This window comes from Methylobacterium haplocladii (assembly GCF_007992175.1).
Taxonomy (GTDB): Bacteria; Pseudomonadota; Alphaproteobacteria; order Rhizobiales; family Beijerinckiaceae; genus Methylobacterium; species Methylobacterium haplocladii.
The window spans coordinates 1-113460 of the sequence record NZ_BJZT01000014.1; the positions used below are offsets into that span (position 1 = coordinate 1).

General features: G+C 67.2%; 103 protein-coding genes, 2 tRNA genes and 1 pseudogene. 65 read left to right on the forward strand and 41 right to left on the reverse strand.

The features are described 5' to 3' along the window. Positions 1 to 89: 89 nt before the first annotated feature. The 6 genes and pseudogenes from MHA02_RS07360 to MHA02_RS07385 all read left to right on the forward strand — a co-directional run. A pseudogene (locus MHA02_RS07360) lies at positions 90 to 347 on the forward strand (leucine zipper domain-containing protein); the annotation flags it as partial. 247 nt (positions 348 to 594) lie between these two features. Next, a complete protein-coding gene (locus tag MHA02_RS07365) occupies positions 595 to 3489 on the forward strand; it encodes a GAF domain-containing hybrid sensor histidine kinase/response regulator (RefSeq protein ID WP_147078001.1) in 2895 nt (964 codons plus the stop codon). A gap of 259 nt (positions 3490 to 3748) precedes the next feature. Beyond that, positions 3749 to 3940: a type II toxin-antitoxin system ParD family antitoxin gene (locus MHA02_RS07370; RefSeq protein WP_147078002.1), complete on the forward strand. Its 192-nt coding sequence runs from the start codon at positions 3749 to 3751 to the stop codon at positions 3938 to 3940. 23 nt (positions 3941 to 3963) lie between these two features. After that, positions 3964 to 7266, forward strand: coding sequence for a PAS domain-containing protein (locus MHA02_RS07375; RefSeq protein WP_170249100.1), 3303 nt, complete (start codon positions 3964 to 3966; stop codon positions 7264 to 7266). 605 nt (positions 7267 to 7871) lie between these two features. Beyond that, positions 7872 to 8342, forward strand: coding sequence for a (2Fe-2S)-binding protein (locus tag MHA02_RS07380; RefSeq protein ID WP_147078004.1), 471 nt, complete (start codon positions 7872 to 7874; stop codon positions 8340 to 8342). A gap of 13 nt (positions 8343 to 8355) precedes the next feature. Continuing rightward, a complete protein-coding gene (locus MHA02_RS07385) occupies positions 8356 to 10569 on the forward strand; it encodes a xanthine dehydrogenase family protein molybdopterin-binding subunit (protein ID WP_147078005.1) in 2214 nt (737 codons plus the stop codon). Positions 10570 to 11280: 711 nt separating this feature from the next. Here the strand turns inward: MHA02_RS07385 and MHA02_RS07390 are convergent. Then, complete coding sequence (locus MHA02_RS07390) at positions 11281 to 12138, reverse strand: class I SAM-dependent methyltransferase (protein WP_147078006.1); 858 nt, start codon at positions 12136 to 12138, stop codon at positions 11281 to 11283. A gap of 890 nt (positions 12139 to 13028) precedes the next feature. Between MHA02_RS07390 and MHA02_RS07395 the strand changes: the two genes are divergently transcribed. Beyond that, positions 13029 to 14405 carry a cytochrome P450 gene (locus MHA02_RS07395; RefSeq protein ID WP_147078007.1) on the forward strand — a complete coding sequence of 459 codons (1377 nt, stop codon included), beginning with the start codon at positions 13029 to 13031 and terminating at the stop codon, positions 14403 to 14405. Positions 14406 to 14609: 204 nt separating this feature from the next. Here MHA02_RS07395 and minE read toward each other — a convergent pair whose 3' ends face one another. Genes minE through minC form a run of 3 tightly spaced genes read right to left on the reverse strand, consistent with a single transcriptional unit; the run spans position 14610 to position 16419 of the window. Continuing rightward, complete coding sequence (minE, locus tag MHA02_RS07400) at positions 14610 to 14879, reverse strand: cell division topological specificity factor MinE (protein WP_147078008.1); 270 nt, start codon at positions 14877 to 14879, stop codon at positions 14610 to 14612. Continuing rightward, positions 14876 to 15691 carry a septum site-determining protein MinD gene (minD, locus tag MHA02_RS07405; protein ID WP_147078009.1) on the reverse strand — a complete coding sequence of 272 codons (816 nt, stop codon included), beginning with the start codon at positions 15689 to 15691 and terminating at the stop codon, positions 14876 to 14878. The genes minE and minD overlap by 4 nt, the downstream gene beginning before the upstream one ends. Positions 15692 to 15738: 47 nt before the next feature. Beyond that, entirely contained in the window at positions 15739 to 16419 is a 681-nt protein-coding gene (minC, locus tag MHA02_RS07410) for a septum site-determining protein MinC (protein WP_238180377.1), read from the reverse strand. Positions 16420 to 16976: 557 nt separating this feature from the next. Between minC and MHA02_RS07415 the strand changes: the two genes are divergently transcribed. The 3 genes from MHA02_RS07415 to MHA02_RS07425 all read left to right on the forward strand — a co-directional run bounded on the left by MHA02_RS07415 (position 16977) and on the right by MHA02_RS07425 (position 17913). Then, a complete protein-coding gene (locus MHA02_RS07415) occupies positions 16977 to 17363 on the forward strand; it encodes an exopolysaccharide production protein YjbE (RefSeq protein WP_373866682.1) in 387 nt (128 codons plus the stop codon). A gap of 133 nt (positions 17364 to 17496) precedes the next feature. Then, positions 17497 to 17573 (forward strand) — tRNA-Pro (locus MHA02_RS07420). A gap of 28 nt (positions 17574 to 17601) precedes the next feature. Next, on the forward strand, positions 17602 to 17913 hold the full coding sequence (locus tag MHA02_RS07425) for an ETC complex I subunit (RefSeq protein WP_147078012.1): 312 nt from the start codon (positions 17602 to 17604) through the stop codon (positions 17911 to 17913). A gap of 7 nt (positions 17914 to 17920) precedes the next feature. On the opposite strand, the gene MHA02_RS07430 is transcribed toward MHA02_RS07425, so the two are convergent. The 3 genes from MHA02_RS07430 to MHA02_RS07440 all read right to left on the reverse strand — a co-directional run bounded on the left by MHA02_RS07430 (position 17921) and on the right by MHA02_RS07440 (position 20698). After that, complete coding sequence (locus tag MHA02_RS07430; RefSeq protein ID WP_147078013.1) at positions 17921 to 18988, reverse strand: spore photoproduct lyase family protein; 1068 nt, start codon at positions 18986 to 18988, stop codon at positions 17921 to 17923. Positions 18989 to 18999: 11 nt separating this feature from the next. After that, complete coding sequence (locus MHA02_RS07435) at positions 19000 to 19842, reverse strand: SHOCT domain-containing protein (RefSeq protein WP_147078139.1); 843 nt, start codon at positions 19840 to 19842, stop codon at positions 19000 to 19002. Positions 19843 to 19930: 88 nt separating this feature from the next. Further along, positions 19931 to 20698, reverse strand: a complete 768-nt coding sequence (locus MHA02_RS07440) for a hypothetical protein (protein WP_210245058.1) — start codon at positions 20696 to 20698, stop codon at positions 19931 to 19933. Between the two features lie 259 nt (positions 20699 to 20957). On the opposite strand from MHA02_RS07440, the gene glgX reads away from it, so the two are divergent. From glgX to MHA02_RS07455, 3 genes are all read left to right on the forward strand, one after another. Beyond that, positions 20958 to 23237 (forward strand): glycogen debranching protein GlgX, encoded by a 2280-nt coding sequence (gene glgX, locus MHA02_RS07445; RefSeq protein ID WP_147078015.1) that lies wholly within the window; start codon positions 20958 to 20960, stop codon positions 23235 to 23237. A gap of 232 nt (positions 23238 to 23469) precedes the next feature. Beyond that, positions 23470 to 25083: a histidine kinase famiy protein gene (locus MHA02_RS07450; RefSeq protein ID WP_147078016.1), complete on the forward strand. Its 1614-nt coding sequence runs from the start codon at positions 23470 to 23472 to the stop codon at positions 25081 to 25083. A 24-nt stretch (positions 25084 to 25107) separates the two neighbouring features. Beyond that, positions 25108 to 25419, forward strand: coding sequence for a plasmid stabilization protein (locus MHA02_RS07455; protein ID WP_147078017.1), 312 nt, complete (start codon positions 25108 to 25110; stop codon positions 25417 to 25419). A gap of 161 nt (positions 25420 to 25580) precedes the next feature. Here MHA02_RS07455 and gyrA read toward each other — a convergent pair whose 3' ends face one another. Beyond that, on the reverse strand, positions 25581 to 28331 hold the full coding sequence (gene gyrA / locus MHA02_RS07460) for a DNA gyrase subunit A (RefSeq protein WP_147078018.1): 2751 nt from the start codon (positions 28329 to 28331) through the stop codon (positions 25581 to 25583). A gap of 393 nt (positions 28332 to 28724) precedes the next feature. Here gyrA and ssb point away from each other — a divergent pair, with 393 nt between their 5' ends. From ssb to MHA02_RS07495, 6 genes are all read left to right on the forward strand, one after another. Next, positions 28725 to 29303: a single-stranded DNA-binding protein gene (gene ssb / locus MHA02_RS07465; RefSeq protein WP_147078019.1), complete on the forward strand. Its 579-nt coding sequence runs from the start codon at positions 28725 to 28727 to the stop codon at positions 29301 to 29303. A gap of 522 nt (positions 29304 to 29825) precedes the next feature. Further along, the gene (locus MHA02_RS07470) at positions 29826 to 31067 is read left to right on the forward strand and encodes a tyrosine-type recombinase/integrase (RefSeq protein WP_147078020.1); all 1242 of its coding nucleotides are present in this window, start codon (positions 29826 to 29828) and stop codon (positions 31065 to 31067) included. Next, positions 31064 to 32659 (forward strand): tyrosine-type recombinase/integrase, encoded by a 1596-nt coding sequence (locus MHA02_RS22630; protein WP_238180378.1) that lies wholly within the window; start codon positions 31064 to 31066, stop codon positions 32657 to 32659. The genes MHA02_RS07470 and MHA02_RS22630 overlap by 4 nt, the downstream gene beginning before the upstream one ends. Beyond that, positions 32659 to 34671: a hypothetical protein gene (locus tag MHA02_RS07485; protein ID WP_147078021.1), complete on the forward strand. Its 2013-nt coding sequence runs from the start codon at positions 32659 to 32661 to the stop codon at positions 34669 to 34671. Before MHA02_RS22630 ends, MHA02_RS07485 begins: the two co-directional genes overlap by 1 nt. Further along, complete coding sequence (locus MHA02_RS07490; protein WP_170249105.1) at positions 34655 to 35530, forward strand: GNAT family N-acetyltransferase; 876 nt, start codon at positions 34655 to 34657, stop codon at positions 35528 to 35530. The genes MHA02_RS07485 and MHA02_RS07490 overlap by 17 nt, the downstream gene beginning before the upstream one ends. Continuing rightward, the gene (locus MHA02_RS07495) at positions 35508 to 35714 is read left to right on the forward strand and encodes a hypothetical protein (RefSeq protein ID WP_147078023.1); all 207 of its coding nucleotides are present in this window, start codon (positions 35508 to 35510) and stop codon (positions 35712 to 35714) included. The genes MHA02_RS07490 and MHA02_RS07495 overlap by 23 nt, the downstream gene beginning before the upstream one ends. Positions 35715 to 35751: 37 nt before the next feature. Here the strand turns inward: MHA02_RS07495 and MHA02_RS22635 are convergent, their stop codons facing one another. Further along, on the reverse strand, positions 35752 to 36198 hold the full coding sequence (locus MHA02_RS22635) for a hypothetical protein (RefSeq protein WP_238180382.1): 447 nt from the start codon (positions 36196 to 36198) through the stop codon (positions 35752 to 35754). 6 nt (positions 36199 to 36204) lie between these two features. On the opposite strand from MHA02_RS22635, the gene MHA02_RS22640 reads away from it, so the two are divergent. The 3 genes from MHA02_RS22640 (at position 36205) to MHA02_RS07510 (ending at position 37886) form a co-directional block, all read left to right on the forward strand. Further along, positions 36205 to 36801 carry a GSU2403 family nucleotidyltransferase fold protein gene (locus MHA02_RS22640; RefSeq protein WP_238180381.1) on the forward strand — a complete coding sequence of 199 codons (597 nt, stop codon included), beginning with the start codon at positions 36205 to 36207 and terminating at the stop codon, positions 36799 to 36801. Positions 36802 to 36948: 147 nt separating this feature from the next. Further along, positions 36949 to 37479 carry a hypothetical protein gene (locus tag MHA02_RS07505; RefSeq protein ID WP_147078025.1) on the forward strand — a complete coding sequence of 177 codons (531 nt, stop codon included), beginning with the start codon at positions 36949 to 36951 and terminating at the stop codon, positions 37477 to 37479. Continuing rightward, positions 37476 to 37886 (forward strand): VPA1267 family protein, encoded by a 411-nt coding sequence (locus MHA02_RS07510; RefSeq protein WP_147078026.1) that lies wholly within the window; start codon positions 37476 to 37478, stop codon positions 37884 to 37886. Before MHA02_RS07505 ends, MHA02_RS07510 begins: the two co-directional genes overlap by 4 nt. A 6-nt stretch (positions 37887 to 37892) precedes the next feature. On the opposite strand, the gene MHA02_RS07515 is transcribed toward MHA02_RS07510, so the two are convergent. Together MHA02_RS07515 and MHA02_RS07520 are read right to left on the reverse strand one after the other, a co-directional pair. Next, positions 37893 to 38378 (reverse strand): SMI1/KNR4 family protein, encoded by a 486-nt coding sequence (locus MHA02_RS07515; protein ID WP_147078027.1) that lies wholly within the window; start codon positions 38376 to 38378, stop codon positions 37893 to 37895. Position 38379: 1 nt separating this feature from the next. Continuing rightward, positions 38380 to 39366: an HNH endonuclease gene (locus MHA02_RS07520; protein WP_147078028.1), complete on the reverse strand. Its 987-nt coding sequence runs from the start codon at positions 39364 to 39366 to the stop codon at positions 38380 to 38382. Between the two features lie 321 nt (positions 39367 to 39687). Between MHA02_RS07520 and MHA02_RS07525 the strand changes: the two genes are divergently transcribed. The 5 genes from MHA02_RS07525 (at position 39688) to hemW (ending at position 45476) form a co-directional block, all read left to right on the forward strand. After that, on the forward strand, positions 39688 to 41658 hold the full coding sequence (locus MHA02_RS07525; protein ID WP_170249107.1) for an AAA family ATPase: 1971 nt from the start codon (positions 39688 to 39690) through the stop codon (positions 41656 to 41658). Between the two features lie 34 nt (positions 41659 to 41692). Then, complete coding sequence (locus MHA02_RS07530) at positions 41693 to 42595, forward strand: GSU2403 family nucleotidyltransferase fold protein (protein ID WP_147078030.1); 903 nt, start codon at positions 41693 to 41695, stop codon at positions 42593 to 42595. Positions 42596 to 42916: 321 nt separating this feature from the next. Next, the gene (gene rph / locus MHA02_RS07535; RefSeq protein ID WP_147078031.1) at positions 42917 to 43630 is read left to right on the forward strand and encodes a ribonuclease PH; all 714 of its coding nucleotides are present in this window, start codon (positions 42917 to 42919) and stop codon (positions 43628 to 43630) included. Continuing rightward, positions 43627 to 44262, forward strand: a complete 636-nt coding sequence (locus MHA02_RS07540; protein ID WP_147078032.1) for a non-canonical purine NTP pyrophosphatase — start codon at positions 43627 to 43629, stop codon at positions 44260 to 44262. Before rph ends, MHA02_RS07540 begins: the two co-directional genes overlap by 4 nt. A gap of 35 nt (positions 44263 to 44297) precedes the next feature. Beyond that, on the forward strand, positions 44298 to 45476 hold the full coding sequence (gene hemW, locus MHA02_RS07545) for a radical SAM family heme chaperone HemW (RefSeq protein WP_147078033.1): 1179 nt from the start codon (positions 44298 to 44300) through the stop codon (positions 45474 to 45476). A gap of 70 nt (positions 45477 to 45546) precedes the next feature. Here the strand turns inward: hemW and MHA02_RS07550 are convergent, their stop codons facing one another. Next, positions 45547 to 46764, reverse strand: coding sequence for a penicillin-binding protein activator (locus tag MHA02_RS07550; RefSeq protein WP_147078034.1), 1218 nt, complete (start codon positions 46762 to 46764; stop codon positions 45547 to 45549). Positions 46765 to 46896: 132 nt separating this feature from the next. On the opposite strand from MHA02_RS07550, the gene rsmI reads away from it, so the two are divergent. Beyond that, positions 46897 to 47883: a 16S rRNA (cytidine(1402)-2'-O)-methyltransferase gene (gene rsmI / locus MHA02_RS07555; protein ID WP_147078035.1), complete on the forward strand. Its 987-nt coding sequence runs from the start codon at positions 46897 to 46899 to the stop codon at positions 47881 to 47883. Beyond that, a complete protein-coding gene (locus tag MHA02_RS07560; RefSeq protein WP_147078036.1) occupies positions 47870 to 48247 on the forward strand; it encodes a YraN family protein in 378 nt (125 codons plus the stop codon). Before rsmI ends, MHA02_RS07560 begins: the two co-directional genes overlap by 14 nt. A 358-nt stretch (positions 48248 to 48605) precedes the next feature. Here the strand turns inward: MHA02_RS07560 and MHA02_RS07570 are convergent, their stop codons facing one another. The 4 genes from MHA02_RS07570 to MHA02_RS07585 form a co-directional block, all read right to left on the reverse strand. Further along, positions 48606 to 50798 (reverse strand): transglycosylase domain-containing protein, encoded by a 2193-nt coding sequence (locus tag MHA02_RS07570; protein ID WP_147078037.1) that lies wholly within the window; start codon positions 50796 to 50798, stop codon positions 48606 to 48608. A gap of 328 nt (positions 50799 to 51126) precedes the next feature. Next, positions 51127 to 51420 (reverse strand): hypothetical protein, encoded by a 294-nt coding sequence (locus tag MHA02_RS07575; RefSeq protein WP_170249092.1) that lies wholly within the window; start codon positions 51418 to 51420, stop codon positions 51127 to 51129. 121 nt (positions 51421 to 51541) lie between these two features. Then, on the reverse strand, positions 51542 to 52729 hold the full coding sequence (locus MHA02_RS07580; protein ID WP_147078039.1) for a pyridoxal phosphate-dependent aminotransferase: 1188 nt from the start codon (positions 52727 to 52729) through the stop codon (positions 51542 to 51544). Positions 52730 to 52815: 86 nt separating this feature from the next. Then, entirely contained in the window at positions 52816 to 53007 is a 192-nt protein-coding gene (locus MHA02_RS07585) for a hypothetical protein (RefSeq protein ID WP_147078040.1), read from the reverse strand. A 346-nt stretch (positions 53008 to 53353) separates the two neighbouring features. On the opposite strand from MHA02_RS07585, the gene mprF reads away from it, so the two are divergent. From mprF to MHA02_RS07605, 4 genes are all read left to right on the forward strand, one after another. Next, a complete protein-coding gene (mprF, locus tag MHA02_RS07590) occupies positions 53354 to 55984 on the forward strand; it encodes a bifunctional lysylphosphatidylglycerol flippase/synthetase MprF (protein ID WP_238180376.1) in 2631 nt (876 codons plus the stop codon). Then, on the forward strand, positions 55981 to 57357 hold the full coding sequence (locus MHA02_RS07595) for an AcvB/VirJ family lysyl-phosphatidylglycerol hydrolase (RefSeq protein WP_147078041.1): 1377 nt from the start codon (positions 55981 to 55983) through the stop codon (positions 57355 to 57357). The genes mprF and MHA02_RS07595 overlap by 4 nt, the downstream gene beginning before the upstream one ends. A gap of 268 nt (positions 57358 to 57625) precedes the next feature. Beyond that, on the forward strand, positions 57626 to 58093 hold the full coding sequence (locus MHA02_RS07600) for a low molecular weight protein-tyrosine-phosphatase (protein ID WP_147078042.1): 468 nt from the start codon (positions 57626 to 57628) through the stop codon (positions 58091 to 58093). Beyond that, positions 58090 to 58893 (forward strand): fructosamine kinase family protein, encoded by an 804-nt coding sequence (locus tag MHA02_RS07605; RefSeq protein ID WP_147078043.1) that lies wholly within the window; start codon positions 58090 to 58092, stop codon positions 58891 to 58893. Before MHA02_RS07600 ends, MHA02_RS07605 begins: the two co-directional genes overlap by 4 nt. Positions 58894 to 59238: 345 nt before the next feature. On the opposite strand, the gene MHA02_RS07610 is transcribed toward MHA02_RS07605, so the two are convergent. Then, the gene (locus MHA02_RS07610) at positions 59239 to 59832 is read right to left on the reverse strand and encodes a TetR/AcrR family transcriptional regulator (protein ID WP_147078044.1); all 594 of its coding nucleotides are present in this window, start codon (positions 59830 to 59832) and stop codon (positions 59239 to 59241) included. Between the two features lie 139 nt (positions 59833 to 59971). Between MHA02_RS07610 and MHA02_RS07615 the strand changes: the two genes are divergently transcribed. From MHA02_RS07615 to MHA02_RS07625, 3 genes are all read left to right on the forward strand, one after another. After that, positions 59972 to 60805 (forward strand): oxidoreductase, encoded by an 834-nt coding sequence (locus tag MHA02_RS07615; RefSeq protein WP_147078045.1) that lies wholly within the window; start codon positions 59972 to 59974, stop codon positions 60803 to 60805. Positions 60806 to 60983: 178 nt separating this feature from the next. Continuing rightward, entirely contained in the window at positions 60984 to 61907 is a 924-nt protein-coding gene (locus tag MHA02_RS07620; RefSeq protein WP_238180294.1) for an alpha/beta fold hydrolase, read from the forward strand. A gap of 79 nt (positions 61908 to 61986) precedes the next feature. Next, positions 61987 to 62283: a YciI family protein gene (locus MHA02_RS07625; protein WP_147078046.1), complete on the forward strand. Its 297-nt coding sequence runs from the start codon at positions 61987 to 61989 to the stop codon at positions 62281 to 62283. Positions 62284 to 62810: 527 nt separating this feature from the next. On the opposite strand, the gene MHA02_RS07630 is transcribed toward MHA02_RS07625, so the two are convergent. The 3 genes from MHA02_RS07630 to MHA02_RS07640 are packed head-to-tail and all read right to left on the reverse strand — an operon-like array spanning position 62811 to position 65462. Beyond that, positions 62811 to 64220: an ATP-binding protein gene (locus tag MHA02_RS07630; protein ID WP_147078143.1), complete on the reverse strand. Its 1410-nt coding sequence runs from the start codon at positions 64218 to 64220 to the stop codon at positions 62811 to 62813. A gap of 13 nt (positions 64221 to 64233) precedes the next feature. Next, complete coding sequence (locus MHA02_RS07635) at positions 64234 to 64950, reverse strand: response regulator (RefSeq protein ID WP_147078047.1); 717 nt, start codon at positions 64948 to 64950, stop codon at positions 64234 to 64236. Beyond that, complete coding sequence (locus MHA02_RS07640) at positions 64950 to 65462, reverse strand: MarR family winged helix-turn-helix transcriptional regulator (protein ID WP_147078144.1); 513 nt, start codon at positions 65460 to 65462, stop codon at positions 64950 to 64952. Before MHA02_RS07640 ends, MHA02_RS07635 begins: the two co-directional genes overlap by 1 nt. Positions 65463 to 65688: 226 nt before the next feature. Between MHA02_RS07640 and MHA02_RS07645 the strand changes: the two genes are divergently transcribed. From MHA02_RS07645 to MHA02_RS07655, 3 genes are all read left to right on the forward strand, one after another. Continuing rightward, positions 65689 to 66576, forward strand: coding sequence for a branched-chain amino acid aminotransferase (locus MHA02_RS07645; RefSeq protein WP_147078048.1), 888 nt, complete (start codon positions 65689 to 65691; stop codon positions 66574 to 66576). 135 nt (positions 66577 to 66711) lie between these two features. Further along, positions 66712 to 66954, forward strand: a complete 243-nt coding sequence (locus MHA02_RS07650) for a DUF3072 domain-containing protein (protein WP_147078049.1) — start codon at positions 66712 to 66714, stop codon at positions 66952 to 66954. Between the two features lie 173 nt (positions 66955 to 67127). Then, complete coding sequence (locus tag MHA02_RS07655) at positions 67128 to 67292, forward strand: Flp family type IVb pilin (protein WP_147078050.1); 165 nt, start codon at positions 67128 to 67130, stop codon at positions 67290 to 67292. A gap of 84 nt (positions 67293 to 67376) precedes the next feature. On the opposite strand, the gene MHA02_RS07660 is transcribed toward MHA02_RS07655, so the two are convergent. The 3 genes from MHA02_RS07660 to MHA02_RS07670 form a co-directional block, all read right to left on the reverse strand. Then, on the reverse strand, positions 67377 to 68252 hold the full coding sequence (locus MHA02_RS07660; RefSeq protein ID WP_147078051.1) for a DUF937 domain-containing protein: 876 nt from the start codon (positions 68250 to 68252) through the stop codon (positions 67377 to 67379). A gap of 143 nt (positions 68253 to 68395) precedes the next feature. Beyond that, positions 68396 to 69838, reverse strand: coding sequence for an MATE family efflux transporter (locus tag MHA02_RS07665; protein ID WP_238180296.1), 1443 nt, complete (start codon positions 69836 to 69838; stop codon positions 68396 to 68398). A gap of 22 nt (positions 69839 to 69860) precedes the next feature. After that, positions 69861 to 71753 (reverse strand): monovalent cation:proton antiporter-2 (CPA2) family protein, encoded by a 1893-nt coding sequence (locus MHA02_RS07670; protein WP_147078052.1) that lies wholly within the window; start codon positions 71751 to 71753, stop codon positions 69861 to 69863. A gap of 207 nt (positions 71754 to 71960) precedes the next feature. On the opposite strand from MHA02_RS07670, the gene ispH reads away from it, so the two are divergent. Both ispH and thrB read left to right on the forward strand, forming a co-directional pair. After that, a complete protein-coding gene (ispH, locus tag MHA02_RS07675; RefSeq protein WP_147078053.1) occupies positions 71961 to 72983 on the forward strand; it encodes a 4-hydroxy-3-methylbut-2-enyl diphosphate reductase in 1023 nt (340 codons plus the stop codon). Between the two features lie 80 nt (positions 72984 to 73063). Continuing rightward, a complete protein-coding gene (gene thrB / locus MHA02_RS07680) occupies positions 73064 to 74029 on the forward strand; it encodes a homoserine kinase (protein WP_147078054.1) in 966 nt (321 codons plus the stop codon). A 29-nt stretch (positions 74030 to 74058) separates the two neighbouring features. On the opposite strand, the gene MHA02_RS07685 is transcribed toward thrB, so the two are convergent. Together MHA02_RS07685 and MHA02_RS07690 are read right to left on the reverse strand one after the other, a co-directional pair. Continuing rightward, positions 74059 to 74340, reverse strand: a complete 282-nt coding sequence (locus tag MHA02_RS07685) for an HdeA/HdeB family chaperone (RefSeq protein WP_147078055.1) — start codon at positions 74338 to 74340, stop codon at positions 74059 to 74061. A 280-nt stretch (positions 74341 to 74620) separates the two neighbouring features. After that, the gene (locus MHA02_RS07690; RefSeq protein ID WP_147078056.1) at positions 74621 to 75103 is read right to left on the reverse strand and encodes a peroxiredoxin; all 483 of its coding nucleotides are present in this window, start codon (positions 75101 to 75103) and stop codon (positions 74621 to 74623) included. 137 nt (positions 75104 to 75240) lie between these two features. Here MHA02_RS07690 and MHA02_RS07695 point away from each other — a divergent pair, with 137 nt between their 5' ends. Together MHA02_RS07695 and MHA02_RS07700 are read left to right on the forward strand one after the other, a co-directional pair. Next, positions 75241 to 75870 carry a YqgE/AlgH family protein gene (locus tag MHA02_RS07695; protein WP_147078057.1) on the forward strand — a complete coding sequence of 210 codons (630 nt, stop codon included), beginning with the start codon at positions 75241 to 75243 and terminating at the stop codon, positions 75868 to 75870. 140 nt (positions 75871 to 76010) lie between these two features. Next, positions 76011 to 77204 (forward strand): glycosyltransferase family protein, encoded by a 1194-nt coding sequence (locus MHA02_RS07700; protein ID WP_238180297.1) that lies wholly within the window; start codon positions 76011 to 76013, stop codon positions 77202 to 77204. A gap of 6 nt (positions 77205 to 77210) precedes the next feature. On the opposite strand, the gene MHA02_RS07705 is transcribed toward MHA02_RS07700, so the two are convergent. From MHA02_RS07705 to MHA02_RS07720, 4 genes are all read right to left on the reverse strand, one after another. Further along, on the reverse strand, positions 77211 to 78401 hold the full coding sequence (locus MHA02_RS07705) for an acyltransferase family protein (protein ID WP_170249109.1): 1191 nt from the start codon (positions 78399 to 78401) through the stop codon (positions 77211 to 77213). A gap of 108 nt (positions 78402 to 78509) precedes the next feature. Continuing rightward, the gene (locus MHA02_RS07710) at positions 78510 to 79889 is read right to left on the reverse strand and encodes an O-antigen ligase family protein (protein ID WP_238180298.1); all 1380 of its coding nucleotides are present in this window, start codon (positions 79887 to 79889) and stop codon (positions 78510 to 78512) included. After that, positions 79886 to 80842: a glycosyltransferase family 2 protein gene (locus MHA02_RS07715; protein ID WP_147078059.1), complete on the reverse strand. Its 957-nt coding sequence runs from the start codon at positions 80840 to 80842 to the stop codon at positions 79886 to 79888. The genes MHA02_RS07710 and MHA02_RS07715 overlap by 4 nt, the downstream gene beginning before the upstream one ends. Then, on the reverse strand, positions 80842 to 81921 hold the full coding sequence (locus MHA02_RS07720) for an endo-1,4-beta-xylanase (RefSeq protein WP_147078060.1): 1080 nt from the start codon (positions 81919 to 81921) through the stop codon (positions 80842 to 80844). Before MHA02_RS07720 ends, MHA02_RS07715 begins: the two co-directional genes overlap by 1 nt. A 147-nt stretch (positions 81922 to 82068) precedes the next feature. On the opposite strand from MHA02_RS07720, the gene MHA02_RS07725 reads away from it, so the two are divergent. The 6 genes from MHA02_RS07725 to MHA02_RS22830 all read left to right on the forward strand — a co-directional run bounded on the left by MHA02_RS07725 (position 82069) and on the right by MHA02_RS22830 (position 88478). Continuing rightward, the gene (locus tag MHA02_RS07725) at positions 82069 to 83412 is read left to right on the forward strand and encodes a lipopolysaccharide biosynthesis protein (protein WP_238180227.1); all 1344 of its coding nucleotides are present in this window, start codon (positions 82069 to 82071) and stop codon (positions 83410 to 83412) included. Positions 83413 to 83486: 74 nt separating this feature from the next. Continuing rightward, positions 83487 to 84437 carry a DUF6492 family protein gene (locus tag MHA02_RS07730; protein WP_147078061.1) on the forward strand — a complete coding sequence of 317 codons (951 nt, stop codon included), beginning with the start codon at positions 83487 to 83489 and terminating at the stop codon, positions 84435 to 84437. A gap of 368 nt (positions 84438 to 84805) precedes the next feature. Further along, on the forward strand, positions 84806 to 85579 hold the full coding sequence (locus MHA02_RS07735; RefSeq protein ID WP_170249111.1) for a polysaccharide deacetylase family protein: 774 nt from the start codon (positions 84806 to 84808) through the stop codon (positions 85577 to 85579). Positions 85580 to 85785: 206 nt separating this feature from the next. Further along, positions 85786 to 87345, forward strand: a complete 1560-nt coding sequence (locus MHA02_RS07740) for a GumC family protein (RefSeq protein WP_147078063.1) — start codon at positions 85786 to 85788, stop codon at positions 87343 to 87345. 14 nt (positions 87346 to 87359) lie between these two features. Further along, positions 87360 to 88256, forward strand: coding sequence for a WecB/TagA/CpsF family glycosyltransferase (locus tag MHA02_RS07745; RefSeq protein ID WP_147078064.1), 897 nt, complete (start codon positions 87360 to 87362; stop codon positions 88254 to 88256). 87 nt (positions 88257 to 88343) lie between these two features. Then, positions 88344 to 88478 (forward strand): hypothetical protein, encoded by a 135-nt coding sequence (locus tag MHA02_RS22830; protein ID WP_280177970.1) that lies wholly within the window; start codon positions 88344 to 88346, stop codon positions 88476 to 88478. Here MHA02_RS22830 and MHA02_RS07750 read toward each other — a convergent pair. Together MHA02_RS07750 and MHA02_RS07755 are read right to left on the reverse strand one after the other, a co-directional pair. After that, positions 88475 to 90310 carry an aminopeptidase P family protein gene (locus MHA02_RS07750; protein WP_147078065.1) on the reverse strand — a complete coding sequence of 612 codons (1836 nt, stop codon included), beginning with the start codon at positions 90308 to 90310 and terminating at the stop codon, positions 88475 to 88477. The two genes, MHA02_RS22830 and MHA02_RS07750, sit on opposite strands and share 4 nt — an antisense overlap. Before the next feature lie 10 nt (positions 90311 to 90320). Next, positions 90321 to 91259, reverse strand: coding sequence for a 50S ribosomal protein L11 methyltransferase (locus tag MHA02_RS07755; RefSeq protein ID WP_147078066.1), 939 nt, complete (start codon positions 91257 to 91259; stop codon positions 90321 to 90323). Positions 91260 to 91832: 573 nt separating this feature from the next. Between MHA02_RS07755 and modA the strand changes: the two genes are divergently transcribed. Continuing rightward, positions 91833 to 92627, forward strand: a complete 795-nt coding sequence (gene modA, locus MHA02_RS07760; RefSeq protein ID WP_373318343.1) for a molybdate ABC transporter substrate-binding protein — start codon at positions 91833 to 91835, stop codon at positions 92625 to 92627. Here modA and MHA02_RS07765 read toward each other — a convergent pair. Further along, complete coding sequence (locus MHA02_RS07765; protein WP_147078068.1) at positions 92624 to 92857, reverse strand: RAG2 PHD domain containing protein; 234 nt, start codon at positions 92855 to 92857, stop codon at positions 92624 to 92626. The two genes, modA and MHA02_RS07765, sit on opposite strands and share 4 nt — an antisense overlap. A gap of 182 nt (positions 92858 to 93039) precedes the next feature. On the opposite strand from MHA02_RS07765, the gene MHA02_RS07770 reads away from it, so the two are divergent. Both MHA02_RS07770 and modB read left to right on the forward strand, forming a co-directional pair. Next, entirely contained in the window at positions 93040 to 94419 is a 1380-nt protein-coding gene (locus MHA02_RS07770) for a TAXI family TRAP transporter solute-binding subunit (protein ID WP_147078069.1), read from the forward strand. A 55-nt stretch (positions 94420 to 94474) separates the two neighbouring features. Further along, a complete protein-coding gene (modB, locus tag MHA02_RS07775) occupies positions 94475 to 95170 on the forward strand; it encodes a molybdate ABC transporter permease subunit (RefSeq protein WP_147078070.1) in 696 nt (231 codons plus the stop codon). Between the two features lie 5 nt (positions 95171 to 95175). On the opposite strand, the gene MHA02_RS07780 is transcribed toward modB, so the two are convergent. Then, positions 95176 to 95832: a glutathione S-transferase family protein gene (locus MHA02_RS07780; protein WP_147078071.1), complete on the reverse strand. Its 657-nt coding sequence runs from the start codon at positions 95830 to 95832 to the stop codon at positions 95176 to 95178. 53 nt (positions 95833 to 95885) lie between these two features. Here MHA02_RS07780 and modC point away from each other — a divergent pair, with 53 nt between their 5' ends. Continuing rightward, positions 95886 to 96998 carry a molybdenum ABC transporter ATP-binding protein gene (modC, locus tag MHA02_RS07785; RefSeq protein WP_147078072.1) on the forward strand — a complete coding sequence of 371 codons (1113 nt, stop codon included), beginning with the start codon at positions 95886 to 95888 and terminating at the stop codon, positions 96996 to 96998. A gap of 66 nt (positions 96999 to 97064) precedes the next feature. Here the strand turns inward: modC and nudC are convergent, their stop codons facing one another. Both nudC and MHA02_RS07795 read right to left on the reverse strand, forming a co-directional pair. Next, positions 97065 to 97979, reverse strand: a complete 915-nt coding sequence (gene nudC / locus MHA02_RS07790; protein WP_147078073.1) for an NAD(+) diphosphatase — start codon at positions 97977 to 97979, stop codon at positions 97065 to 97067. Between the two features lie 2 nt (positions 97980 to 97981). After that, positions 97982 to 98398 carry an HIT domain-containing protein gene (locus tag MHA02_RS07795; protein WP_147078074.1) on the reverse strand — a complete coding sequence of 139 codons (417 nt, stop codon included), beginning with the start codon at positions 98396 to 98398 and terminating at the stop codon, positions 97982 to 97984. Positions 98399 to 98492: 94 nt separating this feature from the next. Here MHA02_RS07795 and MHA02_RS07800 point away from each other — a divergent pair, with 94 nt between their 5' ends. Both MHA02_RS07800 and MHA02_RS07805 read left to right on the forward strand, forming a co-directional pair. Beyond that, a complete protein-coding gene (locus MHA02_RS07800; RefSeq protein ID WP_147078075.1) occupies positions 98493 to 98708 on the forward strand; it encodes a hypothetical protein in 216 nt (71 codons plus the stop codon). Between the two features lie 88 nt (positions 98709 to 98796). Then, positions 98797 to 99099: a GCG_CRPN prefix-to-repeats domain-containing protein gene (locus MHA02_RS07805; RefSeq protein ID WP_147078076.1), complete on the forward strand. Its 303-nt coding sequence runs from the start codon at positions 98797 to 98799 to the stop codon at positions 99097 to 99099. Between the two features lie 105 nt (positions 99100 to 99204). Here MHA02_RS07805 and MHA02_RS07810 read toward each other — a convergent pair whose 3' ends face one another. From MHA02_RS07810 to MHA02_RS07825, 4 genes are all read right to left on the reverse strand, one after another. Beyond that, positions 99205 to 102399 (reverse strand): efflux RND transporter permease subunit, encoded by a 3195-nt coding sequence (locus MHA02_RS07810; protein ID WP_147078077.1) that lies wholly within the window; start codon positions 102397 to 102399, stop codon positions 99205 to 99207. 110 nt (positions 102400 to 102509) lie between these two features. Then, complete coding sequence (locus MHA02_RS07815; RefSeq protein WP_147078078.1) at positions 102510 to 103649, reverse strand: efflux RND transporter periplasmic adaptor subunit; 1140 nt, start codon at positions 103647 to 103649, stop codon at positions 102510 to 102512. A 124-nt stretch (positions 103650 to 103773) separates the two neighbouring features. Then, positions 103774 to 104097, reverse strand: a complete 324-nt coding sequence (locus MHA02_RS07820) for a rhodanese-like domain-containing protein (protein ID WP_147078079.1) — start codon at positions 104095 to 104097, stop codon at positions 103774 to 103776. A 145-nt stretch (positions 104098 to 104242) separates the two neighbouring features. After that, positions 104243 to 105520 (reverse strand): glycosyltransferase family 4 protein, encoded by a 1278-nt coding sequence (locus tag MHA02_RS07825; protein ID WP_147078080.1) that lies wholly within the window; start codon positions 105518 to 105520, stop codon positions 104243 to 104245. A gap of 264 nt (positions 105521 to 105784) precedes the next feature. Here MHA02_RS07825 and MHA02_RS07830 point away from each other — a divergent pair. The 9 genes from MHA02_RS07830 (at position 105785) to MHA02_RS22835 (ending at position 112136) form a co-directional block, all read left to right on the forward strand. Further along, positions 105785 to 105861, forward strand: a tRNA-Pro gene (locus tag MHA02_RS07830). Positions 105862 to 106139: 278 nt separating this feature from the next. After that, positions 106140 to 107234 carry a peptidoglycan-binding protein gene (locus MHA02_RS07835; RefSeq protein ID WP_147078081.1) on the forward strand — a complete coding sequence of 365 codons (1095 nt, stop codon included), beginning with the start codon at positions 106140 to 106142 and terminating at the stop codon, positions 107232 to 107234. A gap of 576 nt (positions 107235 to 107810) precedes the next feature. Then, positions 107811 to 108308, forward strand: a complete 498-nt coding sequence (locus tag MHA02_RS07840; RefSeq protein WP_238180226.1) for a Tat pathway signal protein — start codon at positions 107811 to 107813, stop codon at positions 108306 to 108308. Positions 108309 to 108402: 94 nt separating this feature from the next. Beyond that, positions 108403 to 109098, forward strand: a complete 696-nt coding sequence (locus tag MHA02_RS07845) for a MotA/TolQ/ExbB proton channel family protein (protein WP_147078082.1) — start codon at positions 108403 to 108405, stop codon at positions 109096 to 109098. 142 nt (positions 109099 to 109240) lie between these two features. Beyond that, positions 109241 to 109741, forward strand: coding sequence for a protein TolR (gene tolR / locus MHA02_RS07850; protein ID WP_147078083.1), 501 nt, complete (start codon positions 109241 to 109243; stop codon positions 109739 to 109741). A gap of 28 nt (positions 109742 to 109769) precedes the next feature. Then, complete coding sequence (locus tag MHA02_RS07855; protein WP_373866683.1) at positions 109770 to 110876, forward strand: energy transducer TonB family protein; 1107 nt, start codon at positions 109770 to 109772, stop codon at positions 110874 to 110876. A 55-nt stretch (positions 110877 to 110931) separates the two neighbouring features. Beyond that, positions 110932 to 111471, forward strand: coding sequence for a metallophosphoesterase family protein (locus MHA02_RS07860; protein WP_147078085.1), 540 nt, complete (start codon positions 110932 to 110934; stop codon positions 111469 to 111471). 102 nt (positions 111472 to 111573) lie between these two features. Next, complete coding sequence (locus tag MHA02_RS07865) at positions 111574 to 111888, forward strand: hypothetical protein (RefSeq protein ID WP_147078086.1); 315 nt, start codon at positions 111574 to 111576, stop codon at positions 111886 to 111888. A 125-nt stretch (positions 111889 to 112013) separates the two neighbouring features. Beyond that, positions 112014 to 112136, forward strand: a complete 123-nt coding sequence (locus MHA02_RS22835) for a hypothetical protein (RefSeq protein ID WP_280177971.1) — start codon at positions 112014 to 112016, stop codon at positions 112134 to 112136. Between the two features lie 12 nt (positions 112137 to 112148). Here the strand turns inward: MHA02_RS22835 and MHA02_RS07870 are convergent, their stop codons facing one another. Then, complete coding sequence (locus tag MHA02_RS07870; RefSeq protein WP_308619587.1) at positions 112149 to 112397, reverse strand: hypothetical protein; 249 nt, start codon at positions 112395 to 112397, stop codon at positions 112149 to 112151. Between the two features lie 177 nt (positions 112398 to 112574). Between MHA02_RS07870 and flaF the strand changes: the two genes are divergently transcribed. Continuing rightward, a complete protein-coding gene (flaF, locus tag MHA02_RS07875; RefSeq protein ID WP_244612410.1) occupies positions 112575 to 112952 on the forward strand; it encodes a flagellar biosynthesis regulator FlaF in 378 nt (125 codons plus the stop codon). A gap of 27 nt (positions 112953 to 112979) precedes the next feature. Here the strand turns inward: flaF and MHA02_RS07880 are convergent, their stop codons facing one another. After that, complete coding sequence (locus tag MHA02_RS07880; protein WP_147078089.1) at positions 112980 to 113318, reverse strand: hypothetical protein; 339 nt, start codon at positions 113316 to 113318, stop codon at positions 112980 to 112982. Positions 113319 to 113460: the final 142 nt, after the last annotated feature.

Here is a 113460-nt window from a genome sequence, read left to right on the forward strand (position 1 = left end):
AGCTAGGTACGAGCTTTCGATAGGTTGTCCATCCGGTCTGAACCGAGGACGCTGGAGTTGCGACGCTTCAGCCTTCCCGGAGAGACTGGATGAACATCCATCAGAATGCGCGACTGTCGCCGTCCGGTCGAGAGCGGTTGGTGCGGCTGGCGAGGAGCGGGCTCACTCCCAGAACGGTGGCCGAGACGATGGGCGTGTGCGCCAAGACGGTGCGCAAGTGGATGGCTCGCTTCGCGGCCGAAGGCGTGGCCGGACCGCAGGATCGCTCGTCGCGGCCCCACTGCCTGCATCGGCCGACCCCGGCAGAGACACAGGCGGCGATCGCGCGCCTGCGCCGCCAGCGCCTGCTGCACTGGCCCAGACGTGATAGTGAGTGCTGACAATGATGGGCTGGCCTATTTGCAGCGATCGAGCGACGCTTTGGCGCGGGTGGACGTGGCTGGCGAGAGCGTATTGAAGTTCAGGAACGAAGACCTGGTCGACGCTGCTGCGCTGTTTGCAGGCCTCGGCGAAGTCCGTTCGCTTGCGCGCAATGTCGATTGGTCGACAACCCCCCTGGGGCCGACGGCAGGTTGGTCGCCAGCGCTCCGGATCATGGTGCGGTCGATCTTCGACTCGCCGTTCCCGATCTGCCTCTGGTCAGGCCCGCATTACGCCCTGATCTACAACGACCCCTACCGCAGGATCCTGGCTGCCAAGCACCCTGCAGCTCTCGGGCAACCCGGCTCCAGCGTCTGGGCCGAAATCTGGGACGAGCTTCAACCTCAGTTCGACGGCGTTCGCGCGGGTGGCGCGCCAGTCTCCTTCGAGGACGCTCCGTTCGTCATGGCGCGGCTCGACGGCGGCGGCACGGAGACTGCCTGGTTCAACTATTCGCTGTCCGCCCTGCGCGACGAAGACGGCAGCGTCGCTGCGGTTCTCAACATCACGCCCGAAACGACGGCACGCGTCGTTCTCGAGCGCCGTCTGACCGAGGAGCAGACGGCGCTGGCGATGAGCGAAGAACGCCTTCGCCTCGCCGTCGACAATGCGGATGTCGGCCTTTGGGACGTTGACGTGGTCGAGGATCGCTTGTCCTGGTCTACCCGCACCAAGGCGATGTTCGGCATTTCCGCCGAGGTCCCGGTGAGCATGGACGACTTCTACGCCGGGCTTCATCCCGACGATCGCGAAGCGACCACGGCGGCCTATCTCGGCGCGGCCGATCCGGACCGTCGCGCTCTCTACGATGTCGAATATCGGACGATCGGCAAAGAGGACGGTATCGAGCGCTGGGTGGCCGCCAAGGGTCGTGGCGTGTTCGACGCAACCGGGCGCTGCCTGCGGGTCACGGGAACGACGCTGGAGATCACGACGCGAAAGGCTGCGGAGATCCGGCGCAGCGTCCTCGTCGATCTGACCCAGGCCATCCGCGACCTGAATGAACCGGCCGACATCGCCCATGCCACCGCCGAAATTCTCGGCCGCACGCTGGGCAGCAGCCGGGTGGGATACGCCGCCATCGATCACGACGCCGAGACGCTTCACGTCGACCGGGATTGGACGGCACCAGGCGTGGAGACGCTTGCGGGCGTGCTGTCGCTGCGGGACTACGGCTCCTTCGTCGACAACCTGAAACGCGGCGAATTCATCGTCATCGACGACGTCCGCGCCGATCCGCGAACCGCCGGGCCGGCAGCCGACGCGCTCGAAGGCAAGGGCAGCCGGGCTTTCGTGAATATGCCGGTCCTCGAGCAGGGACGGCTCGTCGCCGTGTTCTTCGTCAACCACGGCCGGAAACGGAACTGGAGCGAGGGCGACCTCACGCTGATCCGGGACGTCGCAGACCGCACGCGGAATGCCGTCGAGCGCGCGCGCGGAGAGCATGCTTTGCGCGAGAGCGAGGCGCAGTTGCGCGAACTGAACGAAACCCTGGAGGCTCAAGTCGCGGCGCGCTCGGCGGAACGTGATCGCTTGTGGAACCTCTCCCAGGACATGCTGGCGCGGGCCGACTACACCGGCATGATGTCGGCGGTCAGTCCGGCCTGGACGCGGGTGCTCGGCTGGACCGAGCGCGAGTTGCTTTCGCGGGGCTACGCGACCTTCATGCATCCCGACGATGAGCCTCCGACGCTCAAAGCGATCGGGCGCATGGCGGAAACCGGTCGGCCCACCCGCTTCGAGAACCGCATCGGCACCAGCGACGGCGACTGGAAATCCATCGAGTGGACCGTCGCCCCGGAGCGGGACGGCGTGAACTTCATCGCCGTCGGACGCGACCTGAGCGCGGCCAAGGCGCGCGAGGCGGAGCTCGCGACGGCGCAGGAGGCGTTGCGGCAATCGCAGAAGATGGAGGCCGTGGGCCAGTTGACCGGCGGCCTCGCGCACGACTTCAACAACCTGCTCGCGGGCATCTCCGGCTCCCTGGAGCTGATGCAGACGCGGATGAGCCAGGGGCGGCTCAACGACGTGGACCGCTACATGGCGGCCGCGCAGGGGGCCGCGAAGCGCGCCGCGGCCTTGACCCATCGCCTGCTGGCCTTTTCGCGGCGGCAGACCCTCGACCCTCGACCGACCGACGCGAACCGGCTGGTCACGGGCATGCAGGAGCTGGTGCAGCGCACGGTCGGCCCGCAGATCACCATCGAGGTCGTCGGGGCGTCGGGTGCCTGGCCGGCCCTGGTCGATCCCTCTCAGCTCGAGAACGCCCTGCTCAATCTGTGCATCAACGCCCGCGACGCTATGCCGGACGGCGGCCAGATCACCATCGAGACCGCCAACAAGTGGCTCGACGAACGGGCGGGCCGCCAGCAGGACGTGCCGGAAGGGCAATACCTGACCCTGAGCGTCACCGACACCGGCACGGGCATGCCGCCGGAGGTGATCGAGCGGGTGTTCGAGCCGTTCTTCACCACCAAGCCGCTCGGCGAAGGCACGGGCCTCGGCCTGTCGATGATCTACGGGTTCGCCCAGCAATCCGGCGGACAGGTGCGGATCTACTCGGAGGTCGGCAAGGGAACGACGGTCTCGATCTATCTGCCGCGCCACGACGGCGAGCTCGACGCGGAAGAGATCCACGCCGCGCCCGCAGCGCTGCCGCGTTCCGAGCAGGGCGAGACCGTCCTGGTCGTAGACGACGAGCCCACCGTGCGCATGCTGGTCACCGACATCCTCGAGGATCTCGGCTACACCGCCATCGAGGCGGCCGACAGCGCCGCGGGCCTGAAGGTGCTTCAGTCCGACGTGCGCATCGATCTTCTCGTGACCGATGTCGGGCTGCCCGGCGGCATGAACGGCCGTCAGATGGCGGATGCCGCGCGCGTCTCCCGGCCGGATCTCCTGGTGCTGTTCATCACGGGCTATGCCGAGAATGCCGTGCTCGGGAACGGCCATCTCGCACCGGGCATGGCGGTTATGACTAAGCCGTTCGCGGTCGAGGCGATGGCAGCCCGTATCCGCTCAATGATCGAGGCGTCTCGGGTCGAGCCGCTCAGGCGGCGAAGGGTGTAGTTGCCTCGGGCATGCGCATCACTGCGTGCGATAAATTTTCGGCCGCCTCACCGGATGAATGACTGAGACGGGTACCAAGCGGAATGTCCGCTTTTGGCCTCGGATCCACCTTCCGCTCCCCACCCCCGGCAGCCCTTCCGACAACGACCCTTAGCTGGCTTTGAGAATGTCCGCATTGGGATAGCGCTCAGGTCTGTGTGGGACGGATCGGAGTTGACAACCTTTGACAGCGGTCGTGCTGCATGACACGGCTCGAACGATGTCGAACACGCCGACCCGCAACATCGCCCTGACGCTCGAGCTCGAGGCCTACATCAAGGCACAGGTGGCGAGCGGCCACTACGGCAATGCCAGCGAGGTCGTTCGCGCCGGCTTGCGGCTTCTCATCGAGCGCGACCAGGCCGTTTCCCGCCCGCGCATCATGGACAACCACGAGCGTCCGACCCGATGAGCACGGGCGCGTCTGACATGCCCATGCCCCACGACTTGCAGTCCGACATCAGTGCCATCGAGAGCATCGAGGCGGTCCCGTCGATCCTGGAGGTCGTCTGCCGGACTACTGGTATGGGGTTCGCTGCGGTCGCCCGCGTGACCGAGGACCGCTGGGTTGCCTGTGCCGTCAAGGACGACATCGCCTTCGGTTTGAAGCCGGGCGGCGAGTTGAAGGTCGAGACCACCATCTGCCGCGAGGTCCGGCAGGACAGCGCCGTGGTCGTCATCGACCACGCGTCCATAAACGAGGCCTATCGCACGAACCCGACACCGGTCCTGTACGGCTTCGAGAGCTACGTTTCGATGCCCATCGTCCTGTCGGACGGGACGTTCTTCGGCACGCTCTGCGCCATCGACCCCCGGCCGGCACGGGTGAACACGCCCGAGACGCTCGGCATGTTCAAGATGTTCGCGGAGATAATCGCCTTTCACCTCGACGCGCACCGGCGCATCAGGCTCAGCACCGAGGAGCGTGACCGCTTCCGCGAACTCTTCGCCCAGTCGCCGACATTCATGACAGTCCTGCGCGGCAGGGAGCACCGGTTCGAACTGGCCAATCCAGGCTACATGAAGCTCATCGGCCACCGGGACGTTCTCGGCCGAACCGTCGCCGAAGCTCTGCCCGACGCGGTCGAGCAAGGCTTCCTGACCATCCTGGACGGCGTCTACGACAGCGGCGAGGCGCAGACGATCTACGGCATCCGCTACGCCGTGCAGGCCGTGGCAGGCGGGCCCTATGACGAGCGCTTCGTCGATGTCGTCTATCAACCGATCAGAGATCTGAACGGCGCGGTCAACGGCATCTTCATCGAGGGCTCGGACGTCACCGACCGCGTGAAGGCCGAGAGACGTCGTTCGGCCCTGGCGCAGCTCACGGAGCGGCTGAGCGAGCTCTCGGGCACGGACGAGATCGCGTTCGCATCGTCGCAGATCCTCGGCGAGACACTCGTCGTCAGCCGGGTCGGTTACGGCACCATCGACCACGACGCCGAGACGCTCCATGTCGAGCGGGACTGGAACGCGCCAGGTGTCGAGACGCTCGCAGGTGATCTGCCACTGCGCGCCTACGGGTCGTTCGTCGACAGCATGAAACGCGGCGAACTCATCAGCATCGCCGATGTCGCACTGGACGAGCGAACGGCGGAGGCGGTGGCCGCCATCACGGCCCTGAGCGCCCAGGCCTTCGTGAACGTGCCGGTGATCGAGCGTGGCCGGCTCGTGGCCATGCTGTACGTCAACCATGCCGAGGTGAGGGCTTGGCCGGCGGAAGATCTCGCCTTCATCCGAGAGGTTGCAGCCCGGACGCGTGTGGCCGTCGAGCGGAGCCGCAACGAGGCGGACTTGCGCGATCTCAACACCGATCTCGAGCGCAAGGTCGCCGAACGCTCACGCGAGCGGACGCTGACCTGGCAGGTCAGCCCCGACCTGATGTCTATCATCGCGTCAAACGGGGTCTTCGAGGCGACGAACCCAGCCTGGACCGCGACCCTCGGCTGGAGCGCGGATGAGCTGCGCACCCAATACGAGGATCTCGTTCATCCGGAGGACCGCGCACCGAGCGCAGCCATCTTCGTAGAAGCCTTGCGCGGCGCGCCGGTGTTGAACTTCGAGAACCGCTATCGCCACAAGGATGGGGATTACCGCTGGTTGTCCTGGGTCGCGGTTGCAGAAAACGGCAAGCTGTTCTGCAGCGCGCGGGACATCACCGAGCAGAAGAAGCGTGCCGAAGCGCTGCATCTCTACGAAAACATCATCGAGTCGGGTGCCTCGCCGATTTGCGCGTTCGACACCGATTACCGCCTGATCGCCTTCAACAAGGCCCACAGCGACGAGTTCTTCCGTATCTCTGCTTATCGCGTGCGGATCGGGGATGTCTTCCCCGACCTATTCCCTCCCGATCAGGCCCCGGTCATGCGTGGCCTCATGTCCCGAGCCTTGCTGGGTGAGACCTTCGATGTCGTCGAGGAGTTCGGCGATCCCGACATCGCCAAGCCCTACTGGGAGGTCTTCTACAGCCCGCTCAGGGATGCGGATGGACGGATCGTCGGCGCTTTCCATTTCGCCCAGGACATCACCGATCGGGTGCGGACGCAGGCCGACTTGGAGACGGCGCAGGAAGCTCTACGCCAGTCGCAGAAGATGGAGGCCGTGGGTCAGTTGACCGGCGGCCTCGCTCACGACTTCAACAACCTGCTCGCCGGCATCTCGGGTTCGCTGGAATTGATGCAGACTCGGATGCAGCAGGGTCGGTTGACGGATGTCGATCGCTACATGACGGCAGCCCAGGGTGCTGCGAAACGCGCCGCCGCCCTGACGCACCGCCTCCTCGCCTTCTCCCGCCGCCAGACCCTCGATCCGAAGCCGACAGACGTGAACCGACTTGTCTCCGGCATGCATGAGTTGATCCAGCGCACAGTCGGGCCGGCCATCCCTGTCGAGGTGGTCGGGGCGTCCGGGGTCTGGCCGGCGCTGGTCGATGCATCCCAGCTCGAGAATGCCCTTCTCAACCTCTGCATCAACGCGCGCGATGCCATGCCCGACGGCGGGCGCATCACCATTGAGACAGCGAACAAGTGGCTCGACGAACGCGCTGCCCGTCAGCAGGACATACCGGAGGGACAGTACCTGACCTTGAGCGTGACGGATACCGGCACCGGCATGTCGCCGGAGGTGATCGCGCGGGTGTTCGAGCCGTTCTTCACCACCAAGCCGCTCGGCGAGGGCACGGGCCTGGGTTTGAGCATGATCTACGGCTTCGCCCAGCAGTCCGGCGGACAGGTGCGGATCTATTCGGAGATCGAAAAAGGCACGACTGTTTCGATCTACCTGCCGCGCCACTACGGGGAGATCGATGCGGACGACAGCCACGTCGTACTCGCGACGCTTCCGCGCTCCGAGCAGGGTGAGACGGTGCTGATCGTCGATGATGAGCCCACCGTGCGCATGCTCGTCACCGACATCCTGGAGGACCTCGGCTACACCGCGATCGAGGCGGGCGACAGCGTCGCGGGTCTCAAGGTTCTGCAGTCGGACGTGCGCATCGACCTGCTGGTGACCGACGTGGGCCTCCCCGGCGGCATGAACGGCCGGCAGATGGCGGACGCCGCGCGGGTTTCGCGGCCGGACCTCAAGGTCTTGTTCATCACCGGCTACGCGGAGAACTCGGTCCTCGGCAACGGACACCTCGCCCCCGGCATGGCCGTCATGACAAAGCCGTTCGCAGTCGAGACGATGGGTGCCCGTATCCGCTCGCTGATCGAGGCATCACGCGCCGCGCCCGCATAGCCCAGCGAGGCTCCGGGAAATATTACCGGTGAACATCTGCTTTCGAGAACCAATACGGCTGACCGGTACGATGGGGTTGGGTCGGAGCCACAAAGTCCGCTCCAGGACGAAGAATCTAGGTCTGTTCTCCACCCATCTCTGTCAACACCTTGCCGGCGCCTATGTCTGCTTCGGTGCAGGTCGTCGGCCGGCTCGGATGACCGATATGGGCGCGACGCGGCCTGCCGGATCTGGCCGAAGCTGACGGGCCGCTTCAAGGCACGCAGAAAGAGGGAACAGACGTCGAGACAACGGTTGGTGTCGAGAACCTTCCTTCCATCGCGAGATCCGCTCTCAGGCTACGTCGCCCGACCCACAACGCACGATACCGCTTCGCCAATTACGCGGAGTTGACCGAGCCTTTTGCAGCCGCACCACGCCTTCGAACTCCGCGGGGATCCCATCCGCGTCGTAGCCGGTCGCGAGCACGAATGGGATGCTGCTGTCCTGCAGGTTCGCCGCCGCTTCGCACGCGACAACTGACATTCTTCTCGCTTGACGGCGCCAACGATCGGCCCAGACTTCCTCCCTGTATCAAGAATAATTCCGATCGGACGGAGGAGAGCATGGGCCAATCGCATTCTATGACCATCAACGGCCGCTCGCTCGACGTGCGCCTGGACGATCCCGACACACCGCTTCTCTACGTGCTGCGCAACGAAGTCGGTCTACGCGGGCCGCGCTTCGGCTGCGGGCTCGGGCAGTGCGGCGCCTGCACGGTCCATGTCGACGGTCAGATCGTGCGCTCCTGTGTGACGCCACTCTCGTCGCTGAAGCCCGAGTCGAAGATCGTCACCCTCGAAGGCCTCGGCACGCCGGAGGCTCCGCATCCCGTCCAGGCGGCCTTCGTCGAAGAGCAGGCGGCCCAGTGCGGCTACTGTATCAACGGCATGATCATGACCTCTGCGGCTTTCCTCAACGACAAGCCGAAGCCGAGCGAGGCCGAGATCCGCCAGGCGCTCGCCGGCAATCTCTGTCGATGTGGCACCCACGCCCGGATCGTGCGCGCCGTCCAGCGCGCCGCGACCAGCCTTTGAGCGGGAGGGGTTCATGCCAACCACCCAGCTCTCCCGCCGCCACGTCCTGCAGGGCGGCGCCATCATCGTCGGCTTCTCGCTGAGCCGCTCCCTGCCTACTGTCGCCGCCTCCGGTACCGCGCCCTCGAAGGCGGTCGCCCTCGACGAGGTCGACAGCTACCTCGCCCTGGAGCGCGACGGCTCGGCCATCGTCTATTCCGGCAAGGTCGATCTCGGCACCGGGGTCCAGACCGCTCTGACCCAGATGGCGGCCGACGAGCTCGACCTGCCACTCTCCCGGGTGAGGGTCATCCAGGGCGACACGGCTCTGACCCCGGACCAGGGGCCGACCTATGGCAGCCTGTCGATTCAGAATGGTGGCACGCAGATCCGCGCCGCCGCTGCGACCGCCCGGCGTAAGCTCGTCCAGCTCGCCTCGGAGCGGCTCGGCACACCGGCCGATGCCCTCGTTACCCGGGATGGCCGTGTGACCCCGGCCGCAGGAGGCGAAGGGATCGCCTATGCCGATCTTCTGAAAGACGGCCACTTCTCGCTGAAGCTCGACAAGGACGCGCCAAGCAAGAATCCCGACGCCTTCAGCTTCGTCGGTAAGTCGGTGGCGCGGCTCGACATCCCGGCCAAGATTTACGCCAGCTCCACCTACATGCAGGACGTGAAGCTACCCGGCATGCTGCATGGCCGCGTCATCCGGCCGCCGGCCATCGAGGCACGGCTGACAGCTGTCGATGAGGCCTCGGTCGCCGGCATGCCGGGTCTGGTGAAGGTGGTGCGCGAGGGCGACTTTCTGGGCGTCGTCGCCACGAGCGAGTGGACCGCGATCAAGGCCGCGGAAAAACTCTCGGCGACCTGGTCCAAAGCCGAGACGCTGCCAGAGCAGAGCCGGCTCTGGGAGCATGTCCGCGCGACGCCGGTGGTGAAGGAGGACGTCACCTCAAACGTCGGCGATGCGGACGCGGCGATGTCCAAGGCTGCGCGGACCTTGAAGGCGACCTACGACTTCGCGATCCACACCCATGGCTCCATCGGCCCGTCCTGCGCGGTAGCCGAGCCCGAGGGCGACGCGCTGACGGTGTGGACCGCTTCGCAGATGACGCACGCCCTGCGTACGCAGCTCTCGGCGATGTTCTCGCTGCCGCCCGATAAGGTGCGCTGCATCTATGTCGAGGGCTCGGGATGCTACGGCCGTAATGGCCATGAGGATGCCGCGGCAGACGCCGCCATCCTCGCCCGCGCTGTCGGCAAACCGGTGCGGGTGCAGTGGTCGCGGGCCGACGAGCACGGGTGGGACCCTAAGGGACCGCCTACTTTGATCGATCTGTCCGCTGGTCTGGACGACAATGGCGCGGTGACCGCCTGGTCCTCGCAGTTCCATATCCCCGTGGGAGCAGCCGGCAGCGTTCCGCTGGTGGCGGCGACGCTCGCCGGTCTGCCGCACGAGACCGCTCTGGCTCCGGGCAACATCGTCCACAACTCGGCGATCCCCTACGGCTTCCCGAACGTGAAGACCGTCTGCCGTCGCCTCGCCACGACGCCCTTGCGCCCGTCCTGGATCCGCACGCCGGGACGCATGCAGAACACCTTCGCGAACGAGGCCTTCTTCGATGAATGCGCGGCGGCAGCCGGGGTCGATCCGCTCGACTATCGTCTACGCTCGTTGGCCGACGCGCGCGGGACCGAGGTCCTCAGGCGTGTCGCCGCCCTGGCGAAATGGGAGAGCCGGCCATCGCCCAAAGGCGATGCGAAGGATCAGGGCGACGTCCAGACCGGCCGCGGTCTGTCCTACGTGAAGTACGAGCTCTACCGGACCTATGTCGCCGCCGTGGCCGAGGTCGAAGTCGAGCGCCGCACCGGGATGATCCGCGCCAAACGGGTCTTCGTGGTCCAAGATTGCGGGCAGATCATCAACCCGGACGGGGTGCGCAATCAGATCGAGGGCAACGTCATCCAGACCGTGAGCCGCGTGCTCAAGGAGGAGGTGATGTTCGACCGATCGCGTGTGACGAGCACCGATTGGGCGAGCTATCCGATCTTGACCTTCCCCGAGGTGCCCGAGATCGTGATGGAGTTGATCGACCGCCCCCGCGACAAACCCTGGGGTGCAGGAGAGCCCTCGGCGGCCGTGATCCCGGCAGCGATCTCGAACGCAGTGTTCGACGCAATCGGCCTGCGCCTGCGCTCGGTGCCGTTCACCCCGGAGAAGGTGAAGACGGCGCTCCAGCGGACTTAAGAGGGCGCCTCACGCTGATGCCAACTTCCTAGGCGTGCCGATCAACAGTGTCGCGAGCGGCGATGAACCCAGTACCGCGGAAATCCTGTCATCGCATTGGCACGTCCGGTTCGATGCGGTGCTGGGGCGTGACCGAACGGCTGCCGTTACAGACCCTCGGAAGGTCCGCTTCCAGCTATCTTGAGCACGAGGACCTACGACTGGGTCGGGTGGTTTTCGGCTGGTCTGCTTTTGGCGAGTGCGGCCCCATAGACGGACATCATCGTCAGCAAAACCGAGCGATGCTGCCGCTGGTCGCACCGCATCTGCTCGTTGACCGTGTTCCCGACGTTTGGGCGACGTCGAGGACGGAGCGTTCGATCACCCGCCGGCCAAGATACGGGCCTCGTCCGGATCGGTCGTTGCGAGGCTCTCCTTGACCTCCGTTCTACCGGCACTGCTTCGAACTGGCGATGCGTGAGTAAGATTGGCCGATCCAGGAAAAACCGGCTCGTCGGGTTAGGATCGGACATGCTGACGTATTGAGGCACCGACATCTTTCACCCAGTGAGAGCAGCTGATTTGACGATGCACTCAAAAGAAACAGATAGTTCGTCAAGCCTATCGTTCTTATTGCCTTAGAGACTGGTATACGATGGGGCGAAATATTCTATCTGACGAATAAAAACGTATGCAATTGCAACACACTCGCTTATGTGAGTGAGCGGATATCTATTTTGTTGCAATCATATTGATCCCGAGGGCGTTTCGAATTCTAGGGTTAGACCGAAGGGAGGCGCGGGTTGTAGTTTGAGCTATCTTGAAAGCGATCTCTATAGTCTGCGCGACGTAAAAGGGGAGAACGCGGTATCCACCTTTCCGGACCAACAGCGGGGTAGCAGACCGAAAACCAGCGCTACGCAAGAGCGAAGCAAGAGAAGAAAAAGAATGTTCTTTTAAATGAAATCCAGTCGCAACATAGTCGAAGTACTTGGATACATCGTGTGGCCCAGAAGTTACGTTAGGTGTAATACAGAAGTATTTGCCACCTTTTCTAAGAACGCGGATGATTTCGCGTAGTTGCTCCTCGGCATCATCAGGATGCAAATGCTCCACCAATTGATTGCTGTAGACAAAGTCGACACTGCCGTCCGGCATGTCGATGGTGGTCCCATTGGTCAGAAGAAATTGGACGTTTGCCGGCGCCTGCTGCGGCTGAAACAGCGCATCTGACACGTCGATGGCCGTGACTGATCGGCAGTGAGGTGCCATTTCAATGGCAAGTCTGGCGTCGCCGGCACCGATCTCGATCAGATCAGCGTCGGGCTTGATCAATTTTTTCAGTAATGCGGCTTGTTTTGAAATGTAGCCGTGATCCAGATAGTTGTTGTTGTGCTGAGGATGATGAGGCAGTTGCTGAAACAGGGTATCGTATGCCTCGCGATAAAATCTACGTCTATCTTCTTTGCTGGAAATCTTGAGTCTTTTTGCCAAATTCTTTTCTAAAGAATAATGTTCGATGATTTGATCGATTGTACGAGGATCGTGCGCAGATTTAGCAACGCGCTCGAAATCAGGCCTCGGCTGCATGCTCCGCTCCTATTTTCTGAAAGCACCTATAAATCTTAGACTGGCTCGAATGACCTAATGGCCTTTTGAAGACCTGCAAAATCGATCCAAACCACTGCGCCAGCCCTGTCTTCCGGCGCTCGATTTAGTTCCGTGAGGTTTGAGTGGCAGCTTTCGCCGACCCATGGCGATACTAATTTAGCTGATTACAATGTCCACTCCTTATCGCGATCGGTCGTGCCCCTTTAGCTGCGGCGGCGTCATACATGTCGGCGGCCGTAGTTAAATCGGGCCGCCGAAAACTAGACCGGTGCCTGAACCAATCCAGCCTCTCGACTCAATGCAAGGTTGTGTGTGCCGAACCAGATACTCGTTAACGAGTTTCTTCCCAATCGAAGCAACACTGACGCCATCATCAACAGCAAATTGCTTTAGCTTCATCATAATATCGTCACGCGGCTACAACATATAGGGTGGTAATTCAATATATTTCTCGCAAATATAAATTAATGACAATTTTATGTATCTTATCTAAAATATCCGACCAGACTAAAACATTAATAGATTTTGATTTTGTATTTTAGAGTGATAAAAATAGGTCCAGCAGCGATGACGTCACTGTTCATTGGAGTTGGCATGACCGCTCTCCGCTGGTCATCCGCTCGCACCCAACAGCCGGTAGACCAACGCCCTGGACACGTTCAGTTCCCGCCCGATAGCCATGCCTCCCATCCCTAAGGGCGCCAAGTCCCTGAACCCGGTCCGCATCGATGGACGGCTTACGGCCCTTGTAGACGCCAGACGATTTTGCCTTGGCAATACCCTCAAGCTGCCGGCCTTATCGGACGGCCGACTTAAACGCAGCCGTACGGCCGATTTACAGCGGCTCACCCGGCGCGCATCACTCCGTCATGATCGGAGGCGCGACATCCACTTTCCCGCCGGCGCCGCTCTTGGTGCCCCCGGTGCCGGCGCCACCCGAGCGCGACCTGCCGCTGATGCGGTTCATTGCGACGGTCGGAACGAACGGCATAGGAATCTGGCCGCGGCAGGCCTACGAGACGCCGGTGCAGCGGCGGACCCTGCTCGGGCGGCCGCGGATCACGGTGAGCGATCCGGAGGCGGTTCGCCGGGTGCTGGTCGAGAACGCCGAGAACTACGTCCGCACGGCGATCTCGATTCGGATGCTGCGCCCCGTGCTCGGCGACGGCCTGCTCATCAGCGAGGGTGCCGCCTGGCGCCATCAGCGGCGCACCCTGGCGCCCGCCTTCACGCCGCGGGCCGTCGAGATGCTGGCGCCTCACATTCTCGCCGCGACCGACGTGGCGATCCGCACGCTGGAGGGGGAGCAAGGCGACGTCGACCTGTTTGGTCACCTGCAACGGCTCGCCCTGGAGATCGCGGGGCGCACGATGTTCTCGGTCGGCATGACGCGGCACGGTGCCGGCCTGCGCGCGCTGGTCGAGGAGTATCAGCGCCGCCTCGGCCGGCCGCAATTGCTCGACTTTTTGCTGCCGCTCGGCTGGCCGAGTCCGCACGACATCGCCCGAGCCCGATTTCGACGGCGCTGGACGGCCACGCTCGACGGCATCATCGCCGACCGCGGCAGTGGGCGCACCGGCGCGGCGCAGGACCTGCTCGATCTGCTGGGAGAGGCTCGCGATCCGGAGACGGGCCGTGCGTTCGCGCCGGAGGAACTGCGCGATCAGGTGGCGACACTGATCCTCGCCGGGCACGAGACCACGGCGCTGACGCTGCTCTGGGCCTGTACGTTGCTGGCGCAAGCGCCCGCCATCCAGGAGGCCCTGTCCGAGGAAGCGCTCAACGATCCCGGAATGGGCGATCTCATGAAGCGATTGCCGCTGACCCGGGCGGTGGTGGACGAGACGCTGCGGCTCTATCCACCGGCCTTCGTCATGGCCCGGCTGTCGCGCGGCGCGGATACGCTCGCCGGCCACGACATCGCCGCTGGCACGATCGTGATCATCGCGCCCTGGCTGCTGCATCGTCACCGTCTGCTCTGGCGGGCGCCGGACGCGTTCGATCCGTCGCGGTTCCTGCCCGGCGCAGAGGCCATCCCGCGCTTCGCCTATCTGCCCTTCGGCGCGGGGCCGCGGGTCTGCATCGGCGCGCAATTCGCGCTGACGGAGGCGGTGCTGGCGCTCTCCCGCCTCGTTGCCCGATTCCGCCTCGCGCTTGCGGGCGACAGGCCCGTCCTGCCGGCGCCGGTCGTGACCCTGCAGCCCGACCATGCCCCGGCTTTCCGGCTGACGCTTCGCGGCGGCTGATCGTACGGGGACGTCACGGCAGGGGAGGGAGGGCGACGATCCCACCCTCCGCCGCATCCCGGGATGCCGTAGCGAAAGCGGAGGCCTCGAAAGAGCCCTCCAGATCCCTCGCGGTTCCTGGAGCGCTCCGTCGAGGCCACTGGCGTGTCACCGCGGGATGACGGCGATGGGTGGGACGTCCGGATGGATTTTCCGGAAACGGTGTCAGGCGCTGGCCCGCATCGGCGTGGCGTCCACGGGGATCTCGATGTCCACGCCCAGCGTCGAGACGCCCTTGCCGCGCTCCAGCTTGATCTGGACCTTGTCGGCATCGACCTTCACGTGCTTGGCGATGACGGCCAGGATCTCTTCGCGCAGCGTGATCACCAGGTCGGGGCGGCCGTTTTCGGACCGCTCGTGCGCGATGATGAGCTGTAGGCGCTCGCGGGCGGTGTTGGCCGAACCGCGGGGCTTGAGGAAAGTGAGAACGCTCATGCTGCCCTCCGTGTGAACAGCTTGTTGATCAGGGACTTGCGGTCGGACGGGATCGCCATCGCAACGGTTTCACCCTTCAGGCGGCGTACGGCGTCGATATAGGCGCGGGACGGGGCGCAGAGCGGGTTGTTGAGGGTCACCGGGCAGCCGACGTTCGAGGCGCGCAGCACTTCGAGGCTCTCGGGAATGATGGCGAGCAGCGGGATCGAGAGGATCTCGAGCACGTCGTCGACCTTGAGCATGTCGCCGCGATCGGCCCGGGCGGGGTCGAAACGGGTGAGGATCAGATGCTTCTCGATCTGCTCGCCCTTTTCGGCGCGCACGGTCTTGGAATCGAGGAGGCCGATGATCCGGTCGGAGTCACGCACCGAGGAGACCTCGGGGTTGGTGACGACCACCGCGACGTCGGCGTGGCGCATGGCGAGCTGGGCGCCGCGCTCGATGCCGGCGGGGCTGTCGCAGACGACCCAGTCGAACTTTTCGCGGAGTTCGGCGATGACGCGCTCGACGCCGGCATCGGTCAGGGCGTCCTTGTCGCGGGTCTGCGAGGCCGGCAGCAGCGAGAGGTTCTCGAGCCGCTTGTCGCGGATCAGCGCCTGGTTGAGCTTGGCGTCGCCGTTGGTGACGTTGATGAGGTCGTAGACCACCCGGCGCTCGGCGCCCATGATCAGGTCGAGGTTGCGCAGGCCGACGTCGAAGTCGACGACGCAGACCTTCTCGCCGGCCTGGGCCAGCGCTGCGCCGAGGGCGGCCGTGGTCGTCGTCTTGCCGACGCCGCCCTTGCCGGATGTCACACAGAGAACCTTGGCCATCTCATCGTTTCCCTTGAAGCCAAATCGTGGTTGTCGAAGCGTGCCGCTCAGGCGAGGGCCGCAAACTTGATCGCGCCGCCGTCGAGCCAGATCTGGACAGCCTGGCCGCGCAGGTGGCTGCCCATGTCCTCGGCCGTGCGGACGAGGCGGTCGATGCCGAGGAGCTCCGGCTCGAACTTCCGGCAGTAGATTCTTGCGCGCGGGTTCTTCGCGGCGCCGGCGATTACCCGGCCGCGCAGCGCGCCGTAGACGTGGACGGAGCCGCCCGCGAGGATCTCGGCGCCCGAGGAAACCGAGCCCATCACGGTCACGTCGCCGTCGGGATGGCAAATGCTTTGGCCGGAGCGCACCGAACCCTCGATGGTCAGCGAGGTCACGGGAGGCTTTTCCGGTTCGATCGCGACCTCCACGCCCTCGGCCGTCGGACGGCCGCCGGCAAGGAAGGGCGGAAGCCCGACCGAAGCGCAAGCCGCGCCCTCGATGCCGAGGATGCGGATGCTGCGGCTCGACAGCTCGGCGACGAGCCCTTCGAGCGCGGGGGCCTCGGGGGCGAGGGCCGCCACGTCGAGGATCACGCCCTTGCCGGCGAACAGGGTGGGCGCGCGCTTCAGCGCGGCGTCGAGGAGGGCGAGCCAGTCGCCGACTGGGGCCTGGGGCGCCAGGGCGAGGGCGCGAAAGACGCGGCCGCGACAGGCGAAGACGGGGAATGTGGGAGCAGGGCTTGTCACGGGCGTGAACGTTTCCTTACCGACCCCCCCATTCAGGGTCGGCATGGTTACCGTGCGGTTAATTTTGCCGGACGCTCGGCAAGTTTTGCCGGGTGGCGGTAGTAGGGTAGGTCGCTAGGCTCAAGAATTGTCTTAGCAAAAACAAACACTTGAATTTGATTTTGGGCAAGATCCGTTCGTTAAGGATTTTTCGCGCCGCATGCGGGGATCAATCGATCCTGTGATCGGACGAATCAGGAAACTGCCGGGTCGGGCTGGATCTGACGCGCTTTCGACGATCCTATTTCGGCGCCCAAACAGGATCGGTTTGTTCCGGCGTGCGGAGAAAGGCGCGTTGCCGGTCATGCGGGTCGAAGCAATCTTCCGCGTGCGAAACGCGACGGCGCGCGCGAGCGACCAAAGTATCGTGCGCTTGTCCGACGCGTCAGCGAACGTCTATCTCTCGACAGATCCGGTCGTTCCGCAGCAGGCGTCAGCATTGTCGCAGGCTAGCCATTCGGGCGGAACATCTGTCCCTGGTTGCTGATTGCTCCCGCGAAACAACGTGGAGGAACTCCGTGAAAAAAATCATGATCAGCGCCAACATTTTCGCCGCTGCCCTGCTGACTGCCTCGGCTGCCTTTGCCGCCCCTTGCACCACGGCCGTGAAAGGCAAGAGCCCCGAGCAGACCACGAACGCGAAGAGCTCCGACACCGACACGTCCAGCAAGAACACCGCCGGCGGCGCGCAGCCCGCTTCGCCGGGTACGGTCGGTGCGATGAACAACGCGGGCGCGAACCAAGCGACCCAGACCGCCGACAAGGGTGGCGAGAAGAGCGACAAGGCCGAGGCCGGCTCGAAGAACCTCGCCGGCGGCAATCAGCCTGCCTCGCCGGGCACGGTCGGCGCCATGAACGACACCGGCGCCACCCAGCACGCCGGCCACAAGGGCGACGATTGCTGATCGGGTCCAAGCCGCCTGCAGATTCGACTCGTCCGGCGTACGCCGGACGGGTTTTTTCATGGGACCTTCGCGTTCGTCGCTGCTTGCCCAGGGGGCGGCAAAATCGTACGTCCCACTCAGCGCGTGAGCGTGTCGGGGTGTAGCGCAGCCTGGTAGCGCATCTGGTTTGGGACCAGAGGGTCGTAGGTTCGAATCCTATCGCCCCGACCATTCGTTTTTTCGTGGAGCTTCGTGACGGATGTCGAGCGCCCGCATCTTCCGCCCCTCGAAGGATGCCTCACAATCGGGGATGGCGCGCACCAAGCAGTGGCTTCTCGAATTCGACCGGACCAGCGCCCGCGAGGCCGATCCGCTCATGGGCTGGACCTCGTCGTCCGACATGCTCCAGCAGGTCCGGCTGGAATTCGATACCGCGGAGGAGGCCGTGGCCTACGCCGAGCGCGAGGGCATAGCCTACCGGATCGAGACGCCGCGGCCGCAGACCGTGCGCAAGGGCCTGTCCTACTCCGACAACTTCAAGTTCAATCGCACGGCGCCCTGGACGCATTGACGGCACGTCAGAACGCGTAGCGCACCGTACAATACGGCATCCGCTCCGCCAGCAACGCCTTGAAGCGGCCGAGCCATTGGCCCTTCCAGCCGGTTCGATAGCGCAGGTTGTCGCCGCCGCCCTCGGAGCGCTTGGCCTCCTGGATGTCGGGCCGCCAGAGCAGGTCTTCGGCCTTGGGGTGCCAGCCGAGATTGACCGCGTGCAGCCCCGCATTGTGGGTCAGCAGGATGATCTCGCATTTGAGCTGCGCTTTGGCTGCGTCCGAGAGCGTGTCGTCGATCTCGTCGAACAGCGCCCGCCAATCCGCCTCCCAGCCCTCGTAGAGGATCACCGGCGAGAAATTGACGTGGACCTCGTAGCCGGCGCGCAGAAAATCGTCGATCGCGGCGATACGCTCGGCCATCGGGCTGGTCCGCACGTCGACGATCTTGGCGATGCGCGCGGGCATCAGCGAGAACCGGACGCGCGTCTTGCCCTGCGGGTCGTAGGCGAGGAGATCCGGGTTGACCGCCTTCGTCGCGAACGAACCCTTGGCGTTCGGGATGGTGCGAAACAGCGCCACGAGATCGCGGACCGTGTCGCAGAGCATGGCGTCCACCGAGAGATCGCCGTTCTCGCCGAGATCGTAGACCCAGAGTGACGGGTCGACCTGATCGGGCTCGGGCAACGGCCCCTGCTTTTCCGCGTGGCGCCGGATCGCCGCGCCGACCGCCTCGGTGTTGACGAAGAGCGAGATCGGGTTCGCGAACCCCTTGCGGCGCGGCACGTAGCAATAGGCACAGGCCATGGCGCAGCCGTTCGAGGTCGAGGGCGCGATGAAGTGGGCGCTGCGTCCGTTCGGACGCATGGCGAGCCCCTTCTTCACGCCGAGCACCAGCGTCGAACGCTTGATCCGCAGCCAGTCCTCGACGGAGCCCTCGTTGCCGTGCAGCGAAGGAATGTTCCAGTGCGAGGGCACTTCGATCCGCTCGGCGTCCGGAAATCGATCGAGAATCTCCCGCCCCCGCGGAAACGCGGCGACGCCGGGCTCGTGGAAGATTGTCTGGATGCCGATGAGATCGCGTTGCGGAGCCATGCGGCGGACCGTCAGAGCCGCGCCAGCAGCTCCGCCTTCTTACCTGAAAACTCCTCGTCGGTGAGGATGCCCTTGCGGTGCAGTTCGGCCAGCCGTTCCAGGGTCGAGATCACGTCCGTTTGCGGATGGGCCGCAGCCGCGGGAGTTGCGTCAGGCCTGGGAGGCTCGGCCGGCCGGACCGGCATCGGAGTCTCCCCGTGCCTCGGACTTGGCGCGTGGGCCTGACGCGAGTCGGAGGCCGGGGCCGGGGAGGGCGCGTGCTCGGTACGGTCAGTCACGCTCGCCTGCGACGGGCTCTGCTCCTCTCCCACCGGCGTCAGGTCGTCGAGCGAAATGACCCCATGCGGTCCGCTGAACCGAAAGCTCGACGTGCCGGATTGCTGCTGCGAAGCGCCGGTGATGACGTGCTCGCCCGTGTCGTAGAGCGCGACCCGACCGTCGGTCTCGACGGCGAGCCGGCGGCTCTCGGGAAACCAGGCGTAGCGCGTGGCGTTCTGCGAGCCGACGCTCGACGCCCGGCCAAGGCCCTCGGGCCACCAGTTGCCGGAGGAGCCGCTCGACGACTGGCTCATCGAAAAGCTCTGCGACCGGCGCGGTGCCAGATCCGGCAGCGCGGCGGAGAGGTCTTCGCAGAGCGCGGTCACGCGGGCCTTCAGACCGTGATCGTTCATGCGACCGACCATGACCATGCCGCCGGAGAACCACTGGCCCATCCCGCCGAATTCGGGATGGTCGAACTGAGCCATTCGGCCGCCGCCCGAATCGAGCGCCCGAAGCATGTGCCGCACCGCTTCGGGGCTGACGCCGTGCTTTTCGGACAGCGCCTGCAAGCGCGCGATGGTGTCGTCGGTCATCATGGGTCCGGCCGGCTGCGGTGCTGCAGCTCTAACCGCAACGGGCCAGGACTTCCACGGATCCTGTCGTGATCCGACTGCGGGATATTTACGCCCGGCTCTGCGCCAGTTCGATCAGCCGCCGCGCCAGGGCGATCTGCCCGGCGGGCGCCACAGGCGCCTCGCGATCGACCGGATGCCAGGCGCCGTCGCGCCAGCTCATCGTCAGCGCCTCGACCACGGGGACGAGAGGTACCGGGCGCTTGGCGAAATGCGCGCGCCGGATCGTCTCCGGCATGGAGCGCCATGCCGCATCGGCCTGGGCGAGGCGGTCGCGCTCCCGGAGCGTCGCGAGGGATTGGCCGTTCTCGTCCCAAGCCTCGATCCGACACATCGCCGAGCCGATCTTGTCGGTCCAGCGGAAGGCGGTCCCGACACCCTGGGCGTAGCCGGCGCGGACCAGCGCCCGCATCGCAGCCTCATAGGCCGTCGGCGGCGTGAAGGGCGTGCGCTCCGATGGCAGGCGGTCGTGGCAGCAGGCGAGCGTCAGGAACGCGGACAGCACGGCCTCGAGCCGTGCGCCGTCGATGACGGCGGATGCCAGCGCCCCCGGCATGGCCTCGGAATCCATCGTCAGCGCGTGCCGGCAATACCAGGTCTCGTCCGGCTTGTCGGCGCGCGGCACGGGGGCGGCGAGGCCGAGGTCCTTCAAGACCCGCGTCGCCTCCTCGAAGGCCGGCTCGGATTCGTGGTAATAGGTCGCGCCGTGGGCGCCGGGACCGGCCTCCCGGTCCGATCGGGTCAGATGGCACGCGATGGCTGCCGCCAACTCCCCGCACAGACGCCCCTGCGCGCTCCCCAACGCAACAACCGCCACCACGTCGAACTCCGGCTTTCCGAACGCAACCCGGCGGGACCATACCGGCTCGAAGTGAATCAACGCTTAGGCCAGCCGTGCTCGCCCACGCGTGGAAAAGACGTGCCGGCGCGGCAGCTTGCCGCGCTGCAGCGAATTTTGTCCCGTCAACCCGTTCGGCCGAAGCATATTTTCGCGCTGCGGCGGAGCTTCACCGGAACGTGAGCGTTCCCACCTCAAATCCGGCTGCCGCTGCGCGGCGGCCGCCAGTGGAGACACCATGGCCGAAGCCAAGAACACCCAGTCCGACGGACCTGCGAAGCCGCGCGTCGTGCGTTCGCGCATCCGGGAGGGCTCGCCCCATCCGCGCGGCGCGAATTGGGACGGGCTCGGCGTGAACTTCGCCGTCTTCTCGGCCCATGCCACCAAGGTCGAGCTCTGCCTGTTCGACGATGCCGGCGAGAAGGAAATCGAGCGGATCGTCCTGCCCGAATACACGGACGAGGTCTGGCACGGCTATTTGCCCGACGCGCGCCCGGGCACGATCTACGGCTACCGGGTGCATGGCCCCTACGAGCCGAAGACCGGCCACCGCTTCAACCACAACAAGCTGCTGATCGACCCCTACGCCAAGGGTCTCGTCGGCTCCATCACCTGGAATCCGGCCCTGTTCGGCTATCAGATGGAGACCGGCGACGACCTGACCTTCGATGACCGCGACAGCGGCCCCTACACCCGGCGCTGCCAAGTGATCGATCCGGCCTTCACTTGGGGCCGCGACGTGAAGCCGAACGTGCCGTGGGAGAAGACGATCTTCTACGAGACGCACGTCAAGGGATTCACCAAGCTGCACCCGTCGGTGCCCGAGAAGATCCGCGGCACCTATGCCGGCCTCGGTACACCGGCCGTGCTCGATTACATCAAAAGCCTCGGCGTCACCTCGGTGGAGCTGCTGCCGGTCCACGCCTTCGTGCAGGACGACTACCTGCAGGAGAAAGGGCTCACGAACTACTGGGGCTACAACACCATCTCGTTCTTCACCCCCGCACGCCGTTACGCGGCGGTGCCGGATTTCGCCTTCTCCGAGTTCAAGGAGATGGTCGCCCGGATGCATGGCGCCGGCCTCGAGGTGATCCTCGACGTCGTCTACAATCACACCGCCGAAGGCAACGAGAAGGGTCCGACGCTGTCCTTCAAGGGCATCGACAACGCTTCGTATTACCGGCTGATGCCGAAGGAGCCGCGCTACTACATCAACGACACCGGCACGGGTAACACCTTCAACCTGTCGCATCCGCGCGTATTGCAGCTCGTCACCGACAGCCTGCGCTACTGGGCGACCGAGATGCGCGTCGACGGCTTCCGGTTCGACCTCGCGACGATTTTGGGCCGCGAGCCCTACGGCTTCGACGAAGGCGGCGGCTTTCTCGACACCTGCCGGCAGGACCCGGTGCTGAACTCGGTGAAACTCATCGCCGAGCCGTGGGATTGTGGTCCCGGCGGCTATCAGGTCGGCGGCTTCCCGCCCGGTTGGGCCGAGTGGAACGACCGTTTTCGCGATGATGTCCGTGGCTACTGGAAGGGCGACGCGGGCCTCCTGCCGTCGCTCGCCGCGCGCATCACCGGCTCGGCCGACAAGTTCAACAAGCGCGGCCGCCGGCCCTGGGCGTCTGTGAACTTCATCTCGGCCCATGACGGCTTCACGCTCGCCGACACGGTCTCGTACAACGAGAAGCACAACGAGGCGAACGGCGAGGGAAACCGCGACGGTCACGGCCACAACCTCTCCTATAATTTCGGCGTCGAGGGCCCCACCGACGATCCCGAGATCAAGGCCACGCGCCTGCGCCAGATGCGCAACATGCTGGCGACGCTGTTCCTCTCCAAGGGCACGCCGATGCTGCTCGCCGGCGACGAGTTCGCCCGGACGCAGAAGGGCAACAACAACGCCTATTGCCAGGACAACGAGGTTTCCTGGATGGATTGGGAGGCGATCGGGGCGGACGAGCGCGATCTCGCCGAGTTCACGCAGCGCCTGATCCTGCTGCGCAACGCCCTGCCGATGCTCTCGCGCGGCCGCTTCGTCACGGGCGCCTTCGACGAGGAGTTCGGTGTCAAGGACGTCACATGGCTGACGCCGGCCGGTACGGAGATGACACCGGAGAACTGGAACGACGGCAACTCGCGCTCGCTCGCCGTGCTGCTCGACGGGCGTGCACAGGCCTCGGGCATCCACCGCCGCGGCGGCGACGCCACCCTGCTGCTGTTCTACAATTCCTATCACGACGTGGTCGACTTCACCCTGCCGGAGACGGCGGGCGGCGTCGCCTGGACGCGCATCCTCGACACCAACCTGCCCGACAGCCAGGAACTCGCGAGCTTCGGCATCGGCGACCGCTACACGGTCACCGGCCGCTCGATGCTGATGTTCGTCCTCAAGCCCGAGGAAGCCCCCGGACCAGAGACCTCCGAGATGGAACGCTCGTACCAGCACGTGATGCAGGCTTTCGAGCGGGCCCACGTCGAGCACGTGAGCTTCGGGCTCGACGGGGAGGCGTGAGCAGCCCGTCCCTGCGAACGCAGCGCAGCAACCCAGAGCCATTTCGCTACGGCGATTATGCAGCTTCGGGTTGCTCCGCTTTCGACTCGCAATGAAGAGTAGGACCGGCGGACCCAACCTGATCGACATCTCGGACAGATGATCGACAGGCCATCGCGTTCAGACTAACTTTTCCCATTGCGCCGGCAGGGCTGAGAAAAGGCTCGCTCTCTCCGGAGGGGAGGGAAAGCCTATGGACCCGTCTCCCGAGAAGCCGGCCAATCCAGCGCGCGCCGTCGTCGTCGAAGGGGCACCGGCCCAGATCCAGCGGCCGGAGGGCAACGTCTTCTTCGCCGCCGTCGAGATGACGCGGATGCCGATGGTCATCGCCGACCCGCGGCTGCCCGATACGCCGATCGTGTTCGTCAACAGCGCCTTCCTCACGATGACCGGCTACGCGCACCACGAGGTCGTCGGCCGCAACTGCCGCTTCCTGCAGGGGCCGGAGACGGACCGCGAGGCCGTCGCCGAGATCAGGCGCGCCATCGCCGGACGACGCGAGGTCGCTACCGAGATCCTGAACTATCGCAAGGACGGCTCGACCTTCTGGAATGCGCTGTTCGTCTCGCCGGTCTTCGATGCCTCGGGGGAGGTGGTGTATTTCTTCGCCTCGCAACTCGACGTGTCGCGTCGGCGCGATGCCGAGGACGCGCTCGGCCAGGCGCAGAAGATGGAGGCGCTCGGCCAGCTCACCGGCGGCATCGCCCACGACTTCAACAACCTGCTGCAGGTGATCCTCGGCTATGTCGACATCGTCGCCGCCGGGCTCGATAAGCCGGATGCCGACCGGGCGCGGCTCGGCCGCGCCACGGACAACATCCGCACGGCGGCCGAGCGCGCGGCCACGCTGACGCAGCAGCTCCTGTCCTTTGCCCGCAAGCAGCGGCTCGAGGGACGGCCGGTCAACCTGAACCAGCTCGTCCAGAGCATGGGTGAGTTGGCCCGGCGCACCCTGGGCGAGCAGGTCGATATCGAGACCCGGCTCTGTCCGGATCTCTGGACCTGCCGGATCGATCCGACCCAGGCCGAGGTCGCGCTGCTGAACATCCTGATCAATGCTCGCGACGCCATGCCGAACGGCGGCCGGCTCGTGATCGCCACCGAGAACCAGAGATTGCACGAGGGCATCGTCACGCATGCGCTGCGCGGCAGCCGGTTCGTCAGCGTCGCCATCACCGATACCGGCAACGGCATCCCGCCGGAGATGTTGGCGCGGGTGATGGACCCGTTCTTCACCACGAAGGAGGAGGGCAAGGGCACTGGGCTCGGCCTCTCCATGGTCTACGGCTTCGCCAAGCAGTCGGGCGGCACCGCGCAGGTCTCGTCCGTGATGGGTGAGGGTACGACCGTGCGGCTGTCCTTCCCGGCGAGCGTGGGCGACGACCGGCCCGAGCCTCCGCCTGCTCCGCTCGAGGCCGAGCGGTCCGGCACCGAGACGGTGCTGATCGTCGACGACCGCGAGGACGTGGCCGACTTGGCCAGGACGATCCTTCGCGATTACGGCTACACGACCCTCACCGCCGTCAACGGCCGCGAAGCCCTGCAGGTGCTGGAGACCCGCTCCGACATCGCGCTGCTGTTCTCCGACCTGATCATGCCCGGCGGCATGAATGGCCTGATGCTCGCCCGCGAGGCCCGTCGCCGCCGGCCCGACCTCAAGGTCCTGCTCACCACCGGCTACGCCGAGGCGAGCCTGGAGCGAACCGATGTGGGGGGATCGGAGTTCGAAATCCTGAACAAGCCCTATCGCCGGGCCGAGCTGGTCCGACGGGTTCGCAGCACGCTCGACGCCGTCACCGGCGGCTGAGCCGCATCACCGACGGAGGAAGCCATGCCGCGCGGCGACAAGTCGAAATACACCGACAAGCAGGTCCGCAAGGCCGAGGCGATCACCGAATCCTACGAGAACCGCGGCGTGCCCGAAGACGAAGCCAAGGCTCGCGCCTGGGCCACGGTCAATAAGGACGACGGCGGCGGCAAGCATCCGGGCGGTTCGGGCCGGGGCAAGTCGACCGACCACCCCGCTGCGCACAAGGGCGGCCGCAAGGGCGGCGCGGCATCGTCCTCTCGGACGGCGGAAGAACGCTCGGCTTCGGCGAAGAAGGCGGCGGCGACACGCAAGCGGAATGCGGCGGCAACGTAATGGTCGGCCCGATCATTCGGGTTCCAATCGATCCGCATCGGGCGATGCAGGCGCTCTCTCCTCCCTTGGGGGAGGGGAGAAACTGAACGTCCCGATCGGATCAATCGGAAGCGATCTCGATAATTCTCGGACCCACCGCCGCCGCCACTGCCCGACGGCGCTCAAGCCGGCTCGCTACCGCCTTCGTCTGCGACGTCCACCTCCATGCCATCCTCCCCCTCGATGTGCTCGACGGAGACGACGCGTTCGGCCTTGTCGGTGTTGAACACCTTCACGCCCTTCGATGCGCGGCTCACGATACGGATGCCGTCGACAGGCACGCGAATGAGCTGACCCGCATTCGTAACCAGCATGATCTGGTCCGATTCCTCGGCCGGGAACGAGGCGACCAGATCGCCGATCGGCGCTTTTTGATCGACCGCTTTCAGGCCCTTACCGCCGCGTCCGGATATTCTGTAGTCGTAGGACGAGGTGCGCTTGCCGAAGCCGCGTTCGGAAATCGTCAGCACGTACTGCTCCGCTGCGCTCATCTCCGTGTAGCGCTCGGCCGAGATGGCGGCATCAGCCACCTCGTCCTCAGCATCTCCGGCTTCGGGCTCTCCCGGCTCGCCGATCACGGCGCGCCGCATCTTGAGATAGCCGCCGCGCTCCTCTGGCGATGCCGGGAAATCGTTGAGGATCGCCATGGAGATCACCGCATCCCCGGCCCCGAGCGTGATGCCCCTGACACCGGTCGAGTCGCGGCCCTTGAAGACGCGCACGTCCTCGACAGGGAAGCGGATGCATTGACCCTTGGCCGTCGTGAGCAGCACGTTCTGCTCGGCCTTGCAGATCTCGACATGGACGATGTGGTCGCCCTCATCGAGCTTCATGGCGATCTTGCCGTTGCGATTCACGGTCGTGAAGTCGGAGAGCTTGTTGCGCCGGACGCCGCCCGAGGCTGTCGCAAACATCACGTCGTAATCGTCCCAGGTGGTCTCGTCCTCCGGCAGCGGCATGATCGTGGTGATGCGCTCGCCTTCCTTCTGCAGCTGCAGGATGTTGACGAGGGCCTTGCCCTTGGCGTTCGGCGCGGCAACCGGCAGGCGCCAGACCTTCTCCTTGTAGGCCTGGCCCTGGTCGGAGAAGAACAGCACCGGGGTGTGGGTGTTGGCCACGAACAGCCGGGTGACGAAATCCTCGTCGCGGGTCGACATGCCGGTGCGGCCCTTGCCGCCGCGGCGCTGGGCCCGATAGGTCGAGAGCGGCACGCGCTTGACGTAGCCGGCATGGGACACGGTGACGACCATGTCCTCGCGCTGGATCAGGTCCTCGTCGTCGACGTTCGAATCGTAGTCGAGGATGACGGTCTTGCGCGGGGTGGCGAAGGCTTCCTTGACCTCTGCCAGCTCCGTCTTGACGATCGCCTGGATGCGGGCGCGGGAGCGCAGGATGTCGAGGTAGTCGGCGATTTCTTCCGCGAGCTTCTTCAGCTCGTCGCCGATCTCGTCGCGGCCCAGAGCCGTGAGGCGCTGCAGGCGCAGATCGAGGATGGCGCGGGCCTGCACCTCGGAGAGCCGGTAGCTGCCGTCCTCCTTCACGCGGTGGCGCGGATCGTCCACGAGCGCGATCAGCGGCGCGATGTCGAAGGCCGGCCAATCGCGGCCCATCAGGGCCTCCCGGGCGGTGTTCGGATCCGGCGAGGTCCGGATGAGGCGGATGACCTCGTCGATGTTGGCGACCGCGATGGCGAGACCGCACAGGACGTGGGCACGCTCGCGCGCCTTGTTCAGAAGGAACTTCGTCCGCCTGGAAACGACCTCCTCGCGGAAGTCGATGAAGGCCGTGAGCAGGTCCTTCAGGTTCATCAGCTCGGGGCGGCCGCCGTTGAGCGCGACCATGTTGGCGCCGAACGAGCTCTGCAGCGGCGTGAACCGGTAGAGCTGGTTCAGCACCACCTCGGCCATCGCGTCGCGCTTGATCTCGACGACGATCCGCATGCCGTCGCGGTCGGATTCGTCGCGCAGATCCGAGATGCCCTCGATCCGCTTCTCCTTCACCAGCTCGGCGATCTTCTCGATCAGCGTCGCCTTGTTCACCTGATACGGGATCTCGGTGAAGATCAGCGCCTCGCGCTCCTTGCGCAGCTCCTCGATCTGCGACTTCGCCCGCATGATGATCGAGCCGCGGCCCGTGGCGTAGGCCTGCCGCGTGCCGGCGCGGCCGAGGATCGAGCCGCCGGTGGGGAAGTCGGGGCCGGGCACGATCTCGGTCAGCGCCTCGATCGTCATGCCCGGATCGTCCATCAGGGCGAAGCAGGCGTCGATCAGCTCGCCGAGATTGTGCGGCGGGATGTTCGTCGCCATGCCGACCGCGATGCCGCCGGCGCCGTTGACGAGGAGGTTCGGGAAGCGCGCCGGAAGAACCGTCGGCTCCTCGCGGGTGTCGTCGTAGTTCGCCTGGAAATTGACGGTGTTCTTGTCGATGTCCGCGAGCAGCGACATGGCGGGCTTCGCCAGCCGCGATTCGGTGTAGCGCATCGCCGCCGGCGGATCGCCGTCGACCGACCCGAAATTGCCCTGCCCGTCGATGAGCATCAGGCGCATCGAGAACTCTTGGGCCATGCGGACCAAGGCGTCGTAGATCGATTGGTCGCCGTGCGGATGGTACTGACCGATCACGTCGCCGACGATGCGGGCCGACTTCACGTAGCGCCGCTCGGGGAGGAAGCCGCTCTCGTAGGCCGAGTAGAGGATGCGCCGGTGCACCGGCTTGAGGCCGTCGCGCGCATCGGGCAGGGCCCGGCTCACGATCACGCTCATGGCGTAATCGAGATAGGAGCGGCGCATCTCGTCGGTGATCGAGACCGGCTTGATGTCGTTGGCCGGCGGCGTCGGAGGATCGCCCGCGCCGGACTTGTCGTTGTCTGCCAAGCTCTTGTGTCCGTCTATCGAGATGTCCGCGTTCGGGGTGGCGGGGCAGGGGCCTCGGCCGTTCGATGTCGCGCCCTTGGAAGACGCTCGCGGAGCTTAGAGAAGACCGTGTGATTTCAAGTGGTTAATTAGTCATTTCGCGGACCCGGCGCAACCCGCGCGCACGGTATCCGGGCACGGTTCGACAGCTAACAGGATCGCTCTGCGAAGACCATCGCCGACGGTGGATAGATCCGACGCTCCGCTTGCGGCGAATATCGAACAAATATAGAACAAACGCCGGCTGTGGTTGACGGGTACAAACTCCCCGGCCGGGTTGCCGCGGCGCGTTCCGCCCGCCATGAGTCCGGCCGGGCGAACGGCCCTCGTGAGATCGAACGGTAGGAGAGAGGCATGGCGGGCAGCGTCAACAAGGTGATCCTGGTGGGCAATCTCGGGCGCGATCCCGAAACGCGCCGGCTGGCCTCGGGCGATCCGGTGGTGAACCTCCGGCTCGCCACCTCGGAATCCTGGAAAGACAAGGCGAGCGGCGAGCGCAAGGAGAAGACCGAGTGGCACTCGGTCGTGATCTACAACGAGAACCTCGCCCGCGTGGCCGAGCAGTACCTGCGCAAGGGCTCGAAGGTGTACATCGAGGGCCAGCTCCAGACCCGCAAATGGACCGACCAGTCCGGCGTCGAGAAGTACACCACCGAGGTGGTGCTGCAGCGCTTCCGCGGTGAGATGACCCTCCTCGACGGTCGCGCCGGTGGCGGCGGCGACTTCGCCGGCAGCGACGACGACGGCGGCGGCCAGATCAGCCGCGGCGGCGATTATGGGGGTGGCGGCGGCGGCCGGAGCAGCGGCGGTGGCGGCGATTACGGCGGAGGCCGCTCCTCCGGCGGCGGCGACCGCAAGCCGGCTTCGGGTGGCGGCGGTGGATCTGGCGGTGGTCGCCCGAGCTACGATCTCGACGACGACATTCCGTTCTGAACCCCCGTCAAGAATTTTTGTCCACTCCATCGGGATTTCTCAAAAGGGTCAGTGCTTTAGAGCTGACCCTTTTTCTTAGGTCGTCCACTATTTTCGTCAGGAAAACCCCAGTCTCGGTAAAACGTCCACTATCTTATCTAAGTATCGAATATCATTGTTTTTTCTATGGACGCTTAGGCTTCCTTTCGACGCCGGATGCCTAGACGGCCTCACGGCCTCGGCCCGACCGGAGCGGATGCATTGCGGTCGACGAAATCCAGTCGCCGTGCGCATCGTCCACTGTCTCAGCCAAAGCATTGCAGGAGTTGATCTTTTCATTCCTACGATGTCGAAGCTGCGCCCTCGGCGGATTGGGTTTCCCGACAAAGGAACGGAAGAGGCACGTCGTCCACTCCGTGGTGGTATTTCAATCAAATCAATAACTTGAAGACTGTTCTCCGATGGTTCGCGTCCACTATCGCGTGGTCTTGTCTTCGTTAACCGGCTCGCTCCAGTCTTGGGCGCGAAGACCGGACCGCACCGATGACAAGCCCCCATCCAGAACCCCGGCCCTGGCGCCTCAAGACCCATACGATGCTGCCCGGCGAGCGGACCGTCACCGTGGTCGACCGGAACGGGATGCCCGTTTGGTGGCCCAACCTCTTCCACGCCTACGAGCTGCGGAACGCCGGCCGTAGCTATGCGACCCAGAAGCGGACGATGTCGGCCATCGTTGCCGCCTTCAACTGGGCAGAGGGCAGGGACATCGACATCGAGGCCAGGATCGCGAGCTTCGAGTACCTGGACTACGCGGATACCAAGAGTCTGCAGGCCCTTCTGAAGCTCAACGTCGCCTCCGAAAGGAAGGGGAGCCGACGAGCGGTCGGAAACGGCTACTGGGACGCGCGCTGCCGCGGGGTGCGCGACTACGTCCGCTGGCGCGCCGGGGAAGCGATGCAGCGGCTGATGCGCCCGGAGGCGCCCGACGCTCCGGCCATGCTGTACCGGATGGCCGGCGACGGGCTCGAACGGTTCGAGGAGACCCTGCTCTCCGGGATCGGCAACGACAACGAGACCGAGACGATGGGTCTCGACGAGTCCCAGCGGGCGTCGCTTCTGGAGGCGATCGTTCCGGGTAGTCCGACCAACCCGTTCGAAAAGCGCCACCAGTTCCGAAACTTCGCGCTGATCCTGTCCATCTACGAGATGGGGGCCCGCAACGGGGAGACTCTCGGCTTGAAGCGCGAGGACCTGCACCTGTACGGCGACGCGCCTTCCATCGAGATCCACCGGCGCCACAACGATCCCAAGGACCCGCGCAGCCGCCCACCGGCCACCAAGACCAAGGCTCGGCTTCTTCCGATCTCCGCCGCTCTCGCCGACGTCCTCGGTACGTGGCTGACGGACCACCGCAGCAACGTCTCGGTCTACCCGAACGCGGGGCCTTGCCCTTACGTCTTCCTTTCGGAGCGCGGCAGGCCCATCGCCTCCAACACCGTCGAGAGGATCTTCGTCGCGCTACGCAAGGTCGAGGGCATCCCGCCCTGGCTCACTGCGCACAAGCTGCGCCACACCTTCAACGACCGCTTCTCGGAATTGATCGACACCCTGCCCGAGGACGTGCTTCGCCCGGCCATCGAGGCACGCATGCGCAACTTCCTGAACGGATGGTCGCCGACCTCGGAGCAGGGCGAAAACTACAGGAGGCGGTTCGTCCGGACGAAAGCCCACGAACTCCTGTCGAAGCTCCAGAACCTCAGTGCCCTGGGAGCCGCACGCTCGTGAACGCACCGCTTCTCGGACCTCCGAAACGCCACGTTCCGATCCTCGTGCCCGCACCCCGCGAGGCTATCGAGGGCGACTACTACGGCAAGAGGGTCGTCCTGGACGGCCCGGTCTGGCAGCTCAACGACTTCGTTCATCCGGAATACGCTCTCGACTGGGCTTCGCTCGGATTCACCCACCGCGGCCTCGTCGAAGCCACTGCCGACTTCTTCGTCGAGAGGATCCAGACGTCTTCGGCGAGCAACGTCGTGAACCACTTCAACGCTCTGAAGCGTGTGAAGAAGCTGCGATCGTTCCAGGCCTGGTCGGCACCGCTCATCGCCTGGAACCAGCCGGAGCTCAACCAGACGCTCTTCTATGAAGCGCGCGACCAGGCCGGGTTCAGCCGGGGCGAGCTCAGCCATGTGCAGAGGTGGTTCGGCTTCTGCGCGAGACGCGATGGATCGGGCGTCAACCGGACCAGCGCCAGCATCCTCGAATCGATCTCGATCGGAGGGGAGCCGAAGGGCGTCGCCGTCCTGACCCTCGATCCCCAGGGCGGCCCGCTGGACGACGCCGAGACGACTGCCCTGCTGCAGGCGCTCGCCGCGGCATACGAGAAGGGCACGGTTCCGATCGCCGGCCTCGTCGCCGTTTGGCTCTGCGTCCTACTGGGTCCGAACCCGCGCATGCTGGCCATGATGCGCGACGAGGACTTCCGACGCGTCGATGGTCGGCATCCCGAGATTTCCGTCCCGAGGATCAAAGGCAAGGACGCTTCCGGCAGGACGCAGTTCAAGGTCCGCAAGCTCGACGAGCGCTTCGCCCGGATGGTCGAGGAGCTGATCGCCGCCAACGATGCGGCGCGGACCGGATCGGAATGGGAGAAGGACGGCTACGCCGCTGCCCTCTTCCCACGGCGGGAGCCGAACCCGCATCTCGCCGGTCGCCCTCAGCAGGCCTGGGCGATGCATCGCACGCCGCAGGAGATCAGTCTGCTCGTCGCGAGGACGGTGCGGTCGCTCGACGTCCGCTCTCCCCGAACCGGACAGACCCTGAAGGCGAGCCCGCGACGCTTCCGCTACACCTTCGCCACCCGTCTCCTGCGCGAGGGTGCCTCGCCGCAGGTCGTCGGCGAGCTGCTCGACCACAAGGATCTCCAGACGATCCGCGCCTATCTCAACCTCCGCGGCGAGCTCGTGGAGAAGCTCGATGCCGCCATGGCCATGGAACTCGCGCCGATGGCCCAGGCCTTCCTGGGCACTCTGGTCGGCTCGGAAGGTGAGGCGGTCCGCGGTGGTACGCGTGCCAGCCGGATCTTCGGTTCGGATCCATCGACTGCGGACGGTCTCGGCACGTGCGGAAGCTTCTCCTTCTGCGGCCTCGCCGCTCCCCGAGCCTGCTACACCTGCGCACGTTTCCAGCCATGGCTCGACGGGCCGCACGTCCGGGTTCTCGACGAGCTTCTCAGGCAGCGCGAGGAGCGGCGTGCGCGCGGCCTGGACGGGCGCCTCATCACGATGACGGACAATACCATTCTCGCCGTGGCGGACGTGATCCACCGTTGCGAGAATGCGAAACTCGAGCGGGCCACGTCCGCGGGAGAAGCCTGATGTCGCGTCCCGGACGAAGTCGGCGCGTCTCGCGCATCCGTAGCAGCGTGACCGCGACCCTCGGGGCCACGCCGAGGCAGAACTACGAGAGCTTCGTGGAGCACGGACGGCTTTCGTCCGCGTTCGGCGAGATCGTGTTCGACGATCACATCTGGCGGGTCGCGTCGAACACGAATCACCCCAACGGGCCTCCCGAGGGCAAGCTCTCCTTCACGGTGAAGTCGACCACGGACGATCCGGCCGCGCCGGCGATGGCGAAGAAATTCGCCGATTTCATCAAGAGCGTCGTCCGCCTCGACCAGGCCAGAAAACAGAGCCACATCGCCACCCACAACGACACGATCGCGGTTGCACGCCTTCTCCACGCGGTTTCGGCCGACATCGCCCATGATCCCTGCCTCTTCTCCACGTCGACGTTCAGACGAGCGGAGCAACTGGCGAAGACCGGCAGGATGATGTCGCGTTCGCCCTACAACGTAGGCCGCATCCTGCAGAAGCTCGGCAAGATCCTGACAGATGCCGGCATCACACCTCACCGCATCGATTACCGGAACACCACGCCGAGACCGTCCGAACGGCGTCCGGGTGCGGGAGAAGAGGATCCGCGCATGCCCGACGAGGCTGCCCTCGCAGCCTTGGCCCGCGCGTCTCAGCTGGTGTCGGCGCCTCCCGATGTTCTCCGGATGCGGATCGTCGAGCTTCTGTCCTGCGCGGCCTGGCGGATCAACGACATCCTGAGACTGCCGGTCGATTGCGAGGTCTTCGAGCCCGCGACGAGAAATGGGCGCCCCCTGCTCGACGCGGAAGGCAGGCAGATCCTGCGATACGGCATCCGCTACCTCGGATCGAAGGGGTTCGTGGGTGACGTGAAATGGATCCCGACGGCGATGGTGGACGTCGCTCGTCGCGCCATCGGGCAGATCCGGGAACTGACGGCCGAAGCCCGTAGGACCGCCGAATGGATGGAGAGGCATCCGGGCCGAGCTTGGCTGGCCGACCCCTTCAAGCTGGCGTCGCCCGATCGCATCCTGACGGGCGAAGAATTAGTTCGAGCGCTCCAGCTGAACGCGGCGACGGGCGTGGGAGCCTACGCGAGGACCAACCACATTCCGCTATCGTCCTGCTCGACGGCGCACATCTGGCGCTACCGCGTGGGAGACGTCGAACGGGCGCTTCTAGGACGGCACAAGGCGATCCAGGGCAAAGCGGCCCTGAAGCGATCCGAGTATCTGCTGCTCATCCAGCGGAACTTCCTGAATGCACAACGCGGCATCTGTCCCTCCGTGATCGACATCGTCCAGGACCATCACGTGCGGGACTTTCTGAAGAGCCGCGGCAATTGCCTGTCGATCTTCGAACGCTTCGATCTTCGGGATTCCGATGGAAGGCCCTACGCGCTTCTGACCCACCAGATCCGGCACTTCCTCAACACGATCGCGGCCGAGGGCGGCCTCGGCGAGGTGGAGCGCGCCACGTGGTCGGGCCGGTCCGATATCCGGTCCAACGATGTCTACGACCACGAGTCGGCAAGCCAGCTCGCGGATAAGGCCAGGGCACTCCTGGAGACGGGTAGGATGCACGGACACGTCGCGGATACCTACCGACGCATGGCCCCGGTGGATCGGAAGGCCTTCTCGCTCGTCCAGCTGGCGACGGTGCACACGACGGATATCGGGATGTGCACGCACGATTGGGGTACGGCCCCATGCCCACACCACGGCGCGTGCGCCGACTGCCGCGACTGCGCAGTCGTCAAGGGCGATCCCGTCCACCGAGCCCGCATCGAGCTGCTCCTGGCGGAGGAGGAGACCACGCTGGCCCGCGCGCTCGTCGAGATCGGGAAGGAGACCTACGGGGCCAGCAACTACGTCGAGCATCACCGCCGCATGGTCGGCGGCTACAGGCGAATGCTGGCCATCCACGACGACCCCGACATCGAGGATGGCGACGTGGTGCAGATGGAGCCCGAGCCGGAGCGCCGCGGTCTGCTGGAGGATGCGCAGCTGGTCTGAGGTCGGCCGGCCGATTGCGATTTGCGCCTTCCCGCATCAGGCTGAGGTTATGCCTGCCGCAACTTCCCCGCTCGGATGGCCCTCGAAGTTCCGGGATACAGATGCCTGCTACTTCCATCCGGAACCGACCGAAGAGGTCGCGGCATGGTGGAACCGCCGATTCTATGCGACGTCGGGCATCTTCCCGGAAGATTTCGTAGCATCGCTGACCGCCGGTACTCCCGGTCGGACGAGCGGCTGGTTCCGTCATATCGATCCCATCGCCGAGTCTTTCGAGTTCGACATGACGGGGGTGGCGGCCGACAAGACCACGATCTTCTTCAAGCACAAGCGTTTCGAGATCGCATCGGGTCGCGTAGGTGATGGCGAGACGAGGGTTTGGCCGGACTGGCAGGAGAAGGGCATCGGAACCCAGCTGATGTCCAACCTCGTAGAGCTCGCCCGACGCATCGAGCTGGACCGCATCGAGATCGAGGCGCAGGACATCGGACGCTATGCATGGCTGCCGCTCGGATTTCTTCCCGAGAGAACGGCATGGACTGATCGGATCGTGCCGCCGGCGCGGCGCAGATTGGCCCTGGCACGGATGGCTGGCCATATCGAGGAAGACGCATACCGGCACGCGATGCTGACGTTGGAGGACACCGATGCCCGCGCGATCCGCCGACTGATGGAACTGCGGCAGCTCGTTCCCGGCATCGCGCGCGATGGATCTGCGGTCGATGTTCCGCTGTTCAAGGCACTCATGCTACAAGCAGGTACCGACTGGTTCGGATCCTTCAATCTGAGGGATCGTGACTCGTTGGCGCTTTTCGAAGCCTGGAAGGCCGGCCACGATGCGCGACATCGACCGAAATGACAGGTCCGGACAGGACGTGCCGGACTACGATGCGCTTCAGGACCCTGCATATCTGCGTGTCCTGCGCGACGTAAACGGCAGGTACGCTCGTCTGAAGAGGATCGAGCCGATGCCGGTCTTCATGGGCACGGCGGACGGTCCGGCGTCGCGCGTTGCCGAGCGCGTGCCGCTGAAGACGGCTTGATCGCGTCCTCGATCACGAAGGCCCTTGCGAATCGGTTTTACCATAAATAACCTGACCACGGATTTGATGTGGTGAGGTCATGAGCGGCTTGGATCCGTTCGACGTGGACGAGGAAGAGACCCTCGAGAAACTCGAGCGGCTCTGGGCCGCCTTCGAGGCGGCCTCGTCCGAGGCCTCCCGATACGCCGGTAGCCTGGGTTGGAAGACGAATTCCGGCCAGGAGTACCTGACCCACACGGTCAACCTCCGCTACGAGGGCAATCGCCAACGCACCCGCTCGCTCGGCCCGCGCTCGAAGGAAACCGAGCGCCGGAAGTCCGAGTTCGACACCGGCCGCGAGCAGGCGAGGGCGGAGCTCGATAGAATACAAGCCCGTCTGGATACGCACGCACGCGTCCTCAAGGCTCTTCGGATCGGTCGCGTTCATGCCGTTACGGCGCGCTTCCTCCGCGAGCTGCGCGGCGAGGGCTTCGGAGCCGAACACTTTAGGATCGGCGGCGCTGCGGCCCTGTCGGCCTACGAGGTCAGGTCCCGGGTCCGGATGCCGATCGCCGAGGAAGGCGATGCGGATTTCGACCTGTTGCCGACCGAGCTCTTCGTCCGGGACCGGCAGCTTTTCGAAGCGATCGCGTCCCGCAAGATCTTCGGGCCCGTCGAGGTCGACGGCGATCGCATGGCGCTTGGCCGCGGCGTGCTCTTTCGTCTGCTTTCCAGCGACACGGCGGACGAGTGGACCCGCTCGCTGTGTCGCGCCCGAGCCGCCGATGAGGAAATCGAGGCCATGCGATGGGCTTTCGAGGTGCCTGCCGGCCTGCCGATGGTCGCCGCGGGCGTCGACGGCACTCCGGCGCCGATCCCGGCACTCGATCCCAGGGCGTTCGCGATCCTCGCCTTGGTCGAGGTCCGCTACTTCGCGGGCCGATCCGGAGCGGTACGGCTCGCGGCACAAGCCGCGGCGGCGGCCGGCATCGCGGCCGAGGTCGCTCCCGAACCGTTCGAGCGCGGCCATCTCGCGCTCTTTCCGGAAATTGCCGGCGCCATCGAAGGAGGCGGCCATGACGACGACCGAAACATGATGCGCCCGTAGCGGGCGCGATCCACCCATCCCGAAGCCCTGTTTCGAAGGAACGACGCCATGCAGACGCAGGCGGCGAAGGAACGGTTGCGCCCACGTGCACCCTTTCGAAATAAGGAATGGCCGAGGTTGATCCCCTATGCCGGGAGCACTCCTCACATGCGTCGCAAGGCGGTCTCTCCCGAGACCTCGAAGGTACGTCCGAAGAAGCGCCGTCAGCTGACGTCCGAAATCCGTCATTGGTTCGCCGCCGAGATCGCCGTTTGGCCGCACGACCCGCAGCTTCCCCTGACCTGGGAGAATCTCGTCGCGAAGGGCGCGGCCCTGCACCGGTGGACGTGGAGCAGGAGCGGTCTCTCCCGCTGCCCGGAGATCGCCGCCGCCTTCGGGAAGCGGAGCGGCGAGCTCGCAGCCGGCCGGGACCGAACGCCGAAGAATCCCGCCCGTGCGGACGAGGTGCGCACCCGGGCGAGGCTGTTGGCCCAGATCGCCCAGCTGAAGGCCGAGAACGAGAAGCTCCTCCGTCAGTTCCGAACGTGGCAGAAGAACGCCCACGCCAGGAACATCACGGTCGACGATCTGAACGAGCCTTGGGACGAAGTCGACCGGGGGCAGACGGATCTCGGACTGCGTGCGAAGAAGGGGCTGTCCCTGCCGCAGCACGTGCCGTCCCGACCAAAGAAGCGATGACAGGTGAATCCGGACGCGAGATCGGAGAGCGGAACGTTGCCGCCCTGCGCGCCTACCTCGACGGGCTGCAGGTCGCCGGCGAGCCGATCCCGGAGCGCAACGGCAGGCCGAACCTCTCGGCCATCGCGATCGCCTGCGGGTTCGACCGGCAGACCCTCTACAAGAACCAGGCGGCGAAGGTGCTGCTCGAGGAGGCCCTCGGCCGGCTGGGAACGGCGCTACCGTCCGATCAGGCATCCGACGAGCCGGAGGCGAAGCCGAAGGCCGACCGCCGCGACCGGCGAATCCTGCAACTTGAGCAGCACAACGCGGCCCTGAGGGCCGAGGTGCGTGGTCTTCGGGAGCAGCTCGCGCGGTATCGGCACGTCGAAGAGGCCATGATCTCGGGGCGCGGCTTCAGGACTTGACCACCTTCAAACGAGGTTCGGCATGGTGGCGGGGCGGCAGTCGTCTTCGAGAACGCCGGCGAGGAGCTTCTCGAACGACTGAGCCACTTCGACCACCGATCCTTGATCGTGGATGCCGAAGCGCACGAGAACGACGGGCGGTTCATCCTTTCCAGGCGCGTAGTCGAGGGCGAAGGACCAGCCGTTGGCGCATTCCGATATGAAGACGAGACCTGGGAAGACGGCCCGATACTGATCGTTGGCCTCGTCGATCGTCCATCCGCCGTCTTCATTCTCGCCGAACGGGTAGAGCTGGCCGATGCCTATGACATCGTAGCCCGTCGAGAATCGGTCGTCGCGGAACGCCACGTTGTCGGGTTCGGGACACGCTCCGTCGTGCAGGGCCACGATGGCCTTGTAGGCCGGAGGGAAGATAATTCCTCGCGACGTTTCGAAGGCGGCGAGCCGTTTCGGATCGACCGGCCTTCCGGATCTCCAGTTGGCGACGGGCATGTCAGGAACCGTTCTGATGGTAGCACTGGTTCATATACCAGCCGCCGACGTGGCGGACGCTCTTATGAACTTTCGTAGGCACCAGCTCCATGATGCCGGGATGCTGATGGTGGTGCCAGGTCAGACCTGAGATCCGGGCTCTGCCTGCATGGATGTCTTCCAGCTGCTTTGCCGTGAACTTTCCTAGCCAAGCACCTTCTTCAACGATTTGGCGTCGCAGTTCCCGGGTCGCCAAGATCATCTGATCGCCGTGACCGACGCCCTGGGCGAAGAAGGTGGACCGGTCCACCAGTTGAATCCTCACTAGCCTGACGTTCTCGAAAATCGGAAATCCTCGATTGTCGAACGGGATGCCGTTCACGACGAGCCCGCTCGGGCTGTCGAGAAATTTGGCGACGTTGGGCAGATTGCGTCCGGGAATCGTATTGGATTCGACCGGCAGGCGCTGCTTGAGCGGCTTCTCCATGCCCTCCGGGATATCATCCGACATCGATTGGTATCGGGACGAGAGGTCATTCCGAGTTCGAAAAGGGTCGTATGGCGACTGCCGATCGTAGCGAGCCTGCTCGCAGTCGTCCGGATCATTCGGATCGGGGGCGCCGGCTTCGGCGAGCTTTGCAATGCGTTCGTCGAGCAGCCGGGCTTCGAGCCCGATCATGTTCGCGACTTGAACGGCGCGTGCGAAGAGCGAAGGGTCCTCCAGGATCCGTTTCGCCAGGGAAATGTAGACGGCTCGAGGACCCAGGATCCGGTGGACAGCCAACAAACGGCTCAGGCCCGCTACGGCAGTCGGCCCAAGCTGGGCACTCCGCAGGGCGACGTTGGCTTCGACGAACGCGGTCCCGGCGACGACTGCCCAGTCTGCGGCTGCAGCTCCCGCTGCTAGTCCGACGACCTTGCGCGTGAACCACGCCTGGGAAGGCGAAGCCGATGACGTGAACAGAAGACAGGCGGCGAGAAATGCTGCTGCGAGCTTGCGGATCGACATGCGTGTTCCAAAAATACACGCGCAAGCTTAGCGATGAGGTGTTCCTTCGAGCTTCACGGGGTCTCTACAATGCGACCGATCTCGATGCGAAATCCCATCCCAGTCCCTTGGTGGGATCGGAAGGAGACCGTCCCTCGGAGCCGACCTGAAGCCCGAAGACCGCCGCGCGCAGTGGAGGTGAAGGGGTCGCGTAGCGACGAAGCTTGCCCCTTCGCCGGAACGAGCACGGTGGTATCGTGGCGCGGTCGGATCAGGGGCTCGTCCTCGCTGCTCCTACATTCTGCAGCAACCTGCTGCACGATCTCGAAACGGAGATGGAGGTTGGATCCGAGGCGCGATCATACGGCCCTCGCCCGCCACCTCGCCGAGGACCCCGCCTTCGTTGGGATCGGCTACGCGACGGCTGGGAAGCTCCAGGCCGCCCTGGGCGACGATCTTCCACGTGCTCTCGCCGACGGCGACGTCGACGCGCTGGAGCCCGTCCTCGGGATCGAACGGGGTCTCGATCTCGTAGCGGCATGGCGCGATCAGCAGGCCGAGGGCGACGTCGTCGTCTGGCTCGCGGAGCACGGCTTCGATGGACGTCTGGCCCGCAAGGTCGTCGTCTTGTGGGGCGCCGAGGCTCCCGCCCGGCTCCGCGCGAATCCCTGGCTCATGATGGCGGTGGCGGACTTCGAGAAGGTCGATGCCGCGGCGCATCGGCTCGGCCTGCCTCTCGACGCCGACGACCGCGGCATCGCGGCTGTCGAAGCGGTCCTGTATCGCCGGCTCGACGAGCATCACACCTGGACCGCCGAAGCCGAGGTCGTCCGACTGGTCGGTCGGCTCCTGCGATGTTCGGCGTCGCGCGCCGCCGAGGCCGTATCGAAGGCGGTCTCCCTCGGCGTCGCCGTTCGGACTGGCGACGGCCTGCAGCCGGCGGGCGCCGCCATGATGGAGACCTACGTCGCCGGCGCGATCGCCCGGATGATCGAGGGGCAGGCGAGCGAGGACCTGATCGCCCGCGAGGTGACCTCGCAGGAGCTCGACGGTTGGCTGGACGAGGCCGCCGGCACCATCGGCGTCGAACTCGGCGGCGAGCAGCGGGACGCTGTCCATCTCGCCCTCAGACATCGGTTCGGCCTCGTCGTCGGAGGCGCCGGCGTCGGCAAGACCACCGTCCTCAAGGCGATCGTCGCCGCCAGCGAACGGTTCGGGCGCGCCGTCCACATGATGGCGCTCGCCGGCCGGGCCGCGTTGCGGATGACCGAGGCGACCGGGCGCAGGGCGTCAACGATCGCCTCGTTCCTGAAGGCCGTCGAGGCCAGGCAGGTCGCCGTCGGGCCCGAAGCCTTGGTCGTGGTCGACGAAAGCTCGATGCTCGACCTGCCGACGCTGTACCGGATCCTGCGGGTCATGCCCGCGAGCGGACGCCTTCTGCTGGTCGGCGACCACGCGCAACTGCCACCCATCGGGTTCGGACTGACGCTACATGCGCTCGTCGGCATTCCTGCGATCCCGAAATCCGAGCTGCGCACGATCCGCCGGCAGACGGCGGCATCCGGAATTCCCGTGGTGGCCGCTGCCGTTCGCGAAGGGCGCCTGCCGCAGCTCGATCCCTTCTCTCGGGGCGCCGGCGGCCTGTCGATCGTCGAGTGCCGTCCCGAGGCGGTCGCCGATCGTCTGGTCGACGTCGTCGCCGATCTCGGCGGCCCCGCGAACGTCCGGATCCTCTCCGCCCTCAAGGCCGGCGCCAGCGGCACGTTCGCCATGAACGCCCACTTCCACCGGATCGTGCTGTCGGGATGTCCTCCTGGCGATCGCGGCCGCTTCGTCGCCGGCGAGCCGGTGGTCTTTCTCCGGAACGATTATCGGCGCGATCTGCGCAACGGCAGCCTGGGGATTGTGGCCTCGTTCGAAGCGGACGGCACCGTGGTCGCGGTCTTCGACGGCAACGAGCAGCGGCTGTCCGGGCACGATCTCGTCGACCTCGACCACGCCTACGCGATCACCGTCCACAAGGCCCAGGGCTCTGCGTTCGGAACCGTCGCGCTCCCGATCGTCGCGTCCCGGCTCCTCGACCGGTCGCTGGTCTACACGGCGATCACGCGGGCCATCGACCGGGTCGTTCTCGTCGGAAGCCGGGACGTGCTACGGTCCGCTGTGGAAAGAGCGCCGAGCTCGCTGCGCCGGGAAACCGGCCTGCTCGAAGCTTTCGTGGGTCTCCTCCAGAATCGATCGGAGGCCGTTCGAGGCGGGGAGTCCGGTCGTCGGAACCCTGGAACAGGGCGCGCTCATCGTCACCGCGGCTGATCGGCCTGTCCTGTTCGAACAATCGGCATCCGACATGATCGAACCCTTCACCGACGAACAGATCGAATGCATCGACCGTCTCCAGGAGCTGTATGGCGCCTGGATCGAAGATGGTCGGATCAGGCGGTCGATCGCTGCCGACCCGTCCATTGAGCCGGCGGTCCTGAACGATGTCGACGCCCGGCTTGCCGAGAGCCGGCCCAGAGTCCTGCAGGCTTCCAGGCTCTATCGGGATCTCAAGCTTCCCCGGTTTCCGTACGAAGTGACGGCCGTATTGAGGGAAGCCGACCGGAGGGACCTTCTCGGCTCCCGTCTCGTCATTGTCGGGCCCGAAGCCATGGCGGCCTACGCGCTCGAAGCGGGCGGACGCATCGTCGGGGATCCCACGGATCGCGGCGACGTCCGCATGGCATGGACCGCACGCGACGCCCCGGTCGATGCCGTTTGGGACATCTGCACGATGATGGATCCCGGCTGCCGCGTTGAAGGAGCACGTCCGTCGCGGGTGCGTTTTTCCCAAGGTGGTGCCACCGAAATCGTGGCGGCGCCGTCGCGGTCGGAAGGATTCCGTCCGACGGACCGGATCCGTCCGACGATCCTGCCGGACCAGGAATGGCTGCTGTCGGGCCGTCACGTCGACCATGTCGTCTCGGACGAGGCAGGCCAGCCGGTGCGCATCGTCGCTCCCGATCCACGCCGGTTCGCGCTGCATCGCATGTGGCTGGGCTCGCGCAACCAGATCCACCTCGCATCGGATGACGGGAACCTGGACCTCGGGTCGGCACTCCTTTCGGCCGTCGCCGAGGCCATGCCCCGGTATCCCTTCGACGACGCGTTCGAAGGGACGTTGCCCGACGAATTGCGCGCGTTGCTGAACCGATCGGTCCCGACGCAACCGGCCGTCGCCTGGAGCATGTCGCCGACCTCGGCGGGTTGACGATCATGCTCAAACCACCGGATCGATGTGATCCCCGACGATGAACGCGAGTGGAAAGCCAGCCTTTTCTGTGGATCGTCGCGTCGGGCTCGTCGAGGTTGTCAGGAGCCGTGTCGGATGACCGCGTTTCACGGCAATCGACGATCGAAGCTTGTCCGAATTCGATTCAGCGAAGCACGGCAACGCACTGACACACACAGTCGACATGCGTACTGGGGTTTTTCGTTCTAGTCCGGTCTGGTAGCCATCTCCCGCCACGGGTTGCCGCCCGTGGCGGGGGGGCCTAAGAGCCCGGCCTCATCACAGGAACGGGAGACGAGGATGCGGCCTTCGAAGCGCGCTCCGGACGCGATGCGCAAGGTCACGCTCGAGCGGGCCGTCGCCCGCTATGCAGAGGGCTCCTGCCTCGTCACCTTCGGCGAGACCAAAGTGCTCTGCACCGCCTCGCTCGAAGAGCGCGGCCCACCCTGGCTGCGCGGCTCCGGCAAGGGCTGGGTCACCGCCGAATATTCCATGCTGCCGCGCGCCACGCACGAGCGCACCCGCCGCGAGGTGAATTCCGGCAAGCCGTCCGGCCGCACGCAGGAGATCCAGCGCCTGATCGGCCGCTCGCTGCGTGCCGTGACCAACCTCCCCGCGATCGGCGAGAAGCAGATCTCGATCGACTGCGACGTGCTGCAGGCCGACGGCGGTACGCGCACCGCCGCGATCACCGGCGCCTGGGTCGCCCTGCACGAGTGCTTCTCCTGGATGCGCGCCCGCTCGATCATCTCGGTCGACCCGCTGCGCGACCACATCGCCGCCGTCTCCTGCGGCATCTACAAGGGAACCCCGGTGCTCGACCTCGAATATGTCGAGGACTCGGCCGCCGACACCGATGCCAATTTTGTCATGACCGGCAAGGGCGGCATCGTCGAGGTGCAGGGCACCGCGGAACAGGAGCCCTTCTCCGAGGAGCAGTTCATCGAACTCCTGCGGCTCGCCCGCGGCGGGATCGCCGAGCTCGTCGCCCTCCAGAAGCAGACCATCGCGTGAGCACGCCGCGCCTCCTCACGGGCCGCGTCGTCATCGCGACCCACAATTCCGGCAAGCTCGTGGAGATGCGCGAGCTGCTCGCGCCCTTCGGCATCGAGGCGGTCTCGGCCGGCGAGCTGAACCTGCCCGAACCCGACGAACCCGGCACGATGTTCTCGGAGAACGCGGCCATCAAGGCGCACGCCGCGGCTCAAGCCTCGAGCCTGCCGGCCTTCGCCGACGATTCCGGCCTGTGCGTCGAAGCGCTCGACGGTGCCCCGGGGATCTTCTCCGCCCGCTGGGCCGGCCCGGACAAGGATTTTTCGGGTGCGATGGCCCGGATCGCCGAGGAGGTCGCGAAGCGCGGCGCCCCCTCCACCCGCGCGCATTTCGTCTCTGCCCTCGTGCTGGCCTGGCCCGACGGCCACACCGAGCTGTTCGAGGGCCGGGTGCACGGCAACCTCGTGGCGCCGCGCGGCACCCTCGGCTTCGGCTACGATCCGCTGTTCCAGCCCGACGGGTTCGATCGCACCTTCGGCGAGATGTCGTCTCAGGAGAAGCACGGGGTGGATTGGCAGAGCGGGGCCGCGCTTTCGCACCGCGCCCGCGCCTTCGTGCTGCTCGCCGCTGCCTGCCTGCGCCGTCCGGCCTGATTGCGTCCGGCCGGCAGCGCGCGCATCTGACAGCCATGTCCTTTGACGAAGCGCCGGACCACCCGACCCGCGATGCGGGCTTCGGCATCTACTTGCACTGGCCGTTCTGCGCCTCGAAGTGCCCCTATTGCGACTTCAACAGCCATGTCCGCTACGCCCCCGTGGACGAAGCGCGCTTCCTCGCCGCGTTCGAGGCCGAGATCGCGCACACCGCCGCGCGCACGCCCGGCCGCACCGTCTCCAGCATCTTTTTGGGCGGCGGCACGCCTTCGCTGATGAAGCCCGAGACCGTTGCCGGCCTGCTTGATGCGGTCGCCGCCGCCTGGGGCACGACACCCGACGTCGAGATCACGCTGGAGGCCAACCCCACCAGCGTCGAGGCAGGCCGTTTCCGCGGTTATCGTGCGGCCGGCGTCAACCGCGTCTCGCTCGGCGTCCAGGCCCTGAACGATCCGGACCTCAAGGCGCTGGGCCGCCTGCACAGCGTCGCCGAGGCGCTCGCCGCGGTCGAAACGGCGGCCACCCATTTCGAACGCTTCTCCTTCGACCTGATCTACGCCCGGCCGAACCAGACGCCGAAGGCCTGGCGCGCCGAGCTGACCGAGGCGATCGCCCATGCGGCCGAGCACCTTTCGCTCTACCAGCTCACCATCGAACCCGGCACGCCCTTCTTCGGCCTCGCTCAGGCCGGCAGACTTGTGCCGCCGAACGACGACGCGTCGCGCGCCCTCTACGACGTGACGCAGGAGGTCTGCGACCGGGCCGGCCTCTCGGCCTACGAGATCTCGAATCATGCGCGCCCCGGCGCGCAGTCGCGCCACAACCTGCTCTACTGGCGTTACGGCGAATATGCCGGCATCGGCCCCGGCGCTCATGGCCGCCTCGTCCTGCCCGAGGGCCGCACCGGGACGGTGACGGAGAAGGCGCCGGAGGCGTGGCTCGCCCGCGTCGAGCGCGACGGCCACGGCATCGTCGAGACCGAGGCGCTCACGCCGGCCGCGCAAGGCGACGAGTTCCTGATGATGGGCCTGCGGCTCGCCGAGGGCATCGACCCGGTGCGGTACGCAGCGCTCAAGGCGAGGGCGCTCGATGCCGGACGGATCGACGCGTTGCTCGGCGACGGATTGATCGTGCGAACGTCGGCGGGCCGTATCGCGGCGACTGCGCGGGGGGCGCCGGTGCTGAATGCGCTGGTGGCCGAGCTCGCGGGCTGAGCGGCCTCATGCCGTTTCCGCTCGACCCGTTCGGGATGCGCACCACCGGTGCGATCGACCGGAAACGGCGTCAGATTCCCGACGGACCCAGCGATTTCGGCGCCGGGCTCAGCACCGCCGCGGCATTGCCCCGGATCTCGTAGACCGCGAGCGCCCGCTCGCTCGCCCCCTCCGGCTTGAACCGGAAGGTCCCGTCGATCCCCGTGAAGCCCGAGGGCACCGTCAGCGTCGTGTCGGTGAAGCGCTGGGTTCCGTATTGCCGGCTGAGCGCTGCGGCGAGCGACACCGCGTCGTAGCCGAGCGAGGCCACCCGAGGCGGGGTAGCGCCGAAGCGGGCCTGGTAGCGCTGCGAGAAGGAGGCGAAGCCCGCCGTGTCGGGGGCGGCGAACATCCCGCCCTGGAAGGCCGGCAGAGCCAGCACGCGCGGGTCGTTCCACAGCGCCGTGCCGACCGGCCGAACGCGCGAGGGCGAGAAGCCGGCCCTGGTCAGGGCGGCGCCCATGGTGACGAGGCCATCGACCGCGCCAGGAAGGAACAGCGCATCGGCCTGTGCGCCCGGCCCGGCGATCACGCCTTTCAGCCGCTCGACGGCGGCACCGGGATCGGCGGGGGCGTAGCGCTCGATGCCGACGAGGCGGCCGCCCTTGCGCGCGACGGCTTCGCGGAACTGCGCCTCCACCGCGTTGCCGTAGGTGGTCTCGGGGATCAGCGCGGCGAAGGAGCGCCGCCCGCCGGCCGTGGCTTCGTCGACGACGCGGTCGACTTCGGATTGCGGCAGGAAGCTGATGAGGTAGACGCCGCGCGCCGCGACCGCCGCATCCGTCGAGAAGGCGATAACCGGCTTGCCGGCATTGCGCACCTGCGCGCCGACGGCGGCGACGTTCGCCGCGAAGAGCGGACCGAGCACCAGTTCCGCGCCTTCGGCCAACGCCGCCTGGGCCGCCTCGCGCGCGCCCTCGGGCGTCCCGCGATCGTCTTTCACGACGATGCTGAGATCGGGCTTCTGGAAGTCCTCGAAGGCGAGTTCGGCGGCGTTGCGCAAAGCCGTGCCGACGGCCGCGCCCTGGCCGGTCAGCGGCACGATCAGCGCGACCTTCACGCTGCCCGATCCGATCTGGTTCGCGCGCGGCGTTGCCGGATCGGCCGCGAGGGCCTCGGCCTGCGGAGCGATCGCCTCGGGGCGCGAGCGCGGCGCGTCGGTTCCGCCGACGCAGGCGGCGAGCGTCCAGGCGAACAGAGCCACGGCGGCACCATGCGCCCTGAAAAGCCCCGGGCGGCTACAGCTCATCGAACGGCCTCCAGAATTTCCTCCCGCGCGGTTTGGATCGCGGTACGATGTCGGTGCGCCTGCGAAAAGTAAATGCGAGGCGGGCGTTCGCAGCGGTCCGCAAGGCTGCGCGACCGTGGCATTGTCGTTCCCATGACACAGCGAATCGACAAGCGTGGGCAGAAGCCCGGCACGCGCACGCCGGTACCGGGCGGCGGCACCGACACCGCGCGCGAAAAAGCGCTGGGGACCTTCACGGCCTTCGGCCTCGCCGCCGAGGCGGAGCCGCTGCCGGCCGGCCTCTACATCGTCGCGACGCCGATCGGGAACCTTCGCGACGTCACCTTCCGCGCGCTGGCGACGCTCGCCGCGGCGGATGCGGTGCTGGCCGAGGATACCCGCGTCACCCGAACGCTGATGATGCATTACGGGATCACGACGCCGCTCGTGGCCTATCACGAGCATTCGAACGAGGCCGTGCGCGAGCGGATGATCCTGCGGATGCAGGGCGGCGAGACCCTGGCGCTGGTCTCGGACGCCGGCACGCCGCTGGTCTCCGACCCCGGTTACAAGCTCGTCGGTGCGGCCATCGCCGCCGGGATCGCCGTCACCCCGATCCCCGGGCCGTCCGCGGTGATGACCGCGATCGTCGCGGCGGGCCTGCCCACCGACCGCTTCTTCTTCGAAGGTTTCCTGCCGCAGAAGTCCGGTGCACGCCGCAACCGGCTGGAGGCGCTCGGAGCCATTCCGGGCACGTTGGTACTCTTCGAATCGCCCCACCGCCTGCCGGAGATGCTGGTGGACGCCGCCGCGATCCTCGGCGGCAGCCGCCCCGCGGCGGTCGCGCGCGAGCTGACCAAGTTCTACGAAACGATCCGGCGCGGCAGCCTCGAGTTTCTCGCGGAAACGTTCGCCGAGGAGGGCGCGCCGAAGGGTGAGGTCGTGGTGGTGATCGGCACGGCCGTCGAGAAGATCGCCGAAGACGCCGACGCGGATCTCGACGCGCGGATCGAGGCGGCGCTCGCCCGCCATTCGATCAAGGATGCGGCGGCCCTCGTCGCCGACGAGACCGGCCAGAAGAGGCGCGTGGTCTACGCCCGCGCGCTGGTGCTCGCGCGGCGCGACGATGACGGCGCCTGAAAGCCGCCGCCGCGCCACCTACCGGCGCGGTCTCGACGGCGAGACCCTGGCGCTCCTCGCGCTGCTGCTGAAGGGCTATCGCCCGTTGGCCCGGCGCTACAGCGCGGCCGGCGGCGAGATCGATCTGATCGTCCGGCGCGGGCGCACTATCGTCTTCGTCGAGGTCAAGGCGCGGGCGGCGCTTGCCGATGCGCAGGGCGCGATCGATGCCCGAAAGCGCGCGCGGTTCTCGCGGGCGGTCAGGGTCTGGCTGTCGCGCAACGCGGTGCCATCCGATGCGACGCTGCGGGCGGATGCGGTCTTCGTGGCGCGGCGTATCTGGCCGGTGCACCTCGTCGACGCGTTCGCGATCGAGGGCGGCTGATCGGCCGCGGCTTGCGGGTATGGTCTGGCTCGCTGCCCGGCGCTTCGCAGAGGCGTCAGGGTTCGAGGCGGCCGACGGGAGGCGGAACCAGACCGTTTCAAGCTGATCCGTTTCGGGCTGAGCGCATTGCCTCGCCCCGCCTGCGGGGAGAGGGCCGCGACGACCTCGTCGTCGGCGCGGCGAGGCGGCAGCCGAAGGTGAGGGGACCGCACCGGATGAGACTCTTCCGCCGCCGCCCCCTCACCGTCGCTCCGGCTTCGCCTGCTTCCCGCATGGATGACGAGGTCCATGCGGGCCTCTTCCTGCATGCGGGGAGAGGGGAGCGCGCCACGACCGATCGATCCAACCGGTACCGCCCTCACTCGTCTCCGACGCCGAAGAGCTTCTCCAGGAAGTTGCGGTCGTCCTGGCTCTGGCGGCGGGCGCGCGGCGGCGGGCGCGTCGAGGCGGTCTGCTGCGGCTCGCCGATGATCTCGCCGATCGGGTTCGGCGCGGCCTGGGCCACCGCCGGTGCTTGACGGGCCTGCCAGCGGTTGAGGCCGGGCAGCGGTACGGGCTTCTCGCCCTTCAGGGCGGTCGTCATGTAGGTCTTCCAGATCTCCAGGGGCAGGCTGCCGCCAGTGGCCTTCTTGGTCGACTCGCCGTCGTCGTTGCCGAGCCAGACGCCGGTGACGAGGGCGCCCGAGTAGCCGATCATCCAGGCGTCGCGATAATCCTGGCTGGTGCCGGTCTTGCCGGCGAGCTCCCAGCCGGGGATGTCGCCTTTCTTGGCGGTGCCGCTGACGAAGGTCTCGTGCATCATCGCGTTCATCATGCCGTCGGCGTCCGGCGACATCACCCGGCCGAGGCCGCCGGCGCCGCGCTTGTAGAGCACCTTGCCGTCCGCGCTCTTGATGCTGGCGATGACGTAGGGGATCACGCCGGTGCCGCCGTTGGCGAAGGCGCAATAGGCGCCGACCATCTCCATCGGCGTCACCTCCGAGGTGCCGAGCGCGATCGAGCCGTTGGCCTGGAGCGACGAGGAGATGCCGAGGCGCTGCGCGGTCTGAACGACGGCTTTGGGGCCGACCTCCTGGCCGAGCCGCACGGCGACCGTGTTCAGCGATTGTGCCAGCGCGTCGCGGAGCGTCACGGGGCCCTTGTAGGCGTGCGTGTAGTTCTCTGGGCTCCAGTTGCCGATTTTTACCGGCGCGTCGTCGCGCACCGTATCCGGCGTCAGGCCGTGTTCGACGGCGGCGAGGTAGACGAACGGCTTGAACGAGGAGCCCGGCTGGCGCTTGGCCGTGGTCGCCCGGTTGAACTGGCTCTGCGCGTAGTCGCGGCCGCCGATGAGCGCGCGCACGGCGCCGTCCGGCTTCATCGAGACGAGCGCGCCCTGGCCGACGTTGAAGCGCACGCCCTTGGCGTTCAGCTCGTCGACGAGCGCCTTTTCCGCCGCGGCCTGCAGACCGGTATCGACCGTGGTTGCCACGACGATGTCGGCCTCGAACTTCGGCAGGAAGTCGTCGAGCACGTCCATCACGAGATCGGCGACGTAGTTCGAGGAGCCGCCGCCACGCGACCCGTAGAGCCGGGCCGGCTGGGCGAGGGCGATCTTGGCGTCTGCCGGTTTCGCGAAGCCGAGTTCTTCCATCGCCGCGAGCACCTGGGCGCCCCGGGCCTGGGCCGCCTTGAGGTTGCGGTTCGGCGCGAGCCGCGAGGGCGCCTGGACGAGGCCGCCGAGCATCGCCGCCTCGGCCAGCGTCACGTTCTTGGCGGGCTTGCCGAAGTAGCGCTGGGCGGCCGCCTCGACGCCGTAGGCGCCGGCACCGAAATAGACGCGGTTGAGATACAGTTCGAGGATCTCGTCCTTCGAATACTTGTGCTCCAGCCACAGGGCCAGGATCGCTTCCTGGATCTTTCTGGACGCCGAGCGCTCGGGCGTCAGAAACAGGTTCTTGGCGAGCTGCTGCGTCAGGGTCGAGCCGCCTTGGCTGACGCCGCGGCGGGTCAGGTTCTGCACCACCGCACGGGCGATGCCGACGGGGTCGACGCCGAAATGGTCGTAGAAGCGCCGGTCCTCGATCGCCACGAAGGCGCGGGGCAGGTAGGGCGGCAATTCCTTGATCGAGACGACACGGCCGCCGGTCTCGCCGCGGTTGGCGAGCAGCGAGCCGTCGCTCGCGAGAATCGCGATGTTGGGCGGGCGCTTCGGAACGCTGAGCTGGTCGATCGGCGGCAGCTGCGAGGCGTGGTAGGCGACGAGCCCGGCGACCCCGATCACCGCCCAGAGGCCGAGGACGATGCCGGTATAGACGAGCTTGCCCAGGATTGAGCCGCGCCGGCGCGATCGGGCCCGCGTCGCGCCGCCCTTGCCCCGGCCGCCGCCCGTGCCGCCGCCTTTGGACGGCTGCCGGCCGCCCCGCTCCGCCGAACCCGATCCGCGCTTTGCCACGCCGCCTCCCGCCCGGTCCGCCGCGGACACGCGAAGATCGGGCCCCCCCGCGGCGCGACCCTCGGGCGCGTCGAAGTTCGGCTCCTGCCTCGTCGTCCGACCGCGTCCGTTCGCCATGCGCCTGATCTGACCCGTCCCGCCCGGAGACCTGCGAGCGCAGGTCCGGTCGGGTCCGGTTCCGCACGGTAATTGCGGCGGGTTTAGGGAGCGTTAACCCTCGAAATGTGTTTGTGTAGCAATCACATAGACTTGCCGAGCGTCGAATCGGAGGGGTCCGGGTCGGGCCGGCCGCGCATTCCGGCCGCCCGGCTGGCGTGAGGCAGGCCGGACGGGCCGTGGGGTGACACGCTTATCTTGCTCGCGCAAGTTGTGACATGACAAGTCGATGACAAATCCTGGTCATCGGATGTTGCCGTGCCGCTACAGCTAGGTCGTGGCGAAGTGGTTAGAGGCTAGATCCGTTCTTACCTGAGACGAAGAACCACCTGAAAGCGCGTTTCTCCGACGAGAAGCGCGCTTTTTCTTTGCCTTCTATGCCGGACGGTTTCCGGCCGATCGGTTCGGTGGTGCGCATCTCCTCGCCCCGCTTGCGGGGAGAGGGCCGCGGCGACTTTGTCGTCGGCGCGGCGAGGCGGCAGCCGAAGGTGAGGGGGCCGCACCGGATGAGGCTCTTCCTGCGCCACCCCCTCACCCTCGCTTCGGCTTCGCCTGCGCTTCCCTCATGGACGACGAGGTCCATGAGGGCCTCTCCCCGCATGCGGGGAGAGGAGGATGCGCACCACCGATCGAATCATCCGGGAATGGTATCAGGCGACGGCACGACCGATGCCGGCGGATCGCCCCTCCTATCGCCCGCAGGTTCAGGCCGCGTCGCCGCTCCTCTCCGAAAGGAACGCATCCATCCGCTCCAGCGCCCGCGAAATGTTCTCGGCCGAGTTCGCATAGGACAGCCGGATGTAGCCCTCCGCGCACACGCCGAAATCCGGGCCGCCGATCACGGCGATGCCGGCCTCCTCCAGGAGCGCAGAAGCGAGCTTCTTCGCCTTCCAGCCGGTCTTCGAGACGTTTGGGAAGGCGTAGAAGGCGCCTTTCGGCGAGACGCAGGAGACGTTCGGCAGGGCGTTGAGGCCGTCGACCACGAGCTTACGGCGGCGGTCGAACTCTGCGACCATCTCGGCCACGCAATCCTGCGAGCCGTTGAGGGCGGCTACGCCCGCCCATTGCGTCGCGGCGTTGACGCAGGAATGGGCGTTGACCGCGAGCTTGCGGGCCGCCTCGTAGAGCTTCTTCGGCCAGACGGACCAGCCGAGCCGCCAGCCGGTCATGGCGTAGGTCTTCGAGGCGCCGTCGAGATAGATCAGCCGGTCTCGGATTTCTTCGTATCTCAGCAGCGAGTGGTGCACCTCGCCATCGTAGGTCATCGTCCCGTAGATCTCGTCGGACATCACCGCGAGGTCGGGATGCGCGGCGAGGCCCGCCACGAGCTTGTCGATCTCGGCCTTCGGCGTGACGCCGCCGGTGGGGTTGGCCGGCGAGTTGACGATCAGGAGCCGGGTCTTGCTCGTTATGAGCGACAGCGTCTCCTCCGCCGAGAAGGCGAAGCCGTTCTCCTCGCGGATCGGCACCGGCACCGGCGTCGCGCCGGTGAACTCGATCATCGAGCGGTAGATCGGGAAGCCGGGGTCCGGATAGAGGATCTCGACGCCGGGCTCGCCGAACATCAGGATCGCCATGAACATGGTGACCTTGCCGCCCGGCATGATCATCACCGAGTCCGGCAGGACCGTCACCTGATGGCGGCGCCAGATGTCCCCGGCAACGGCCTCGCGCAGGGGCAGGATGCCGACGGCGGGCGTGTAGCCGTGATGCCCATCGCGAAGAGCCTTGATGCCGGCCTCCACGATATGGGCCGGCGTCGGCATGTCGGGCTGGCCGATGCCGAGATTGACGATGTCGTGGCCGTCCGCGGCCAGCGCGTTGGCGCGCGCCAGGACGGCGAAGGCGTTCTCTTCACCGATGCGGTCGAAAGCGGGGACGACGTGGAGCATGCGATCCTCGTTCGGTTGAGCCCGCTCGTCGAGCGTGGCCGAGGGGGCTTTGGCAAACCATCCCTCGACAACGCGCGAGCAAGAAATCAGCCGTTCGAGCGCTCGGCGAGCTTGCTCGCGGCGAACGAGATCGCGCCGCCGACGACGATGAGGATCACCGAGGTCTTCACGGCCGCGTAGAACAGGTCGGGCGAGATGCCGGTGTCGGTGTAGAGCACGAGGCCGATCGCGGTGAGCGGCAGCAGGAAGAGGATACCGAGCGGAACCAGCGGGTTCATGGACGAGCACTCACTTTGAGCGGGGCAGGAACCCCGCACGCTTGAAGACGTGCGCTCATAGCACCGCTTTCACCGCATGGGGACACCCCACCGGCCGATTTCGTCGGGGCTGCCTGTGCGGCGATACCGTTCTTTCCGGCATCGACCGAGGGCCGAGCCCGGGGCGTCTGGTAAGAACCGCGTTCCGCCCACGCCGTTCGTGCGATCTACCGCCTCATTCACGCAACATTCGGACTCGATGGCGGAGAAGGCCGCGATCGGCTGCCGTGCTCCATGGCAGCCGCGGCCTCGTTCGGACCGTCCTTCAAGTCCGCCACTCGTGTTTCGACCACCGATGCCTCCAGTGATGCCGTCTCCCATCCCGACAACGGGCGAGCATGGTGCGACCGTCGTGCCGCCTGCGCGATCGGGCTGGCGCATGCTTGCCCGGGCTCTACCCCGCGCGGTCGGGCTCGGCCTGACGGTGCTCGCCGCTTTGGCGATCGAGCGCACGCTGCGCCACGTCTCGTTCGACTCGGTCGGGGCCGCCTATGCGCAGATCCCCGATGAAGCGCTGGCACTCGCGCTCCTGCTGACGGTCGTGAGCTTCGCGGCCATCGCGGTCTACGATCTCCTCGCGGTCGAGGCCGTCGCCCCGGGCAGGATCCCGCGCGTCACCGCCCTGGTGACGGGCGCCGGCGGCTATGCCGTGTCCAACACCCTCGGCTTTCCGTTGCTGACGCAGGGCGCCTTCCGGATGCGGGCCTACGCCGCGCATGCCGGCGGCTTGGCGGATGTCGGGCGCGTGCTCGGCGCCTCGTGGTTCGCGCTGCTGATGTCGCTCGTCACCATGACGGCGCTGGCGCTCGTCTGTGGACCGGAGCACTTTCACGGGCTCGGCGGCACCACGCCGCTCCACGCGACGCTGGCCGGAACCGCCGTGCTCGGCCTCGTCGCCGGCCTGCTGGTCTGGCTCGGTGCGACGCCGCGGGTGGTCCGCGTGCGCAGCTTCAGCCTTCGGCTGCCGACCTCGCGGTCGGCGCTCCTGCAGATCGCCGCCGGCATCGTCGACATCACCGCCGCCGCGGCCACGCTCTACGTGCTCCTGCCCGCCGACGCCCTGCCGGGCTTTCCGGCCTTCCTGCTCGCCTACATCGCCGCGACCCTCGTCGGGATCGCGAGCCACGCCCCCGGCGGCCTGGGTGCGTTCGAGGCGACGCTGCTGGCGAGCCTCGGGCTCGGTGCCCGGGCCGACGTGCTCGGCGCGCTGCTCGCCTACCGGGTGATCTACACGCTGTTGCCCTTCGGCGCGGCGCTCCTCGGCCTCGGCGCGGTCGAACTGCACCGCCGCCGGGCGGCGATCGCCCGCTCCCTGCGCTTCCTCGAGCCGATGGTGCCCGCGGCCTCCGCGGCCGTCGCCCTCTCCGGCGGGATCATGCTGCTCGCCTCCGGTGCGACGCGCGACCTCGCCTCGCGCATCGCCGTCCTGGCGGAGGTGGTGCCGACGCCCTTCGTCGAAGCCTCGCATTTCGCCTCCTGCCTCGTCGGGGTCGCGCTGCTGGTCATCGCCCGCGGGCTCTACCGGCGACTGGTGCGCGCCTGGAACGCGGCGCTGATGCTGCTCGTCCTCGGCGCCGGCTTCTCGCTCGGTAAGGGGCTCGATTGGGAGGAGGCGACGCTGCTCGGCGCGCTCGCCCTGTGCCTCGCCATGGTCCGGGGCTCGTTCTACCGCTGCCCGAAGGCCAACCCCTTCGCGGTGAGCAGGGTCTGGCTGCGCCGGGCCGGCCTCGGCCCGATGCTCGCAGCCGCCGGTATCCTGACGACGGCCTCGGCGGGCCTCGGCTTCCTCGCCTTCAGGCACGGCGCCAGCGCCGACGCGCTGTGGTGGCAGATCTCGTGGGACGGCAGCGGGCCGGGGCTGGCGCGCGTCTCCTTCGCCTTCGTGGTTGGGCTCGCCGCCATCGGCTTCGACAGCGCCGTGAATCATCGCGGCCGCCGCCGCGCGGCCGAGCCGACGATCCCGGCCGAGATTGCCGACATCGTCGGGGCCTCCACGAACGCTTCCGCCGCCATGGCGCTGCTGGGCGACAAGGAATTCCTGACCTCCGCCGAAGGCGTCGGCTTCGTGATGTATGCCCGCGCCGGCCGCAGCCTTGTGGCGCTCGGCGATCCGGTCGGCCCGACCCGGCTCCAGGCCGATCTCGCCTGGGCGTTCCGCGAGCTTGCCGACCGCGCCGCGGCGCGACCGGTCTTCTACGGCGTCGGCCCCGACAACCTCGCCCTGTTCCTCGACATGGGCCTCTCCGCGCTGAAGCTCGGCGAGGTCGCCCGCGTCCCGCTGGCCGACTTCTCGCTGAAGGGTCCGGCGCGGCACGACCTGCGCTATGGCCAGCGCCGTGCCGAGAAGGAGGGGCTGACCTTCGAGATCGTGCCGCGCGAGAAAGTGCGGCTCACGATGTACGAGCTGCGCCAGGTCTCGAACGCCTGGCTCGCGCACAAGCAGGGCGGCGAGAAGCGTTTCTCCATGGGGGCCTTCGACCCCGCCTATCTCGCCCGCTTCGACATCGCGGTGATGAAGAAGGAGGGCCGCATCGTCGCCTTCGCCAACCTGCTGCGCGGCGCCGACCGCAACGAGATCGCCATCGACCTGATCCGCTACGCCCCGGACGCCTCGAAGGTGATCATGGACGCGCTGTTCGCCAACCTGCTGCTGGCGGCGAAGGCCGAGGGCTATCGTTGGTTCAACCTCGGCGCGGCGCCACTCTCCGGCCTCGTCGACCGGCGGCTGGCCTCGCGCTGGAACCGCTTCGGCACCTTCCTCTATCGCCGCGGCGCCGACCTCTACAGCTTCGACGGCCTGCGCAGCTTCAAGCAGAAGTTCGACCCGGTCTGGACGCCCTACTACCTGATCTGCCCCGGCGGCCTGCAGACGCCCAAGACCCTGCTCGACGTGACGACCCTGGTGAACGGCTCGCCGCTCGGCCTGATCCGGCGATGAGGCCCGGCCGCCGCCGCGTTCTGCTCGGCGGGGCGGCTGTTCTCGCGGCCGTCATCGGGGCCGGCCTGCTGCTTCCACACCCAAAAGCGCCGTCGCGCGTGCCCGAGCGGATCTCGTCCGCCCAGATCGAGGACGTGCTGGTGGAGCCTCCGGCCGGCACGCCGGTGGGCCTCGCCGCGATCGTCTCCGATGCCGGCGGGACGGGGCCTGCGGAGCATGCGCTGGGAGACGCCCTGCGCGCGCGCGGCCTCATCGTGCTCCAGCTCGATTGGGCGCGATGGCGCGCCGCCCTCGACCGCGAGACCACGCCCTGCATCCGGCCGATCGTCGATGTCGAGCTGCTGGCCAAGGAGGCGCAGCGAACGCTGAAGGGTCAGAGCTACCTGCGCCCTGTCCTCGTCGGCCGCGGCGAGGGCGGCACACTCGTCGAGGCGATCCTGTCGCGGGCGTTGCCGGCGACCCTCGGCGGCGGCGTCGCCCTCGATCCGGCGGTCGCGCTTCGCACCGTCCGCCCGCTCTGCGACGACGCCGCGCCGGTCGCCGCAGCGGTCTCCCTACCGGAGGGCGGCTTCGCCTACCCGCTGCCGGCGCGGAGTCAGGCTCAGCTGACAATCGTGAGCGCGGAGGCCGCGCCGGCCCCGCCCGAGCCTGCGCCCGGTGCCGGCCCCTTCGCGGTCGAGCGGCACGCAGAGCCGGATCCCGCCCGCCGTAGCGCCGCCGCACTCGACGCCGCAGCGGCGATCGCGGCGCAGGATGCCGGAACCGGCGGCCTGCCCCTGGTCGACCTGCCGGCTGTCGGCAGGACGCGCGCGGTCGCCCTGTTCGTCTCCGGCGACGGCGGATGGCGCGACATCGACAAGACCATCGGCGAGCGCTTGACGCGCGAGGGCATCCACGTCGTCGGCCTCGACGCCCTGCGCTACTACTGGACGGATCGCGACCCCAAGGCCGTCGCCGCCGACGTCGCCGCGATGCTGCAGGAGGCCGACCCCGGCAAGACGCTGCCGGTGATGGTGCTCGGCTACTCCTTCGGTGCCGACCTGTTTCCGTTCTCATGGCCGTACCTGCCGGCGTCGCTCCGCGACCGCATCCGGCTGATCGCCCTGCTGGCGCCGAGCCGCAGCACCGGGTTCAGCGTTTCGGTGAAGGGCTGGCTCGGCCTCGGCGGCGAGCACGCCGTGGTGCCGCAACTCGCGGCGCTCCCGGCCGATCGCGTGCTCTGCATCCACGGCTCGAAGGAAACGGACTCGCCCTGCCGCGACCCGAGCCTCGCCGCCACACGAAAGCTCCTCATCGACGGCGGCCACCACTTCGACGGCGACTACCCGGCCATCGCCCGCCGCATCGTCGAGGCGGCCCGACTGCCGGAGTGATCCCGGTTCCGGTCGATGCGTTCGGACCATCATCAGTCCAATGCCGAGCCGTCATTGCGAGCCGAAGGCGAAGCAATCCAGGGCCAACGCCCTGACGTCCGCGTGTTGGCCCTGGATCGCTTCGCTTCGCTCGCGATGACGAGGAGAATTTCGATCCAACCAACCCGAAACAGGATGCAGCGCCGCCGCGTCGGCCCTCGGACCGCTCGGCGGATCTTGAGCGTTGGCATCGCGACGCCCGGCTACGCCACAGACCGACGAGGACACGATGACCGACCGCAAATCCGCCGTGCTGTTCGTCTGCCTCGGCAACATCTGTCGCTCGCCCCTGGCCGAGGCCGCCTTCCGTCAGGAGGCCGAGCGCGCCGGCCTCGACGTCACGGTGGACTCGGCTGGCACCGGCGCCTGGCATGTCGGCAATCCGCCGGACCGCCGCGCGCAGGCGGTGGCGCTCTGCAACGGCGTCGACATCTCCGGCTACGACGCGCGGCAGGTGAAGCCCGAGGACTTCGCCCGCTTCACCGACATCGTCGCCCTCGACCGCGACAACCTCGCGGTGCTGGAGCGGATGCGGCCGGAGGGCGGGGCCGCCCTGTCTCTCCTCCTCGACCACGTGCCGGGCCGCCGGGGCGAGGCCGTGGCCGACCCCTATTACGGCAGCGATGCCGGCTTCGACACGACCTGGGCCGACGTGACCGCAGGCGCCCGCGCCCTCGTCGCAGCATTGTCGCGGTGAGCGGTCTCGCCGGGCACGGCGCCACCCTCCTCGGCGGCCGCCTCGCGCGGGCCGAGGCCATCGGCGGCGGCGATCTGTCGTGCGTCGTGCGGGTCGTGCTCGAGGACGGGCGCGAGGCGGTGGTGAAGGACGGGCCGGACCCGCCGGCCGAGGCCGCGATGCTGCGCGCGATCCGCGCCACCGGCACGCCCGCGCCGGAGGTTCTGGCCGCCGACGCCTCCGCCCTCGTCCTGGAGCGCCTGCCCGACAGCGGCCATCGCGGCGCCGACGCGGATCTCGGCCGTGCCGTCGCCCGGCTCCATGCCGCGACGGGCGAGCGCTACGGCTGGGCGCAGGACTTCGCCTTCGGCCGGGTCGCGATCAAAAACGGCTGGAGCGCGGACTGGCCCGCCTTCTGGGCCGAGCGCCGCCTGCTCTGCCACGTCCCGCATTGCGATCCCGCGCTCGGGCGGTGCGTCGAGTCCCTGGCCGCCTCCCTCTCCCGAAGACTGCCGGCGCGGCCGCGCCCGGCCCTGCTGCACGGCGACCTCTGGGGCGGAAACGTGCTGTGCCACGGCGCACGCGTCTCCGGCCTGATCGACCCGGCCTGCTATTACGGCCACGCCGAGGTCGACCTGGCCACGCTCGCCCTGTTCGGCCGCCCCGGCCCGGCCTTTCGCGAGGCCTACGGCCCGGCCGAACCGGGCTTTTCCGAGCGCGTGCCGCTCTACCAGCTCTGGCCGGCGCTCGTGCACCTGCGGCTGTTCGGTGCGGGCTATCGGGGGATGGTCGCGGGGTTGCTGGACGCAGTGGGTGCGTGAGCTGGAGGGCTGGATCCGCGTCGCCGTCCGGCGTTGGATCTTTTTGAGTTTTGTCGAGGCTAGCCGGCCGCTTGCGATCCGACCGCGCTGCTCGCGAGCTTTCCGCGTCGTCTGAAACGCGGTCGTCCCTTCACGTGGATGTCGCCATGCGAGACTACCTTCGCTTGCCTTGCACGTTAGAGTAAGCGTTTCGACCTGAGTTACAGGTTCGCAGCGATCATTAGTCCCCTAGAAATCCTAATCCTTGAGCACATCAGGTAGTTTTTGTCCGCTAGACATTGCGGTATCACCGGGTGATAGGCGTCGCCGAAAGGTCGGTCCCACGGCCGTGCTTGCCTGTTATTCTCACGTCCTTGGCAATGACTGATGGCGATCCAGAAGATCGTTTGAAACGACGTCGAGGATTTCGTCTGACAGCTTTTCATCGGGCACGACGCGGGACAAGAGAACCGCCCCTACCATTTCAGCCAGTATCCGGATTGCAGTCGACCTCTTCTCCGTCGCATCGGCTTCTGGATTGATCGCTGTAAGTAGATCAAGATAATTCGAGACTATGTTTCCAAAAAACAATTTGAGTTCAGGGTTATCGCAACGTGCCGCATCAGCGGCCAATGCAGTCAGACTGCATCCCATTCCCGGGTCATCCCGATGATGGCTTGAAACATAATGTTTGACGAGCGCCTCGAAGGGTTCGCTGGCATCGGCTGCCAGTCGCTGCCGAATATCGGCGCTCGTCATGCCAAAGGCTCGTTTGACAGCCTCGACAACGAAGTCGTCCTTCGACTTGAACTGGCGATAGAAGCCACCGTGCGTGAGGCCTGACGCCTTCATGAGATCGGCGATGCCGATCCCGTCGATGCCGCGTTCCCGGAAGAGCTTCGCTGCGGTGTCGAGCACCCTGTTCCGGTTCTGCTCGACCTGCTCCCTGCTGATCTTCACGGGCGGCTCCTAATGATGACAACCGACATATAACGATCCGTGCGGGGTTTGTCAGCCGTCCGGCCGCGGGGCCGCGCTTGACAATGACGATCGTCATCAATAACTAATGATGACGTTCATAATCATTGGGAGAGTGACCATGACCGATACCCGGCCGAAATCCACACGCGACAGGGTCGCCCTCATAACGGGAGCGGCAAGCGGCATTGGCCTCGCCATAGGGGTCGCACTCGTACGCAAAGGCTTCCGGGTGTTCGGGACGAGCCGGCAGGCGCAGCCCGGCGAGGTGCGTCAGGGCATCCATATGCTGCGCTGCGACGTCATCGACGATACGTCCGTCACGCAAACGGTGGCGGAGGTGCTCAAGCTGACGGGCCGGATCGACGTCCTCGTCAACAACGCCGGCCGCAGTCTCATCGGTGGCGCCGAGGAATCGTCCCTGGGCCAGGCTCGGGATCTCTTCGACATCAATGTGTTCGGCATCGTCCGGACAACCAATGCCGTCCTGCCGACCATGCGTTCTCAACGCAGCGGACGCATCATCAATATCAGTTCGGTGGCCGGCTTCCTGCCGGGTCCCTACACCGCGCTCTACAGCGCGACCAAGCACGCCGTCGAAGGCTATTCCGAGTCCCTCGATCACGAGCTGCGCAGTCTCGGAATTCGCGTCTCGCTGGTCGCCCCGGCCTTCACCCGGACCGACCTGGAAAACAATGCCGACAAGCCGGATCGGGTCCTGAGCGTCTACGACAAGGGTCGGCAGGCGATGATCTCGACCTGGCAGACCGGCATCGCCGCGGGCGATCCCGTGGAAGCGGTGGCCGACCAGGTGGTTCTGGCTGCCACCGACTCGCAGCCGAACATCCGCTACATGCCCGGCAAGACGGCTGGCCGCCTCCACTTCATGCGGCGCTACGTGCCTGAAAAGGCTTTCGAAAAGAGCTTTCGCAAGCAGATGGGCGTGGCCGACTGACTGAGCTGGAGCAACCGCGGCACGGCTCGCACCAGGCGGGACAACGCGATCCCTCGCGCCATCCGGTGCCGAAGTCGATCGGCGAAACATCATTGGCAACAGAAGGACGAAAACGATGTCACGGGACGAAATTCGCGCGAACGACATGGCCATTGCAGCGCCGGCACGTCGCAAGGCATTGATCGCGGGCGCGGCAACGCTTAGCGCCCTGGCGTTGCCGTCTGACGTGCTCGCGCAGGCCACGCGATCGGCAGCCGCGTCCGCCACCGCGGACACCCGCTTCGTCGAAGTCGGGGGGCGCAGGCTCGCCTATCGCTCGGTCGGCAAGGGCAAACCCATCGTACTGGCCCACCGCTTCCGCGGTGTCCTGGGGCTTTGGGACCCGGCCTTCATCGACGCCTTGGCGGGGCAGGGCTTTCAGGTCGTCACCTTCGATCATTCGGGCTTCGGCCTCTCGACCGGCACGAAGTCGTACGACCCCGCATCCCTGGTGAAGGACACCAAGGATCTGGTGGACGCCCTCGGCCTCAAGGACGTCGTGATCGGCGGCTGGTCCTTCGGCGCGATCGTGGCGCAGATCTACGTGGCGATGCTCGGCCCCACCGTCAGCCACGCGGTCCTGATCGCCGGCACGCCGCCCGGCCTCCTCGTCAAGCCCGGGCAGCAGCGCTTCTACGACCTGGCCGCACAGGACGAAGCGACCCTGGAGCAATACACCGACATGTTCTTCGATCCCGACGACGCGGGCAGCCGCGCGGCTTCGAAACGCTCGTTCGACCGGATTTTTTCCAGTTCGAACAAGCGTAGCCCGGACATCCCGGCGGACTGGGCCATAGCACAGGCCCCGCGGACGCCACCGAACCCGGTATTTCCGTCCGAGGATGTGCTGAATGCGCTGCAACACACCAACGTCCCGATCATCCACCTCAACGGCGACCGCGACATCTCCTTCCCGGTCGAGAACTGGTACGCGTTGAACGGGAAGTTTCCGACGCTGCAGGTGGTCACCTATCCGCGCGCCGGTCACGCGGCGCACTTCCAATATCCCGATCTTGCTGCAGCAGACATCGCCGCGTTCGTTAAGAACACGAAGAAAGCTTGACGCCGGGTCGGCCACACAAGTGACGCCGCTCAGAGATGCAGAGCGGCGTCAGAGGATCCCACTTATCGAGGAAATTTTCGTGAAATACTACCTTTGCAAGTACATTCCGCCGCGTTCAGACTTCCTGCCGACCATGAGTACTCAAGAGAAAGGCTGGATGGCCGAACACGGCGCCTTCCTCGATGACCTGCTCGAACAGGGCACCATCGTTGCGCATGGCCCGGTCATGGACCCGAACGGCGGTTATGGTGTCTCGCTCTACCGCATCGCCGACGACCAAGACATCGAGGCGTTCACGTCGCGAGACCCCATCGTGAGGCATGGTGCCGGTCACTACGAGCATCATCCGATGCTGCATCTGAAGGCACGGGGTTGATGTCCGGCGAGCCATCGAACTGCTTGGTGGAAATTTCAGGAAATCAATAAAACCGCTAAATACACGCGGGGAAAGCTCATCGCTTTGTCGCACTTAAAAAACGCAACGCGAAAGCTGCCTACCGTGTGAAATTATTCCATCAGATTTTTCGTCATGCAGATTTTTATATTCTAGCCGTCGACTAAAATTTATGAATAAAAACTTGGAGAAGCTCAAACTATGTCACTCGAAATATAAAACCATAAATAGTTCTACATATTCTGGCATTGCTTGCCTCGTCCCGAACAGCCGCCGAAACCCGGTCGACCCGTTGGGCAATGTGGTGAGGCCGCTCTCGACCAAGCTTACGAGAAGCGACCAGGTAGTCGAGCAGAGCTCTTACGTATATAGGAAAACTAGCACATCATCGGTATGCTGTCAATGAGTCTCGCGTGGAGGTCATTCGTTCCGAGCGAGGCCGTTCCGGAGCGTGGGACGGCCTGGGACGGGCGGGACATTCGTCCCGAACGTTCGGTATTCCGTCCGCCTCAGGCCGGGATCCGCACCGTCGCCCGCAGGCCTCCGAGGGGCGAATCGTGGAGCGAGACGTCGCCGCCGTGGGTCCGGGCGATGTCGCGGGCGATGGCGAGGCCGAGGCCGGAGCCGCCGGCATCCTGGCGGGCGTCGTCGAGGCGCACGAAGGGCTTGAACACCTCTTCGCGACTTTCGGGTGGGATACCGGGGCCGTCGTCGTCGATGGAGACGAGGAAGGAGCGCCCCTCGAGGCGCCCGCCGATGGCGACGGTGTCGCCGTAGCGGGCGGCGTTGGCGGCGAGGTTGAACAGGCAGCGCCGAAAGGCATCGGGCCGTACCGTCACCAGGGGCCGCCCGTCGAGAGTCACGGCGTTCACATGCGCCCCGAGGCGCTCGATGTCGGTGCGCAGGTCTTCGAGCAGGGCGCGCATGTCGGTGGCGGCGGCGGTCTCGGCCGAGTCGCCACGGGCGAAGGCGAGGTAGCCCTCCAGCATCCGGCTCATCTCGTCGACGTCGCGGCGCAGGTCCTCAACGTCGGGGCTCTGCTCGACGAGGGCGAGGGAGAGCTTGAAGCGGGTGAGGATCGTGCGCAGGTCGTGGCTCACGCCGTTGAGCATCGTCGTGCGCTGTTCCATGGCCCGCTCGATGCGCCGCTTCATCTCGATGAAGGCATGCCCCGCCTGCCGGACCTCGCGGGCGCCACGCGGCTTGAACTCGATCTCGCGGCCCTTGCCGAAACTCTCGGCCACCGCCGAGAGCCGCAGGATCGGCTTGATCTGGTTGCGGAGGAACAGGATCGCGACGCCGATCAGCACCATAGACGAGCCGCTCATCCAGAGCAGGAAGATATGCGAATTCGAGGCGTAGGCCTGGCTGCGCCGGGCCGTCACCCGAAGCACCCCGTCGGGGATCGCGACGCGGATCTCGATGAGGTTCGAGCGGCCCACCGTGTCGATCCAGAAGGGGCGGGCGATCTGCTTCTTGATCTCGTCGGAGAGCGCCTCGTCGAGGATCGAGAAGAACGGCCGCGGCCCCTGCGGCGGCAGCTTCGCCCCCTTCAGGATGTCGAGATCGAGGTTGAGGCGGTTGCCGGCGATGCGGGCCAGCGTCTCGGCGTCCTTGTCCTGGGGGTAGGTCTCGTAGATGTCGATCAGCGCGGCGATGTCGGCGGTGACCGCCGAGGACAGCCGCCGGGTCACGAGCTGCCAGTGGCGCTCCATGAAGGTGTAGGCGATCACCGATTGCAGCAGCACCATCGGCGCGATGATGATGATCAGCGAGCGGGCATAGAGCCCCTTCGGCAGCACGTCGCCGATCAGCCGCGACAGCCGCCGCCACGGTCCGCGGTAGCGCGCCTCGGGCCTCTCAGGTGCGAGGGCGGCCTCGCCGACGATGGTGCCCTCGATCGTGCGCCCCTCGGCCATCATGAGCCTCGGGTCAATCGACCGCGAGGCGATAGCCGACGCCGCGCACCGTTTGGAGATAGATGGGGTTGGCCGGATCGACCTCGGTCTTGCGGCGGAGCCGATTGATCTGCACGTCGATGGTGCGCTCGCCCGCCCAGCCGCCGGCCAGCGCGTCTCGCTCGACGTTGCCGCCGCGAGCTTCCGCCAGCATGGTCAGGATCTCGCGCTCGCGCTCGCTGATCTTCACGGATTCGTCGTCGCGCCGGAGTTCGCCGCGGTCGATCTTGTAGGTGAACGGGCCGAAGCTGACCTCGCCCCCGGCGCTGCGGATCGGGCCCGTGGGGACGCCGCGCTTGATGATGTTGTTGAGCCGCAGGATCAGCTCGCGCGGCTCGAAGGGTTTTGGCAGGTAGTCGTCGGCGCCGATCTCGAGCCCCATCACCCGGTCGTTCGAGTTGGAGCGGGCGGTGAGCATCAGGATCGGCACCCGCGACGTCTCGCGGACCTGCCGCGCATAGTCGAAGCCGTTCTCGCCCGGCATCATCACGTCGAGCACGAGGGCGTCGAACACGAAGGATTGCGAGCGGGCCCGCGCCTCGGGGACGTCGGCGGCGGCGGTGACGCGAAAGCCCTGCTCGGCGAGAAAGCGCGTCAGCAACTCGCGCACCCGGCGGTCGTCGTCGACGACGAGCACATGGGGTGCGTGGTCCGGCAGCTCGGCGCGCGGCTTCGGGGAGGGGCTCGCCATCAGGCTACGGCCTTGGCGCGCCGCGCCATCAGCCGGGTGACGACGGCGCGCTCCTCCGGCTCGATCATCGCGAGCAGAAAACCTTGCGCCGAGGCCAGCGCCTCGCCGGGATCGTCGTTGGCGCCGCGCGGCGACTGGTCGACGAGCGCGCGGGCGACGCGGCGCATCTGCACGCGGCTCAGCTCCTCCGCAAAGCGGATGCCGAGCTCGGTGCAGAACAGCAGCCTCTGGCGCCGGTCGCTCGTGCCGGTACGCTGCGCGATGTAGCCCTGTTCGATCAAATCCTTCAGCACCCGGTTGAGGCTCTGCTTCGTGATCCGGAGGATATCCAGGAGTTCGGCGATCGTGAGACCGGGGTAGCGGTCGACGAAGTGTAGCACCCGGTGATGCGCCCGTCCGAAGCCGTATTCCGCCAGGATGCGGTCGGGGTCGGCCACGAAGTCGCGATAGGCGAAGAACAGGAGCTCGATCAGGTCGTCGCCGTCGTTGCGGTCGGGAAAATGCGGCTCCATGATCGGAGCCGGCTCGGTGCCGGCGGCGGCCTGTGTCGTCGCGCGATGGGACAAGGCGATGGCGACCTCGGCGGAGAAGGCGGTGCGACGCGGATAAGTCAGTGTTATTGACATATCTCAGCCCCATCGTTAGGCGTCAACCCTTCCGGCGCAGCCCCTCGGATTTCCCCCTCCGGCCCGCCGTTCGAACCCGCGGTTTCGCGATGCCGCGCAAGAGGAAGCCGACATGTCCGTGATCCCCTTCGACGAGCGCGAGGGCACCATCTGGTTCGACGGCGTCATGGTGCCGTGGCGGGATGCCAAGATCCACGTGCTGAGCCACGGGCTGCATTACGGCTCGTCGGTGTTCGAGGGCGAGCGGGCCTATGGCGGCGTCATCTTCAAGAGCCGCGAGCATGCCGAGCGCCTGAAGCGGTCCGCGCAGTATCTCGATTACGAGATCCCGTTTTCGGTCGAGGAGATCGAAGCGGCGAAGGAACTCGTGCTGAAGACCAGCGGCCTCAGCGACGCCTATCTGCGCCCGGTCGCGTGGCGCGGCTCGGAGATGATGGGCGTCTCGGCGCAGGGCAACACCATCCACCTCGCCGTCGCCGCTTGGGAATGGCCGAGCTACTTCGACCCGGCCACCAAGATGAAGGGCATCCGCCTCGACATCGCCGATTACCGCCGCCCCGATCCGCGCACGATCCCCTCGGCCTCGAAGGCCGCGGGCCTCTACATGATCTGCACGATCTCGAAGCACCGCGCCGAGAACAAGGGCTATGCCGACGCGCTGATGCTCGACTGGGAGGACAACGTCGCCGAGTGCACCGGCGCGAACATCTTCTTCATCCAGGACGGCGCGATCCATACGCCGCTCGCGGACCGCTTCCTCAACGGCATCACCCGCCAGACGGTGATCGAACTGGCCAAGCGCCGCGGCTTCGACCTCGTCGAGCGCCGCATCCGGCCGGAGGAGATGGAAGGCTTCTCGGAGTGCTTCATCACCGGCTCGGCCGCCGAGGTGACGCCGGTCTCCGAGATCGGCCCCTACCGCTTCACGCCGGCCGCGATGACCAAGACGCTGATGAACGACTACACCGCCGAAGTGCAGCCGCGGGCGCAGGCGGCGTAAGGATCCGGCAGGATCTCCGGGTGGTCTGACCGTATCGGTGCCGCTCCGACGCGAGCGACGCCGCTACGACAGCGAGCGTGGGAACCCACCTGTCACCACGGCGTTCTCCAGAACGTTTCATGAACAGGTGACCCGATGGCCAAAACGACCCACGATGCTCCCGAGAACCCCAAGGTCGATCCCGACGACTCTTCCAACCAGATCAAGGATCCGGACGAGTGGACCACGGGCGGCGAGCCGATGACCGGCGCGCAGGCCTCCTACCTCAAGACGCTCTCCGAGCAGGCCAAGGAGCCGAAGGCCTTCGAGCCCGACCTCGACAAGGCCGAGGCTTCCAAGCGGATCGACGCCCTGCGCAAGGCCGTCGGCACCGCCTGACGGAGCGTCGAACCCAGCACATCCGGGGAGAACGGCGGGGTCGCGCTTCCCGTTAAGAACTTTGCAACGCGTCGTCCGCGAGGATGACGAGTTGCGGGTCCCGGTAAGGTTCGATCGACGTGAGCACTCCATCGCGGAACACGCAGGCCAAACAGCCGATACGATGGCGTTTCATGCCGTTGCGGCTCTTGCGGGATTGCCGCGGCGAGATGGCGATCGAGTACGGTCTGATCGCGTCGCTCGTCGTCGTCGCGATTCTCGCGAGCCTCGGGCAGTTCAGCGGCGCGACCAACAAGCTCTACAACAAGATCACGAATGCGATGCAGACGGCGCCCTGACGTCGGCCGGCGGGACGGCCGCGTAACATCCCACGCGGCGTATCGATCGCTCGCCAGCATTGGCGCGGGCGCCGGGATCCGGTGTCAGTGTTCTTTGGGACGGATCGGACGTTTGCGGCTCGCAGCCTCAGCGGGCGCAACAGGGGCGTCCGCCGGTCGGCCCTGATCGCGAGCATCCTTCGAGCCGGCGGCGGATGCGGAGCCCGGCACGTCCGCCTCGGCCGGCGGGCTCCAGAACGCTTCGAAGATGTCCTGCATGGCCTTGGCGTTTTGCTCCTGCACCTGAACGCCGGTCTGGAACATCTGCTGGAAGGCCTCGAAGGGCGCATCATCCTTGTCGCCCAGCGTCATATCGCCGGGTTTGGGCAGCTCGGCCGCGGCCGGCTGCGGGGCCGGAGCAGCCTCACGCGGCTTCGATGTCGTCGCCGCCGGGCCGGAAGACGCCGGCGCACCGACGAACTGGTTGATCCAGTCGTTCCAGAACGTCGCCACGGGGAAGCCGGCATCCGGCGCAGGCGGAGGGGTCTGCCGCTGAGGCTGTGCGGGAGCGGGCGGCGGCTGGTTGACCAGCACGTGGACGATCCCGGCGACCACCATCCCGGCCATCACGGGCAGCATCTGGCGCAGAGCCTGCTGGCCGATGCCGCTGGTCGCCGATGCCTGTTGCAGCACGGCCTGGCTGAGCATGGACGATCCGAAGATCTGATTGAGAAAGTCGGGCTGCGCGGCGGCCTGCGGCTGGGGCGGTGCGCCGAAATACGGATTGGCGCCCGCCATGCCGAGCATGCGGCCGAAGCCCATCGGGTCGCTCGCCGCGCTGCGTTGCAGGCCGGTCGCGAGCGCCGGCAGGAGCGCGTTCATCGCGCTCCGGCTCTGTTCCGGTGTCAGACCGAACTGCTGTCCGATCGACTGCATGCCGGGGCCGGCTTGACTCTGCAGGATATCGAACAGGTTGAACATCACGCGGCACTCGTGCTCGGACGCTCCGCTTGCCGACAGGCGCGGATCTTCGCTTGCGGAATCTGTCCCATCCGAAGCCAATGTACCAGCGGCATCCCGCCGAAGGGCTAACAAAGCGCGGGAATTCTACCTGAGGTCGGCGTTCAGAGAGCCATTTCGGCCGGTTTCGATGCTTCGATCGCCGGTTGTGGGACGCCCTTGGCCTTCGCCGTTTCCGCGCGTCGCTCCAGCGTCCCGATCGTGCGGACGGCCAGGGTGATGCCGACGAGGCCGAAGGCGAGCGAGCCGAAGCCGATTCCGGCCAGCACTCCGCGAGGCCCGTAGAGCGCTCCGCCGAGAAGCGCAGGCGGCATCGTCCCGAGCGTCGCCCGGCCCCAGTTCAGGCCCGTCGACATCAGCGGGAAGCCGAGATTGTTGAAGGAGGCGTTCCCGAGAAAGAGCAGGCCGTTGCAGAACCAGATCGGACCGCTGACGAAGCAGAAGAACACCAGGAGGTCTGCTGCCACGCCGTCGAGTTCGAACAGCCGTGTCAGCGGCCATGCACCGAGCGCCAGCGCCAACCAGACCACCAGCACATAGCCCGCCCCGACGACGGCCCCGTCGCGCAGCACGCCCCGCATGCGGTCGAAGCGGTGGGCACCCCAGTTCTGTCCGAGGATCGGGCCGATCGCGCCCGACATCGCGAAGAGCCCGCAGAACGCCACCGGCGAGAGCCGGTCGATCACCACGTTGGCGGCGATCGCCGTGGTGCCGAAGCCCGACAGCGCATGGGCAACGAACGCGCTTGCCATGGCCGGTGCGAGGTTGGTGAGGATCGCCGGCAGGGCGATGCGGCCCACGGTCGATCCGTCGTCGAGGACCTCGTGGAGCCGCGGCGATTTCAGCATCCGGTACTTGCGCACGCCGATCCAGCCGACGAGCACGAAGGTCGCCCGCGCAAGGCAGACGGTGATCGCAGCCCCGTCGACGCCGAGACCGGCCGTGAAGATCAGCAGCGGATCGACGAAGGCGGTGACGACGGCACCTCCCAACGTCACGTACATCGCCTCGCGCGCCGCCCCCACTGCGCGCAATAGGCCGGTGAAGAGCATACCCGGCGCCATCAGCAGGTTCGAGGGCAGGGCGATCCAGAGGAAGCGCTTGGCGATGGGCAGCGTATGCGCGTCCGCCCCGATCGCCCGCAGCAGCGGATCGAGCAGCGGCAGCAGCGCCAGGACCAGGAGGCCCGAGACGATGATGGTGTGGATCAGGATCGAGCTTGCGATCCGCCGGGCCTGGGCGCCGTCGCCTGAGCCGATCGCGCGGGAGACGAGGGCGCCCGCCGCGATCATCAGGCCGATATTGATCGAGATCGCGAAGAACTGGACGATCGAGGCGAAGCCGACGGCGGCCGTGAGCGTCGAATCGCCGAGTTTGGAGACGTAGAGGAGCGAGAGCAGGTCGACGAGGAAGATCGCCATCAGGCCGACCGCCCCGGTCGCGCTCATCACGACGACGTGGCGGAGGATCGAGCCCGAGACGAAGCGTGCCTCCGAACCGGAGGCCTCCATACCGGCCGGGGCAACGGTCTTGATATCAAGCGGCATGCGCTCGCCGGCGGAGTGCTGGCTATCCATCGGCGGCAGCGTCTTGCGGCTCCAGTTCCCGCATCGCGGCCTCGCGACGCTCCGATTCGATCAGTCCCCGCGTTTCTGCCGAAAGCGCCCGCGACGGCCGCTGCGGCTCGGTCAGCGGCTCGGGGCGAAGCTCCGTCGACGCGCCGCGCATCCAGCCGGCCCCATCGGGCAGGGCGCCAGCCTGCTGCAGCACGAGCCGCGCGAGGTCGCGCTTACGCACGTCTTCGACGCGGGCCAGGGCCGCCTGTTCCGAAAGCCCTAGGCCCTCCAGGGCGGCACGGCCGAAGCGAAGCGCGGATTCGAGGGTTTCGCGGATCTGGAAGTCGACGTCGCGGTTCATCAAGTCGATGGCGTGGTTGCGGTCGTAGGCCCGCAGATAGGTCCGAACGCTCGCGAATTCCTCGTGGACGATGTCGACGATCTTGAGAGCCGATGCCGGGTCGTCGATGCAGATGCAGATCAGCTCGGCACGCCCGATGCCGGCCGCGCGCAGCACGTCGAGCCGGGTCCCGTCGCCGTAATAGACCCGGAAACCGAAGCGGGCGGCGTTGCGGATCTGCTCGACGTCCTTGTCGATGACGGTGACGTTCACCCCCTCGGCCAGGAGGACCTGCGTCAGGAGGTGGCCGAACCGGCCGAAGCCGACGACGAGGACGCGGGCATCGGAGGATTCGATCGTATCGGCCTGCACGTCCGCGACCTCGGACCGGCGTGCCAGCGCCGTGTCGAGGCCCTTGGCGGCGATCGGGCCGACGATCATCGTCAGCGCCGCGAGCGCCACGGAGAAGCGCGTCGCCGCCGTGTCGAGCAGGTGCAGTTCGCCCGCCGCCGGCAGGATCACGAAGGCGAATTCGCCGGCCGGCGCCAGGACCGCCCCGCCACGCACCGCATCGAGCCAGGACGAGCCGAACAGCCGGAACAGCCCGGCGACCAGGGCGATCTTGATCAGGATCGCGGCGGCGGTGGCCCCGAAGAGTTCGGGCCAATGCGCCTTGAGCAGGCCGCCGTCGATCGACATGCCGACGCTCATGAAGAACAAACCGAGCAGCATGCCGCGGAACGGCTCGATGTCGGCTTCGAGTTGGTGGCGGAAATTCGATTCGGCGAGCATCACGCCGGCGAGAAACGCGCCCATCGCCATGGAGAGGCCATCCTCCTCCATCAGCAGCGCCGTGCCGAGCACCACGAGAAGGGCCGCCGCCGTCATCACCTCGCGGCCGCCGGAGGCAGCGAGCAGGCGAAAGAACGGGTTGAGGCCGTAGCGCCCGACGAGGATCACCGCGACGATGCCGAGGCCGGCGATCGCGGTCGAGCGCAGCGCCCCTTCGATCCAACCGTTTTCCGGCGTCGCCCCAGCCGAGGCCAGCAGCGGCAGCACGGCGAGGATCGCCACCACCGAGATGTCCTGGAACAGAAGCACTGCGAAGGAGCGGCTGCCATACGCGCTGCCGAGATCGCCGCGCTCCTCCAGCAGTTGCAGCGCCACCGCCGTGGCCGAGAGAGCGAGCGCGATGCCGATCACGGCGGCCGCTGCGACCGACAGCCCAAAGATCAGCCCGGCGCCTGCGAGAACCAGGGAGCACAGCGCCAACTGCGCTGCGCCTAGCCCGAAAATATCCCGCCGCATCGAGACGAGGCGGGAGAGCTCGAGTTCCAGTCCGACGATGAAGAGCAGGAGCACGACGCCGATCTCGGCAACGCTGGCCGCCGTCTCCGGCTCGGCGATCAGCGAGAAGCCGAACGGCCCGATCACCACCCCGGCCACGAGATAGCCGAGCACGGCGCTCTGTCCGAGCAGCCGAAAGATCGGCACGCCGACCACCGCGGCCGACAGGAAGGTCAGGACCGGCGGCAGAAAGCTCGCATGCGTCGTGGCGCTCGCCATGGGGCCCCCGGGGCTGCGTCGTCCCGCGAGAGGCGGGGAACGCGTCCCTTAGCCCGCGTGAACGCGGCATGCGAGCATGATCCGGTGCCGTTCGACACGCGGGGGTCCCGTCGGCGACGGATTGTGCTAGGGAGCCACTGCCATCTCGGAATTCACCCGCGACGCCGGTTGACAGCCCGCCCCCAGCCTCTCCACATCCGCGAGACCATGAGCGCCGATACCATCAACCTGACCGCGGATCCCGACCGGATCCCGCATCCCGCCATCACCGGCGAGAAGCCGCCGCTGGAGATTTTGCTCTGCGCGCCGCGCGGCTTCTGCGCCGGCGTCGTCCGCGCCATCGACGTGGTCGAGCGCGCGCTCGCGATCTACGGGCCTCCGGTCTATGTCCGCCACGAGATCGTCCACAACAAGTACGTGGTCGAGACGCTGAAGCGGAAGGGCGCGATCTTCGTGCGCGAGCTCGACGAGGTGCCGGATTCCGGGGCGCCCGTCATCTTCTCCGCGCACGGCGTCGCCAAGACGGTGCCGAGCAATGCCGACAGTCGCGGCCTGACCACGATCGATGCGACCTGCCCGCTGGTGACCAAGGTCCACCGCGAGGCCGAGATCCATCACAAGCGCGGGCGCCACGTGCTGCTCGTCGGCCATTCGGGCCATCCGGAGGTCGTCGGCACCATGGGCCAGCTACCCAAAGGTTCGATCACGCTGGTCGAGGACCTCGAGCAGATCTCGCGGCTCGAAGTGGCAGATGCCAAGAATCTCGCCTGGGTGACCCAGACCACGCTCTCCGTCGACGACACCAAGCACATCGTCGCCGCACTCAAGGCGAAGTTCCCGCTGATCACCGGGCCACACAAGGACGACATCTGCTACGCCACCACCAACCGCCAGGAAGCGGTGAAGGAAGTGGCTCCGCAGGTCGACGCGTTGATCGTGGTCGGCTCCTCGAACTCCTCGAACTCGCAGCGCCTGCGCGAAGTCGCCGAGCGGGCTGGCTGCCCGATCACCCGGCTCGTCCTGCGGGCGGAAGAGATCGACTGGGAGGCCTTCGGCAACATCCGCCGGCTCGGCCTGACCGCGGGCGCTTCGGCGCCGGAGGTCCTGGTCGAGGAGATCATCGACGCCTTCGCCGCGCGCTACGACGTCAGCGTCGATCAGGTCTCCGTGACGGTCGAGGACATGTCGTTTCCGCTGCCGCGCGAGCTGCGCAGTGAAGCCGCCGAGTAAATCGGCCGGGACACGACGACGGACAAGGGCGCCTCGACGGCGCCCTTTGTTTTGAGCGAGAAGCGAGAGGCAGGCACTCCTTGGCCGTCTATACCGAGGTTTCCGACGAGGCGCTGACCGCCTTCCTGAGCGAGTACGATCTCGGATCGCTCCTGTCCTACAAGGGCATCGCGGAAGGCGTCGAGAACACGAACTTCTTCCTGCACACCACGGCCGGCTCCTACATCCTCACGCTCTACGAGAAGCGCGTGCGGGAAGAGGACCTGCCGTTCTTCCTCAATCTCATGGGCCATCTGTACCGGGCTGGTCTGTCCTGCCCGCAGCCGGTGCGCAACCGCCGCGACACCGCGCTCGGATCGCTCTGCGGCCGGCCGGCGGCGATCATCAGCTTCCTCGAAGGCATCTCGGTGAAACGCCCGACCGCGCATCACTGCCGTGAACTCGGCCGGGCACTCGCCGGTTTTCACGAGGCCGGTCGAGACTTTGCGATGAGCCGGGCGAACAGCCTGTCGGTCGATGCCTGGCGGCCGCTGTTCGAGCAGGCCGGCGATCAGACCGACACCGTCGCCCCCGGCCTCGCCGGGCGCATACGGACCGATCTGGCTCTGCTCGAATCTTCGTGGCCGCGCGATCTGCCGAGCGGCGTCATCCACGCCGATCTCTTCACCGACAACGTGTTCTTCATCGGTGATGACCTGTCCGGGATCATCGACTTCTACTTCGCCTGCACCGACGCGCTCGCCTACGATCTCGCGATCTGCCTCAACGCGTGGTGCTTCGACGCCGAGGGCCGCTATCAGCGCGAGATGGGCGAGGCGATGATCGCCGGCTATGAGAAGCGCCGCCGCCTCGAGCCGGGCGAGGTCGAGGCCCTGCCGATCCTCGCCCGCGGCGCAGCGATGCGCTTCCTGCTGACGCGCCTCGTCGACTGGCTGAACGTGCCGTCCGGCGCCCTGGTGCAGCCGAAGAACCCGCTGGACTACGACCGTCGTCTCGCCTTCCACCGTCATGCGGGCCATGCTCGCGACTACGGCTGGTCGGGCTGACCGTTCGACGGTCGCCCCGGGTGTCCGGGTTACTGTCCAAACAGTTTTTCGGTTGCCGTGATCAAGCCGATGCTCGGATTTTTCGCGCAGTACTCGCCGAGCTTCTTGGCGTTGGCAACCAGCTTGTCGGTGTCGATCACTGCCGGGTCGTCCTCGCCCTTATAGTAGCCGTCGAGCCAAGCCAGCGTCGTTCTGATCTCGTCGTCACCGCTTTCCAAGAATTTCTTGCAGCTGGAGGTCGACAGATCGATCTGATCGGCATGCGCCGGTGATGCGAGCGCGAGGACGCACAAGAGAACGAGACGCTTCACGACGACCTCCCCCGAAGAGCGACCGCGTCACACGCAGGCGCTGTAAAGACGATTGAATAAAACGCCTATGATGCGTCGCGCCGGCCAGCTTGTCTTGAGTGAGCTGAATTCCGTGGTGACCGACTCGCAGGCTCCAAGGATTTACGATTTTCGCAGCTGCCGAGTCCAAGAAAATCGCGAGCGTGGGCGATGTGAATAGCCTCGGCACCGCGTTGATGCGCATGAAAAAGGCCGGGGGACATGCCCCCGGCCCAGCGCCGCGCTATCGGTCCCGACGACGTCAGAGCACCTTGAGGAGTGCCTCTGCGCTGGAGACCTCGGCCTTCGAGGGCGAGTCCTCGACGTTGAGCACGCGGACCACGCCGTCGTCGACGAGCATGGCGTAGCGCTGCGAGCGGGGGCCGAGGCCGAAGCCGCTGCCGTCGAGTTCCTGGCCGATCGCCCTGGCGAACTCGGCATTGCCGTCAGCGAGGAATTCGAGGCTCTGGGCGCCGGTGGCCTCCTGCCAGGCGTTGAGCACGAAGACGTCGTTCACCGCGGTGATGGCGATGGCGTCGATGCCGCGGGCGAGGATCTCCTCCTTCTTCGCGACGAAGCCGGGTAGGTGGTTGCGGTGGCAGGCCGGGGTGAAGGCGCCCGGCACGCCGACGAGCACCACGCGGCGGCCCTTGAATACGTCGTCCGTGGTCTTCGCCTGCGGGCCGTCCGGGCCGTTCACGCGGAAGGTCACCTGGGGCAGGTGGTCGCCAACCTGAATGCTCATTCTGTCGTCTCCTCGATCGTGCGGCAGCGTTAGCGTGGCCAGATGACGCTGTCGAGGCGATCGGATCGAGCCTCCGTGGATCGAGGGAGCCGCCGTTGCCTTATGGACAAAACCGGCCCCGGGGCTAGCATGCCGCCATGCAGCGATTTCCACCGTCACCCGACGATTCCGCACCGGCCGACGACGGGGTGAGTTACCTCGACCGGCAGTTCCTGGTCGCGATGCCGGGCATGGGCGACGAGCGCTTCGCCCGCTCGCTGATCTACCTGTGCCACCACTCCGCCGACGGGGCGATGGGCATCATCGTCAACAAACCGGCCACCGACCTCACCATGCCGGACCTCCTGATGCAGCTCGACATCGCGCCGGAGACGGATGCGATCCGCCTGCGCGAACGGGTCGGGCACATGCCGGTGCTGATGGGAGGACCCGTCGACGCCAAGCGCGGCTTCGTGCTGCACTCGTCCGATTTCCGCATCGATCAGTCGACGCTGCTAATCGACGATGGGGTCTGCCTCACCGCGACGGTCGAGATCCTGCGCGCGATCGCCGAGGGAAGCGGGCCGGCCAGCGCCGTCCTGGCCCTGGGCTATGCCGGCTGGCAGGCGGGGCAGCTCGAAAACGAGATCATGGCCAATGGCTGGCTCACCTGCACCGCCGACCCGGAACTGATCTTCAACACGGCCCTCGACGACAAGTACGACCGCGTGCTGCGCATGAACGGGATCGACCCTGCCATGCTCTCGCCGATCGCCGGCCGGGCTTGAGCCCTTTGGTCATCGCGGGCGCAGAGCAGTGATGAGGGGAATGCGCCCAACGGTGCGAAGCATTTCGTAAGGCAATTCGGTCAGGCTTCGACGCCGCGCGGGCTCGGAGCCCGTGCCAGTTTCCCTCCGTGGAACCGCGCATGTCGCCAGCAGAGGCCAACGAGGCGCCGGTCGTCCGCTCGGCCGCCGACCGGACCGGGCCGCCGCGCGCTGCGTCCAGGTCCCCGGCGGCCAGCCTGCACCTGCTCGGTGCCGGCCAGCCGCCTTGCGGCATCGGCGATTTCAGCCGGCTTCTCCTCGAAACCCTGCGGGAGGCCGAGCCGGGGTCGCACGCCGCCCTCACCATCGCGCCGCGCGCGTTCCGCCTCTCCGAGGTCTGGCACCGTCTCGGGCAGACGGACGCGGTGGTCGCGAATTTCCCCGTCGTCGCCTGGAAGCGGGCCCTGTTCGGTCCCCTCGCGGTCTATGCCCTCGCGAAGCTGCGTCGCCGCGACTGCATCACCGTCCTGCACGAGTGGGCCGGACTGCATCGGCTGCGCCGTCTGGTGCTCCGACCGCTTCTGCTCCTGTCCGACACGATCTTTCTGGTTTCGCCGCAGGTGCGCGAGGAGTTGGCGGCCGACCCGCTCGTCGGGTTCCTGGCGCGCAGGGCCGCCCTGATGCCGGTCCCGCCGAACCTCGCAAGGCCGGCCGGGATCGCCGACAGCCCCTTGCGCCAGTGCCTGCTCGCCGCACGTCGGGAGGGCCGTCTGGTGCTCGGACATTTCGGATCGATCTATCCGGGCAAGCAGCCGGAGGCCGTGATCGAGATCGCGGCGGCGCTGAAGGCGCGCGGGGAAAAGCCGCTTCTGGTCTTCATCGGCTCGTTCATCAAGGCGTCCGACGGCATCGAGGACGTATTTCGGGCAAAGGTCGCGGCCCTTGGCCTGACGGACGACGTCATCGTCTCCGGCTACGTCGCCTCGGCCGAAGAGCTGTTCGGCCTGTTCGAGACGGTGGACGCCTTCGCCTATGTATTGCCCGAGGGGTTGACGGCGCGGCGCGCCAGCGTGCTCGCCTGCGTCCAGGCCGGCCGGCCGGTGGTCGTCACGGCGCCGGTGCTCGCCGACGAGTTCGACCATCATCCCCGTTACCGAGCGCTTCTCGACGCGGGCGCGATCCTGCCGGTGCCGCGCGAAGCGCAGGCAGAGGCCTATGCAGAGCGCGTGCTGGCTGCGCGGACGCGTCAGACCCGGTTGCCGGAGCTCGACCGGGCGACGTGGTTCCGGGACGCGGCAGCCTGCCTCCGGGCACGGATGGCGGTCCGCGGCCGGAGGCGGACGCGCCAGGCTTGAGCCGGATCAGGCCAAGGCGGCGGGCGCCACCGGCGCGGCGTTCGGGGTGGCCCGGCCGGGTCGTTTGAGCAACCGCCAGGCCGACGGCGTCATCGCGGGCCTCTCGATCCAGCGATAGGTGAAGGCGGCCAGCGGCACGACCAGCGCGATGGACAGGATGATGGCCGGCAGAAGTGCCTGTTCCGGCGTGCCGATCTGCACCAGCTTCTCCTGATTGTGCCAGACGACAAGGTCGAGGCCCGTCTTGCGGCCGATGAAGGTCATCGCCGTCTTCGCGACCTGAAACACGAAGCAGTGGATCATGTAGACTGAGTACGACCACAGGCCGAGCGATTGCAGCCAACGGGTGCGGAATACGCGCGAGACCACGCCGTCGTCGAACGAGAGAACGTAGATCAGCCCGCAGATCGGCGGCAGGAGCAGGATCTGCAGGCCTCCAACGGGCAGCAGCACTGCGCAACCGACGAGGACCGCGAGGAAGCCCGTCTCCAGCAGGCTCGCCCGCCTCAGCGGGCCGCTCGCGGGCCGGCGCATGGCGCAGACGAGTCCGCCGGCGAAGACGCCGACGACGGCGCGCAGCACGCCCCAATCGGTGGACGCCGAAAGCGGCGTCGGCGTGAGGGTATGGAGCGCCAGGGCGGCCGCGATGCCGAGGATCAGAAACACCGGCAGATGATGGCGCGGAAACGCTAGAATGAGCGCCGCGAACAGGATCGAGACGTAGAACTCAACCGCCGCGCTCCAGGCCGGACCGTTCCAGCTCATGCCCGGATGTAGACCGAAGGATTGCAGGAAAGCGAGGTTGGTGACGATCTCCCAGGCCGAATGCCCCTGGGAGAACGGTTGCGCGTCCATCGCAAATCCGGTGTCGGACTGTCCATAGGCCAGCTTGGCGAGATCGAGCAGGGCCAGCAGGCCGAGCATCACGACGTGTAGCGGCCAGAGGCGCAGGAAGCGCCGCGTCATGAAGCGAACGCCGTCGGTGCGGCTCGTCAGGCGCTGCCCGTAAGCGTGGTACAGCACGAAGCCCGACAGGACGAAGAAGACGTCGACGCAGACTTGGAGGTTGGCGAACGTCGGAACGTCTTTGAGGACGTGATGAACCGGGATGTGAAAGAAGACGATCAGCAGCGCACAGATGCCGCGCAGCGCATCGAGCGCCTCGAAGCGGTGCGGATGCCCTGAATTCTGTGTCATTTTGACGGATCCGTCCGGTTTCACTCCCATCAGAGCGAAATCCGGGCCGAGTTTCGAAACCGATGTCATTCAAGTCGGCATCGATGAGTGCCAATCTCGGGCGCGATGTCAGCGTGTTCGAAAGCGTGCGAGATAATGCAACCCGAACACCGCGAACAGGAACGTGATCCAGATCGGATCGGCGCGGTCGAAGAAGAAGCTCTCCATCGACGAAAGCATCAAGCCGAAGAGCCAGATCTGCAGAAACATCGTCGCGAAGGGGCCGGCATTGCCGGTTTCCGTCTGCAGCTTCTGGTAGTTGCGCAGCGGACCAAGCACGAAGACCAGCAGCAGCAGGACGAGCCCCACTGCGCCGAGGGTCAGGGTGGTGTCGATGTAGCCGTTGTGGCTGTGGCTGGCATAGCCGGCCCAGGTTGCGCCTTCGTCCGAGACGTCGCGGACCGTCTGGGTTCCCCAGAACGCCGCATAGCCGTAGCCCGCGATCGGGCGCGCGGCGATGGTCTGGATCGCGAACCGCCAGATATCCGTGCGCCCCGTGAAGGTGGCGTCGATCGGGAGCGCGGCGACGATGGAGGCGAGGGCATCGCTCATCACCGATCCGACCGTGAACAGGTTGAGCAGCAGGATCGGGCCGATCGCGATCAGCAGACGGCCGCGGAAGCTTCGCACAACGGAGAATGCGCCGGTCAGCGCGAACACCACGAGGCTCAGAGCGAAGGCGCTCTTGCCCTCGGAGCCGACCAGGAATGCGCAAGCGAGGCCCAGGATCGCAAGCCCGGCGACGCGCCCGCCCGCCCGGAACACCGCCACGCCGATGAACAGCAGCATCGCCATCACGGCGGCGGCGGCGTTCTTGTGGCCGAAGCTGCCACGCCAGTTGCCGGCGAGCCCGGGCTCCTGGAGGTCGCGCGGCTGGTGGATCGCGAGATCCGGCGCGACGACCATCCCGAGGTAGCAGACCGTCAGCAGCCCCAGGGCCGCAATTGCCGTGAGGTTGCGCAACTCCGTACGGGTCTGCGCCAGCAGCGGCAGGCAGGCGGTCAGCAGCATCACCGCCGCGGTCAGCGCCAGCCGTTTGGCAGAGGTGGCATGGTCTTGCGACAGGATCACGCTGAGAACCAGCCAGCCGGCGAGCACGAGATGCGTTGGCGACGCCAGTGATGCGAGCGCGCGGCCGTGCTCGCGCGCCACCAGCACGAGCCCGACGAATGCCAGGATACCGAAAGCGCCGTAGGTCAGGGCCTCCTGGCCGGTCACGAGGTCCGCGATGTCGAGCCGCGACAGGTCCGGGAAGGGTTTCAGCGAGATCCAGGCGATCAGGAGCGTCGCCAGAAACAACGCCTGCCGCAGCAGGCGCAGAACGGACAGCCCGCCGGCGCGTCCACGCAGATGACCGAGCATGCCGGCCGCCGACACGGCGTCGCCGAGCGGCAGCGCCGCATCGGCCGTCGCGCGGCGTGCCCCGAACTCGGATGGCCGCGCGATCATTTGGGCGCCGCCGCGCGATAGGGCTGCGGCTCGATGCCGGCGGCGGCGAGGCACCGCCCGAGCGCCACGGCGATGGGATGCAGCGCGAAGGCCGGCTGGCGGGTTTTGACGAAGAGCCTCAGGCTGCGCACCACCGAGAGGCCGAGAACCGCCACGGATTTCGCGGCGATGGCGAGCCGGTCGGCGCCGCTCAGCGCGTGTTTCAGCTCGATCCGGTGATTGATCGCGCCGATGCGCAGGCCCCGCGCGGCGAGCCAGCGCAAGGTCGTGCGGGTGAGCGGCACGGTCTCATTGATCACGGCCTCCTGCACCCACTGGAACGGGATTCCGGCGTGACGGGCACGCGTGAAGAAGTCGGTGTCGCCGCCGCCGAGGAAATTGTAGGCGACGTCGAAGGCCGGCAGCCCGAGCCGCTCGAAGGTCGTGCGCGCAATCAGGCAATTGCCGCTGCCATAGATCATCGGCACCGGGCCGCTGGTGTCGAAGGCGGGACAAAAGGCCGGGTGTCCTGCGAGCGCCGCCGAGCCGCCGAGCGCGATCTGCGGCATGACCGGGCCGCCGACGACGCCAGCACCGGTGCGTTCGGCCGCGGCGACCATGGTTCCGAGCCAGTCCGGGTCGGCCCACTCGTCGTCGTCGATCATCAGGAGGTATAGTGCTGCCGGATAGGCAGCGAGCGCCGTGCCGAAGGCAGCGTTGATCGCGTGGCAATTGCCCTGCTTGCCCTCGACCAGCGAAAGCCCGTGCAGCTGCCCCGACGCGAAGAACGCCTGCGCCACGGCAACGCCCTCCCGCCCAACGGCGTCGTTCTCGACGACGACGACGGCGAAGGGACGTCGGCAGGTCTGCGCGACGAGGGACTCGAGCGTCCGGGTCAGCCATTCCGGCCGGCGGAAGGTCGGTACGCAGACGACGATCTCGATCGCGCTGCCGGGTTCGCGGTTCGGGATCATCACGCGCTCCGCGTAAAACGTTCGATGACGGCCATCAGCGGCTTCGGGCGCATGTTCGCGTCGAGGGGCAGCGGCCGGTTCGGCAGGCCGTCGGTCCGCGTGAAGTACATCGGCACCCAGGTGTAGCGGTCGCTGATCCCCCAGGTCAGGATCGCGCTCGGCGGCAAGACCTCGGAGACCGCCGACAGGAACGTCCGCGCCGTCTCGGCGACACGCAGGTCGCGGGCGTCCACAGCGCTGGGCAGGGTGGCGTCGATCACGTCGAGCTCCGTCACGAGCACGTCGAGATTCATCGCACGGATCTCGCGAAGAAAGCCTTGCAGTCCGTCCCGGTCGATCGATCGGTCGGCGGGGAGATGGGCCTGGAGGCCGATGGCGTGGAGCGGTGCGCCGGAATCGACCAGGTCCCGCGCGATCCGCAGCAGGGCATCCCGCTTCTGCGCGAAGCGCCCGCCGACGAATTCGACGTCGTATTCGTTGAGCACGAGCCGGGCCGTCGGGTCTGCCGCGGCGGCGGCGCGAAAAGCGATCGGGATGTAGTCGGCCCCCAGCGTCCGGCTCCAGACGAAGGAGCGCAAATTCTTCGGGGAGGACGGGTCGTCCGAGATCGGCTCGTTCACCACGTCCCAGGACGTGATTAGCCCGGCATAGCGCGAGACCACCGTCTCGATGTGGTCGGTCAGCACCCGCTCGGCCTCGGCGCGCGACGTGATCGCATCCGTCCAGGCCGGCATGCCGCCGTACCATGCCAGCGTGTGCCCACGCAGGCCGATGCCGCGGCGGCCCGCGAAGGCGGCGATGCGGTCGGCTTCCCCAAAGTCGAAGGTCTCGCGGTTCGGGCGGATCACCGGCCATTTCAGGCCGCCTTCGGGCACCAGCACCCGGCAGCGCGCCGCCAGGGCCTCGGCATAGGCGGGGTCGTTCGCGAGCGCATCGCCCCGCACCGCCGCACCGTAGGAGGCACGAGCGGGGACGCCCGTTCCGGTGGCCGCATGGGCCGACGGATCGAAGGCGAGCAGACCGGCACCGACCAGCCCTCCGGCGATCATCTGCCGCCGCGTGGGACAGGGTTGTATCATCGCGAAACCTCAGTGGATCTCATGGACCCCGGACTGCAAGTTCGGGTCCGTCCATGAGGCCTCGGCGCTGTCCCTCAGACACGACATGTGTCGGACGGTTCGATGTCGGAGCGGCGGCTTGGCACGCGGTCTGCGGACAGGCCGATCATGAGTGCCACTCTGTCCCAAAATCCGACCCTCATCGGACCGACGACCGTCCCGGAGCGTCCCGTCTCGAGACGACGCTTCAATCCGACACCCCTGATCCTCGCCAGGTTGGCGGGGCATCGGACGGCTCTCCTCGGCTATTCCCAACTGCTGGTGGGGTCCGGCGGTCGCCTCGTTCTGCAGGTGGTCTATTTCTTCCTGCTCGCGAACACGCTCAGCCTCGCCGACATGGGCGTCTTCGCCACCGTCTCGGCGGCCGGGGTGCTGATCGGCTGCCTCGCCGGCTTCGGCTTCCAGGCCTTCGTGATGCGGTCGGCCACCGGCCGGCGCTCATCGCTCGGCGGTTATCTCGCGGCCTATTACGTCTGCTTCGCCGCTGCGCTTCCGATCATGCTGGCGCTGGCCGGCGTGCTCTACCTCGTCCTGTTCCGCAACGTAATCGCGCTGCCGGGCTACCTCGCGATCATCCTCGTCGAGGTTGCGCTCTGGCGCCAGATCGAGCTGCTCGTTCAAGTCAACAACGGCCTCGGCCGCTTCGGCGCGGCCTCGACATTGGTCTCGCTGCCGGTCGGCTTCCGCGCCGCGGCGGTGGTCGCGTTCTGGGCCATGGGCGGCGGCAGCGCCGAGACCTGGAGCCTCTATTACCTCGCCGGCAACGCCGTCGCCGTCGCCGTCCTGGTCGTGGCTTTCCACCCCCGCATCCGGATGCGGTTCCGTCCGACGCTGCTCAAGGCGAAGATCCGCGACGCCCTGTTCTTCGCGGTGTCGTATTTCATGTTCCTCGCCCAGGGCGAGATCGACAAGCTGATCATCCTGTCCCTGGCGGGGGAGCGCACGGCCGGCATCTACGCGATTGCGATCCGGCTCATCGACCTCACGGCCGTGCCCCTGCGGCCGATGTTCATGATGTACTCGCGCAAGCTGATCCATGCCGGGCGCGCCACCCGGTCGCTGCTGCGGGAGAGCGTCAAGATCGAGGCGCTCGTCGCGGCCGTCTCCACGGGGGGACTGCTCGCGCTGGTCGGGCTCCTGACCCTCTGGCCGACCATCCTCGGCGCCAACGTCTCGGCCGCCTACGGCATGCTGACCGTCATCATCCTGGTGCCGGCGGTGAGGAACCTGCTCGAGTTCCACAGCGAACTCACCTTCGCCTTCGGCCACATGGGCCTGCGCGCTGCCCTGACGGCCAGCCTCGTGCTGATCAAGGCCGTCGCGGTCGCCCTCCTGATCACGATGGTCCCGTCGGTCGAGTCGTGGAGCCTGTGGCTGAATGGTGTTTTCGCGGCGATCTATGGGCTGTCGTTCGTCGCCGTGTACGGCTTGTTGACGAGGAGCGCCGCATGACCGTCGCGGGCGAGAGGCTTTTCGGGGTGTCCGGTGCGAGACCGGTGCCGCGCAACGGTGCGACGGAGACACGTATGCAGAGCCAGGCCGGAGCAACCGATCGCGGACGACCCGAGACGGTCGGCCTGATCACGATCAGCCATCGCGGCGATCTCAAACGTTGCGCCCTGCTGTTCGACAGCATCGACCGGCATGTCCCGCGGCGCGGGCAGCACTACGTCATCGTCGACGACGAGGACGTAGTGCTCTTTGCGCCCTATGCCCGGGACGACCGCCGGATCCTGCCGCTCTCGCAGTTCGTGCCGCGTTGGCTGCGGCCGATCCCGGCCCTGCGCTGGCGCGGTCGCCGCTACTGGTGGTCCCTCTACGGCAAGCCGATCAGCGGCTGGCACATGCAGCAGATCGTCAAGATCGAAGCGGCGCGCGTGCTACCCGAGGAGCGCTTCTGCCTGATCGATTCCGACATCTACTTCTTCAAGGATTTCGATCTCGCCGGGATCGCCCATCCGAACCCGACGCCGTTCCACGTCCATAGCCGCGGCGTCACCGAGCATCGGCCACGCCACATGCTCTGGGTCGCCACCGCGGCCCGGCTTCTGGCGACGCCGCCACCGCGGCTGCCGGCCGACGATTACATCGACCAGATCATCGTCTGGGACCAAGCCACCGTTCGGGCGATGATCGCACGCATCGAGAGCGTCTCGGGCCGGGGCTGGATCGCGGCGTTGTGCCGGGACCGCGACTTCTCCGAATACATGATCTACGGCGCCTTCGTCGCAACCTCGGCCGCCGCCAAGCCGCGCCACGCGGTCACGCACGAGAGCTTCACCCGCACGCATTGGGAGGCCGACGAACTGAGCGTGGCCGACATCCTCGCGATGCTGTACGCGGCGACCCCGCGGGAGCGGGCCTTCTGCATCCAGTCCTTCGGCTCGACACCGCTCGCGACCATCCGCACGGCTCTCAATGCGTTTTATTCCGAAAAATCGGATGGTACGCACGAAAATCACCCGGAAGCTGCTTAGTCGCCACATGTATTGCTGCGACGGCCTCGACCGGAAGTAGAACTTCGCCGTCCGATGATCCGTGCGTGCAGAAGCCCTGATCCAGAGATGAAAAAGTAACGCTCCATCTGCAAAGGAGGAGTCTGGGTACTTCAGCCTCGGGCACAGCTGAATCCGGCGAACACGGATGTCCGAGGCAGACTGGTCGACAGGGGAGGGAATGGTGCAACGGACAAGCGCAGCGGCCTGCCTGATGGCCTTTATGCCAGCGCGCGCCTCCGAGACGGTCTGCGAGGGTCTACGCATCGCCGGGATGCGCCTTCGCCACGGAAATCATCATCGCGTCCTACGCCAGCGCGCCGGCGCGCTGGCGGCGGCGGAGTAGGTCCTTGCTCACCGTACCTCCGGATGGCGATGTCGCGCGTATCGCGACCCTGCGGGTGCGTCTGGCCCATCGCCTCGCCCGGCACCTGCGGACATCGCCGGCAGTGCTCGCTCCGGCGACGCCGCTGGTCAGCTTCACCTTCGACGATGCCCCGGTCTGCGCCTGCACCGTCGGCGCTGACATGCTCGACGCCTCCGGCGCCAAGGGCACATTCTACATTTCCGGCGGGCTGATCGACACGCGCGCCCTGCACTGGCGCACGGCGGACGAAGCCCGCATCGCCGCCCTCCACGCGGCCGGCCACGAGATCGGCAGCCACACCTACTCGCATGTCTTCGTGCCGAATCTCGGTCCCGACGCGATCGCCGCGGAGTCGCGGCGCAACGACGAGCGCCTGCGCACGATCGTGCCGGGTCTCGCGTTGGAGAGCTTCGCCTTCCCCTACGGTTTCGGCTCGATCTCGGCCAAGCGCGCGCTGTCCGGCCTCTACCGTACCAGCCGCGGGATCGTGCCCGGCATCAACGTCGGCCGGACCGACCTTCACTTCCTGCGGGCCAACCCGCTGATGGACGGGCATTTGGACATCGAGGGAATCGCCGGGTTGATGGACGCCGCGTGCGCCTGCAACGGCTGGCTGATCTTCTACGGACACGACGTCGTCGACGACCCGAGTCCCTATGGCTGTTCGCCGGCGCTCCTCGAAGCGGCGCTCCGAGCCGCTTCGGACCGGGGCATCCCCTGCGTGTCCGTCGCAGAGGGCCTGCGCCGCTCGCTCTGACGTAACGTGGATCATTAACCACCTCGCGATGCGGCGGGCGGTCATGCGCCTCCGCCCAGCACGATGGACCCGCGGTTGCGACATCCGGTCTGTCGCGGCTCTCGAACGCGCTCCCCGTCTCGCCGTGAGACAGGTCCGTTCGAGAGCGGCGGCGACGATCCGGTTCCGGGACATGTCCCGCGTCCGGTCTCCACCGGAGCCGCTCGATGCTGGTGTACGACGACTTCCTTCCCCGCGACCGCCGATCTGCGGCACGTCAGGGAAACGCGAGCGAGAGCGGCAGCCGTCGCGGCCCGTCCGTGCGCCGCGTGCTCGACCTGCTGCGACGGCGCGCAGTCCCGATCGCCACCTGCGCGCTGGTCTGCGCTTTGTTGGCCTTCGGCATCGGCAAGGTGGTGACGCCGCGCTACACGGCTGAGGCGCAGCTCTACATCGATCCGCGCGATCTGCGGCTCCTCGACAAGGAGCTGACGGCAGCGGGCCAGGATGCAACCGGTCTCCTCACCATCGTCGAGAGCCAGGCGCAGGTGATCACGTCGAGCAACGTGCTCGGCCGTGTCGTCGGAGCCCTGGATCTGGCGCACGATCCCGAATTCGGCGATGCTGCCGGCCCGTTCGGCCAATTCGCGCAATCCCTCGGCCTTTCGCATCCGACCGTGTCCGATGCCGACGCCGACTTCGCCGCAGCCCTCGACGCCCTCGCCAAGCGCGTCGCCGTGCGCCGGACCGGCCGCACCTTCATCGTCGACGTCCAGGCAACGTCCCGCGACGCCGACAAGGCCGCGAAGATCGCGAACGCCGTGGTCGATTCCTACCTCGCGGAGGAGGCCGCCAACCGGGCCGAATCCGCGAACCGTGCCAGCGCCGGGCTGTCTTCCCGACTCGTGGAGCTGCGCGCGGACGTCAACAGCGCCGAGAGCCGGGTCCAGGCCTACAAGGCCGAGAACGGGCTGGTCGGCACTCGCGACGTGCTGGTCACCGACCAGCAGCTGACCCAGCTCAATGCCCAACTCGCCGGCGCCCGGGTCCGTGCCGCGGACGCGCAGGCCCGCGTCGATCAGGTCCAGCGCATGCAGGCCGCGGGCCTCGACGCCGGCGCCACCGAGGACGCGCTCGCCTCCCAGGCGATCGGCGCCCTGCGCAGCCAGTATGCCGAGCTGTCCCGCAAGCAGGCCGAACTCGCCAACGACCTCGGCCCGCGCCACCCCCAGGTCACCTCGATCGCCTCGCAGCTCCAGCTTTCCCGGCGCCTCATCGACCAGGAACTCGGCCGCTACGGGCAGGCCGCCAGGACCGATCTCGCCCGTGCCCTCGCCACGGTGACGTCGCTGGAGAAGAGCTTCGATGCCGCAAAGGGCAAGACCGTGGGCCTCGCCCAGGCCTCGATCCGGCTGCGCGAACTCGACCGCGAGGTCGAGGCGAGCCGTGCCGTCTACGAGGCCTTCCTGGTGCGCGCCCGCGAGACGGGCCAGCAGGCCCGCCTCGACGTCGGCAATGCCCGCGTCATCACGCAGGCGGTCAAGCCGATCAGCCGAAGCTACCCGCCGCCGGCCCGCACGCTCGCCCTGCTCGGCCTTGCCGCAGGCCTTCTGCTCGGCATCGCACTAGCGCTCGCGGAGGAATGGCTGAGGCAGGAGATGCGCTCCCCCGGCGAAGCGGGCCAGGGCACCCTCGACGCGATCTCGGCCGCGCGCCGCCGGCACAGCGGCGCCGTCGCGATCATGGGTCCCGAGCGGGCACACGCGGCTTTGGGGGGCTTCCGGTGAGCGCCGGCCTCGCGATGACTCGCCCCGAACATCTCTCGCGCGACCTCGTGCGCGACGTGCCGACGACGAGGCTCGGCGGCATGCCGATCGCGGTTCTCGGCATGCAGGAGAGCGCGGATCTCATGCTCTCTGCCGCCGAGAGCCATCCGCGACCGAACCTGCCGCTGTTTCTCACCTCCGCCAACGGCGAGGTGCTCTCGCGCTACGCCCGCAATCCGGATTTCGCGCGCATCGTCGCGCAAGCCGATCTGGTGCACGCGGACGGCCAGCCCATGGTGGTGGCCTCGCGCTTCGTGGGCGAGCATGCCCTGCCGGAGCGCGTGGCGACGACGGATCTCTTTCACAGCGTCGCTCGCGGCGCCGTGGCCCGGAACATCACCTTCTACCTGTTCGGATCGAGCGAGGAGGAGAACCGCCGGGCGGTGGAGAACGTCCGGCGGCAGCATCCCGGCCTCCGGATCGTCGGGCATTCGCACGGCTACCTTCAGGGCGAAGCGCTGCGCCGGAAGGTGATCGAGATCGACGCGCTGGCGCCGGACATCCTCTGGCTGGCGCTGGGCGTGCCGCGCGAACAGCTCTTCGTCTACGAATTCGGCCCGCTGCTGACGAATGTCGGGCTCATCAAGACCTCGGGCGGCCTGTTCAACTTCCTGTCCGGCAGCCGGACCCGTGCTCCCGGCTGGATGCAGCGCGTCGGCCTCGAATGGCTGTGGCGCATCAAGGAAGAGCCGACGCGGCTGTTCTGGCGCTACCTCACCACCAACCCGCACGCGATGCTGCTGCTGCTCGCCGAGAGCGGCGCGATCTCTCAGCTCCGCGCATCGTTACGGCGGCTGTTACGGCCGTTCCGTCACGCAGTCGCACCCGCCCCGTTGGGGCTGGATGTCCCGGCCGATGCGAACCGGACCTGAGCGCCCTATCCCAGCGACCACGCACGGCTTCCAGGGAGTCCCGTTTCCATGGCCGGCCCTTCGAAACCCCCAACCGGAGAAGATCCGATGCAGATGCAGGCGGCAGGCTTTCAGGATCGCCTTCTGAAGGTCGGTCTCATCGGTGCCGGCGTTCTCACGCTGACATGGTGGACGCTGATCGCGTGCGGCCTGTGGCGCGCGATCGAGTGGGTCGGGGTCTAGGCTCCCGCCTCTCCGATCGGCCGCGTCGCGTCCTCCAGCCAGGCACGCGTATCCGGGTCGAGATCGGGGCCGAGCGTGGTCCGCACCCGATCATGATAGACGTCGAGCCACGCCGTTTCGGCCTGAGACAGGAGCTCGAATACGATCAGGCTGCGGTCGATCGGGACGAGCGTCAGCGTCTCGAATCCGAGCATCGGCCTCTCGGCCCCCTCGATCGTGCGTTCCTCGACCAGGATCAGGTTCTCGATCCGGATTCCGTAGGCGCCGGCGCGATAATAGCCGGGCTCGTTCGACAGGATCATGCCGGGCTCCAGCGCCACGGTTCCGGTCTTGGCGATGCGCTGCGGTCCCTCGTGGACCGACAGGAAGGCGCCGACGCCATGGCCTGTGCCGTGATCGAACTCGAGCCCGGCCTCCCAGAGCGGCCTGCGGGCGAAGGCGTCGATCTGCGCGCCGGTCGTGCCTTTGGGAAACACCGCGCGGGCGATGGCAATGTGGCCCTGCAGCACCCGCGTGAACCGGTCCCGCATCTCGGCCGAGGGCGTGCCGATCGCCACGGTGCGGGTGATGTCGGTGGTGCCGTCGGCGTATTGCGCGCCGGAATCGATCAGGAAGAGTTCGCCCGGACCGGCCCGGCGATCGGTCGCCGTGGTGACGCGGTAATGCACGATCGCGCCGTTCGGCCCCGACCCGGAGATCGTCGGAAACGACACCTCGCGCAGCAGGCCGCTTTCGGCGCGGAAATCCTCCAACGCCTCAACGGCCTCGATCTCGCCGACGCCGTTGCATCCCTCGCGCTGGAGCCACGCCAGGAAGCGCGTGACGGCGATGCCATCCCGTTTGTGGGCGGCGCGCGAGCCGTCGATCTCCACAGCGTTCTTAACCGCCTTCATGCCGGTGATCGGATCCGGCCCGACATCAGCGCTGCCGCCCGCCGCGACGATCCCTTCCTTCAGAGCGGCCCCCGCGGTCCCGGCATCGAGCCGGATCTTCGAAGGCCTGCCGCCCAGTGCCGCGAGCGCATCCTCGAAGGAAATTCGCGGGTTGAGGTCCGCGAGTGCGCTGAGACCGGCCCGTGCCTCCGGCGCAAGATCCGTCGAGCTCAGGAACAGGCCCGGCCGGCCCTCGCAGGGCACGATGGCGTAGCCGAGCGCGAGCGGCGTGTGTGCCACGTCCGATCCGCGCAGGTTGAAGGCCCAGGCGAGGTTGTGCGGGTCCGAGATCACCAGCGCATCGACCTTTGCCGTCGCAAGCTTTTCGCGGATCCGGTCGAGCTTCGCCTCGGCCGTCTCGCCGGCATGCTCGATCGGCTGGAGCACGACGCGACCCGCGGGCTGCCGCGGCCGTCCGGCCCAGACGGCATCGACGAGGTTCGCGACCGGCGCCAGTGAGGCACCTGCCTTGGCCGCGGCCCGTTCCAGCCGTGCTACGCCGTCGGCTGTGTGAAGCCAGGGGTCGTAGCCGAGCACCTTGTCCGCCCCGAGGTGCTCGCCGATCCAGGCATCCGGCGTCGTCTCGGCCAGCGGCACGACCGTGACGACGTCGGTATCAACCTGTTCCGGCGCTTGCAGGGTGTAGCGGCCGTCCACGACGAGGGCCGCCTTGTCGGCCAACACGACGGCCGTGCCGGCCGATCCGGTGAAGCCGGTGAGCCACGCCAGGCGCTCGGCATTCGCCGGGACGTATTCCGATTGATGCTCGTCGGCGCGCGGCACCACGAAGGCGTCGACGCCCGCCTCGCGCATGGCCGCGCGGAGTGCGGCGATGCGCTCGGGACCCTTGCGATGGCTCGGATCATCGAAGGTCTGGAAGCGGCGGCGCGGGCTCGTCATGCCCGCAGGGTTACGCGGCGGCTCGGCGACCTGCAACAACGCGAGGGGCCGCCCCGCCACGCCGAAGCACGAGTGTGGCCCAGCCCTCGATCACCCCCATCCGGGCGAGATGGAAGCCGCGGTGCCGGTAGGTCGAGAGCACACCGGGCACGTCCCGCTCGATCAGACCGGACAGGATCAGCACGCCATGATCCGCTACGACGGCCGTCAGTGTCGGCGCGAGCCGCTTGAGCGGCCGGGCCAGGATGTTGGCGAAGACGACGTCGAAGCGGCGCGGGCGGTCGGCGAGGGCGTGACGAACGCCGGGACCCTCGTAGAGCCGCAGGTTCCCGCCGATGCCGTTGAGGCGGGCGTTGCCCTTGGCGGTCCAGACCGCCTCCGGGTCGAGATCGCCGGCGATCACCGTGGAGCGCAGGGCCTTCGCCGCCGCGAAGGCGAGGATGCCGGTGCCGGTGCCGACGTCGAGCACGTGGCGTGGGCGCCCGCGCTTCAGGACGTCGGCCAGTGCCCGCAGGCACCCGAGCGTGGTGCCGTGGTGGCCGGTGCCGAAAGCGAGCGCCGCCTCGATCTCGATGGCGAGGTCGTTGGGGCGGATATGCTCGCGGTCGTGCGAGCCGTGGATCAGGAAGCGTCCGGCGCGGACCGGCTTCAGACCTTCGAGTGAGGCCTTGACCCAGTCTTTGCGCTCGATCGTGTCGAACACGGCTTCGTCCGCCTGGTTCCCGATGATCGGCCGGATCAGCTCGCGGATGAAATCCGCATCCGGCTCCTCCGAGAAATACGCTTCCAGGCGCCATGTCGTCGTGCCATCGACCTCGAAGGCGGCGACGGCGGTCTCCGTCGGCTCGAACATCTCGCCGAGCACGTCGGTCATGGCGCGCGCGGATGATTCGTCCGTCGACAAGCGCAGGACGTGGGTCGGGCGATGGGGAGGCAGGCCTTCGAGCATGGCGCGCGGAGTAGCACCGACGCGGCTCGCCCTCCACGGCTTTTCCGAAACGGTGTGGGAACGCTTAACGGTGATGCAAATTGTTTAATCTTTGGGCGGTAGACGCGAGGCGGAATTCCGCTTGGCATCGCCGGCCAGCATCCCCAGATCGATCCGGCGCCGAAACAACCGTTTGCGTCATGAAAGCCAGAAAAGCTCTGCGCCTTGGTCCGGTCGTCGTGACAGGGAATCGTGCCCGCGGCCGCCGTGTTCGCTCGCCGCACGGGGAAGTGCTCGGCGCCGAGGCGCTGGATAGCCCCATGCCCGGGTCTCTGCTCGTGTTGCTCAGCCGTCTCGCGCGCTCCGAGCGCAAGGTGTCGACGGACGACGACGACACCCGCTGATCGGCGCATCGGCCGTGCCGGGCGCGCAAGGCCGTTGCTATGGTCACGCTGTTCCCGATTGAATATAACGCCGGTCGAGGCCGGGGCTTCTTGGTCGGCGGCTTCATCCTAGTCACCGCTGCGCCAAGGGGGGCACGGCCGAGCCGTCCCTGGCCTGCGCTCCGATCGAGGCACGATCATCTTGACGCACATCGTATCGACCCGCCGCTTCTGGCTCGCGAGCCTTCTCGGTCTCACGTTGGCGCTCGGACCGTTGCCGGCGCGCTCGGCGGATGCGCCGGTCGTGGTCTTCGCGGCGGCGAGCCTGAAGAATGCCCTCGACGAGGCGACGGCCGCCTGGGGCAAGGAGACGGGAAAAACCGCGAAGATGTCCTATGCCGGCTCGAACGCGCTGGCCAAGCAGATCGAGTCCGGCGCGCCTGCGGACCTCTTCCTCTCGGCCGACCTCGCATGGATGGATTACGCGCAGAAGGCCGGCACCATCCGACCCGACACGCGCGTCGATCTGCTGCGGAATGCCATCGTGCTGATTGCGCCGAAGGACTCGTCCGCCACGCTCGACCTCAAGCCGGGCGTCGATCTCGACCGGGTGCTCGGCGACGGGCGGCTGGCCATGGGTAATGTCGATGCGGTGCCGGCCGGCAAGTACGGCAAGGCCGCGCTGACCGCGCTCGGCGCTTGGGATGCCGTGAAGGACAAGGTCGCACAGGCCGAGAACGTTCGGGCGGCCCTGTTGCTCGTCGCCCGCGGCGAGGCTCCCCTCGGCATCGTCTACGCCTCGGACGCGATCTCGGATCCGAGCGTGAAGGTGATTGCGGCCTTCCCGGTCGACAGCCACCCACCCATCGTCTACCCGATCGCCCGCATGAAGGACTCAGCCAACGAGGATGCCGCCGGGCTGCTGACCTGGCTGCGCAGCCCGGCGGCGAGGCCGTTCTTCGAGAAGCAGGGTTTTTCGGTCGTCGGGTCCGAGAAGAAGTCTTAAATCCGAAACTCGACAGGCCCGGTCGCGATCAGGATCGCGTCCGGCCGGCGCAGGGTCTGGGCCAGCGCGTAATGCACGGCGTCCTTCCGGCTGCGGAACAGGCCGCCGCCGAGGCCGTGGGTCTCGACGGCGACCCAGCGGCCGGATGTATCCTGGCCGACGACGAAGCTCGCCAGAGGGATGCCGGCCGGTTCGCGAACGGGCTCGGCGACGGTTTGGAGAACGGACATCACAGGTTCGGGGTCCACGCGATCCGACCGCGGACCGCACAGCTAAGCTGGGGGCTCACCCGTTAGGATGCGAGCCATCGCAGCCGGCCGCCGCATAAGGGTCGCGTGAGGATCCGCACGGTGCTCTCACGCCGTCGGCCCGCTCGCCCTATCTCGAAGCTTCACTGGCGACGGGGAGGCCGATGGCGCGGCGGGTGATCAGGCGGGAGGCGATCGTTCTGGTCGTGGCGGCGGCTTTGGCCGTTGCGGGAGGCGCGGCCTACTACTTTTCACGGGCGACGACGCTGACACTCGCGGTGGCGCCACAGGGCGGCACCGAACCGGCGCTGCTCCAGGCCTATGCCGACGCCGTCAGGGCCGCCAACAAGGATATCCGTCTCAAGATCCTGTCCTTCGACGGCGTGAGCGAGAGCGCCGAAGCCCTGAAGACCCGCAGGGCCGACCTCGCCGTGGTCAGGCCGGACGTCGCCCTGCCGGGGAACGGCCTGACGCTGGCTGTCCTGCGCGAGCAGGCGGTGCTCGTAGTCACGCCGGACGCCTCCGGCATCAAGACGATGCCCGAACTCGCCGGCAAGCGTCTCGGCTTCATCGCCCAACGCATCGCCGACAAGGCTCTGATCGCCCGAGTGCTCGAGCATGACGGCCTGAGCCTCATGGACACGCCACCGGACGCGACGATCCCGATCGACGCCGTCGCCCTGGTCGCGCTGGAGGAAAAGGACCTCGCGGCGGCATTTTCGGAGAAGCGCATCGACGCGGTGGTCGTGGTCACCACGCCGACGACGCCGGCGGCGAAGCGGATCGTCGGCCTCGTCGCACGGGCGAGCCCCGATCGCGATGCGCGGCTGATCGGGGTGCAGGATGCCGCCGCGCTGAGCCAGCGGAACCCCAAGCTCGCCACCGTCACCATCCCCGCCGGCCTCTTCGGCGGAACTCCGAAAATTCCGGCCGAGGATGTGACCACCGTCGGCGCGTCCTATCGGCTGATGGCGCGTGCGAACCTGTCGCGGAGCGTGGCGGCCTCGGTGACGCAACACCTGTTCGAGATGCGCGCCGCCCTGGCGGAGACGAGCCCCGCGGCGAACGCCGTCCGCGCGCCGCACTACGAAACTACAGCCGACGCGACCAGCGCCACGCTGCCGATCCATCCCGGGGCGATCGACTATTTCGAGCGCGAGCAGGAGAGTTTCATCGAGCGCTACGAGACCTGGATCTATCTCGTGGCCTTCTTCGGCGGCGGCATCGGTTCGATCCTCGCGTGGCTCAAGCAGCGCCTGTCGCGGGTGAGACGCGAGCGGATCGAAGTCGCGACGGAACGCCTCCTCGACATCCGCGACCAAGCCCGGGCAACCGCCGATCCGGGACGGCTCGCGGCGTTGGCCGACGAGGTCGACGGGCTCGCCTCCGACATCGCCCGCTTCACCCTGCACCGGCACGCGGAGGCCCGAACGATCAATGCCGCCAAGATCGCCATCGAGGCGGCGCGCTCGACAGTGATGCGCCATGTCGCCGCCCGCGAGTCACGGCAAACGTCGACGGCGAGCGCCCATGACGTTGACTGAGGGGTTCTGCACGGGCTGATACAGCGCCATCGCTGTTGAGAGCCGACGAGACGCCTTGGACCGCCTCGGACTGACCCCCGACGAATGGATCGCCGTCGCCCTCAGTCTGCGGGTCGCGGCGGTCGCGACGATCGCCAGCCTGATCCCCGGCCTCGCCGTGGCGTGGGTCCTCGCGCGGAAGCGCTTTCCGGGCCATGCCCTGCTCGACGGGCTGGTCCACCTGCCGCTGATCCTGCCGCCGGTGGTGACCGGCTACCTGCTGCTGCTGACCTTCGGGCGAAAGGGGCTCGTCGGCTCCTGGCTCGCCGAGATCGGCATCGTCTTCTCGTTCCGCTGGACCGGCGCAGCGCTCGCCTGTGCGATCATGGGCTTTCCGCTGATGGTGCGGGCGATGCGCCTCTCGATCGAGGCGGTGGACGCCAAGCTGGAACAGGCCGCCGCGACCCTCGGCGCGCCGCCCTTCGCGGTGTTCCTGGCCGTCACCCTGCCGCTGAGCCTGCCTGGCATCCTCGCCGGCGCGGTCCTCGCCTTCGCCAAGGCGATGGGCGAGTTCGGCGCGACGATCACGTTCGTCTCCAACATCCCCGGCGAGACGCAGACGCTGCCGTCGGCGATCTACACCCTGACCCAGGTCCCGGGCGGCGAGGCGGCGGCCCTCCGCCTCACGCTCATATCCATCGCGCTTTCGATGTCGGCGCTGCTGCTCTCCGAGTTGCTGGCCCGGCGGCTCGGGCGAAGGCTCGGGGCATGAAGGTGTCACGCATAGGCATACGGCCCACCCCGCTCCAAAGCCCGCCGATAGGCCGGCCGCGCATGGATGCGGGCGAGCCAATCCCGCACCTTCGGTCCCGCCCCCGTGCCGCGGGAGGCGAAGGCTTCGAGGGGAAAGCTCATCTGGATGTCGGCCGCGGTGAAGGCGTCGCCGGCGAACCACGGCCGCTCGGCGAGTTCGCCCTCCCAATAGGCGGCGTGGCGGCGCAGGTCCGGATCGACGAAGCCCGTGGTGACCTTGGCCGCGATGGCCCGGACCAGGGGGCGCAGCAGCGCCGGACTGCCCGGCGCCAATCGCGAAAACACCAGCTTCAGCAGCAGCGGCGGCATCGCCGAGCCCTCGGCGTAGTGCAGGAAATAGGTGTAGCGCCGGTGCTCGGGGGTGCCGGGCGCGGGCGCGAGGGCGCCCCCCTGCCGGGCCGTCAGGTATTCGACGATGGCTCCGGATTCCGCAACGACCGTACCGTCGTCGTCGAGCACAGGGGACTTGCCGAGGGGATGGACGCTGCGCAGTTCGGGGGGCGCCAGCATCGTCTTGGCATCGCGGGCGTAGCGCTTCACATCGTAGGCGAGCCCGAGTTCCTCCAGGAGCCACAGCACCCGTTGCGAGCGGCTGTTCTCCAGGTGGTGGAGGATGATCATTCGGAACTCCTGCGCTTTCGAGCCGACAACGCGTCGCGCGGGGCAGTCGGTTCATGACGATCGAGATCGACGTCGCGCTCCACCGCGGAAGCTTCGCCCTCGACGTCGCCTTCCGTGCGGGAGCGGGACTGACCGCCCTGTTCGGGCGCTCTGGCTCCGGCAAGACCACGGTGATCGACCTCATCGCCGGCCTCGCCCGGCCGGATCGTGGCCGCATCAGCGTCGATGGTGTGGTGCTCCTCGACACCGCGAACCGCATCCGCGTGCCGGTGCATCGGCGGCGGATCGGCTGCGTGTTTCAGGAAGCGCGACTGATGCCGCATCTCAGCGTGCGGCAGAATCTCGGCTTCGGCCGCTGGTTCGCACGCCGGCATGGCGTCGCGACGTCGGGTGCCGAGGTCTCGAACCTGGTGGACATGCTCGGCATCGGTCCGCTGCTCGACAGGCGTCCGGCGGGGCTGTCGGGCGGCGAGCGGCAGCGCGTGGCGATCGGCCGGGCTCTCCTGTCGCGTCCGCGCCTTCTCCTGATGGACGAGCCACTCTCGGCTCTGGACGAGGCGCGAAAGGGCGAGATCCTTCCGTATATCGAGCGCCTGCGCGACGAATCCGGCGTGCCGATCGTCTATGTCAGCCATGCGGTGGCGGAGGTGTCGCGGCTGGCTTCGACGGTCGTGGTGCTGGAGGGGGGCCGCGTCGTGGCGAGCGGATCGGCGGATGCGGTGATGCGCCGGCCGGACCTGATCCCCGATGCGGCCGAGGCCGGTGCGGTTCTAGCGATGACGGTGGCCGCGCATGACGATACGAACGGGCTGACGCGGCTGACGGGACGAGCCGGCCAGCTCTCGGTTCCGCGCCTCGCGGTCTCACCGGGCAGTGCCGTTCGGCTGCGGGTACCGGCTCGCGACGTGCTGGTGGCAACCGAGACGCCGCGCGGCTTGAGCGCTCGCAACGTGTTGTCGGGCCAGGTCAGATCGCTCACCGAAACGGGCGCCTCGGTCATGATCGAGATCGATTGCAATGGGGCGATCCTCGCTGCGCGGCTGACCCGAGCCTCGGTGCGCGATCTCGATCTGGCGTCGGGACGCGCGGTCTACGCCATCGTGAAGAGCGTGGCCTTCGATCCGCAAGGTGTTGGGGTGGGGCAGGGCGCTCCCGTCGAGATCTGATCCTGTGAAGTCGCTGATCCGCCGGCAGTGACGGCGGCGGTTTCGGGAGCGTCGACGAAAACGGCCTCAGACGGTGCCGTCCAGAAAATCCCGCAGCAGCAGGTGCGCGATGGCGAGCGGCTGCGGAGCCGTGATGCCCTCGGGATGGCACGCGTCGAACATGGTTCGCAGCTCGGCCCTCGACACCCAGCGGGCTTCCGCCAGTTCGAGCGGATCGCGGGTGATCACCTCGGTGGTCGCTTCGGCGACGCAGCCGATCATCAGCGAGGACGGGAACGGCCAGGGTTGCGAGGCGCGGTAGCGGACCGAACCGACGGCGATGCCGGTCTCCTCGAAGGTTTCGCGGCGAACCGCGTCCTCGATCGTCTCGCCGGGCTCCACGAATCCGGCGAGGCAGGAATACATGGTGCCGGGGAAGTGCGGGCCGCGGCCGATCAGGCAAGCATCGCCGCGGTGGACCAGCATGATCACCACCGGATCGGTGCGCGGGAAGTGATGCATCCCGCAGGCCGGGCATTCGCGCCGGAAGCCGCCGGCCTTGGGCTCGGTGGCCGTTCCGCAATTGGAGCAGAAGCCGTTGCGGCCGTGCCAGGCGAGGACCGACTTCGCCGTCGCGAGGAGGCCGAGTTCCTCCGCCGCCACCGCGCCCTGGGCCGCGATGCCGCGCAGGTCGGAGATGCGAAAGTCCGGTTCGGGAAACGACTCGGCCGCGTCTTCCGGCAGCGCGGTCGCGAAGACCGGGCGGTCTTCGAAGCGGCCGAGGAAGATCGTCAGCGGCCCATCCGGCCTGCGCGCTGCCTCGTCCGGAGTGAGCAGTGCGGTCGGCGTCTCGCCTGGGCGCAGGATCACGCGATCACCGGCGAAGAGCAGAATGCCGGTGCCCGGCGCGTCGACCGGCGGGACCGCGACATGCTCGCGCTCCGCGCCGTGGCGGACCAGCCGGCTCTTCACGAAGCCGAGGCGGTCGTAGGCGTCCGCCATCGTCAGGCCGCCGCGAACAGGGCGCCGGCGCGCTCGATGAGCTGAGCCCTGGCATGAGCCGGGTAGGGCTTGGCCGTCCCGACGCCCCAGATCGGGCTCGGCCAGGCGGGGTCGGAGCGGAAGCGTCCGATCACGTGGACGTGGAGCTGCGCCACCACGTTGCCGAGCGCCGCGACGTTGACCTTGTCCGGCTTCGAGAGCGTCTGCATCACGCGCGAGGCGAGGCGGATCTCCTCCATCAGCGTGGCCGAGTCCTCCGGCGTGAGGTCGGTCAGTTCGCTCAGGCCCTCCCGGCGCGGCACCAGGATCAGCCAGGGGAAGCGGGAATCGTCCATCAGCAGGACGGAGCACAGGGCGAGGTCGCCGAGTGCGGCGGTGTCGGCCTGGAGGCGGGGGTCGAGGGTGAAGTCGGTGCTCATGACGCTGCGATGTAGGACGCGGCGCGCCGAGTGGGAGCCGGTTTCGCAAACCCTCTGCCTTGCACAGGCAGGATCGCGCGCTTAGGCGTCGCGTGTGGCCGAGCACGACGGAGCCATCATCGATCTGCGACGACACGCCTGCGCAATCGAGTTCCGCCAGAGTTCGCGCGATCACAGCTTCGGCAAGCAGCCGGGCCGGATCGACCGAGGGGTTCCCATGGTTTCCAGCGTTCAATACACGTGGATGCTCGCGGTAGCCTTCCTGGCGGGCCTCGTGCTGGCGCCGATGATCGACACGGTGTTGCCATGATCGGCTCAGCAGGCGTTCAGGGAAAAATGTGTTTCATTCCACCTCCGGCAGCGGCGGCTCCGCGTCGGATGGTCGAGGAGGTCCCAGAATGACGAACCTGACAATCTTCGTGACCGCGGCGACGCTCGCGGGCGGTCTCGGTCTCGCATCCGCGGCCAGTGCCGCCCCGCTCAGCCCGGCGCTGCTCGGCGCGACGGACGGCGCCCGGATCGAACGCGTCGCCGGCGGCTGCGGCCCCGGCTTCCACCCGAACCCGTGGGGCGAGTGCCGCCCGAATTTCTACGGCCCGCGGCGGTTCTACGGCGGCCCGGTCTATCGTCCCTACGCCTATTACCGCCCGCGCCCGATCTACCGGCCCTACGGCTTCTACGGCCCCCGTCCGTTTTTCTAGGACGGGCCTCACGAGGCGGATCCGTCTCGCGGCATGACACGCAAAAAAAAGCCGGCGAGCGTAGGCTCGCCGGCTTTTTCGGGCCTGTCGTCGCGCGCGCCGGCACTACCCGTGTGCGGGATGCGCGCCCGAAGGCTCATCGGTCGGCTTGCCGCGCTTCTTGCCGAGCCAGATCACGAAGCGGCGGATCACCACGTAGAAGACCGGTGTCAGGAACAGGCCGAAGAAGGTCGCGCCGATCATCCCGAAGCACACCGCGGTGCCGAGCGCCTGGCGCATCTCGGCGCCGGGCCCGGTGGCGATGACGAGCGGCACGGTGCCGAGGATGAAGGCGAAGGCCGTCATCAGGATCGGCCGTAGGCGCAGGCGGCAGGCATGCACCGCGGCGTCGACCGGCCCCTTGTGCTCCGCCTCCTCGATATCGTGCGCGAACTCGACGATCAGGATGGCGTTCTTGGCGGCGAGACCGATCAGCACGATCAGTCCGATCTGGGTCAGGATGTTGTTGTCCTGCCCCCGCAACTGGACGCCGAACAGGGCGGCGAGCACGCCGGTCGGCACCACGAGCAGGATCGCCAGCGGGAGCGCCCAGGATTCGTACTGCGCGGCGAGCACCAGGAAGACGAGCAGCACGCCGAGCGCGAAGACGTAGATCGCCGTGTTGCCCACCGCCTTCTGCTGGTAGGCGATCTCGGTCCAGTCGTAGGCATAGCCGTCGGGCAGCGCCTTGGTGGCGATCTGCTCCATGGCGTCGAGGGCCTGGCCCGTGGAGATGCCGGGCTTCGCCACACCCTGAACCGGCACCGAGTAGTACAGGTTGAACCGCTGCACGATCTGCGGACCGGTGATCTCGCGGATCGTGGCGAGCGTCCCCATCGGCACCAGCGCACCGGTGGAGGAGCGGACCTTCAGCTGCTCGATGTCCCGCTGCGACATGCGGAACTTGGCGTCGCCCTGCACGCGGACCTGATAGATGCGGCCGAGCGTGTTGAAGTCGTTGACGTAGGTGCCGCCGAGCGCCGCCTGCACGGTGCTGAAGACGTTGGTCAGCGGCACGTTCAGCATGCGCGCCACGGTGCGGTCGATGTCGAGATAGAGTTGCGGCGTGTCGTTGGCGAAGGTCGTGAAGACCCGCTGCACGTCGTTGCTCTGATTGGCCTGTCCAAGCACCTCGTTCACCGCCGCCAGGAGCGGCGCGATATCGGACGACTGCCGGCTCTCGATCTGCATCTTGAAGCCGCCGCCCTGGCCGAGTCCGCGCACCGGCGGCGGCGGGATCACGATCACGCGGGCCTCTTGAATGCCGGCGGTCGCCTTGAGGACGTCGCCGGTGATGACGGCGGCGCTGCGGCCGACGGCGGCCCTCTCCTTGGCGCCCTTGAGCGTGAGGAACATCACGGCCGCGTTGGTGGTGTTGGTGAAGGTCGCGCCGTCGAAGCCGGCGATGATGACGGTGTTGGTGACGCCGTCGACACCGCGCGCGATCTCGGCGGCGTGGTTGACCACCGCCGTGGTGCGATCGAGCGAGGCGCCCGAGGGCAACTGCACCACGCCGATCAGGTAGCCCTGGTCCTGATCCGGAATGAAGCCCGTCGGCGTCGTCTGGACGAGGTGGATCGTCCCGGCGATCACCGCCGCGTAGACGACGAGCATGGCGAGCAGCCCGATCGTATAGGTCGTCAGCACGCGGATGGTGCCGGCATAGAAGTTCGACAACGCGTCGAAGCCGCGATTGAACATGTGCGCCAGCCAGGCGACGAAGCGGGCGAGGAAGAACTTCGGCTTCTTCTGCTCGTGGTGCGGCTTGAGCAGGATCTTGCAGAGCGCCGGCGAGAGCGTCAGCGAGTTGAAGGCCGAGATGATGGTCGAGGCCGCGATGGTGAGCGCGAACTGCTTGTAGAACTGGCCCGAGATCCCGGGGATGAAGGCGGTCGGGATGAACACCGCCGCCAGCACCAGCGCGATGGCGAGCACGGCGCTGCCGACCTCGTCCATGGTCTTGTGCGCGGCCTCGCCCGGCGAGAGCCCTTCCGCCATGTTGCGCTCGACGTTCTCCACCACGACGATCGCGTCGTCGACGACGATGCCGATCGCAAGCACCAGCCCGAACAGGGTGAGGTTGTTGAGCGAGAAGCCGAAGGCCGCCATCGCCGCGAAGGTGCCGATCAGCGACACGGGGATCGCGATCACCGGGATCAGAGCCGTGCGCCAGCTCTGCAGGAAGACCAGGATCACGATGACGACGAGGCCGACCGCCTCGAACAGCGTCTTGTAGACCTCGTGGATCGATTCCTCGATGAACTCGGTCGGGTTGTAGGCGATCCGGTACTCGACGTCGGGCGGAAAGTTCTTCTTGAGGCTCTCCATCGTCGCCTTGACGGAGGCGGCCGCCTCGAGCGCATTGGTGCCGGGACGCTGGAACGCGCCGATGCCGACGGCCGGCGTCGCGTTCAGGAACGAATTCGTCGTGTAGTCCTTCTGGCCCATCTCGACGCGGGCGACGTCCTTGATGCGCACCAGACGCCCGTCGCGCGCCTTGACGATGACCTCGGCGAATTCCTCCGGCGTCTTGAAGCGCCCCTGCGACTGCACGACGAGCTGGAAGGCCGCGCTCGGATCGGCCGGCGGCCCGTTGAGCTGGCCCGCCGCGACCTGCACGTTCTGTTCCTGCAGAGCGGTGGTGATGTCGGTGGTGGTCAGGCCGTAGGCGGCGAGCTTGTTCGGATCGAGCCAGACGCGCTCGGCGTATTCGTTGCCGCCGAAGATCGTGATGTCGCCGACGCCCTCGAGGCGCAGCATCTCGTCGCGGATGTTCAGGTAGATGTAGTTGGCGAGGTAGTTCTGGTCGTAGGTCTTGTTCGGCGAGAGCAGGTGCACGACCAGCATCAGGTCGGGCGAGGCCTTGCGGACGATGACGCCGAGGTTGCGCACGTCGGGCGGCAGGCGCGGCTGCGCCACCGAAAGCCGGTTCTGGACGAGGACGTTCGCGATATCGAGGTTGGTGCCGACCTTGAAGGTGACGGTGAGCAGCATCGCGCCGTCGTTCGTCGACAGCGACGTCATGTAGAGCATGTTGTCGACGCCGTTGATCTCCTGTTCGAGCGGCGTCGCGATGGTGGCGGCCACGGTCTCGGCATTCGCGCCCGGGAAGGACGCGCGCACGGTCACGGTCGGCGGCACGATCTCGGGATATTGCGAGACCGGCAGCTTCTCGTAGGCCACGATGCCGAGGATCAGGAAGATGATCGACGTGACCGAGGCGAAGATCGGCCGGTCGACGAAGAAGTGGGCAAAACGCATCGGCTCAACCTTCCGCCGCCGCGCCGGAGGGTCCGGATCGTCGGCTCATGTCTTCGTCTGCGGCCGCGCCGGTGGCATAGCGGATCTTGGCGCGGCGAATGGTGCGGTCGTCAGCTCTTGGTCGGCGGCAGCTGCTGGGTCTCTGGCTTGACCTTGGCGCCGGGGCGCACCTTGGCGACGCCGTTGATCACCACCGTGTCGTCGCCCTTCAGGCCATCGCGGATGACGCGGTAGCCATCGACGATCGGCCCGATCTTCACGGGCTTCGCCTCGACCTTGTCCTCGGCGCCGAGCACGTAGACGATGCGCTTGTCCTGGTTGGCCGAGATGGCCTCGTCCGGGATCATGATCGCTTCGTAGGGCTTCGTCGCCGGCATCGAGACGATGCCGAACAGGCCGGGCTTGATGAAGCCGTTGGCGTTCGGGACCGTGGCGCGCAGCAGGATGGTGCCGGTCTGGCCGTCGACGCGGTTGTCGACGAAGTCGAGCGTGCCCTTGTGGGTCGGCTTGTCCTCGCCGGTGAGCGCGATCATGATCGGCGCGCCCTGGCCGCGCTGGGTCACGCCCATGCCGATGCCGAGCGCCGTCTGGTATTTCAGGAACGACTTCTCGTCGACGGTGAAGCCGAAATAGATCGGGTCGAGCGAGACGATCGTCGTCAGCAGCGTCTGGTCGGTGATGACGATGTTGCCCTCGGTCACGGCGCGCTGGCTGATCCGGCCGTTGATCGGCGACTTCACCTCGGTGAAATCGTAGTTGAGTTGGGCGTTGCGCAGGGCCGCCTCGGCGCTGTCGACGTCGGCTTGCGCGGTCTGCGAGGCCTGCCGGCGCTGGTCGGTGACCTGCTCGGAGATGTTGCCGCCCTTCGACAGCACCTGCGCACGTTCGAGGTCCGTCTGGCTGAAGGACAGCCGCGCCTTGGCCGAAGTCAGTGTCGCCTGGGCCTGTTCGAGGGCCGCCTTGTAGGGCCGGCGGTCGATGACGAAGAGCACCTCGCCCTTCTTCACGGTCGCGCCGTCCTGGAACATGATCTTGTCGAGATAGCCGGTGACGCGGGCGCGCACCTCGACGAACTCGATCGGGTCGAAGCGCCCCGTATACTGGTCCTGCTCGACGATCTCACGGACGACGGGCTTGGAGACAGTGACGCCGGGCGGCGGCGCGCCGGGAGCCTGGGCGAGCGCGGGCGGCGCGGCAAAAGCTGCGGTCAGACCGATCGTGACGAGGCTGTACAGCCGAGCGTTGCGCATTCTTTGGGTTCCCTTCATCCCGCGCTAGAGGCTCGGGACGGGTCGCGTTGTGCGGTGTCGCACACAACCGCCGGAATGAGCGGCCTGGAGCGGGGACGGATTTGGAGCAGCATGCCCGATCGTCTCAGCGTTCGATCGGCTCTCCCGAACCGTACCAGTCCTTGAACGCGCCCTCGTAATGCTCGCTCACGTCGAGCCCGGCCTGCCGGGCGGCGGCGATGGCGTGGACCGAGCGGACGCCCGAGGCGCAGGAGAAGACCGGGCGGCGCCCGTCGCCCTCGATCAGCGCCTTGAGCGTCGCAGGATCGAAGTCCGAGAGCGGATACGAGACAGATCCCGGGATGTGCCCGCCCGCGAATTCGTGCTCCTCGCGGACGTCGATCAACAGGATCGAGCCGTCGGCCAGTCCCTGCTTCACGGCATCCCGGTCGACATCGACGATGGTCATCGCGTGCGAGCCTCGTTGTTGGGAACGGTCCAGCGCGTGGACCAAGACTACGACCGGCGGAGACCACAGGCCGGCGACCGCGAATGCTGACGGTTTCCCATATTCGTCAGCACAGCCCGAAGCAAGTTGGCGCGCCGGGGTGGCGTCACGGCCCGTCGAGAGCCGCGATGGCGGTATCGAGCGTTCGGAGGTGGTCTGGCCAAGTCGGGGCCCGGTATCCGTCGAGACGCGCCGCGAGGGATATTCGCAGCGGAGAGTCCGGCACGCTCAACGCCTCGATCGCGCCTCGCCAGCCTTGGCCGTCGAGCGGGTCGAGCAGATGCGCGAACGCTTCGCCTATCTCGCGATGGACGGCGATGTCGGAGGCGACGACCGGCAAACCGCTCGCCGCCGCCTCCACCACCGGCAAGCCGTAACCCTCGATGAAGGAGGGCATCAGCAGAGCCGTCGCGCCGCGCATCAGCCGGGCGAGGCCGGAAGTCGAAAGACCCGCGACCTCCGTGACATGCGGGGCGATCGCCGTGCAGCGCTCGAGCAGGTCGATGACGTTCTCCACCTCCCAGCCGCGCCGGCCGACGATGACGAGATGCGGCGTCCCGGCGCCGTGCCGCTCGGCGAGATCGCGCCAGAGCTGGAGCAGCATCAGGTGGTTCTTACGGGATTCGATGGTTCCGCAGATCAGGAAGGTCGGCCGCGAAAAACGCGGCGCTGCGCCGTCGCGCGCGGAAAACACCGGTTCGACGCCGAGCGGAGCCACCGTGATCGGCTTGGCGGAAAAGCCGCGCGTGGCGAGGTGCTCCGAGAACCGCGCGCCGACGTCGGTCGAGTTCACGATCACCGCGGCCGCGTGGCGGGCGATGGTCTCCATGCGTCGCGCGTGACGGACCGACTCGCCGGGGCGCCCGTATTCGGGATGCGAGATCGGGATCAGGTCGTGCACGAAAAAGACCGGCCGGATGTCGCGGCGGCCGTAGAGCCAGTCGAAGCGGCCCGGCAGGTCGAGGCGCAGATGGGCGCTGTGCAGGTACACCGTGCCCGGCGGCAGCGCCTCGATACCCCGGCCACGCAGCGTTCGGAGCGCCGTCCCGGCCTGAACCCGCCGGCGCCGGAGCGCGTCGCGGCGCGCGCCGGCCGGCGTCGCCTGCTCGCTCGGACCGCCGACGAGGCGGCGATAGACCGGATCGTCCTCGGCGCGAACGTCCTCGACCCAGCCGGCGGCAACGGCCTCCACGACGGCGTGCGCCTGCTCCCGGTCGATCACCCGCGGCCCGAACGCACTCGTCACCAGCCCGAAGCGCGGCCCCTCGCCGGCGAGCACGTGGCGGGCATAGGCGAGATCGACCCGGTCGATGCCCGTCGGGCTGGCATGACGCAGACGGACGATCAGCCGCGTCAGGTCGAAGGCGATGGCGCGTGCAGTCATGGGTCTCCGTTGGCGCAGGGCTGGACGATGGTCCTTATACCAGTGGCCTTTGACCGTGACCGGTCAAAGGCGCTCGCAGCAGGGGCTGCGGCGCGCGTTCGCGCTTGCCAATGGCCGAAAGCTGGAAGAGTCAAAGTCCACGGCCGTTGGTATTGGACCGGCCTGCCCGCCGCGGCGACCGTGTCCCGACGCCTTTCGGGCTTGCGCCGGACCCGGCCGAAAGCTAAGAGCGCCGAGCCCTTCGGGGCGCCGGAACGGATGTGACGGAGTATAGCGCAGCCCGGTAGCGCACCTGTCTGGGGGACAGGGGGTCGCAGGTTCAAGTCCTGCTACTCCGACCAATGCGACGCGGATCGGCGACGAGCCGATGGTTCCGTTCCGAGGAGAGGCCGGGTGCGAAAGCCCCGGCCTTTTCCATGTCGGTCGGACCCTTTGCGACCGAGCTCGTGCCGGCCCCTGACATTCCGCCGCATCGGATGTCGCCCGGAGCCTACCCGACTCCGTACGTCACGTCTCTTTTCGGCATTCGGCAACTCGGCTGCGCACCGCCCGGTTTCAGGACTGTTGCAACCTAGAATTTTGTGGCAGCACTGTCGAACGAGCGCTGTTGGAGTCGACGATGCGGGGTGTGTTGGGTGTTGCACTGGCTTTAACTTTGGCTTCGCCAGTCATTGCAGCTCAAAGACCCGCCACGTTCTTCGTTGCGGAGCAGATCTTCAACGCATCGCTGGATCTACGCGAACGTATAGTCGCACAGGTGTCGTTGATTGCCGCCGGTCTGCAGAATGCGGTGCCGACCGAGCGCTTTCAGATGACGACGTTCAACGCGATACAGGCATTCCAGGCGAGCAATTCCCTCGCGGCAACGGGCTACCCGGATGCCGGCACGCTCGATCGGCTCTCCGTGGCGACGCGGCCCCTGTTCGACCAGTGGGGCTTTCGAGAGGTTCCGCATCCCTATCGCGGACGACCGATCTGGATTCCGCAGGGAATGGGCTTGCGGCCGATCCCGAACAGCAACGGCGTCTCGTTCCGCGATCCCGACGAGCGGCTCGAGATCCACTACAATTACTTTGCAGGGAAATACATCGATAAGGAGTACTTCGACACCCTGCAGGCGCTGCGCAGCAAGGGCGCCATCGTCCACTATTCGGTGATGAAGGACGATTGGTACGTGATCTCGTCGACGTCGCCGCAAGGGATCGACGCCTACCGTCGCTATCACATCGATGGAACCGGAATCCTCGGCTTCACCGAGTTCTGGAACAACGCGCGCGGCAACCTCAACGGCGAGCGTATCGCCATCCTGATGTCGGCCTCGCTCGGTTCGGCGATGGGCGGACGTCTTTTCGTCGATCCGGGCAGCGTCGGCGGCTTCGGCAGTCCATCTCCACATGGGTCGCCGCCGCCGACCTACACGCCGCCACCCGGCATGACCTTGCCTCCGTCATCGGCCTTGAGCGCAGGAGACAAACTGCGGGTCGTCAGCGTCGCGTCGAACGACGCGCTGAGCGTGCGCGAGTTGCCCGATCAGCTGAGCAAGGTCGTCGGCATCATCCCGCCCGATGGCCGGGGCATCGACTTCGACGGGGACCGCAAGGGAAGTTGGCTGTTCGTGCGATACGACCGCATCGAGGGTTGGGTGCCGAGCCAGTTCGTCGTCTCCGAGCCTCCCCCGCTGAAGAAGGGCCGCAAGCTCGACGACGGCGAATAGGCTTGGTTGCGGCTCTTCGACAGTTCGCGAGCCATGTCGATGCCGAAGACGTGTCACCACCGAGCGGCCGGCGCATGGCTGACATAGCATTGCGCAAACGATGCGGTCGGCACCGGCGATTCGCCTTTCGCTAAGCCTGCGATCAGACGATCGTGATGAACGGCCCACGACCTTCGGGATGAATCGGCAATCGATCCCAGGACTATTCGGAAACATGCAGCCCCGGTCAACGCCGTGTTTCGAATAACAGTTTGGAATCACTCTGACATTCGCGGCTGCCCTTGATTGCTTTCCCCCTTCTCGGTTAGTGCAGCGAACAGCCGCCGACGCCGCATTCCGCAGCGCCGGACAACTCTGCTTATTCGATCCATCGCTCCCGAGCAGGCCGGCGCAGCCCCTGCAGGACCGGATACCGGCGGTTTCCTCCGGTGCGGTTTTGGGTGGATCGGTGGGTCCCGAATGACGACCCAGGGCGCGGTTGCAGCGATCCGGCCTCGGACGGGGCGACAGCGCGGCCGGGCACGTTCGACAAGGCAGGCTCGATCAAGGGCCGCCGTTGGTAGGAGGACAGCCATCGTGGTGCAGGGATTCGAAGTGGCCAGGACCGCACGGCACAACGGACAGCTCTTTCGTCGGATCGGACGTGCCGCCGCCGCAGGTTCCCTGTTCGCCGTCGCGCTGGCAGCGCCCGCTTCCGCGCAGGACGGCAGGACGGCCGCCGCCGGATCGCCCCTGAAGCTCGAACTCAACCGCCTCGAGCCCGCCGGCGACAATTGCCGCACCTACCTGCTGGTCGACAACGGCAAGGGCACGGCGTTGAAGTCGCTCAAGGTCGATCTCTTCGCCTTCGACACCGAGGGCGTGGCCCAGAAGCGCCTCGCTGTCGAACTCGGACCCGTTCAGGAGAAGAAGACCGTGGTCCGCCTGTTCGATTTCCCCGGCATAGCCTGCCCGAAGATCGGCCGCGTCCTGCTCAACGACGTCCTCGCCTGCGAGGGCGGCGATTCAAGCCGCGAAAGCTGCCTCGAACGGATCGAGACGGCGACCAAGACCAGCGCCGAGTTCGCTCGCTAACGCGCATCGTATGCGCCGGGTCCGGCGCAGAGTGTCATGACGTGGGCCGGCCAGGGCCCCCGTCGCCTGTGAACCGATCTTGAGGAGCCTGCCCATGGAGCCGACCCCCATCCCACCGATCGAGGCGGTGCCCCACGACTTCTCGTTCATCGGCCTCTTCCTTCAGGCCGATCCGATCGTGAAGGGCGTGATGATCGTGCTGATCATCGCCTCGATCGCTTGCTGGACGGTGGTGTTCGAGAAGATCGTGAGACTCGCCCGGGCGCGCAGCCAGGCGAGGTCGTTCAACACCCTCGTCAAGACCGGCGGGGCGATCGACGGCAACGCCGACGGCATCTCGGGCCACGTGGTCCAGGCCGGCCTCGAAGCCTGGCGGGATCACGACCAGACCGAGAGCCGCGCCGAGCGTCGGGAGCGTATCGAGCGCGCCATGCGCGCCGCCCTGAGCCTCGACGTGAAGCGTCTCCAGAGTGGCCTGCCGCTGCTCGCGACATCCGGCTCGACGGCGCCCTTCATCGGCCTGTTCGGCACGGTCTGGGGCATCATGAATTCGTTCTCGTCCATCGCGAAGAGCCAGGATACCAGCCTCGCGGTGGTGGCGCCCGGCATCGCCGAGGCCCTGTTCGCCACGGCGATCGGCCTCGTCGTCGCGATCCCGGCGGTGATGGCCTACAACAAGCTCAGCGGCGACGTCAGCCGCATCCAGTCCTCGTTCGTCTCCGGTATCGGCGTTCTCGGCAACCGCCTCGCCCGCGAGCGCGGTGCGAGCCGCGCCGCCGCCGCCGAGTAGCCGCCGCCCGGCCGCGCCCATCGGGCGCCGGCGCGCACTTCGCACGCACGAGCATCGGCGACCCGTCCAAGGACCGGAATCGCCTCGGATACCTGTTGCGGCAGCCTGAGCGGCGCCGCCGACGCCCAGGAGGGCAGACACCATGGCGATGGGCTCGATCCGCAGCGGCGGAGACGACGAGGACGACCTCGACGCGACCCCCATGTCGGAGATCAACGTCACGCCGATGGTCGACGTGATGCTGGTGCTGCTGATCATCTTCATGGTCGCAGCGCCGCTGATGACGACCGGCGTGCCGGTGCAGCTGCCGAAGACCTCGGCGGCGAAGGTGGCGCAGGCCCAGAAGCCGCTCGAAGTCTCGATCGACAAGGACGGCCATCCCTTCATCGCCAAGGACGGCTTCACCACCGAGACGCTGATGCCGCGCCTGCGCGAACTCAAGGCGCAGAATCCCGAGCAGGTCGTGCTCGTGCGCGGCGACCGCGAGGTGCCCTACGGCAAGATCATGGAAGTGATGGGTCTCGTCGGGCAGGCCGGCTTCACCAAGGTATCGCTGATCGCGCAGTCTCCGGGAGCCGCCGCGCCGGCTGCCGCTCCTGCGGCGCCGGCTGCAGCCGCACCGGCCGGCGGGGCGGCGCGCTGAGCCCATGACCACGTCCGTTTCTACAGATTTGACCGAACGCGGCGGCCAGGGCGGTCTTCTGCCGGCGCTGGCCGTGGCGCTGGTGCTACACGCCGCCGCCCTCGTCGGCCTGATGTTCCTGCATCTCACTCCGCCCGCTCCGCCCGGCGAACAACAGATCTCGATCGACCTGTCGCCCGAGATGACGGCGATGGAGACGCTGGCGCCGTCCGAGCAGGCCGCCTCGCAGGAAGCACCCGAGGAGGCGAAGCCCGTCGGCGATCCGCCCGATGCGACGGCCCCCGATGTCGCGGAGACCCCGACGGAGGCGAAGCCGGAGGAGACCGCGAAGGTCGAGCCGCCGGTGACCGAGGAGGTGCCCCCGGAGGAGGTCAAGCCGCCGGAGGTTGCCGAGGTGCAGCCCGAGACGCCGCCCGACGTGGTTCCGCCGCCGCCCCAGGACGCGATCATCACGTCCGCGGCGCCGGAGGCCGAGCCTCTGGCACCGCCGCCTCCGCCGGTGATCGCACAGGCTCCCGAGCCGCCGAAGCCCGTCGAGCCTGACCCGGCCAAGGTCGCGGCCCAGCAGGAGGCCAAGCGCAAGGCGATCCTGGAAGCGCGGCGGAAGGCCGAGGCCGAGGAGCGGCGCAAGGATGCGATCGAGGCGCGGCGTGATGCCGCCGCCGAGGCCAAGCGCAACGCGGCGCGCGAAGCTGCCCGGGAAGTCCGTCGCGCAGCTGCGGCCGAGGCTCGCTCGAAGCAGGATGCGGCGCGCCGTGCGGCGGCCGCCAGCGCCGCGACCGGGCGTCAGAATGCGTCGCAGGCCGCCTCGCAGGCGAATGGTGGCCGAACGGGCGCCAGCGGCAACGATCCGAACGCGATGGCGGCGTGGAAGGCGGCCATCGCGGCCTCGATCCGCGGCCGCATGAACCGCAACGCCGCAGCCGGCACCTCCGGCGGCGTCGCCACGGTGCGGTTCACGGTGAGCCGTTCGGGCGCCGTCAGCGGGGCCGGCCTCGCCGGCAGCAGCGGGGTCGGCGCCATCGACAGCGCCGCACTCGCCGCCGTTCGGGGCTCGCTGCCCCCGGCGCCGGCCGGGTTCGGCGGCGCGAGCCTCTCGGTCACCGTGCCGCTCCGGTTCAGCCCCGGCGGCTGATCCGGGAGCCTCGTGGCCAGGGCGACGTTGTTCCGGATCGGGTTGGAGCGTGGCCGTGGCCGTCCATTTCACGAGCGACACGCATTTCGGCGATCCGAGGGGCCTGCGCATCGACCGCAGGCCCTTCCCCGATCTGGCCGCGCACGACGCCGCGTTGGTCGAAGCCTGGAACGCCGTCGTCGAGCCCGACGACGAGGTCTGGCATCTCGGCGACTTCGCCCTCGGACCGCCGCCGGATCGCGTCCATGCGCTTCTGGGATCGCTCGCCGGCCGAAAGCACCTGATCGTCGGCAACAACGACGGGCCGTCGACCCTTGCGGCGCCGGGTTGGGCCTCTGTCGGGCACTATGCCGAAATCGTCGTGGACGAGCGGCGGCTGGTGCTGTGCCACTACGCCTTCCGGACCTGGAACGGCATGGGGCGCGGCGCCCTCAACCTGCATGGACACTCGCATGGCCGGCTGGCGCCGATGCCGCGCCAATACGACGTCGGCGTCGACCCGATGGGGTTCACGCCGGTGACGCTCGACGGGTTGCTGACATCACGCCGACGTCGCCGCACTGCGAAGAAGCTGCCGGATAAAGCCGGAACCTAACGGCAGCTTGGCCGTTCATGGGTTCGGAACCGCAACCATCGGTCACGCCGTTACTGACGGATACGGACCGATCCCGCAGTCACCGCTTCGAGTGTTACGACCATGCGTCACACGATCCTCTCCGCCGGCCTCGCCACGATCCTCCTCGCGGCCTTCGCCGTCCCGGTCTCCGCCTTCCCGTCCTGCGTGGAAGGCGAGCGCAAAGTCCAGGAGGCGAGTGCGCTCCGCTATCAGGCTCGCCAGGAAGCACGCCTCGGCAACCACGACCGCGTCTGCGACACCCTCGACGAAGTCGGCGACCGCTACCACGACGCGCAAGGCGCGTTCGAGGATTGCGGTAGCGCCATCACCTCCATCGATATCCGCGGCGAGTTGCGAAACCTTCGTCTCGCCAAGCGCGTAAACCGCTGCGATTGATCCCTGTTTTCCGCCTCCGGTTCCGGTCGGGTGTGCCCCCGCACGCCGGACCGGACCGGATTGCGGCACGGTCAAGTTCGTATCCACGTCGATCCGCCCGACGCACCGACCTCAAGAGCACCGCGATGAACACCCTCAGCCCCTCCGAGACGATCTCGACCGGCCCATCCTTCGCGGCGGCCCTGTGCGGCTTCCTCAGCACCACGGCCGCCACCACGATGTTGATGCTTCTCGTCCGCAGTTTCTGAGCGCGTCGAGCGTCAGGGCGCCACGTACCAGAACCGGCGGCGGGAGAAGAGCGCATCGGTCTGCGCCGCCGTGGCCTGCACAGGTTCGGTCTTCGCAGGCACCACACAGCGGACGTCCTTGCGGGTCGGCGCCTCGACGAGCGCAGCCGGCGCGGGCGGGATGAGTCCCAGGCGGGCCTGGATGTCCGGATGGCGTGCTGCAGAGATCGTCGCGATACAGGCGATCAGGCTGCCGGCCACGAGACCGAGCAGGAAGTTCATCATGCAGGCCGGGTCCAGGCTCGATCGCGCCGCACGCTCTTGAGTCTTCGTATGGCTTACCAAGCGGGCGCCATTGCGGCAGGCGTTCCATTGGTGCGGATTTTTTAACATCCGGCATGCGAGATCTGAATACACCGGGCGGGCCAACCCTCCGGGCGAGGAGACGCCAGGGCGATGATGCAAGGGGCGAACGCATACGCAAAAGTCGCGCGGAGCGCGTTGTCGCCGCGGGAGGCCGAGGCCGCGGTGCTCCTGAAAGCCGCAGGCCGCCTTCAGGCATTTTCAGGACAGGAACTGTCGAGTTCGGCCGGGCTGAACGAGGCGCTGATGTTCAATCAGAAGGTCTGGACGATCCTGGCCGGCGCCGTCGCGGATCCCACCAACCCGCTTCCCGATGAAATCCGCCAGAACGTCACGAACATCGCCGTGTACGTGTTCCGCACGATCATCGACGTGATGATCGAGCCGTCGGCCCGTAAGCTCGACGCCCTCGTTTCCCTCAACCACCATCTCGCCGCGGGCCTGCAGGGCAGCCCGGTGCCGTCGGCCTCCTGATCCGCGACGAACACGGAAGCGCGCCGCTCAGGCGCGCTTCTCGACCCGTTCGCCGGTCACGGGAGGGTTCTGCTCGCGCCCGTAGACGCGCGCCTTGATGACGATCTCGTTCGGAATCTGCACGATGACATCGCCGCTGATCGAATCGGTGATGCGGTAGACCAAGGCCTGGCTGTCGAGATCGCGCTCGAAGCCCCGGCGCTCGGTCTCTGCCCTTTGCGACTTGCCGGCGTTCGGGCTGATGTCGAGGGAGACGGCCGGGTCGAGCCGGCGTTCATCGCTGCCGCGGTCGGCGTCGCCGACGCGCGGGGGCGGATCGATGGCCGCGAGCGGCGGCAAACTGATGACGGGACGAATCGGATCCATGACATGCTCCCGGAATACGAGGGGCAACGTCGGAGGATTTACCGCTCGGGGTCATCCGATTCTTAACGCCACTTGATTGTCCCCCGGCAACCTCGAGTAGTGCTTACGCGGCGTTAACGGCGTCGGGACATTTGTAGCGAGA

Coding starts and splice junctions, on each gene's coding strand:
- MHA02_RS07365 (WP_147078001.1), top strand. CDS start 595: ATGGTGCGGTCGATCTTCGACTCGCCGTTCCCGATCTGCCTCTGGTCA.
- MHA02_RS07370 (WP_147078002.1), top strand. CDS start 3,749: ATGTCGAACACGCCGACCCGCAACATCGCCCTGACGCTCGAGCTCGAG.
- MHA02_RS07375 (WP_170249100.1), top strand. CDS start 3,964: ATGCCCCACGACTTGCAGTCCGACATCAGTGCCATCGAGAGCATCGAG.
- MHA02_RS07380 (WP_147078004.1), top strand. CDS start 7,872: ATGGGCCAATCGCATTCTATGACCATCAACGGCCGCTCGCTCGACGTG.
- MHA02_RS07385 (WP_147078005.1), top strand. CDS start 8,356: ATGCCAACCACCCAGCTCTCCCGCCGCCACGTCCTGCAGGGCGGCGCC.
- MHA02_RS07390 (WP_147078006.1), bottom strand. CDS start 12,138: ATGCAGCCGAGGCCTGATTTCGAGCGCGTTGCTAAATCTGCGCACGAT.
- MHA02_RS07395 (WP_147078007.1), top strand. CDS start 13,029: ATGATCGGAGGCGCGACATCCACTTTCCCGCCGGCGCCGCTCTTGGTG.
- minE (WP_147078008.1), bottom strand. CDS start 14,879: ATGAGCGTTCTCACTTTCCTCAAGCCCCGCGGTTCGGCCAACACCGCC.
- minD (WP_147078009.1), bottom strand. CDS start 15,691: ATGGCCAAGGTTCTCTGTGTGACATCCGGCAAGGGCGGCGTCGGCAAG.
- MHA02_RS07425 (WP_147078012.1), top strand. CDS start 17,602: ATGTCGAGCGCCCGCATCTTCCGCCCCTCGAAGGATGCCTCACAATCG.
- MHA02_RS07430 (WP_147078013.1), bottom strand. CDS start 18,988: ATGGCTCCGCAACGCGATCTCATCGGCATCCAGACAATCTTCCACGAG.
- MHA02_RS07435 (WP_147078139.1), bottom strand. CDS start 19,842: ATGACCGACGACACCATCGCGCGCTTGCAGGCGCTGTCCGAAAAGCAC.
- glgX (WP_147078015.1), top strand. CDS start 20,958: ATGGCCGAAGCCAAGAACACCCAGTCCGACGGACCTGCGAAGCCGCGC.
- MHA02_RS07450 (WP_147078016.1), top strand. CDS start 23,470: ATGGACCCGTCTCCCGAGAAGCCGGCCAATCCAGCGCGCGCCGTCGTC.
- MHA02_RS07455 (WP_147078017.1), top strand. CDS start 25,108: ATGCCGCGCGGCGACAAGTCGAAATACACCGACAAGCAGGTCCGCAAG.
- ssb (WP_147078019.1), top strand. CDS start 28,725: ATGGCGGGCAGCGTCAACAAGGTGATCCTGGTGGGCAATCTCGGGCGC.
- MHA02_RS07470 (WP_147078020.1), top strand. CDS start 29,826: ATGACAAGCCCCCATCCAGAACCCCGGCCCTGGCGCCTCAAGACCCAT.
- MHA02_RS07485 (WP_147078021.1), top strand. CDS start 32,659: ATGTCGCGTCCCGGACGAAGTCGGCGCGTCTCGCGCATCCGTAGCAGC.
- MHA02_RS07490 (WP_170249105.1), top strand. CDS start 34,655: ATGCGCAGCTGGTCTGAGGTCGGCCGGCCGATTGCGATTTGCGCCTTC.
- MHA02_RS07495 (WP_147078023.1), top strand. CDS start 35,508: ATGCGCGACATCGACCGAAATGACAGGTCCGGACAGGACGTGCCGGAC.
- MHA02_RS07505 (WP_147078025.1), top strand. CDS start 36,949: ATGCGTCGCAAGGCGGTCTCTCCCGAGACCTCGAAGGTACGTCCGAAG.
- MHA02_RS07510 (WP_147078026.1), top strand. CDS start 37,476: ATGACAGGTGAATCCGGACGCGAGATCGGAGAGCGGAACGTTGCCGCC.
- MHA02_RS07515 (WP_147078027.1), bottom strand. CDS start 38,378: ATGCCCGTCGCCAACTGGAGATCCGGAAGGCCGGTCGATCCGAAACGG.
- MHA02_RS07520 (WP_147078028.1), bottom strand. CDS start 39,366: ATGTCGATCCGCAAGCTCGCAGCAGCATTTCTCGCCGCCTGTCTTCTG.
- MHA02_RS07530 (WP_147078030.1), top strand. CDS start 41,693: ATGATCGAACCCTTCACCGACGAACAGATCGAATGCATCGACCGTCTC.
- rph (WP_147078031.1), top strand. CDS start 42,917: ATGCGGCCTTCGAAGCGCGCTCCGGACGCGATGCGCAAGGTCACGCTC.
- hemW (WP_147078033.1), top strand. CDS start 44,298: ATGTCCTTTGACGAAGCGCCGGACCACCCGACCCGCGATGCGGGCTTC.
- MHA02_RS07550 (WP_147078034.1), bottom strand. CDS start 46,764: ATGAGCTGTAGCCGCCCGGGGCTTTTCAGGGCGCATGGTGCCGCCGTG.
- rsmI (WP_147078035.1), top strand. CDS start 46,897: ATGACACAGCGAATCGACAAGCGTGGGCAGAAGCCCGGCACGCGCACG.
- MHA02_RS07560 (WP_147078036.1), top strand. CDS start 47,870: ATGACGGCGCCTGAAAGCCGCCGCCGCGCCACCTACCGGCGCGGTCTC.
- MHA02_RS07570 (WP_147078037.1), bottom strand. CDS start 50,798: ATGGCGAACGGACGCGGTCGGACGACGAGGCAGGAGCCGAACTTCGAC.
- MHA02_RS07575 (WP_170249092.1), bottom strand. CDS start 51,420: ATGGACCTCGTCGTCCATGAGGGAAGCGCAGGCGAAGCCGAAGCGAGG.
- MHA02_RS07580 (WP_147078039.1), bottom strand. CDS start 52,729: ATGCTCCACGTCGTCCCCGCTTTCGACCGCATCGGTGAAGAGAACGCC.
- MHA02_RS07585 (WP_147078040.1), bottom strand. CDS start 53,007: ATGAACCCGCTGGTTCCGCTCGGTATCCTCTTCCTGCTGCCGCTCACC.
- mprF (WP_238180376.1), top strand. CDS start 53,354: ATGCCGTCTCCCATCCCGACAACGGGCGAGCATGGTGCGACCGTCGTG.
- MHA02_RS07595 (WP_147078041.1), top strand. CDS start 55,981: ATGAGGCCCGGCCGCCGCCGCGTTCTGCTCGGCGGGGCGGCTGTTCTC.
- MHA02_RS07600 (WP_147078042.1), top strand. CDS start 57,626: ATGACCGACCGCAAATCCGCCGTGCTGTTCGTCTGCCTCGGCAACATC.
- MHA02_RS07615 (WP_147078045.1), top strand. CDS start 59,972: ATGACCGATACCCGGCCGAAATCCACACGCGACAGGGTCGCCCTCATA.
- MHA02_RS07630 (WP_147078143.1), bottom strand. CDS start 64,220: ATGGCCGAGGGGCGCACGATCGAGGGCACCATCGTCGGCGAGGCCGCC.
- MHA02_RS07635 (WP_147078047.1), bottom strand. CDS start 64,950: ATGGCGAGCCCCTCCCCGAAGCCGCGCGCCGAGCTGCCGGACCACGCA.
- MHA02_RS07640 (WP_147078144.1), bottom strand. CDS start 65,462: ATGGAGCCGCATTTTCCCGACCGCAACGACGGCGACGACCTGATCGAG.
- MHA02_RS07645 (WP_147078048.1), top strand. CDS start 65,689: ATGTCCGTGATCCCCTTCGACGAGCGCGAGGGCACCATCTGGTTCGAC.
- MHA02_RS07650 (WP_147078049.1), top strand. CDS start 66,712: ATGGCCAAAACGACCCACGATGCTCCCGAGAACCCCAAGGTCGATCCC.
- MHA02_RS07655 (WP_147078050.1), top strand. CDS start 67,128: ATGCCGTTGCGGCTCTTGCGGGATTGCCGCGGCGAGATGGCGATCGAG.
- MHA02_RS07660 (WP_147078051.1), bottom strand. CDS start 68,252: ATGTTCAACCTGTTCGATATCCTGCAGAGTCAAGCCGGCCCCGGCATG.
- MHA02_RS07665 (WP_238180296.1), bottom strand. CDS start 69,838: ATGCCGCTTGATATCAAGACCGTTGCCCCGGCCGGTATGGAGGCCTCC.
- MHA02_RS07670 (WP_147078052.1), bottom strand. CDS start 71,753: ATGGCGAGCGCCACGACGCATGCGAGCTTTCTGCCGCCGGTCCTGACC.
- ispH (WP_147078053.1), top strand. CDS start 71,961: ATGAGCGCCGATACCATCAACCTGACCGCGGATCCCGACCGGATCCCG.
- MHA02_RS07690 (WP_147078056.1), bottom strand. CDS start 75,103: ATGAGCATTCAGGTTGGCGACCACCTGCCCCAGGTGACCTTCCGCGTG.
- MHA02_RS07695 (WP_147078057.1), top strand. CDS start 75,241: ATGCAGCGATTTCCACCGTCACCCGACGATTCCGCACCGGCCGACGAC.
- MHA02_RS07700 (WP_238180297.1), top strand. CDS start 76,011: ATGTCGCCAGCAGAGGCCAACGAGGCGCCGGTCGTCCGCTCGGCCGCC.
- MHA02_RS07705 (WP_170249109.1), bottom strand. CDS start 78,401: ATGACACAGAATTCAGGGCATCCGCACCGCTTCGAGGCGCTCGATGCG.
- MHA02_RS07710 (WP_238180298.1), bottom strand. CDS start 79,889: ATGATCGCGCGGCCATCCGAGTTCGGGGCACGCCGCGCGACGGCCGAT.
- MHA02_RS07715 (WP_147078059.1), bottom strand. CDS start 80,842: ATGATCCCGAACCGCGAACCCGGCAGCGCGATCGAGATCGTCGTCTGC.
- MHA02_RS07720 (WP_147078060.1), bottom strand. CDS start 81,921: ATGATACAACCCTGTCCCACGCGGCGGCAGATGATCGCCGGAGGGCTG.
- MHA02_RS07725 (WP_238180227.1), top strand. CDS start 82,069: ATGAGTGCCACTCTGTCCCAAAATCCGACCCTCATCGGACCGACGACC.
- MHA02_RS07730 (WP_147078061.1), top strand. CDS start 83,487: ATGCAGAGCCAGGCCGGAGCAACCGATCGCGGACGACCCGAGACGGTC.
- MHA02_RS07740 (WP_147078063.1), top strand. CDS start 85,786: ATGCTGGTGTACGACGACTTCCTTCCCCGCGACCGCCGATCTGCGGCA.
- MHA02_RS07745 (WP_147078064.1), top strand. CDS start 87,360: ATGACTCGCCCCGAACATCTCTCGCGCGACCTCGTGCGCGACGTGCCG.
- MHA02_RS22830 (WP_280177970.1), top strand. CDS start 88,344: ATGCAGATGCAGGCGGCAGGCTTTCAGGATCGCCTTCTGAAGGTCGGT.
- MHA02_RS07750 (WP_147078065.1), bottom strand. CDS start 90,310: ATGACGAGCCCGCGCCGCCGCTTCCAGACCTTCGATGATCCGAGCCAT.
- MHA02_RS07755 (WP_147078066.1), bottom strand. CDS start 91,259: ATGCTCGAAGGCCTGCCTCCCCATCGCCCGACCCACGTCCTGCGCTTG.
- MHA02_RS07765 (WP_147078068.1), bottom strand. CDS start 92,857: ATGTCCGTTCTCCAAACCGTCGCCGAGCCCGTTCGCGAACCGGCCGGC.
- MHA02_RS07770 (WP_147078069.1), top strand. CDS start 93,040: ATGGCGCGGCGGGTGATCAGGCGGGAGGCGATCGTTCTGGTCGTGGCG.
- MHA02_RS07780 (WP_147078071.1), bottom strand. CDS start 95,832: ATGATCATCCTCCACCACCTGGAGAACAGCCGCTCGCAACGGGTGCTG.
- modC (WP_147078072.1), top strand. CDS start 95,886: ATGACGATCGAGATCGACGTCGCGCTCCACCGCGGAAGCTTCGCCCTC.
- nudC (WP_147078073.1), bottom strand. CDS start 97,979: ATGGCGGACGCCTACGACCGCCTCGGCTTCGTGAAGAGCCGGCTGGTC.
- MHA02_RS07795 (WP_147078074.1), bottom strand. CDS start 98,398: ATGAGCACCGACTTCACCCTCGACCCCCGCCTCCAGGCCGACACCGCC.
- MHA02_RS07805 (WP_147078076.1), top strand. CDS start 98,797: ATGACGAACCTGACAATCTTCGTGACCGCGGCGACGCTCGCGGGCGGT.
- MHA02_RS07810 (WP_147078077.1), bottom strand. CDS start 102,399: ATGCGTTTTGCCCACTTCTTCGTCGACCGGCCGATCTTCGCCTCGGTC.
- MHA02_RS07815 (WP_147078078.1), bottom strand. CDS start 103,649: ATGCGCAACGCTCGGCTGTACAGCCTCGTCACGATCGGTCTGACCGCA.
- MHA02_RS07820 (WP_147078079.1), bottom strand. CDS start 104,097: ATGACCATCGTCGATGTCGACCGGGATGCCGTGAAGCAGGGACTGGCC.
- MHA02_RS07825 (WP_147078080.1), bottom strand. CDS start 105,520: ATGACTGCACGCGCCATCGCCTTCGACCTGACGCGGCTGATCGTCCGT.
- MHA02_RS07835 (WP_147078081.1), top strand. CDS start 106,140: ATGCGGGGTGTGTTGGGTGTTGCACTGGCTTTAACTTTGGCTTCGCCA.
- MHA02_RS07845 (WP_147078082.1), top strand. CDS start 108,403: ATGGAGCCGACCCCCATCCCACCGATCGAGGCGGTGCCCCACGACTTC.
- tolR (WP_147078083.1), top strand. CDS start 109,241: ATGGCGATGGGCTCGATCCGCAGCGGCGGAGACGACGAGGACGACCTC.
- MHA02_RS07865 (WP_147078086.1), top strand. CDS start 111,574: ATGCGTCACACGATCCTCTCCGCCGGCCTCGCCACGATCCTCCTCGCG.
- MHA02_RS22835 (WP_280177971.1), top strand. CDS start 112,014: ATGAACACCCTCAGCCCCTCCGAGACGATCTCGACCGGCCCATCCTTC.
- MHA02_RS07870 (WP_308619587.1), bottom strand. CDS start 112,397: ATGAACTTCCTGCTCGGTCTCGTGGCCGGCAGCCTGATCGCCTGTATC.
- flaF (WP_244612410.1), top strand. CDS start 112,575: ATGCAAGGGGCGAACGCATACGCAAAAGTCGCGCGGAGCGCGTTGTCG.
- MHA02_RS07880 (WP_147078089.1), bottom strand. CDS start 113,318: ATGGATCCGATTCGTCCCGTCATCAGTTTGCCGCCGCTCGCGGCCATC.